This window comes from Enemella dayhoffiae (genome assembly GCF_002250625.1).
GTDB lineage: Bacteria > Actinomycetota > Actinomycetes > Propionibacteriales > Propionibacteriaceae > Enemella > Enemella dayhoffiae.
In genome coordinates, this window is sequence record NZ_NMVQ01000001.1 from 226,295 (window position 1) to 338,265 (window position 111,971).

A 111,971-nucleotide genomic window follows, 5' to 3' on the forward strand; every position below is an offset into this window, starting at 1 on the left:
GCCCACCCCGACCCCCACGCCGAGCCCGGTGCCGCCCAGCCCGGGCCCCACCACCCTGTCCCCCTCGCCCACCCCGCAGTGATTCCGCGATGAGCCGCATCCTGGTCGTGGACAACTACGACTCCTTCGTCTGGAACCTGGTGCACTACCTCGCCCAGTTGGGCGCCGAGGTCGAGGTCTGGCGCAACGACGACCCCAGCTTCGGCCCCCTCCTCGGCGACCCTTCGGGCGAGGGGTTCGACGGGATCCTGCTCTCCCCCGGACCGGGTACGCCGGAGGACGCCGGGGTATGCATCGAACTGGTACGCCGGCTCGGTGGCCGGGTGCCGATCTTCGGGGTGTGCCTCGGTCTGCAGGCGATCGCGGTGGCGTACGGCGGTGTGGTCGGACGCGCCCCCGAACTGCTGCACGGGAAGGTGTCGGCGGTCACCCACCAGGACACCGGCACGATGTCCGGGCTGCCGAACCCGTTCGACGCCACGCGCTATCACTCGCTGGCGATCACCGAGCTGCCCGAGGTGCTGGAGGTGACCGCGACCACCGAGTCCGGGGTGATCATGACCGTGCGGCACCGCGAGCTGCCGGTCGAGGCGGTGCAGTTCCACCCCGAGTCGGTGCTCACCGAGGGCGGGCACCGGATGCTGGCCAACTGGCTTGCCGCCTGCGGTGACGACGGCGCGGTGGCGCGCTCGGCGGGGCTACGTCCGCTGATCACCGCCTGACCCTTCCACAGGTTCAGGACCCTTCGGCAGGCTCAGGGAACGTCAGCGCAGCGGGCGGGCGTACGCCAGGTCGACGCTGCCCTGATGCCCCGGCAGCACCAGCTCGGTCTCGGTGCGCTGGGTGTAGCCGAGGTGGTACACCTGCACGTACTGCTGATAGATCCGGACGAACTCCGAGTTCGCCAGCCCGTCCTCCAGGCGTTTCGGGTCGCCGATCGCGCGGATCGTGTACGGCGGGGCGTACGGGATGCCGTGCAGCACCACCGTGTTGCCGACGCACTTGATCCCGGTCGTCGACACCACCCGCTGGCCCTGGATGGTCATCGCCTCCGCGCCGGCGGACCACAACACGTTCACCACCGCCTGGATGTCCTGCTGGTGCACCACGAGCAGATCCTGATCCACCCCCGGCGCCTGCACCGAGGAGGGCGCGTCGGACAGCGCCACGGTCATCCCGGGCCCCTTGACCGGGGTCAGCGCGGCGATCTCGGTGGCCCTCGCCAACGCCTCCGAGCTTCCGGGTGAGTCGGCGGCGCTGGTCGACAGCTGGTCCACCTCGGCGCGCAGCTGGGACACCTGACGGGCCAGTTCGGTGTTGCGTCGGGACTCGGTGCGGACCAGGTCGACCAGGTCGGTGTTGCGCGCCGGACGGAGGTCGGTACCGCGGGCGTTCAGGCTGCTGACGGCGATCATCAGCCCGATCACCAGGCAGGTCAACCCCGTCACCACCCTGCGCCAGGTCACCGGCGGCCTCCTCGGAAAGTGGGATTCGGCACGATCACCCACTACGCTAGCGTCCCGAGCAGAGGAGGAGCGTTGCCCGAGTCGAAGGTACGCAAGTCGGCCGCTGACAAGAAGAAGGTCAAGCGCCACGAGGACGAGGTGGAGACCCGCACCGCCAAGTCGAAGGTCGCCGCCCCGGGTACCCGGCGCTGGGTCGCTCCCGCCTTCATCACGGTCGGCCTGATCGGCGTGACCTGGCTGGTCCTCTACTACATCGCCGGTCGCGACATCCCGTTCATCAACAAGCTCGGTGACTGGAACATCCTGATCGGGATGGGTCTGATGGCGGTCTCGCTCGGCCTGTCGATGCTCTGGAAGTAGCCGGGTGGAGCTGCGTACGCCGGCCGAGCTGGCCGAGATGCAGGCGGCCGGTCGCTTCGTCGCCGACACCCTGAGCCACCTGGTCGACACCGTCGAGGTGGGCACCAACCTGCTCGACATCGACGCCGAGGTACGCCGCCGGATCGTCGAGGCGGGCGCCACCAGCTGCTATGTGGACTATCACCCGTCCTTCGGCGCGAGCCCGTTCGGTCACTACATCTGCACCTCGGTGAACGACGCCGTGCTGCACGGGCTGCCGCACGACTATCGGCTGGTCGACGGCGATCTGCTCTCCCTCGATCTGGCCGTCGAGGTCGACGGCTGGGTGTCGGATTCGGCGGTCTCGATGATCGTCGGTACGCCGGCCGATTCTGCGGCCGCGGAGGCGGACCGCCGGCTGATCGACTCCACCGAGCGAGCCCTGGCCGCGGCGATCCACGCCGCCCGGGCGGGCAACCGGCTCGGCGACGTCTCCGCGGCGATCGGCAAGGTGCTGAAGCGTTCCGGATATCGGGTGAACCTGCAGTTCGGCGGGCACGGGGTGGGTCGGATCATGCACGGCGACCCGCACGTCCCCAACGACGGCAAGCCGCGCCGCGGCGTACGCCTGGAGCCCGGCCTGGTGATCGCGATCGAGCCGTGGGTGCTCGCCACAACCGACCGGTTGCGCACCGACGCCGACGGCTGGACGCTGCGTTCGGTCGACGGCTCCCGCGGCGCACACACCGAGCACACCATCGCGATCACCGAGGACGGGCCCCTGGTGCTGACCGCCCGGGCCGACAGGATCGGCGTACCCGAATCGGCGCTGCTGCCCTCCTCCTGACGCTCACGCTTATCGGTCAATTGTCCCGCGTCCCCAATTGGGGGCGCGTGAAGGCGGTGCGATGAGCGTGAGCGGGCGGATTCAGGCGTCCAGGCCGAAGCCGCGACGTCCGGTGGCGTTCAGTTCGTCGAACCGGAAGCGGTTGTCCCAGTCGGCCTCGTAGTGCTCCTCGGGGAAGTCGGGGGCACTCAGTCCGGCCTTGAACGCGGCGAGCTGCGGCTCGGCGTACGCCCTCGTTCTTGGCGCACCAGGGCGCGGCCGGGATGTACATCACGTTGCCCCAGCCCTGCTGGTCGGCGACCGCGCCGACCCCGTGAATCAGGTCGCAGTGCCACCACACGGTGTCGCCGGGAACGACCGCGGGGATCGGCACGACCGCCTGCATGAGCAGCGGGTGCCGCTCTGCTGGCCCGCGTCGGGACACCCTGACGCTCACGCTTATCGCCCCACATTCACGCGTCCCCAACTGGGTGCGCGGGACACTTGACCGATAAGCGTGAGCGAGGGGGTACGCCTCAGGCCTGCGGCTTGAGCAGGGGGAACAGGATGGTCTCGCGAATGCCGGCGCCGGTGAACAGCATGACCAGGCGGTCGACGCCCAGACCCATCCCACCCATCGGCGGGCAGCCGAACTCGAGCGCGGCCAGGAAGTCCTCGTCGAGCTGCATCGCCTCGGGATCGCCCGCGGCGGCCGCCAGCGACTGGGCGGTGAGCACCTCGCGCTGCACCACCGGGTCGATCAGCTCCGAGAAGCCGGTGGCCCGCTCCATGCCGCCGATGATCAGGTCCCACGCCTCGACCAGCCGCGGCTCGTCGGTCTTCGGCCGGGCCAGCGGCTGCGCGACCGCCGGATAGTCGTGCACGAAGGTGGGTTGCTGCAGGTCGGGCTCGACCAGCTCGCCGAACAGCTCCATCACCACCTTGCCGGCCTCCCACTTGGGGTCGAGCTCGACCTGGTGGGCGCCGGCGAGCTCGCGCAGCCGCTCGATCGGGGTGTCCAGGGTGACCTGTTCGCCGAGCTTCTCGCTCAGCCCCGGATAGACCGAGAGCCAGCGCCACTCGCCAGACAGGTCGATCTCGGTGTCGCCAACGGTGACGGTCCGCGAGCCGAGCGCGTCGGCGGCGTCCAGGATCACCTGCCGGGTCAGCTCGGCGATCGTGTACTGATCGCCCCAGGACTGGTACGCCTCCAGCATCGTGAACTCCGGGGCGTGGGAGGAGTCGATGCCCTCGTTGCGGAAGATCCGGCCGAGCTCATAGACGCGGTCGGCGCCGCCGACCATCGCCCGCTTCAGATACAGCTCGAGCGCGATCCGCAGCGTCATGTCGATGTCGAACGCGTTCAGGTGGGTGCCGAACGGCCGCGCCGCCGCGCCGCCGTGGATCAGCTGCAGCACCGGTGTCTCGATCTCCAGATAGCCGTCGGAGTCGAGCGTACGCCGGATCGAGCGCATGATCGCCGCGCGGGTCCGCACCATCGCGCGGGACTCCTCGCGGGCGACCAGGTCGGCGTACCGCTGTCGGACCCGGGACTCCTCGCTCATCTCCTTGTGCAGGGTCGGCAGCGGGCGCAGCGCCTTGGCGGCCAGCTGCCAGCTGGTCGCCATCACCGAGAGCTCGCCGCGGCGCGAGGAGATCACCCGGCCGGTCACCGCGACGAAGTCACCGAGGTCGATGTCGGCCTTCCAGTCCGCCAGCCGCTGCTCGCCCACCTCGGCCAGCGACAGCATCACCTGCAGCCGCTCCCCGTTCTCGGCGGCGGTGAACCCGTCCTGCAGGGTGGCGAAACACAGTTTGCCGGTGTTGCGGATGAACACCACCCGCCCGGAGACGGTGACGACCTGGTCGGTCTCCTCGCCCGCGGTGAGGCTGCCCCACTGGTCGCGGACGGCGCGCAGGGTGTGCGTACGCCCGACGCTCACCGGATAGACCTGCTGGCCGGCGGCCAGGAGCCGTTCCCGCTTGTCACGGCGGATCCGGAGCTGCTCGGGGAGGTCGTCCAGGGCGGTCGGGGAAACTGGTTCGTCACTCACCCGGACAGCCTATCGAGACTCTGGTGGTGACCCGGAGCGCGCACTAGGGTTGGGCCATGAGCTACGGTCAAAATCCCTACGGCCAGAATCCCTACGGCCAGCCCCAGCAGCAGCCCTACGGTCAGCGGCCCTACGGTGGCCAGCCTCAGAACCCCTACGGTCAGCCCGGCGGCGGTCAACCCGGCGGGGGCCAGCCCGGCGGTGGTCAGCCGCAGAACCCATACGGACAGCCGCAGAACCCCTACGGTCAGCCGGCCCAGAACCCCTACGGTCAGCCGCAGAGTCCCTATGGCCAGCCCGGCCAGGGCCAGCCCGGCCAGGGCCAGCCCGCGAATCCGTACGGGCAGCCGGGGCGGGGCGGGCAGCCTGGTGGGCAGCCCGGTCAGCAGAACCCGTACGGACAGCCGCAGAGCCCCTACGGTCAGCAGCCCGGACAGCCGGGTCAGCCGGGTCAGCCGGGTCAGCCGGGTCAGCCGGGTCAGGGTTCCCAGACCTCGGGCTCCGGCGGCCAGGCGTCCTCCGACGACTGGGGCAGCAGCGAAAAGGAGTCCGGGACCGACCTGGAGGCGCATGACGACGTGCGCGTCAGCATCGCCGAGCACGCGGTCAAGGTGCACACCCTGCTGGACGACCCGGAGCAGTTCGTCGGGCGAACCCTGGGCGAGGTGGTCGGAGTGGCGCTCCGACCCCGGGGCGGCGACGTCACCTCGCTGACCAAGGCACGCCAGCAGGCCGTCTCCCGGATGGCCGAGATGGCCAAGGAGGCCGGGGCCGACGCGGTGATCGGGCTGCGCTTCGACTCCAGCTCCGAGGACATCACCGCCTACGGCACCGCCGTCTCCCTGGAGGACGACGATGCCCTGCTGGTGGGCGAGGACGACGACGCGAGCGAGACCTCCGGGACCGACTCCTCGAGCACCGGCGGCGACTCGTTCGGCGGCTTCGGCTCCGGCTCGGATGAGCTGGCCGGGGACTCCGCAACCGGGACCGGCCACCCGGCCGAGACCGGCGACGGCGGCGACTCGGACAACGACATGACCCGGCTGAGCGGCAGCGGCAGCTCCCCCTACGGGGGCTCAAACAGCGGATACGGCCAGGGCTCCTACGGCGGTTACGGCCAGCAGAGCCAGGGCACCGCGGGCGAGCCCTCCTCCGGGCAGTCCGCCTCGGGCCAGTCCACCTCGAGCCAGGGTCAGTCCGGCCAGTCCTGGGGACAGAGCCAGCCCTCGGCCGGTCAGCCCAGCAACCCCTACGGTCAGAACCCTTACGGTCAGGGCGGCCAGGGCCAGGGCCAGGCTCAGCCCGGTCAGAGCCAGCCCGGCCAGGGCCAGGGCGGTCAGAGCCAGGGCGATCAGAGCCAGGGCGGTCAGGGCCAGTCCGGCCAGGGATGGCCGTTCTCCGGCAACAGCTGAGCCGCCGGCTTCGGGAACGCGCACGACCCAGCTCACAGATCGGCCCCGGTCCCCGCACCGGGGCCGATCTGCGTCCCGGCTGGCTCGGGTTCAGTCGCGGCTGCGCGCCTCGTCCAGATAGGCGTACGCCGTCACGCGAGAGATCCCCAACCGCGTTGCGATGGCCTCGATCGACTTGCGCATCTGGGTCGCCCCCTGCCGGTCAAGGGTCTGCAGCACCGCGATCCGATCGTCGCGGGTTAGTTGGCCGACCGGCTTGCCGGTCTCGTGGATCGCGCGGGTGATCATCGCGTCCATCACCGAAACCAGGTCTCCGCCGATGTACTCGTCCGGAGCGATGGCACCTGGATCGGTGGTCGGCAGCAGCGAGTCCAGCACCGCCCGCGCCTGCTGCATCGCGCTCAGGTCCACATTGATGCAGAGCGCGGCGATGATCCGTCCGGCCGGGTTGCGGAAATAGATCGAGGAGCAGCGCAGTTCACGGCCGTCACTGGTGAACCCTCGATAGCCGAACGCATCGTGGTCCGCGTCCGGGTTCTGCTGCACCGCGAGCCCGATGCTGGTCGACGGACCGCCCACCTCACGCCCAGTGACGTGCCCGTTGGCGATCGCCATGATCGTGTGCCCGAGGTCGACATCGGCGCCCTCGAGGTTGTGCAACACCGCCTCGCAATTCGGTCCACCCGCGGTGGCGATGGCGCGAAGCACGGGCGCGTACGCCGTGAGCACCGCCTGCGCGTCGGCATACAGGGCCGCACCCGCGAGGGCCGTCTCAGATGGCACGTTTGCAGCAGACACGCGACGATCATAGGACCTTACAAATCGTTCGCCTCATAGACTTTCTGTTCAGCGCTTGCTACCGTGGCGCCTGGCACGAACCAAGGGGGCTTCGACTGACCACGGCGCAGACAGTTGAACCACTGACTCGTAAACAGCGCAAGATGATCGCTGGCGGGGCGATCGGCACGCTGATGGAGTACTACGACTACTACCTCTATGGACTGGCCTCAGCCGCGGTCTTCCCGACGGTCTATTTCCAGAGCAAGAGCCTGGCCGTGGCCCAGCTTGCTTCCTTTGCCACCTTTGCCGTCGGCTTCCTGCTGCGTCCGCTCGGCGGCATCATCTGGGGCATCGTGGGAGACCGCGTTGGTCGCAAGGCGGTACTGATGATCACAGTTGTCGGGATGGGTCTGGCCACCGCCGGAATCGGCGTGATTCCACCCGCGGCCAGCATCGGCATCGCGGCGCCGATCCTGTTGCTGATCTGTCGGATGTTCCAGGGATTCTTTGTGGGCGGGGAAATGGGCGGCGCCGCCACGATGGTGATCGAACACTCACCACCGCGCCGTCACGGCTTCTATGGCGCCTTTCTGATCAGCGGCGCCGGCATCGCCAACGTCGGGTCGGCCGGCCTGATGGCCGCGCTCGGTGCGGGCAGCACCAGCTGGTTCATGACCTGGGGCTGGCGGATCCCGTTCCTGCTCGGGTTGGTGCTCGCAGTGATCGCCATCATCCTGCGCCGCCACCTGGAGGAGTCAGACGACTTCAAGGAGGTCCAGCAGACCCAGCAGCGCACCGGCAAGAAGCTCAATCCGCTCGTCGAGGTGTTCCGACACCCCAAGAACGCGATCCTCGGCATCCTGATCGGTCTTCCTCAGTCGATCGCCGGATATGTCGTGCTCACCTACGCGATCTCCTTCCTGGTCAGCAAGGGAGTACCGGCCCAGTACGGCATCATCGGCACCCTGCTGGTCGGCGCCTGCCAGGTGTTCGTGGCGCCCACCTGGGGGCTGATCTCGGACAAGGTCGGGCGCCGTCAGGTCTACATCTTCGGCTGCATCGCTTTCGCTGCCCTCGTCTATCCGACCTTCCTGCTCTATTCGACGGGCAACTTCTGGATGGTCGTGCTCGGCATGATCATCGGTTTCGTAATCCCGGGGGTGGCGATGCAGGCCACCCTGCAGACGATGCTGGTCGAAATGTTTGACCCCGAAGCCCGCACCACCGGGGTGAACCTGGGCTACCAGTTGTCGAACACCGTCGGCGGTGGTCTCGCCCCGGCGATCTGCGTGGCGCTGGTCTCCTGGGCCGGCGGCCAGTTCTGGCCCGTGGTCGTCTATTCGGCGGCCATCTGCGCGATCGGGGCGATCGCCACCGCGACGGCCACTTTCAGCCGTGACGGCCAGCGTCTGCACGCCCTGCGCGGCGCCGAGTCGCTGGGTGATTGAGTGGAAGCCGGCATCCGAGGAGGAACGGTGATGGATCGAGCAGACCAGACGCGGCTGGGCCCGGCCGACAAGGGCATTCCGGAACGCGCGTTCGGCCTGACCGCTGAGGAGTTCCTCACCACGGAGCCCCGGCTGGCGGATTTCTGGACCCCGCTCATCGTGCTCGACGACGCGGCGATGCGGCACAACGTGGACACCATGGCACGCTGGGTGGACGAGCGCGGCCTGGAGCTGATGCCGCACGGCAAGACGACGATGGCCCCGGCGCTGTGGCGACGACAGCTGGAGGCCGGCAGCACCGGGATCACCCTGGCCACGATGGGGCACGTCCGGACCGGTCGCAGCCTCGGGCTGACCTCGATCATGCTGGCGAACAGCGCCCTCGACCAGCGGGCCCTGCGCTGGCTCGTCGGTGAGCTGGCCGACCCCGACTTCCGCTTCGTCTGCTGGGCCGACTGCCTGGACACCGTCGCGGTGCTCGACCGGACGCTCAGCGAGCTGGCACCACCCCGCCCGCTCGAGGTGTGCGTGGAGCTCGGCGTACCAGGGAGGCGTGCCGGCGCTCGCAGCGTGGCCGACGGAATCGCCATCGCAGAACGGATCGCGGCCTCACCGGTGCTGCGGCTGGCCGGCGTGGCCGGTTATGAGGGGGTGATCGACTCCCACCGCAACACCGAGACGGTGGCCGCGGTGCGCACCTTCCTGGAGCGGCAGATCGAACTGCACCGGGCGATCGAGCACCTCTACGACGACGCCCCGGCCCTGGTCACCGCGGGCGGCAGCGGGTTCTTCGACGTCGTCGCCGAGGTGTACGCCGCAGCGGGCGCCGGCCAGGGAGCGGCCCGGTTCGTGCTGCGTTCGGGGGCGTACGTCACCCACGACGACGGCATCTATCGCCAGCTCTCCCCCTTCGGCGAAACCGCCGGCCAGGACGGGCCGCGGTTCCAGGCGGCGATGCGCGGAATCGGCCGGGTGATCTCCTCGACCGAACCCGGGTTGGTGCTGCTCGACGGAGGCAAGCGCGATTTCCCATATGACGAAGGGCTTCCCATCCCGCGCCAGCTGGCCGACGACCTCGGCGCACCGTGGCGACCGCTCGAGGCGAGCATCTCCGAGCTCAACGATCAGCACGCCTTCCTCACCACCGACCTCCCGGTCGGCTCGGTGGTGGAGCTCGGGCTATCCCACCCGTGCACGGCGTTCGACAAGTGGCGGGTGCTGCCGGTCGTCGACTCCTGGGAGTCCGGCCGCGTCGTCGAGCTGGTCCGCACGCACTTCTGATGAGCACGCCAGCGGACTCACGGATCGTGCTGCGCGGCGGCTCGATTCCCCACGCAGACGGCGTACGCCGGGCCGACCTCGCTGTCCAGAACGGCCGGATCAGGGCCGTCGGTGAGGTCGACCGCCGAGCCGACGACCTGGTGATCGACGCCGGAGACCGGTTGCTGCTGCCCGGGTTCGTGGACGCGCATTCGCACGCCGACGGGCTGCTGGGTGATCCCGAGGTGCAGCTGGCGCTGCTGCGGCAGGGGGTGACCACGATCATCGCCGGCCAGGACGGGGTGTCCTATCCGCCGGGGGACGGGGCTTACGCCACCGACTATTTCGCCGCCATCAACGGACCGCATCCGGCCTATCGGGGCGACGGGGTGGCCGGATATCTCAGCAGTGTTGACGATGCGGGTCCGCTCAACGCCGCCTGCCTGGTGCCGGCGGGCACCGTCCGATTCGAGGTGTGCGGCCGCGACGAGGCGCCGGCGACGCCCGAGCAGACGGTCGCGATGACCGCGTTGGTCGAGTCGGGGCTGGCCGAGGGGGCCGTCGGGCTCTCCACCGGGTTGGACTATGTGCCCGGGATTTTTCAACAGGCCAGCGAGATCGCGGCCCTGTGCCACCCGGTGGCCCGCTCCGGCGGGGTCTACGTCACGCACCTGCGGGGCGGCTACGAGGCCAACACGGCGGCCGGAATCGCCGAGGTGGCGGAGATCGCTCGCCTGACCGCAGCGGCCACCGGGGCCGAGTTGCCGGTGCACGTGTCCCACTTCCACGCCGACGCCCCGATCGTGCTGGATCAGCTGGACAAGCTGGCCACAGCCGGGCTCAGTGCCACCTTCGACGCCTATCCCTATGTCCGCGGGTGCAGCCTGCTGGCGATGCCACTGCTGCCGCACGCGCTGTCGGCGCGACCGCTGCCCCAGGTGCTGGCGGCGCTGACCGACCCCGATCGGCGTCCCGCCCTGCGCCAGTCCTGCCTGGCCCGGGTGACGACCAGCGCCAGCCTCGGCACCGGTTGGGCGGAGATGATCACCCTGGCCCACGTCGCGGCCCCGGAGTTCTCGTGGACACACGGTTTCTCGCTGCGTCAGGCCGCCGCCCGGGTCGAGGCCGAACCGATCGATCTGGCCCTCGACCTGCTGGCCGCGGCCCGGCTGGAGGTGAACGTGGTGATGGCGGTGCCGCACGAGCGCGGCCCGGCCGAACTGGCGCGGATCTTCTCCCGCCCCGAGCACGTGGGCGGATCGGACGGCATCTTCATCGGCGCCCACCCGCACCCGCGGGCCCGGGGCAGCTTCGCGCGCTATCTGCGCGAGTTCGTGCGCGAGCAGCAGAGCTGGACCTGGAGCGACGCCGTCGCCCACCTGGCCAGCCATCCGGTCGACCGGTTCGCACTCGGCGAGCGCGGCCGGATCCGAGTGGGTTCGGTCGCCGACCTGCTCGTGATCGACCCGCACACGGTGGCCGACACCGCCACCTATGATCAACCGCTCGGATTGTCCGTCGGCATCGACGACGTGCTGGTCGCCGGAACGCCTGTGCTCCGCGACGGCGAGCTCACCGGCGCCCACCCCGGCCGCGGACTGCGGCGTACCCGAACCCACCAGATTTTCCCACAATGAAAGGAAGAAACCGGATGAGCAAGGTCGGAATCCACGCCCCCGAGGCCCCGCAGCCGGCCGGACCGTACAGCCAGGGCGTCATCGCCAACGGGTTCGTCTTCACCGCCGGCTTCGGCCCGCAGGATCCCGCCACCGGCAAGGTGGCCGACACCGTCGGCGAGCAGACCCGCCAGACGCTGCGCAACGTGGCCACGGTGCTCGCCCAGCACGGGCTGACCCTGGACGACTGTGTGAAGTCCACGGTGCACCTGGCCGACCTGGCCGACTTCGCCGAGTTCAACGACGCCTATCGGGAGTTCTTCACCGAGCCCTATCCGGTACGCACCACCGTCGGCTCGCAGCTGGCCAACATCCTGGTCGAGATCGACGTGGTGGCGGCGATTCCGCAGGACTGATCGGCGATCAGTCGAACGCGCGGCGGCCGTCCGCCGACAGCACGTCGAAGTCGGCGGTTCCCTCGTCGAGCAGGCCCCGCGCGATGCGGTCCAGGGTGGCGTACGCCGCAAAGACCAGCGATCCGCCGGTCGAGACTCGGCGTACGCCCGCTGCCGCCAGCTGGGGCACCGAGAGCGCCGTGGTCAGCGCGTGCACGTGGGTGAGCAGCTCGGGCAGGGTGACCGTCTCGTCGTGCCGGCCGAGCGCGGCGGCAAACCCCGACGAGGTGGTGGCCACCGCGAGCGCCCCGGCCCGTTGCAGCAGCTTCGCCGAGCCGACGTCCCAGGCGTTCGGCAGCACGAAACAGCCACCGGCATGGAGATCGGAGAACCTGGCCCGAAGCTCCGGCGTCATTGGCCGAGCCTAACCGGGCCTCGCCTCACCCGGCCGGCAGCAGCCGGACCCGGTCGCCGGCCGCCTGGAAGCGCACCGCGGCCAGATTGGCCACCACCGCATCCGCCACCAACTCCGTCGCCGGGGTGGTGGTGACCACGGCCAACCGGGCACAGCCCGCCGCGGCAGCCGCCTGCAGCCCCTTGGGCGCGTCCTCCACCACCAGGCAGTCGGCCGGGTCGACACCCAGCCGCTCGGCGGCCTTCAGGAAGGGGTCGGGTGCGGGTTTGCCGCGGCTCACGTCATCGACGGTGACCAGGACCGCGGGGGCCTCGATCCCGGCCGCGGCGAGCCGGGCGCGGGCCAGCGGGGCGCTGCACGAGGTGGCGATGGCGGCCCGCTCTGCCGGGACGTCGGCGAGGGCGGCGACCGCACCGGGCAGCGGGACCACGTCGGTCACGTCGTCGAGCTCGAGGGCGTTGATCCGCTCGATCGCCGCCTGGGCACGAGCCGCGGGCACCAGCTGACGGACCACGTCGCCGGAGGGTACGCCGTGGAATCCCTGCAGCTGTTGCTCGGTGATCTCGAACTCGATCGCCCAGCTGGTCCAGGAGCGGACGATCGCCGCGGTCGAGTCGACCAGGGTCCCGTCCATGTCGAAGATCACGGCCGCGAAATCGCGGTTGAACAGTTCTGAATGCGCCACCGGACGATTCTCACAACTCCAGCGCCCCTGTGACGAATCGCATTCCCTGTGATTCGTGATGCTAGGTTTGTCCACGGTTTGGCAGGGACCGGAGGGGACAATGACCGACAGTTCGGCTCATGGAGACGCCAGTATGCCCGAGGAAACCACGGAGCGTCGGTTCGGGCGTCGCAGTTGGGGACCCGAGGACGACTCGGAGCTCACTGTCGACGACCCCACCGAAGACAGCGACGCCGCCAGCGCCCGCGCGCACCACGCCGCCCGGGCCGCCGAGCAGGAGTCCCGCGAGAATCGGCAGCAGGCCGACACCCCCGTCGACGAACAGGCGCGTCCGCAGGAGCCGGCCAGCCAGCGCTCCGAGCAGGAGTCGGCGCCGCAGCAGTCGCCCCGCCAGGCGCAGCAGGAGTCGGCCCAGCACCAGTCGGCGACCGAGCAGCCGGACGGGCCGCAGACCCGGGCGCCACGCCAACCGGCCGCGCTCGGAAACCAGGAGCGGACGCCCGGCAACCGCCCCGAGCCCCGCTCGCAGAAGCGGGCGGCCCGGACCGGCGCCGAGACCCGCAGGCCCCGGGAGGAAACCGGCAACCGCTATTCGGCCGGCGACCTGATCGCCCAGCTCACCCCGGCCGCGCAACCGCGGGCGAAAGCGGGCTGGCGATCCCGGCTGCGGCTGGGGCCGACCCAGCGCGAACTCGACGAGAACCGCGACACCGAGGTCACCAAGACCGTGTTCACCCGGCCGGTGACGATCATGGTGGCCAATCCCAAGGGCGGGTCGGGCAAGACCCCGACGGCGCTGCTGCTGGCGGCCGCGTTCGGCCTGGCCCGCGGCGGGGGCGTGGTCGCCTGGGACAACAACGAACTCCGCGGCACGATGCCCGATCGCTCGGAATCCCCACACCGGCGCAACGTCCGCCACCTGCTCGGTGCGATGGACCGGTTGAGCCGCAGTGACGCCCACTTCACCGACCTGGCCCATTTCCTGAACCACCAGGCCAGCGGCACGTTCTATACCCTCGGCTCGGCGCAGACCGCCGACCGCGTGATCAGCGACGAGGACTTCGACCTCGTGCACAACGTGTTCGCGCGGTTCTTCCAGGTGATCGTGGTCGACACCGGCAACAACGAGGCCGCCCCCAACTGGGTGTCGGCCGCCGAGGTGGCCGACTGCCTGGTGGTGCCCACCAAGTGGCGCTCCGACAGCCTGATTCCGGCGGCGCGGATGCTGGAAACCTTGCAGGACAGCAATCCCGAGCTGCTGCGGCGTACTGTGATCGCCGCCACCAACGGGCCCGCCGACGTGCAGGCGAAGGTGAAGGCGAACGGCGCCTCCTGGTTCGGGTCGGCGCACCCGATCGTGGAGCTGCCGACTGATCCCCACCTGGCCGAGGGCGGGGTGATCGACCATGCCAAGCTCAGGCCGGCCACCCGCCGCGCGGCCCTGCACCTGGCCGCCGAGGTCGCCCGACGACTCGTCGACACCGACCTGGACTGAGTCTGAGGTGGAAACGGCCCTGAGGTGGAACCTTCCACCTGACAACGCCGCGGGGCGGGTGCCTAGCGTGGGGGTCGTCCATCACTCCCAGAGCGAAGGAAGATCGATGTCCCGCACCATCCGACGCGCGACCATCGGCCTCGTGGCCGCCGCCGCGCTGGCCACCCCCTGACGGTCGCGTCCACCCAGGCGTACGCCGGCACCGCCGGTGGCTGTACCACCAGCGACCCCAAGTCCTGCCTCGACCACTACCCCCGCTCCGGCAGCGTGCTGCCGCGGCAGCGGGAGAATGCCCGCACGATCATCGCCGTCGGCAAGGGGCACGGCGTGCCCCAGCGCGGCCAGGTGGTGGCGATCGCCACCGCCCTGCAGGAGTCGCACCTGTGCAACCTGCGCTTCGGTGATCGTGACTCGGTCGGGCTGTTCCAGCGGCGCACCAGCGTCGGCTGGGGCAGCGTTGCCGAGATCAACCACACCGTCAAGTCGTCGCGCGCGTTCCATGGCGTGGCGTCGCACACCAGCAACGGCGGCCTGCTGGACATCCGCGGCTGGCAGCAGATGTCCATCACGCAGGCGGCGCAGGCCGTCCAGTGCCGAAACAAGTTGCGGAGTGAGCACTCACTCACTTAGCGTGGCAGGGTGACTCCCAGAGCCCCGGCCATGCCGCCCGAGGAACGCCGCCGGTCGCTGATCGCGGCTACCCTGCCGTTGCTCCGCGAGCGCGGCGGCCAGATCAGTACCGCCGAGATCGCCCGGGCGGCCGGGGTCGCAGAGGGCACCATCTTTCGCGTGTTCGAGAGCAAGGACGAGCTTCTCGGCGAGTGCGTCGCGCACGCGATGGACCCCGCCCCACTGATCGCCGACCTGGCCGTCATCGACTGCTCGGCCGGCCTCGAGCGACGACTGGTCGAGGTGGTGCGGCTCTGGCAGGCGCGGGTGCTCGAGATCAGCGGGTTGATGGCGGCGATGTACGCCACCGGCGCGGGCCCGTCGCTGAAGCATCGCCCGCACAGCCGGGCCGAGCACCAGGCGCACAGCGACCGGCTGGTGGCGGCGATCGCCGAGGTGATCGAACCGGATGCCGACCAGCTGACGCTCAGCGCGGCAGAGGCGGCCTCGCTGGTCCGTTCGATGGCGTTCGCCACCTCCCACCCGATGATCTCCGACCACGCCGTGACCGATCCGGAACTGGTCGTCCGCATCCTGCTGCACGGCATGACCAGTCAGGGGCCGTCATGCTGATCCGCCTCTCCCGCCGCTTCCTGGCGCCCTATGCCGGACTGCTCGCGGTGGTCGTGGTGCTGCAGCTGATCGGCACCCTGGCCTCGCTGTGGCTGCCCACGCTCAACGCGTCGATCATCGACGACGGGGTGGTCCGCGGCGACATCGGCCACATCTGGCGCCTCGGCCTGGCGATGCTCGGGGTCAGCCTGCTCCAGGTGGCCTGCGCGATCACCGCGACCCGGTTCGGCGCGATGACAGCGATGCGCTTCGGTCGCGACGTCCGCGCGGCGCTGTTCGGAAGGGTGCTCTCCTTCTCCACCAGGGAGGTGAACCAGTTCGGCGCCCCCTCGCTGATCACCCGCAACACCAACGACGTGCAGCAGGTGCAGATGCTGATCGTGATGATGTGCACCATGGTGGTCGCGGCGCCGATCACGATGATCGGCGGCGTGGTGATGGCCCTGCGCGAGGACCCGGGACTGACCCTGCTGCTCGCCGTCGCCGTGCCGGCGCTCGGTGCGGTGATGGTGCTGCTGATCACCCGGATGAGCCCCCTGTTCCGCACCATGCAGACCCGGATCGACACGCTCAACCGAATCCTGCGCGAACAGATCAGCGGCATCCGGGTGGTGCGCGCGTTCACCCGGGAGGCCCACGAGACGAAGCGTTTCCAACGGGCCAACGACGACCTGACCCAGACGGCCACCAGCGTCGGACGGTTGATGGCGCTGATGTTTCCCACGGTCACGTTCGTGCTGAACGCGTCCTCGGTCGCGGTGATCTGGTTCGGCGCCCACCGGATCGCCTCCGGCGATCTCCAGGTCGGGCAGCTGACCGCCTTCCTCACCTATCTGATCCAGATCCTGATGGCGGTGATGATGGCCTCGTTCATGCTGTTCATGGCGCCGCGCGCCTCCGTCTGCGCAGAGCGGATCAGCGAGGTGCTGGACACCGAGACCTCCGTCCGGCCTCCCGCCGAAGCGGTACGCCCGGCGCACACCCGCGGCGAGGTGCGATTCTCGGGCGTCGGGTTCAGCTATCCGGGCGCGGAGCGCTCGGTGCTGCGCGACATCGACCTGCTCGTCGAGCCTGGGCGTACCACCGCCATCATCGGCTCCACCGGCGCCGGCAAGTCCACCCTGGTCAACCTGGTGCCACGGTTGTTTGACGCGACCGCCGGCAGCGTCGAGGTGGACGGCGTCGACGTACGCCGACTCGACCCCGAGGAGTTGTGGCGGCGGATCGGGCTGGTCCCCCAGAAACCCTTTCTGTTCAGCGGTACCGTCGCCTCCAACCTGCGCCACGGCAATCCCGACGCCACCGACGAGGAGCTGTGGGAGGCGCTGCGGGTCGCCCAGGCCGACGACTTCGTTGCGGCGATGGACGGTGGCCTGGCGGCGAGCATCAGTCAGGGCGGCACCAACGTGTCCGGCGGTCAGCGGCAGCGGCTGTCGATCGCCCGGGCGCTGGTGAAGAAGCCCGAGATCTATCTGTTCGACGACTGCTTCTCCGCACTCGACGTGGCCACCGACGCCCGGCTGCGCGCCGCCCTGCGGCCGCAGACCCGGCAGACGGCGATCCTGCTGGTCGCCCAGCGGGTGTCCACGATCGTGGAGGCCGATCAGATCGTCGTGCTCGAGGACGGTGCGATCGTCGGACGGGGCCGGCACGAGGAGCTGCTGCGCGAGTGTCCCACCTATGCGGAGATCGTGGACTCCCAGCTGAGCGCGGAGGAGGCGGCATGAACACCGACAATGCTGGCAGCGCGACCGTCCGCAGGGCCCCGGAGCGACCGAAGCACGCCCCGACCGGACCCCAGCTGGGCGGCCCGCACGGACCCCGCCCCGTGGAGAAGGCGTCCACGTTCGGGCCGTCGCTGAAACGGCTGGTCGGTCGGCTGCGCCCCGAGCGCCCGTTGGTCATCCTGGTGCTGGTGCTCGCGGCCACCGGTGTGGCAATGGGGGTGGTGGGACCGAAGATCCTCGGCATGGCCACCGACGTGGTGTTCGCCGGCGTGCTGGGCACGATGATGGCGACCATGGCTCCGGGCGCCAGCAAGGAGCAGATCATCGCTGGCCTGCGCGCTCGAGGAGACCAGACCACCGCCGATCTGCTGCAGCACTCGACCGCCGTCCCCGGGGTGGGCATCGACTTCACCCGGCTCGGCTGGATCGTCCTGCTGGCGTTGGGGTTGTACGTGTTCTCCTCGCTGCTGCTGTGGCTGCAGGCATACCTGTTGAACGGGGTGGTGAACCGCACGGTGCAGCGGATGCGCCGCGACGTCGCGGCGAAACTCAACCGGCTGCCGTTGCGCTATTTCGACAACCAGCCCCGCGGGGAGTTGTTGTCCCGGGTCACCAACGACATCGACAACATCACCCAGTCGATGCAGCAGACCCTTTCCCAGTTGGTGAACTCGCTACTCACCCTGATCGGCGTGCTGCTGATGATGCTGCTGGTGTCGCCCCTGCTGACCCTGGTCGCCCTGGTCACCATCCCGATCTCGATGGTGCTGACGATGGCGATCGGCAAGCGGTCGCAGAAGCTGTTCAAGCAGACCTGGAAGTCAACCGGGGAACTGAATGCGCACGTCGAGGAGGCGTACACCGGGCACGCGCTGGTGAAGGTGTTCGGCCGCCAGCGCGAGGTGCAGCAGGTGTTCGACCGGCGCAACTGCGAGCTCTATCAGGCCTCGTTCGGTTCGCAGTTCGTGTCGGGCATCATCATGCCGGCGATGATGTTCATCGGAAACCTCAACTATGTGGTGATCGCGGTGATCGGCGGGCTCCGGGTGACCAGCGGGGCGATGACGCTGGGCGATGTGCAGGCGTTCATCCAGTATTCGCGGCAGTTCACCCAGCCGCTCACCCAGGTGGCGTCGATGGCCAACCTGCTGCAGTCGGGGGTGGCTTCGGCGGAGCGGGTGTTCGAGGTGCTGGACGAGGCCGAGGAGGTGCCCGAGGGCGGTATCGAGTTGGAGACGGCCCGCGGCCACGTTCGCTTCGAGCACGTGGATTTCGCCTACACCCCGCAGCGTCCACTGATCACCGACCTGTCGCTGGACGTGCGGCCGGGCTCCACCGTCGCCATCGTCGGTCCGACCGGGGCGGGCAAGACCACGCTGGTCAACCTGGTGATGCGCTTCTATGAGCTGGACGCCGGCCGGATCACCCTGGACGGGGTGGACATCTCCACCGTCCCCCGCTCGGCGCTGCGCTCGAAGATCGGCATGGTGCTGCAGGACACGTGGCTGTTCGGGGGCACGATCCGGGAGAACATCGCCTACGGCCGGCCCGGTGCCAGCGAGGAGGAGATCATCGCCGCGGCCCGGGCGACCTACGTGGATCGGTTCGTGCACTCCCTGCCGGACGGCTATGACACCGTGATCGACGAGGAGGGGGCGGGGGTGTCGGCCGGCGAGAAGCAGCTGATCACCATCGCCCGTGCCTTCCTCGCCGACCCCGCGCTGCTGATCCTGGACGAGGCGACCAGTTCGGTCGACACCCGCACCGAGGCGCTGGTGCAGCAGGCGATGGCGGCCCTGCGCCGGAGGGGCGACCAGGGGGCAGCGGGCAGCAGCCGGACCAGTTTCGTGATCGCGCACCGGCTCTCCACGATCCGGGACGCGGACACGATCCTGGTGATGGAGAACGGCGGCATCGTCGAGCAGGGCTCGCACGCCGAACTGCTCACCGCCGATGGGGCGTACGCCCGGTTGTACCGCTCGCAGTTCGCGGCGCCGGTGGAGTTGGTGGACTGAGTCGGTCGACTCAGCCGGCGTGGGGGCGTTCGATGAGTTCGATGGCCTCGGTCAGGGAGGCACGGTCGGCGGGGGCGAGGTGGGCGACGATCTGCGTGAGGATCTCGCGGCGCTCTTCCTCGGTCCCGGTGACCAGTTCGAGCACCTCCTCGGCGATCAGCACGCTGCGGCTGGCGTTCGGCTGATAGAGCCATTGCCGGCCGTCGCGCTGGCGGCGTACGATCTGCTTCTTCGCCAGCCGGTCGAGGACGGTCATCACGGTGGTGTACGCCAGATCACGCTCCCCCACCAGCACCGTGTGCACCTGGCGGACCGAGCGCGGTTCCGGGGCGTGCCACAGCGCTTCCATCACCTTGGTCTCGAGTTCTCCGAGCAGCGCCATGGGGGTCACCTCGCCTCAGCCGTATTGCGCTCGTCACACTAGCGGGCCTCGATTCACAATACTACGACACTGAGTAGTAAGTTTTGCCCATGAGCTCAGAGACCCTGGCGCGGTGGCAATTCGGAATCACCACCGTCTACCACTTCCTCTTTGTCCCGATCACGTTGGCGATGTCCTTCCTGGTCGCCATCTTTCAGACCATGTGGGTTCGCTCCGGCAACGAGAACCACCTGCGGCTGACCAAGTTCTACGGCAAGTTGTTCCTGATCAACTTCGCCATGGGCGTGGTCACCGGCATCGTGCAGGAGTTCCAGTTCGGGATGAACTGGTCCGACTATTCCCGTTTCGTCGGCGACATCTTCGGTGCGCCCCTTGCGCTCGAGGCCCTGCTGGCGTTCTTCCTCGAATCGACCTTCCTCGGCCTGTGGATCTTCGGCTGGGACCGCCTGCCGAAGAAGGTGCACCTGGCCACGATCTGGCTGGCCGCCATCGGCACCAACATCTCGGCGATCTTCATCCTGGCCGCGAACTCGTGGATGCAGAACCCGGTCGGCTGGCAGTTCAACGCGGCCAGCAACCGGGCCGAGCTGAACGACTTCGGCGCGGTGCTGTTCAACCCGGTGTTCCTCGTCACCTTCCCGCACCAGATCACCGCCGCGTGGATGACCTCCGGCGCCCTGGTCGCCGCGGTTGCCGGCTGGCACCTGTGGCGGCTCGGTCGCGCCGCGGCCAGGCCCGAGGCGATCGCACACGAGGAACGCGAGGAGAAGGCGTGGCGGACCGCGCTGAAGATCGGTGCGGTGTCGATGCTGATCGGCAGCCTCGGCGTACTCGTCTCCGGCGACCTGCAGGGCAAGGTGATGACCGACGTGCAGCCGATGAAGATGGCCGCCGCGGAGGCGCTCTATGAGACCGAGCAGCCGGCGGACTTCTCGCTGTTCACCATCGGCAGCCTGGACGGCAGCCAGGAGGTGTTCGCGATCAAGATCCCGCGGCTGCTCTCCTTCCTCGCCCACAACAACTTCACCGGCGAGGTGCAGGGCATCAACCCGTTGAACACCCAATATCAGGCGCAGTACACACCCCAGCTGGAAAAGGTGTACGGCCCCGAGATCGCCAAGCGGATGACCACCTACGCCCCGAACATCCCGATCACCTACTGGACGTTCCGGATCATGATGGGGCTGGGCTTCCTGGGCATCGCGATCGGGTTGTGGTGCCTGTTCCAGGCGCGGCGCAGCCAACTGCCGACCAGCCAGGTGTGGCGCTGGGGGATGATCGTCTTCCCGTTCGCTCCGCTGTTCGCCAACTCGTTCGGCTGGATCTTCACCGAGATGGGACGCCAGCCGTGGGTGGTGTTCGGCGTGATGCCGACCGCCGCCGGGGTCTCGCCCGGGGTCTCGCCGGCGATGGTGCTGTTCTCGATGATCGGGTTCACCCTGGTCTACGGCGCGCTCGCCGTGGTCGAGGTGGGGCTGTTCGTCAAGTACATCAAGCTCGGGCTGCCCGAGGTGTCCGAACCGAAGGTCCTCGACGACGAGGACGCTCCCCTGTCGTTCGCGTACTGAGTGAGGTAAGGGAAAATGACACTCGCAACGCTCTGGTTCATCCTGGTCGCCGTCCTGTGGATCGGCTATTTCGTGCTCGAAGGATTCGACTTCGGGGTGGGCATGCTGGTCGGCCTGCTCGGCAAGAAGGAGAAGGACCGTCGGGTGATGATCAACACCATCGGCCCGCTCTGGGACGGCAACGAGGTGTGGCTGCTCACCGCCGGTGGCGCCACCTTCGCCGCCTTTCCCGAGTGGTACGCCACCTTGTTCTCCGGGTTGTACCTGCCGCTGTTCCTGATCCTGATCGCGCTGATCTTCCGCGGCGTCGCCTTCGAATATCGGCACAAGCGCGACAGCGCCAAGTGGCGGCGCGGATTCGACTGGTGCATCATCCTCGGCTCGTTCGTGCCGGCGCTGGTGTTCGGGGTCGGCTTCGCCAACTTCGTCCGCGGTCTGCCCATCGTCGCCCTGCCCGGACGGCGTTGGGTGATGGAGACCTCGGTCGGCAACTTCTTCGGGCTGTTCATGCCCTACGCCCTGGTCGGCGGTCTGCTGTTCGTGACGCTGTTCCTCTTCCACGGCGCGATCTTCATCTCACTGAAGACCAAGGGCGACATCCGGCACACCGCGCGCAGCTTCGGCGGCAAGGTCGGACTGGCCGCCGTCGGCCTGCTCACCCTGTTCAGCGTCTGGACCGCTGCGGCGTACGGCAAGGGCGTGCTGACCTGGGTCGCCGCGGTGCTCGCCATCGTCGGCGTGGTCGCGGCCTATCTGATGAACCGGCGCGGCCGTGAGGGCTGGGCCTTCTTCGGCACCGTGGTGGCGATCCTGGCCATGATGGTGATGATCTTCTCCTGCATGTTCCCGAACGCGATCACCGCGCTCGAGCCGGGCAACGACCTGTCCGTGGCCGCGGCCGCGTCGACGCCCTACACGCTGAAGATCATGACGATCGCTGCGGCGGTGTTCGTGCCGGTCGTGCTGGGCTATCAGGCGTGGACCTTCTGGGTCTTCCGCAAGCGGATCAGCACCCGCAACCTGCCGGCCGAACAGCCGGAGGAGCAGCCGGTCGGCTGAGCCGACTACGCTCGTCATCCATGGCCGGACCGATCGACCGTCGACTGCTGACCCGAGCCAGGGCCACCCGCGGTTTCCTGGTCGCGTCGGTGGCCGTGGGGTCGGCGACGGCGCTGCTGGTGGTGGCGCAGGCGTGGTTGTTGTCACGGGTCGTGGCCCGGGCGTTCGATGCCGCATCGACGCCCGGGGCCGCAGCCCGTTTTCCGTTCGGTGGGCTGGCCGCCGCCCTCGGCGTCCTCGCCGTGGTGCTGCTCGGGCGCGCGGGGTTGGCCTGGCTCGGGTCGTGGCTGGCGCATCGCAGCGCGGCCGCGGTGAAGTCGCAGCTGCGCGCCGACATCATCGACGCCCGGTTGAGCGCCCCGGGCGCGACCCGGGTGCCGACCGGGCAGCTCTCCGCCCTGCTCACCCAGGGTCTGGACGCGCTCGACGGCTATTACGCCCGCTATCTGCCGCAGCTGGCGCTGGCGCTGACGGTGCCGGCGATCGTCGGGGTGGCGATCCTGACCGCCGACTTCACCTCCACGGTGGTGGTGGCGCTGACGCTGCCGCTGATCCCGGTGTTCATGGTGCTGATCGGATTGGCGACCAAGGCGCGGATGAACAGGAGCTGGCGGGTGCAGACGCGGCTGGCCAACCACTTCGGTGACCTGGTCGCCGGGCTGCCGACCCTGCAGGTGTTCGGCCGGGCCCGGGCCCAGGAGCGCGGGTTGGTCATCACCGAGCGCAGGCACCGCAGCGAGACCATGAGCACGCTGCGGGTGTCGTTCCTGTCGTCGTTCGTGCTGGAGCTGCTGGCGACCTATTCGGTGGCCCTGGTCGCGGTACCGATCGGGCTGCGGCTGGTCGAGGGGCACCTGAGCCTCGCCACCGGGCTGTTCGTGCTGATTCTGGTGCCGGAGTGCTATCTGCCGGTGCGTCAGGTGGGCGTGCACTACCACGACTCGGTCGACGGGATCGCCGCGGCCGACGAGGCGTTCGCGATCATCGAGGGCGCCCAGCGGACCGGTGGTTCGACGGCGCCGTCGGCCGGGGTGCCGATCCGGTTCGCAGGGGTCGGCGTACGCCACGCCGGGAGCGATGTCGACAGCCTGAGCGATTTCTCGATGACCCTCGCACCCGGTGAGGTGGTGGCGCTGACCGGGCCGAGCGGGTGCGGCAAGTCGACCGCGCTGGCGGTGCTGATGGGTTTCCTGGTGCCGAGCGCCGGCCGGGTGATGATCGGGGATGCCGACCTGGCCGAGCTCGACCTCGCCCGGTGGCGACGGTCGCTGGCCTGGGTCGGGCAGCAGCCGGGGGTGGTGGCCGGCACCATCGCCGACAACGTACGCCTGGGCGACCCGGACGCCGACGAGGCCGCCGTGACCGCGGCGCTGCGGGCCGCCGGTGCCGAGGCGCTGGCCCCGGAGCGGCCGGTCGGTGACGACGGCAGCGAGCTGTCGGCCGGCGAGTTGCGCCGGGTCGCGGTCGCCCGGGCGCTGCTGCGGCTGCGCGCCGGCGCCGGGCTGCTGGTGCTGGACGAGCCGACGGCCGGGCTGGACGCCGACGCCGAGGCTCGCGTGATCGAGTCGGTACGCCGCAGCGGTGCCGGTGCGCTGGTGGTCACCCACCGGCCGGCGGTGCTGGCCGCGGCGGATCGGGTGGTGCGACTCGGGGTACCACGGGTCGAGTCGGTGGTGGCGCCATGAGCGTTCTTTCGACCCGGCCCCGCGGGGTGCTGCAGCTGACCCGCGAACTGGCTTCGGAGGTACCGCGGGCGGGGCTGCGGTTCGGCGCGGCGCTGTTGCTGTCGCTGCTCGCGTCGCTGTCCGGGGTGGTGCTGATGGGCGCCTCGGGCTGGTTGATCTCGCGCGCCGCCGAGCACCCGCCGGTGCTGCACCTGCAGGTGGCGATCGTGGTCGTGCGGGCGTGCGGGTTGTCCCGGGCGGTCTTCCGCTATCTCGAGCGGTTGGTGTCGCACGAGGTGGCGCTGCAGTTGCAGAGCGCGCTGCGGATCCGCACCTATGCGCACCTGGCGGCGACCACGCTGCTCGGCCGGCGCCGCGGTGACCTGCTGATCCGGGTGGTCTCGGATGTGGCCGCGGTGATGGACCTGGTGGTCCGGGTGGCGGTGCCGTTCGCGTCGGCGGGGTTGCTCGCGGTCGCCGTCAGCGCCGCGGTCGGGGTGCTGTCGCCGGTCGCCGGGCTGGCCCTGCTGGTCTCGGCGGTGCTGGCGGGTTGGATCGTGCCCCGGTTGGCGGCGCTGGCCTCGCGCCGGGCGGACGCCGAGACCGTGGGCCTGCGGGCCGAGCTGGCCGTGCTGACCCGGGAGCTGAACCGCTCGGCGTACGACCTCGCGGCCTATGGCGACACCAGCAGGCGGGATGCGCTGCTGGCGGTGGATGCGCGGATGCGGGCGGCGGAATCGCGGGCCGCCGTGGTCCGCGGTGCGGCGGCCGGGCTGCAGGTGCTGGCCGCCGGGGCCGCGGTGCTGGTGGCGCTGTGGGTCGGCGTACCGGCGGTGGCCGACGGGTCGCTGTCGCGGGTGAATCTGGCGGTGCTGGTGCTGGTGCCGCTGGCGCTGCATGAGGTGCTGGCCCCACTGACCCAGGCCGCGCAGACGCTGACCCGGGCACGGACCGCGCTGGACCGGGTCGGTGAGGTGCTCGCGGCCCTGCCGATCGGGCGGGGTGATCGGGCCGACGAGCGACCCGACCCCGAACCGCTGCTCGAGCTGGACCGCGCGACCCTGGGTTGGCCGGTCGGGCAGGCCCTGCTGACCGAGGTGAGCCTCGGCGTACGCCCCGGCGAGCGGGTCGCCCTGGTCGGCCCGAGCGGGATCGGCAAGACGACCGCCGCGGCGACGCTGATGGGGTTGATCCCGCCGCTGGCCGGCAGCGCGACCACCCGGGGCACCGTGGGTTATCTGGCCCAGGACGCGCACATCTTCAACACCTCGGTGGCCGAGAACGTGCGGATCGGCAATCGGGACGCCAGCGACGACGAGGTGCGGACCGCGCTGGCGCGCGCCGGGCTGGAGCTGCCGCTGCAGCGGATCGTCGGTGAGGAGGGGTCGAAGCTCTCCGGCGGTGAGGCTCGACGGCTGGCGCTGGCCCGGGTGCTGGTCGGGGTGCGGCAGTGCTGGATCCTCGACGAGCCGACCGAGCACCTGGACGCCGAGACCGCCGAGGGGTTGCTCGAGGACTTGTGGCGACTCACCGCCGACGGTGCCGTGCTGGTGATCACCCACGATCAGCGGCTCGCCGACGCCTGCGACCGGGTGGTACGCCTCGGCTGAGCCCACTGTGGGACACACGACCAGACTTGGTGGCAACCGGAACATTCCCGTGGTCACTCGTCCTGAAGACCTGTGAGGCTGGCGGCACGGACCGCCTGCGACACCCCCGTCCGGGCCCGAACGAAGGACACCCGAATGAGTGCAACGAAGCACCTGCGGCGCGCGGCGGCGGCCGGCGCGATCGTCACGCTCGGCACGCTGGCCGGATTCACCCCGGCCCTGGCCGACACCACCAACGACTACGTCGCCCTGGGCGACTCCTACTCCGCCGGCGACGGCGGCGGGGACTACATCATCGACGGAACCATCTGCTTCCGCTCGCCGAACTCCTTCGCCGGACAGCTGGCCGCGAAGAAGGGTCTTGAGCTGGACCTGCAGGCGTGCTCCGGAGCGGTCACCGCGGACATGCCGAAGCAGTATCCGGCCCTGTCCACCGGCACCGACTTCGTCACCCTGACCATCGGCGGCAACGACGTCGGCTTCGCGCCGGTGGTGATCGAGTGCATGAAGCCGTCCTGGTGGGGCAACTGTGACAAGGCGGTCGATGAGGCCGAGGCCAAGGGCGACAACGTGCTGCCCGCCAAGCTCGCGAGCGTGTACGCCGAGGTGAAGTCCCGCGCCCCGCGGGCGAAGATCGTGGTGGCCGGCTATCCGCGGCTGTTCAACGGTCAGGACTGCTCCTGGGTGACCTTCTTCACCGCCCACGAGATGGAGCGGATGAACAACGCCGCCGACCGGCTCAACGCCCAGATCAAGAAGGCGGCGACCTCCGCCGGGCTCACCTTCGTCGAGGTCACCCAGCCGTTCATGGGCCACGCCATCTGTGACAGCCAGCCCTATCTGCACAACGTGACCGCGCTGGCGATGGAGTCGTTCCACCCGAACACCGCCGGCTACACGGCGTACGCCAACGCGATCTCCCCGGCGCTCGGCTCGCCCAGCGCGTCGCTGGCGACCCGGGCGTACGCCGACAACCGGAAGACCGCCACCGTGCGGGATTCCAGCACCGGCAAGAGCGTTCGCGCCCGCCTCGGCGGAGCGAACGCGAACAACCCGCTGATCGGCCGGGTCCAGGCCCCCGACCTCAACTCGGCCGAGGCCCGCGCCGCGGCCCGTCGCGGCGGGGTCAGCGATCAGGAGCTGCAGACCCTGGCCAGCGGTCAGGACAAGGCCCTGAAGGGCCAGCAGGTCACCCGCGGCGAGGCCGACGCGCTGCGCCGCGCCAAGGGCTGACCCACCCCCGAGCCACCCCGAGGTCTGCCCCCGCTCCGGCGGGGGCAGACTTGTCTGCATGCTGGTAGCTTTTTCTGTCGCCCCATCCGGCTCCGAATCGGTGCACGACGCGGTGGCCGCCGCCGTCCGCGTGGTCCGCGAATCGGGCCTGCCGAACCGGACCGATGCCATGTTCACCACCATCGAGGGTGACTGGGAGGAGTGCCTGGACGTGGTGAAACGGGCCACCGAGGCCTGCGCGGCCTACGGCAACCGGGTCTCCCTGGTGCTCAAGGCGGACATCCGCCCCGGGCACGCGGGCGAGCTCACCGGCAAGCTGGACCGCCTCGAGCAGGCCCTGCAGCGTACCGCCGAGCGCTCCGAGGCCGAATGCGGAGAACCGGGATGAAACCGCAGCGCCGGGGCGCCCGGATCGCGATGACCCCCGAGGAACTCGACGCCTTCCTGGCCGAGGAACGCACCTGCCGGGTCGCCACCGTCCGCGGCGACGGGGCCCCGCACGTCACCCCGCTGTGGTTCCTCTGGGACGGGTCCTCGCTGTGGTTGACCTCGGTGGTGCGCAGTCAGCGCTGGACCGACCTGATGCGCGATCCGCGGGTCAGCGTGGTGATCGACGCCGGCGTCGACTATGCCGAACTGCGCGGGGTGGAGATCCGCGGCGTCGCCGAACCCGCGGGCGAGATCCCGCGGACCGGCGAGGAGGTGCCCGAGCTGGTCGACGTCGAGCAGGCGTACGCCGAGCGGTACTCCAGCGGGGGCATCCACCACGACGGACGGCACGCCTGGCTGCGTATCCGACCCGAGAAGATCGTCAGCTGGGACTTCCGCAAGGCGGACCTCTGACCCTTCGGCAGGCTCCGGGATCGCTGCCTGGAATGCAGTACGCCCGGACCGGGGCCCGGGCGTACAAGGGTTTTGAACCGACTCAGAGCGGCTGGATGACCACCGTCATCAGGCCTGCGCCGACGTCGCCGATGGCGGCGAAGGCGGCCTTCGACAGGTCGACGCAGCGCCCACCGACGTAGGGGCCGCGGTCGTTGATCCGCACCGTGACGGTCTTGCCGTTCTTGGGGTTGGTCACCTTCAGCATCGAGTTCAGCGGCAGCGTCTTGTGTGCCGCGGTCATCGCGTTCGGGTTGAACACCTCACCGGTGGCGGTCATCTGCGGCTCGTCATACATCGACGCGGTGCAGGACTGACCCACGGCCGGGCTGCCCCCGGTCGAGCCACCGGAGCCGCTGGAACCACTGGTGGTCTTGCTGGAGCTGGACGTGGACGGCGCCGAGGAGGGCGCGCTGCTGGGCGACTTGCTGGGGGTCGGGGTGGCGGTGCTGCCGGTACCGACGAGCACCACCTCGTCGACCGGGGCCCTGTCGACGCGGCTGGAGGTCAGCTTGTTCTCGATGCTCTTGCCGTTCTCGAAGCGCTCGGTCCACACCTCGATGGTCTTGCCCTTGACGCCCTTGGTTTCCACCTTCTCGGTGCCCTTGGGCAGCGAGGCGGTCTCCTTGCGGACCGTCTTGAACGGGATCTCGATCTCGCGGGTGGTCTCCTTGGTGTCGACCTTGTTCACCGCGATGGTGAGCCCCTCGGTGATGGCGGTCTCCGCGGCCGGGTCGATCCGGTCGGTCGGCGCGACCTGGATGTTGGCCTCGGCCAACGCCTGTCCGACGGTCTCGGCGGCGGTGATCAGGGTGCGGGATTCGCCGCCGACCACGATGGTGGTCTGCTTGGCGGTCTCGATGCTGAGGTCGAGGCCCTCGCGGCCGATCCCGGCGGAGCGGGAGGTGGAGAGCTTGGACTCGTCGCGGATCGACATCTCCGAGAGGGCCTGCTCGACGGTGGTGGCGGTGGTCCACAGCGGCTGATTCTTGCCGTCGACAGTCAGGTTCAGCCGGCGGCCATAGCGGACGCTGATCTGCTGACCGTCGGCCAGCTTCTCCCCGACGGCGGGGGCGACCTGGTCGTGCTCGCCGAGCTCGATGTTCTGGGCCTTGAGGACGTCACCGACGCTTCCCGACCAGGTGCGGACCTTCATGGGTACGCCGTCCTGGCTCACCTCGACGTCCTTGGCCATCGCCTGGCTGGCGCCGAAGACGCCACCGGAGGCCACCAGAACACCGCCGGCCACGGCCAGAGGAACTACCTTGCGCAACTCGACTCCCGAACACTGTTGTCGTGCCGAGGCCCGCATGCAGCACCACCCCGGATGTTTCGTCACGGAATGATAACTGCCTCGGCGCGTTTCCCAAAAACTTCCTGAGAAAGCCGTTCCGGTGCGGCTCTGCGGGTCAGCGGGCGTACGCCCGGAAGCGTCGCAGCCGCAGGCTGTTGCTGACCACGAACACCGAGCTGAGCGCCATCGCGGCACCGGCCAGCATCGGGTTCAGGAAGCCGAGCGCGGCCAGCGGGATCGCGGCGACGTTGTAGGCGAACGCCCAGAACAGGTTGACCCGAATGGTGCGCAGGGTGGCCCGGGAGAGCCGGATCGCGTCGGCGGCGAGCAGCAGGTCGCCGTGCACCAGGGTGAGGTCGGAGGCCTCGATCGCGGCGTCGGTGCCGGTGCCCATGGCGATGCCCAGGTCGGCGGTGGCCAGGGCGGCGGCGTCGTTCACCCCGTCGCCGATCATCGCCACCCTGCGGCCGTCGGCCTGCAGCCGGCGCACGGCCTCGACCTTGTCGACGGGCAGCACCTCGGCGATCACCTCGTCGATCCCGACCTCGGCGGCGACCCGGTGCGCGGCGGCGGCCGAGTCGCCGGTGAGCAGCACCGGGCGCAGGCCGAGGGCGACCAGCCGGGAGAGCGCCTCGGCCGAGGTTGGGCGTACCCCGTCGGCCACCTCGATCACCCCGACCGGGGCGCCGTCCGCGCTGACCAGCACGGCGGTACGCCCGGCGGAGCGCGCCTCGTCGAAGGCGGCTCGCAGCTCGTCGGGGAGGTCACCGGTGATCATCGACGCCCGACCGATGCCGATCCGGCGGCCCTCGACGGTCGCCTCTGCCCCGACCCCCGGCAGGTTCCGGAAGTCGGTCGCCTCGGGGGCTTTCCCCGATTCACGCTGGCTTAGCCTGTCGAAGCCCTGGACGATGGCCCGCGCGATCGGGTGCTCGGAGCCCTCCTCGACCGCCGCGGCCAGCCGGAGCAACTCGGCCTCGCCCAGCCCGGCGACGGGGCGTACGCCGACGACCGCCATCTCGCCGGTGGTGACGGTGCCGGTCTTGTCAAGCACCACGGTGTCGACCCGTCGGGTGTCCTCGAGCACCTCGGGTCCCTTGATCACGATGCCGAGCTGGGCGCCGCGTCCGGTGCCGACCAGCAACGCGGTCGGGGTGGCGAGCCCGAGCGCGCACGGGCAGGCGATGATCAGTACCGATACCGCGGCGGTGAACGCGAACGCGGTTCCGGCGCCGAGCAGCAACCAGACGGCCAGGGTGACGACCGAGAGCCCGATCACGATCGGCACAAAGACCGCGGAGATCCGGTCGGCCAGCCGCTGCACCTGGGCCTTGCCGGCCTGGGCGGACTCGACCAGCCGGGCGATCTGAGCCAACTGGGTGTCCTGGCCGACCCGGGTGGCGCGGACGACGATCCGGCCGTCGGTGTTCAGGCTGGCACCGATCACCTCGTCCCCGGGACCGACCTCGACCGGCACGGATTCGCCGGTCACGAGCGCGTTGTCGACGCTGGTACGCCCGGAGCTGACGATGCCGTCGGTGGCGACCTTCTCGCCCGGGCGGACCACGAACTCATCGCCCACCGCGAGTTGGTCTATGGGGACCCGGTGCTCGACGCCGTCGCGGAGCACGGCCACGTCGCTGGCGCCCAGGGTGAGCAGGGCGCGGACCGCCTCACCGGCGCGCCGCTTGGCCCGGGCCTCGAAGAACCGCCCGGCGAGGATGAAGGTGACGATGCCGCAGGCGGCCTCGAGATAGATGTTCCCCAGCCCGTCGCCCCGTTCGAGCCGCCAGCTGAACCCGTGGGTCATCCCCGGGTGCCCGGCGGAGCCGAAGATGAGGGCGACGACACTCCAGGCGTACGCCGCCAGGGAGCCCATGGAGATCAGCGTGTCCATGGTGGCGGCGCGGTGGCGGGCGTTCAGCAGGGCGGCGCGGTGGAAGCCACTGGCGGCCCACAGCACCACGGGGGTGGCCAGGCCGAGGCTGAGCCACTGCCAGCCGTTGAACTGCAGCGGCGGGACCATCGCCAGCAGGATCACCGGGAAGGACAGCAGGGCGCTGATGACCAGCTTTTCCCGCAGCGCGGCCACCGCGTCGTCCGGGGGCTCGGCGGCCCGGTCGGTGGGCAGGGTGGCGTGATAACCGGTCGCCTCGACGACCTTGATCAGCTCCTGCGGGCCGTGATCACCCGAGGAGTTGATCACGGCCTTCTCGGTCGCAAAGTTGACCGAGGCGCTGACCCCGTCGACCCGGTTGAGCTTCTTCTCGATCCGGGCGGCGCAGGAGGCGCAGGTCATCCCCTGGATGTCGAGCTCGATGGTCTGCGGCCGCTGCCGCGTCTGGGTCGTCATGATCAGTCTTTCTGGGCGTACGCCCGTCTCAAGCGGTTCAGGCGGGGGTGACCTGGTAGTCGCCCGCCTCGTCGACGGCCTCCGCCACCCGCTCCAGCTCGATCGGCTGGTCGGAGGTGATGGTCAGCCGGCCGCCCTGCAGCTCGACGGACACATCGGTGACACCGTCGATCGCGGACACCTCTTCGGTGACCGCCTGGACGCAGTGTCCGCAGGTCATCCCCGTGACGGTGTAGTTGCTGGTGGTCATGAATGATTCCTTTCGTCGGTGGTGGATGGTCAGCTGCGGACCAGTCGGGCGATCGCGGCCGAGGCCTCGTTGATCTTGGCCTGGCCGTCGGATCCGCCCGCCTCGATCGCGTGGGCGACGCAGTGGTGCAGGTGCTCGTCGAGCAGCCCCAGGGCCACGGATTCGAGCGCCTTGGTCGCCGCCGACACCTGGGTCAGGATGTCGATGCAGTACTTGTCCTGCTCGACCATCCGCTGCAGTCCGCGGATCTGCCCCTCGATCCGGCGCAGGCGCTTCAGGTGGGCCTCCTTGGTGTCGGAGTAGCCGCGGGCGACGGCAGCTTCGTCGCCCGACCCGGACGTCATCTCCATCTCCATGCCAACACCATACCCCCGTACCGTATGGACTTTCAACCGGGCCCAGGCTTTCATGATCGAAGTTATGCACAGACGCGGGGGATAAACACATCCCAGACGGCGGTGTCAAGCCCGAAGATGCAGGCCCAGACGGGGCAAAGAATTCTTCCGAGAATGTTTTGTCCACCGCACCCCGGCCGCGTTTCACCTAGTCAACTGCATGTTACTCGTGTGACTGCACAGAAGCCCACAGATTCATCCCCAACCCATGCACCGGCTGCACGGTGGTTCCCACAGGCTGTCCACACCCCCTGTGGACAACTCGGCTTTTCGCGGCCCCGGGAAGGGCGTACGGTGTCGAGGTCCGTGGTCCCGGAGAGCGTTCGCGCAGGGGCTGCAGATGCCAGGAAGCGGGACTGTCAGTGGGACCGGTTAGCGTTCCGGACGCGCCACTCGAGTGGTGCGGGAGGGGTTGGTAATGAGCGCCGAGGTCACGGACATCACCGATCAGGATTTCCGGTCCCGCGATTCCGATCGCGCGAGCATCGGGCGTACGCCGCCGCAGGACAATGAGGCGGAACAGTCGGTCCTGGGTGCGATGCTGATGAGCAAGGACGCGATCGCCGACGTGCTGGAGGTGTTGCGCGGGGAGGACTTCTATCGGCCGGCGCACGAGTTCATCTTCGACGCCATCCTCGACCTCTACGGCCGCGGCGAGCCCGCGGATGCGGTCACCGTCGCCAACGAGCTGGGCCGCAACGGACTGCTGCAGCGCGCCGGCGGCCACGTCTATCTGCACGACCTGCTGGCCACCGTGTCGATCGCGGCCAACGCCGGCTACTACGCCCAGATCGTGCACGACAAGGCGATCCTGCGGCGGCTGGTCGAGGCGTCGGTCCGGATCGCCCAGATGGGGTACGCCGGGGAGGGCGACGTCGCCGAGATCGTCGACAAGGCCCAAGCGACCGTCTATTCGGTGACCGACGGCAAGACCAGCGAGGACTACCAGCCGCTGGGCGACATCATGGAGGCCACCCTCGACGAGATCGAGGCGATCGGCTCCCGCTCCGGCGAGATGGCCGGGGTACCCACCGGCTTCGTCGAACTCGACGAACTCACCAACGGCCTGCACCCCGGCCAGATGGTGATCCTCGCCGCACGCCCCGCGGTGGGCAAGTCGACTCTGGGGTTGGACTTCGCGCGCGCGTGCTCGATCAAGCACGGTCTGTGCTCGGCGATCTTCTCCCTCGAGATGAGCAAGGTGGAGATCGTGATGCGGCTCCTCTCGGCCGAGGCGCAGATCCAGTTGAACCACATCCGCAAAGGCACGATGAACGAGGACGACTGGCAGCGTCTGGCGAACAAGATGGCGGCCATCTCCGAGGCGCCGCTGTTCATCGACGACTCCCCCAACCTGACGATGATGGAGATCCGCGCCAAGGCCCGCCGGCTCAAGCAGCGCCACGACCTCAAGCTGATCGTGATCGACTACCTGCAGCTGATGACGTCGGGCAAGAAGGTCGAGTCCCGCCAGCTCGAGGTCTCCGAGTTCTCCCGGCAGATCAAGCTGTTGGCCAAGGAGCTGCAGGTGCCGGTCGTGGCGATGTCGCAGCTCAACCGTGGCCCCGAGCAGCGCACCGACAAGAAGCCGATGGTCTCCGACCTTCGCGAGTCAGGCAGTTTGGAGCAGGACGCCGACATCGTACTGCTGCTGCACCGCGAAGACATCTACGACAAAGAATCCAACCGTGCGGGCGAAGCCGACTTCATCGTCGCCAAGAACCGAAACGGGCCCACCCGCACCGTGGTGACCGCCTTCCAGGGCCACTACTCGCGGTTCGTGGACATGCAGCTCTGAGTGCGATTCGAGTCGACGGACAACGGGTCAGGCGTCGCGGCGTTCCGCACGATCGCCTGCCTGCTGATGGCCCGGCTCGGTTTCGGACGCGCGGTTCCCCGCCCAGGCGGCGAGCAGAACGAGCCCGTCGGCGCTCGGGCTGCCCGGTTCAGCGGTGTACCGGGATCAAGCCCGGTGACAGCGTGACCGTGATCGGTGACGGCGCGGTCGGCCTCATGGCCGTCCTCTCCGCCAAGCGGCTTGGCGCCAAGCAGATCGTCCTGATGGGTCGTCACACGGATCGAACCAACCTGGGCCGAGAGTTCGGCGCGACCGACGTCGTCGTCGAGCGCGGTGAGGAAGGCGTTTCGAAGGTCCGTGGGCTCACCGGCGGCCACGGGTCGCACGCGGTTCTCGAGGCCGTCGGACATCTGCCCGCCCACGAGCAGGCATACGGCGTCGTCCGACCCGGCGGGGTCATCAGCCGGGTCGGTGTCCCGCAGTATGAGGAGGCTCCGATCGGGTTCGGCAGCTTGTTCCGCCACAACATCCGCCTCGCTGGCGGGCCGGCTCCGGTGCGTGCGTACATCGACGAACTGATGCCCGACATCCTTGAGGGACGGATCAACCCGGGCACGGTCTTCGACGCGGCAACCGACCTCGAGGGCGTACCCGGGGGGGATCGCAACATGGACGAGCGCAAGAGCCCGAAAGTGCTCATCCGCCCCTGAGCAACGCCGCGACCATGGGTGAGTCACTCAACCTCACGCGAACGTATGGGTTCCGATACGCATGCTCGATGGCTGAATCCACGACGCTGTCCAAGGTCCTGGCCTCGGCGGCGCCGCTCCAGGAAGTGCTCGCGGACGCCGTCCTGTCGGGGGATCGGCGGCCGCCCACTATGCGCGGCATCGTGAATCCTTCGTCCCCGACCACGTCTTGCAGCATCTGGCGGATCGGTACGCCGACGTCGTCGAGGCGGTCGAGGCAACGGATGGGTGGGTGACCTGACGCCTTGCCGAATCCACGGGGGGTCACTCGACGAGGCTCCGCTGTACCCGCCTCTCCAACGGGGAACGCCTCGTGGCGGGTCGCCGACTGACCGGTTTCTCCTGGCGCGAGGAGGTCCTGGCCCGCGTGCACAAGCTCGTTCCCTACAACATCGAGGAGGAGATCCAGCAGGGCGGCGCCAGGTATTCCAAGGCGATGATCCCGTTCGTCTCGAACACCGTCGTCGACGGCAACCTGGTCACCGGCCAGAACCCTGCGTCGGCGAAGGAGACCGCCACCAAGGTCGTCGCCCTGCTCTGACGCCGCACCGGTCAGCGTGCGCGGCGGAAGTGCATCGCCACGACTCCGTTGCCGAACGGCTTCGCCGAGAGCAGCTCGAGCCGGCGCGCCTCGGGCAGCCCCGCCGCATACAGGGTGGGTCCGTGGCCGGCGATTCTGGGTTGGACGAGCAGCTTGTACTCATCGATCAGGTCCAGCCGGTCGAGTGCTGTCGCGAGACCTGCGCTTCCCAGCAGGACACCGTCCGGGGTGGAGTCCTTGACGCGCTGGACGCCAGCCCGCAGATCGCCCTCGAGGTGGTGGCTGTTGGCCCAGGGAAAGTCGGTACGCGTCGAGGAGACCACGTATTTGGGTTTGGCCTCCAGATCGGCGGCCCATCTACGTTCGCCCGGGGAGGCCTCGACCTCACCGCGGGCCACGGCCGGCCAGGCGCTCTCCATCAGCTCGTAGGTCACGCGACCCCACAACATCGCCCCGCTCGCGTTCATCAGCCCGGTGAAGTAGGCATGCGTGTCCTCATCGGCGATCCCCACCTCGTGGTCGATGCAACCGTCCAGGGTGACGTTGAGGCAGAAGGTGAGTAGTCCCATGGCGGGTTCCTTTCGGGTGTTGGAGACTGGCGCCTCCAAATCCAGTCTCGCTGGTCCCACCCCTCGGCACTTCTCCGAACGTGCGCTCTCCTGCCGCAGGAGGCATGGCGCTCACTCGTCGGGAACGGTCCCCACCTGTTTCGCCGGTACGCCGACGACGATGGCTCCGGCGGGGACGTCCTTGGTGACCACGGCGCCAGCGCCGATCGCGGCCCCGTCGCCGGTCGTGATGCCGGGCAACACGGTGACGTTGGCACCGAACCACACGCCGGTCCCGATCACCACCGGGGCCGGATCATGTCCGCACGCCGGCTCGGCCGGATGTCGTGGTTGAGCGTGGTGATCACCGCGTTGTGCCCGATCAGCGAGCCGGCTCCGATGTCGATACCGCCCTGGTCCGGGAAGCGACAGCCGCTCCCGCTGGCCGCTCTCAGCACACCCCCGGTACGAGTGGTGCCCACCCCTGCCGATCGGCAGGTGCCGCGGAAAGGTCGACCTCGAAGGTGAAGCACCGGTTGGAGGTCGTGGTGGTGCCGACGTGGGTCAGGTCCGGTGCGCTCGCCTGGACGCGCACTCGGCCGACCGCCCGGCCGTCGCGCTCATTCAGTTGCAGCAGCTCGGCCGAGGCGCGATGTTCTCCCCTTTCCCAGTCCCGTGACGTCTTTTCCACGGCGGCGGCGACCTCGCGTACTCCCCGCGGCTCACGTCTGGGTTGGGTCCCGTCGGCGTTGCGGGCGAGCAGCCACCACAATGCGAAGTCCAGCTCGGTCCGCAGCGCCTCCACCGCCTGGCGTGATTCCGCGGCGCGGCCCCAGGTCGGCGCCGAGTCGTCCGGCAGTTCGCCGGCCAGCTCGTGCGGGCACGTCACCGCACGCACCGTCACCGAGCCAGCCGACTCCAGCTTTGCGCAGGCGGAGCCGATCGCTGTGCGGTTCCGGTTGAACGGCTCGGGTCCCGGGCGGGTACGCCGCCACAGCGCGATCGTCGCCACCTCGGGGGATGCCTCGATCACCCGATAGACCATGGCGCGGCCGATGAACCATTCCCGCAGCCCGTCAGTTGGCTCGGCCAGGTGACGCAGGTCCGCCAGCTGCGCCAGCCCCGGCGCCTCGGTCAGCGTGGACACTTCCGCCCGCAGCTGTTTCGACACGGCCGCACGCTCCGCCACCTCGCTGGTGCACCCGGCCAGCAGGGTCGTGGCGGTCGCCAAGCCCACCAGTCGAATCAACGCTCGCGCTCTCACCACCGGCACGCTAGGCGACGCTCAAGAGTCGCGTCCCATGCCGCCGCTTCTCGCATTCAGCTTGAACCGGCCCGTACAGTCCCGAAAAGTCTGTCCATCAAAGGACATCTGATCGGGAGCGTCGTAGGTCTGCGTGAACGAACGTCCCTGCTCCAGTGCGGCCGCGGCCGTGAATACCTTGAACGTCGAACCGGCCTGATAGCCCTCGGCCCCACCCAGGTCCTCCCCTGACGCGGCTCCTCCGACGGCGTAGTTGTAGTAGGTCTGACCGGCCGCCGCGTCGTCACCCATCGTCCGCCGGTTCTGTGCCATGGCAAGGATCAGTCCGCTTCCGGGTTTGATCATCGTCATCGTCGAGATGACTGGATCTCGCGCGTCCACAGTGTTTGCGATGGCTCGCTCGGCGGCGTCCTGGGTGGCCGGGTCGATCTCGGTCTCGATCGTCAGCCCGCCGCGCTTCAGGGTCTCCAGCCGTTCGGCCGGGGTGTTACCCAGGGCCGGCAATCGCTGCAGCGACCGCTTCACATAGTCACACAGGAAGGGATAGCGGGTTCCCTGGCAGCCGTTCGTCTGGCGTTGCACTCGGGAGCGATCGAAGGGCGTACGCCGGGCCGCATCCAGGTCGGTGGGGGTGGCGAGCCCCAGCTGACCGATCCGCCCGAGCACCACGTCGCGGCGGTCGCGGGCGATGGTCGGCTGGTGCACCGGGTCGGTCGCCACCGGATTCTGCACCAACCCGGCGAGCATCGCCGACTGAGCCAGGTCGAGGTCCTTGGCGCCGACGTCGAAGTAGTGGCGGGCTGCCGCCTCGACCCCGTAGGAACCGTCGCCATAGTAGGCCAGGTTGAGATAACGCTCGAGGATCTGCTCCTTGTTCAGCCGCTTCTCCAGCGCCACGGCATACCGGAGCTCCTGGATCTTTCGAGAGACCGACTTCTCCTGGGCCCTCGCCACCCCGGCATCGTCCCCGCTCTCGCTGGCCTGTTGGATCAGCACCATCTTCACGTATTGCTGGGTGAGCGAGGACCCACCCTGGGTGGCCTCACCTCCCGAGCCGTTGCGCACCAGCGCGCGAAGGGTGCCTCGAGTGTCGAGCGCGCCGTGCTCGAAGAACCGATGATCCTCGATCGCCACCTGGGCCATCCGCATCACCGGGCTGATCCGACCCAGCGGCACGTAGACGCGGTTCTCGTCCCAGAACGTGGCCAGCACCTCGCCGTTGGCCATCAGCACCCGCGAGCGCTCCGCCTGCGGTGGCGTCTCCAGTTCCGCCGGCACCCTCGCCATTGCGGTCGTCGCTGCTTTGGCCGTCGACGCGGACGCACCGACCAACGGGATGGCCAGCCCGGCGACGAGCAGTCCCGCCAGCACACTGATCACGACGGCCATCACCAGGCTGTAACAGAAGGAGAGGAAGCGCATGCCCGGACGCTAGGTCGCAGCCGCTGTCCCATTCCATGAACGAAGAAGCGCCGATCCATCGCAACCGGCGATCAGTCGCTGGTTTCACCGCGCCGCATCGCGTTCACCGCCAGCCGCGCCGTTTCACCGATCGCCCAATCCCAACGGTGGTGGGCGGCGCGGTCGCGCCGGCGGCTGAAGACCGCGACGGCGTACCGGCTGCCATCGGGATACGTGACCACGCCGATCTCGTGGCGGTGGTCCTGCACGGTGCCGGTCTTGCCAGCGACGACGATGTCCTCGGCCGGAAACCCGCTGGCCAGTCGGTGGGTCCACACCTGGCGCTGCATCAGGTCACGGAGGTGTGCGCAGCCCGGCGCACTGGCTGCCTCGTCGGCCCAGATCCGGGCAAGCAGCCTGGTCGCGCCGCGCGGAGTCGCCCGGCAGGCGCGTGGACCGTCGACGGCGCCATCCCCGAACTCCACCCGGTCGTAGAGGTCGCGGGTCGGCTCGCCCAACCAGACCTCTCCTGGTTCGACGACCTCGCGCAGACTGGCCCTGATCCGGTCCGCGCCGATCGCGTCCCAGATGGCGTCCGCGGCGGCGTTGTCGCTGATCGTCAGGGCCAGGTACGCCGCGTCCCGCAGCGACATGGTGACCGAATCGGACATCGCCGAGATTCCGGTAGTGCCTCGAGTACGCCCGTCCGGGCGCAGCACCCGCGGTTGGTCCAGGTCGACAAGGCCGCGTTCGGCGGCCCGGTGCAGGGCAACGGCCAACGGCACCTTCGCGACGGACGCGAGCGGCCAACTCTCGTCGGAGTCGATCCCCAGCTCGGCCGCAGAGTCGAGGTCGCGGACGTGTACGGCCCCCTCGATCTCGACCCCGGCCCACAGATCGAGGATTCGGGCCAGTGTTCCCGTCGCCACCGGCGTCCGGGCCGCCGGTTGCGGCGCGACCTCGGCCTCCAGTGCCGCGGCCACGGCGCGCATCACCGCACCGAGGTCGTGTGGGTGGCGTCCCGGGGCCCAGCGCAGTTCGAGCTCGCGGCGCAGCGGCGTACCCGCCAGTGGCACCCAGACCAGCCCGGCGTCCGCGGCGTGCCGGGGGTCAGTCAGGCAGACCGCACCCGCCCACGCGCGAGCCAGCGCCGAGACGGGGGCCTGGCCCCATTCGATCCACTCGGCGTCCAAGCCGTGCCGGTCCAGCTGGGCGGCGAGCTGGGCGCGGCGCGGTTCGTCCTCATCGAGCACCAGTACGCGCTCCTCGTTGAGGTCGCTGGGGTGCACGGTCGCCATCGACGCCAGCGGATGATCCGCCGCCAGCGCCGCTCCCAGCGGCAGCGAGACATCCCCCTCGGCGGGTGTCACCAGCAGCACCGCGTCCACGCTGCCGGCGGCAAACCTGCGTTCCCGCTCGGGCGGTGGCAGCGGAACCGTGCGCACGCCGCGGGGCGCATAGCAGTCGGCCAGTGTCCTGGCCAGCACGGCCAGCCGTTCGGGTGCGAAGGTGGGCGGGACCAGGATTTCGACCCCGCTCGTGTTGGCCGGCTGCAGGTCAGCAGCGATGTGGTCGGCGCTGTCCACCAGAGCGGCCGCCCGTTCCCCCAGCAGCCTGCCCTGCTCGGTGACCCGGATGCCCCGCCCGTCCTTGACGACCAGAGGTACGCCAAGCGCGGCCTCCAGCGCCTTCACCCGCTGGCTCAGCGCCGGCTGCGCCAGGTCGAGCCGTTCGGCGGCGCGACCGATGTGCCCCTCCTCCGCGACGACCGCGAAATACCGCAGGTGCCTCAACAGATCCACGGGTCGATCCTGCCAGTCGCAACAGGACGCCACTCATTGCGTCACGCGATCAATCAGGCCCGCTTCACACAGGCAGGTCATAACGGCCCCGATCAAAGGCCGTCAGCGGCGCTCCGTAGATTTGCCGCATGACCGGATCAACCTTTGACCTTGGCTCCTCGGAAGCGCCGGCCGAAGCCGTCGCCCGCCGACTCGACGACGACATCATCGGCTGGTTCACCACGGTCCGCGCCGACGGCCGTCCGCACGCGGTGCCCGTCTGGTTCCTGTGGTGGAACGATCGCGCGCTGGTGATGAGCGAACCGGACACCGTGAAGGTGCGCAACCTCCGCCGCGCCCCTCACGCGCTGCTGCATCTGAACGCCGACGCAGCCGGCGACGGGATCGTCGTGCTCGAAGGGAAGGCGCGGATCAGCGACCGCAGCTCGACCGACTGGCTGCCCGACCTCCGCGACCCCTACACCGACAAGTACGCCGAAGCGATGGTCAACTTCGGGATGGGCATCGACGACATCGCCGAGCGGTTCTCCACCGTCATCGAGCTGACCCCAACCAAGCTCACCGCCTGGTGAGGGCAGACGCTTCCGGTCTGGCTTGGGCGCCGAATCTGCGCCCGCAGCCCCACGGAATGAGCGCGATGTCTCCAACTCATGGATTCTGCGCGAGCCCTCGCCTCCTGCCCATATTTGTGCAATCCTCCAACGTGACCCCATGAGCGCCTCCGTCCCCGCCACCGCCCACGCGTACGCCCGTCTGCGGGACGAGTCCGCGCTCACGCTGCTCAAGGGTGACAACCTCGCCCCCACTGCCGCCATCCTCGCCTCCCACTTCGGCGGTGCCCACCGCGTCCTGCCGGCGGCGGAGTTCACCGCTTCCGTCGACGCCGACCTGTCGCTGTTGCGCGACAGCGGGTTCGACCTGCCCCAGACCGCGCAGGAATACCTCAGCGAATGGGTACGCCGGGGCCACCTGGTCCGGCGCCCCGGTGAGAGCCGGGAGGAGACCGTCGAACTCTCCGCCGGCGCAGCGGCCGCACTCGCGTTCCTGGACTCACTCGAGGCGCCACGCGTCGCGGTGACTTCCTCGCGCTTCGCCAACGTGGCCGATCTGTTGTCGAATCTCGCCCGGGACACCGACCCGGACGCCGCAACCCGCCTGGAGGCATTGCTTGCCGAACGCGACCGGTTGGATGCCGAGATCGACCGGGTCGAACGCGGTGAGTTCGATCCGCTCGACCCGGCCGCCGCCCACGAACGGCTCGCCGACATCCTGTCGCTGGCCGGTGAGATCTCCACCGACTTCTCCCGCGTCAGCGCGGATCTCGAAACGCTGAACCGGGACCTCAAGGACCGCATCATCCGCTCCACCTCTTCCCGCGCCGAGGTGCTCGAGGAAGTCTTCACCGGTGTCGACCTGATCGAGGATTCGCCAGCAGGGCGTACCTTCCGGGCCTTTCACGCGGTTGTCCTGGACCCCGAGCGCGCCGAATCGTTCGATGCCGCGGTGGCCAGCATCCTCGATCGCCCCTTTGCCCGGGACGTCACACCGCACCAGCGCTTCGTGCTTCGAGAACTGCTCACCAACCTGCAGCAGGACGCCGGGACGGTCCGCTCCACGATGACCGGACTGTCCCGCAGCCTGCGCCAATTCGTCCAGACGCGGTCATGGCAGGACCACCGCCGCCTGGAGGACGCCATCACTGCGGCCCAGCGGGCCGTTCTCGACGCGCTGCGCACCCTCAGCCCGCTCACCGGTGCGCGTCACGAACTCACCACGACCTCGATTCCGCTGTCTTCGATCGGCTCGTGGGCACTGCACAATCCCGGAGACGTACGCTCCACCGCAGCGTTGGTCAGGGTTCCGGCGGGCACCGTCGACCTGGCCGCGCTGCGCCACCGAGTACGCGAGAGTGAGATCGACTTCGCCGAGCTCACCGGCCACGTCGCGACGAGCCTCGCCACGCGGACAACCGCCACCGTGGGGGAGGTCCTGATCGACCACCCCGCAACCCAGGGTCTGGCTTCGGTGATCGGCCTGCTGTCGCTCGCCGAGCGCCATGGCACCTCGACCGGTGGCACCGAGCCGTTGCGCTGGCAGAGCGTGAGCGGCAGTCGTCGCGTCGCGCTCGCCCCACGCCATCTGTTCACCACGCCCCCGGAAGAATGGGATCGATGACCGAGCACCCCGAGCGCGACGCGTCGGTTTCGGATGAGACGCTCGCACCTCACCAATTGACCCGCGACGACCACGGGCGGCTGCCCGACGACAGCCGCCGCGCCATGGTTCAACTGCTCCGAGGCCCTTATGTCCATCACGAGCGCCATGCCGGTTTGTGGCGGGCGATCGTGCGCGACGAGGCGGCGATCCGCGAGCTGCTTGGCAATCTGTACCTGCAGCTCAGCCTCGACCACGAGCGCGGTCTCGCGTTCGTCGCCAACGCCGAGCTGGCCGAACTGGCCACTCCGAAGGTCGTCCGCCGGACCCCGCTCACGCTTCTCGACACCGCACTGGTACTGCTGCTTCGCGTACGCCTGCTCCGCGACGCCAGCCCGAGCGGCCGCGTATTCATCGGCCGCGACGAGATAGATGACGAACTGGCGCCCTATCGCCCCGTGACCAACACCGATGCCAGCACCTTCGCCAAGCGGATCAACGCGTCGGTCGAGAAGATGAAGAAGGCGTCGGTGCTCCTCGGCACCGCCGAGGACGACCGGTTCGAGATCTCGCCGGTGCTCACGCTGGTGTTCGACGCCGAACAGGTGCAGGCCGTGACCGAGGAGATCTCCGCCCTCGTGGAGGTCGCTGGCAGAGCCGTGCGAGCGGCACCTGACGAGGAAGCCGCGGACGACCCGGAGTCGATCGGTGACGACGTCGACTCCGACGAACCCGCCCCGGTCGCGCGCCGCGCCGCGGACCTGAGCGACCATGACGAGGGAGCCCGATGAGCCTGCCCCAACACCACCTCGTCCGGATCCAGCTCGCGAACTGGGGCACGTTCCACGGCTACCACGACCTGCCCGTCCCGAACCGTGGGCTGTTGATCACCGGTGACTCCGGCACCGGCAAGTCGACACTGCTCGACGCGATGGCCACCCTGCTGGTACCCCCTCGGTGGAGCGCGTTCAACGCGGCCGCAAACCAGGGTGGGGCCGGGGACCGGTCGCGGACGTTGGCGACCTATGTCCGCGGCGCCCACGGGCGTGGCACCGACGAGGCGACCGGACAGGTCACGGTGAACCACCTGCGCGGCGCCGAGGCGACCTGGAGCGGGGTCGCCCTGACCTACGCCCACGCCGACGGACGCGTGACCACCCTCGTCCAGTTGTTCCACTTGGCTCGGCACAAGAACCAGGCGACGGACGTGAGCCGGCTGTTCCTGCTGTGTGAGGAGGCCGTCAACCTCGACGAGCTGGCGGCGTACGCCGAGAACGGCCTGACACCCCGCCGCATCGCCGCCGATCATCCTGCCTGGCACCACACGAGCACCTATTCGGTCTTCTCGAGTCGGATGCAGCGCCGACTGGGAATCGGCGGCGAGCAGGCGCTCCGCCTGCTGCACAAGACCCAGTCGGCCAAGAACCTGGACAACCTGAACCAGCTGTTGCGCGACTTCATGCTCGACGAACCGGTGACGTTCAAGCAGGCCGCCGACGCCGTCGACCAGTTCGTCGAGCTGTCCCGGGCCCACGCCTCCGTGGTCGACGCACGCCAACAGGTGGCGTGCCTGTTTCCCCTGCGTGAGCACGCAGCCACGCACGCCCAGGCCGATGCGGCCTTGACCCGGCTGGATCACCAGGCCGTCCACCTCGCGACCCATGTGCTCGACCTTCGAGTACGCCTCCGCGATCGCGATCTGGCGACCTGGCGTACCGCGGCTCGGGCAACCGCACAGGAGCTCGCGGAGGCGAACGAGCGGGCTCGACTGGCCCAGGAGCACCGCGACGCCTGCGCCGCCGCCGTCGCGGGTATCGCCGGCGACCTGCCCGCCCTCGAACAGGTGGTCCAGGCTCGCTCTGGCGCTCTCGAGTCGGTACGGCGCGAGTGGGACCGCCTGTCCCGGCTGGCGACCCGCGCCCGCCTCTCGGTGCCCGACACCGCGGCCGGGTACGCCGGGTGGCAGGACGACCTGCGCCGTTCCCGTGCCCAGCTGGACCTGACCGAGGCTGGTCGCGAGCTCAGTGTCGCGGTGTCGCAACGCAGCCAGATCGCGGCGCAAGAGCACGACCTGCAGCGCGAGCTGCAGCTGCTGAACCAGCAGGGCTCCAACCTCGGCGCGGCACTGCTCCAGGTCCGCGCCCAGCTCTGCGACGCCCTGGGCGTGCCGACCGACCGACTGCGGTTCGCCGGTGAGCTGATCGACGTCAGCGAGGCGTACGCCGGTTGGCAGGGTGCCATCGAACGGGTGCTGCGCCCATTGGCCCAGACGCTGCTGGTCCCCCATGACCTCTATCGCCCGCTCGCTGCAGAAGTCGACGCCACCTGGCTGAGGACCCGCCTGGTGTACGCCCGGCTGACCGCCACGCGCCGTGACCGCGACCTGCCCGACCCGTCGGCCGCCTCGCTGCTGCACCGCATTGAGGTGGCCGACGGCGAACAGCAGGCCTGGCTGCGGCTTCGGTTGGCCGAGGCGTACGACTATGACTGCGTCGATTCCGTGGATGAGTTCGCCACCTCCTCACGGGCGGTCACCGCGGCGGGCCAGATCAAACACGGGGCGAGCCGGCACGAGAAGGATGACCGTTTCCGCATCGACGACCGGACCCGCTGGATCCTCGGATCCACCACGACCGCAAAGAAGGAAGCGCTCGAGGCTGCACTGGCCGCGACCCGCGCCGAGCTCCAGACGGCGGACGCGACCATGATGCGGGCCCAGACCGAGCGCGACGAATTGCGCGACCGGGCCGGTCTGATCGACGACATCCTCGAGGTGAACTGGTCGTCGGTCGACGTGGCCAGCGCCGAGAGGGCATTCGATCAGGCCCGGCGGGCGGTCGACGATCGGCGCCGAAACAACAGCGAGCTCAGCCGAGCGACCGCACAGCTCGATCGGGCCACCGGGGACCTGGCTTCCGCCCTCGACGCGACCCGGCGCTGTCACACCGCGCACAGCAGGGCCGAGCAGCGCGTCGCCGAGGGGGAACAGGAACAGACCCGGTGGCGGGCCGACCTCGCCGAGCGCGAACCGGTGCCCGAGGCCGTGACCGAGTCGCTGGCCGCCGACTGGGGACTGGCGGACGCCGCCGACGATCTGGACGCTGCTGCCCGGCGGGCTGGCGACGGTATCGGTGAACGGCGACTGGCCGAGCAGGAACGCCGCGCCCGCGCCGCGAATCTGTCCGGGAAAGTCATGCAGGCCTACAAATTTCGCTGGGCCGAGCGGACCGGTGACCTCGCGCCAGAGATGGCGTACGCCGACGAATTCCTCACTCGGCTCACCGAGCTGGAGGAGGACGGTCTACCGCAGTTCGAGGAACGGTTCTTCGACATGCTGCAGACCCAGTCCCGCAACAACGTCGGTCAACTGGCCCGTCAGCTGAGAACTGCCCGCCGCGAGATCCGTACCCGGATCGAGCCGATCAACGAGTCGCTGCTGCGCAGCCAGTTTGCCCCCGGCCGCTTTCTGCAGGTCAAGGTGGTCGACCGCATCCTGCCGGTGGTCGCCGACTTCCTGACCGAGCTGACCGCCATCACCACCGACTCTCTGGCGGACCTCCAGACGCTCCCCGATCAGGCCGAAGGACGGCACGCCGCGGAGGAACGCTTCGATCGGATGAAGGCCCTGCTCGATCGCCTTGCCTCCCAGGATTCCGCCGACGTCCTGTGGCGCCGACAGGTGCTGGACACCCGCCAGCACGTCGAGTTCGTGGCCCGGGTGGTCGACACCGACGGCCGGGAGACCGACGTGTTCACAGATTCCGGTGGCCTGTCGGGTGGTGAGCGGCAGAAGCTGGTCACGTTCTGCCTGGTGGCTGCGCTGCGTTACCAGCTCGCCCGCGACGGCGCCGCGTGGCCCGAATATGCGTTGGTCGTGCTGGACGAGGCTTTCGACAAGACCGATCCCAGTTTTACTCGTGCTGGGCTCGAAGTCTTTCGGGAGTTCGGTTTCCAACTGCTCCTGGCCACCCCGATGAAGATGCTGCAGACACTGGAGGACCACGTCGGCGGGGCGGCAGTGGTGTCGATGGACGCCGGTCACCATTCGCGGCTGTCGGTGCTCACCTTTGACGAGGGTGAATCCGAGCAGGAGCCCAAGGGGACCGGACCGGCCCAGGACTCCCTGCTGTGAGGACGATTGCGGACGTCGGCACACTGGCGAGCGTGCGCTATCGCCGACGCTTGGGTGACTGGTTCGCCGCCGAGGACCTCGCCGTCACGGAGAAGTGGACACTGCCGCTGCATCCGCCGACCGAGCGGGAGGTGGTGGCCGACCCGGACCGGGTGGCCGAGTGGTTGGCGTCCTGGCGACGCGCCGACGAACTCCCCGGGGTGGCCGTCACCTGGCAGCGTCGCCAATGGGCGACGCTGGGTCCCCAGTCCGTCCCGGTACGAGTGAGCATGCTCGGTCCTGCCCCCGTGTCGGCTCTCGCGGGGCTCACCGACGAGTGGGCCCGCCTCACGGCGTACGCCTCGTCGCTGCGGGAAACCTGGCCGGACGCGGCCTACCTGCCCGATGGACTGCGTGCGGCGGCGACGCGTCTGGCCAGGCTGGACTCCGCAGATCTCGCTCGGTTGACGAGGGTCACCGGGTGGCTGTTGACCCATCCGCACGCTCACCTGCGCCCGCGCGAGCTTCCCATTCCCGGGGTCGACACCAAGTGGCTGGAACGCCACCGCCGACTGGTGGATTCGCTCGTCGCGGCGGTCACCGGCAGTGCGGGGGCCGATCTGGTTGCCGAGGCACAGCGGTTCCGCGTTCGGGTGCTGGACCAGGGGTTGGTCCGCCACGGCACGCCGCGCGACCTGACGGCGACGGTCGAGGAACTCGACCGATGGGAAGTCGCTCCAACGAGCGTTCTGGTCGTGGAAAACCTTGCCTCGTTGGCTTCGCTGCCGGAGATCGCCGGGACGATCGCTGTGCACGGGCGCGGGTACGCCGTGACACAACTCGCTCGCATCCGTTGGGTGGCACGAAAACCCGTCGCCTATTGGGGTGACCTGGACAGCCACGGGTTCGCCATTCTGGGCCGTTGTCGTGATGCTCTGCCGCAGACCCGCTCAATGCTGATGGATCGAGCCACGCTCCGTGCCCACGCCCACCTGGCCGTCTCCGAACCGGTTCCCTATCGAGCCGTCGTGCTGGGGTTGACTCCGGAGGAAGCGGCGACGTTGGCGCTGATCCGCGAGAACGATCTTCGCCTCGAGCAGGAACGGCTGGATCGCACAGGCGCACACGACCTGCTGACCCGACGCCTATCGATATAATGACCCGCACCGCCCGGACCTGAGGAAGACCGATGAACAACACCCGCTCCCTGGCCCTCGTGACCGGCGCGTCCGCCGGGATCGGCCGCGAGATCGCCTGTCTGCTCGCCGAGCGCGGCCACGACATCGTCGGCGTGGGCTCCAGCGGCCGCATCACCGAGCTCGAATCCCGCCTCGGCGGGGTGCAGTTCTTCCCGGTGCAGGCGGATCTGGCCACCCGGGCCGGTGTCGACAGCGTGTGGGAGCAGGTTCAGGCACTTGGCCGCCCCTTGGAGGTCGCCGTGTTGAACGCCGGCCGCAGTCTCGGCGGCGGCTTCGTCGACACCGACCTCGAGGACGAGCTGCAGTTGCTCGCATTGAACGTCACGGGCAGGTGCTGCTGGCCAAGCACGTCGTCAGGGCGATGGCGGCCCGCCGCAGCGGACGCATCCTGATCACCACGTCGATGTCGGCGCTGACCCCGACTCCCTACGAGTCCATCTACGGCCCGACCCGGGCGTTCATGTTCAGCTTCGCCGAGGGATTGCGCGAGGAGATGAAGGAATACGGGGTGTCGGTCACCGCGCTGCTCCCCGGCGCCACCGCGACCGACTTCCACCAGACCGCGGGCATGGGCAACACCATGTTCGGTTCAAACGACTGGAAGAACGATCCGGTTGTCGTGGCCACCCGCGGTGTCGACGCCCTGTTCGCGGGCAAGGGCCACGTGATCGGCGGCGACCGGAAGACCCGACGCCAGGCACTGCTCAACAAGCTCACTCCCGAGAGCGTCAAGGCAGCCAGGTTCGCGAAGAGCAGCCGCCCCTCCCATTGACCGCGGGCCACCGCCCGGATTTCGCGCACGCTGCCCGCCCCAAAGGAGGACACCATGGCACGGCACCGCATCTTCGACACCGCGTACGCCGACATCCACCCGCACTATGTGACCAAGGTGGAGCGCAAGGGGCGCACAGTCGACGAGCTGCAGCAGGTGATCCGCTGGCTGACCGGTTATGACACCGCCGGCCTGCAGCAGGCGATCGACGACAAACGAACCCTGGAAGAGTTTTTCGGGCAGGCGCCGGAGATCAACCCCAACGCCAGGCTGATCACCGGCTCCATCTGCGGCCACCGGGTGGAGGAGATCGAGGACCCGCTGATGCAGCAGATCCGCCAGCTGGACAAGCTGGTCGACGAGCTGGCCAAGGGACGGCCGATGGAGAAGATTCTGCGCTCTTGACCTCGCGGGTCAACCGCCAAATTCCTTGATCATTTGCCCTCGCGTCGCGCACACCCGCATTCCTTCGTTGGGCGTGACGCACCGGTGGAGGATCCGGCGGTTGCCCCCAGTGAGAGAATGGAGTGATGGACCGAACCCTGGATCGGCAGAGCCCGCCCGAGGTGGCGTGGGACAACAGCTTCGTCCGCGACCTCGGCTGGCTGGGGATGCGGACCGATCCGGTACCGGTGGCGTCCCCCTCGCTGCTCGCCCTTGACGACGAACTGGCCCGCGAGCTCGGACTCGACCCCCAGTGGCTGCGCTCCGCCGACGGCGTCGCCGTGCTGGCCGGCAACGCCGTGGCCCCCGGCTCGGAGCCGATCGCCCAGGCGTACGCCGGACACCAGTTCGGACAGCTCAGCCCGATGCTGGGCGACGGCCGGGCGCACCTGCTCGGCGAACTCGTGGACACCAGCGGTCGCCGCCGGGACGTCGCGCTCAAGGGCTCCGGCCGGACCCCGTTCTCCCGCGGCGGCGACGGACGCGCCGTGGTCGGACCGGTGATCCGCGAATATCTGGTCAGCGCGTTCATGCACGCCGTCGGCATCCCGACCACCCGATCACTGGCCGCCGTCGCCACCGGGGAACGCGTCCTGCGCGAGCGCCCGCTGCCCGGTGCCGTGCTGACCCGCGTCGCCGCCTCGCACCTGCGCGTCGGCACCCTGGTGCTGCTGGCCACCAAGGGGTCGCGTGAGCAGCTCGCCGCCGGAGTCGAGTACGCCCGGGCCCGGCACTACCCCGACCTGCCGGCGGACGACCCGATGGCGTTCCTCGCCGCCGTCGTCGAACGACAGGCCCGCCTCGTGGCCGCGTGGATGAGCGTCGGCTTCGTGCACGGGGTGATGAACTCCGACAACATGACACTGTCGGGCGAAACCATCGACTACGGCCCGTGCGCCTTCCTCGACGCCTACGACCCCGACCGCTGGTTCAGCAGCATCGACCACGCCGGCCGCTACCGGTTTGCCGCGCAGCCGCTGATGGCCCAGTGGGATCTGGCCCGGCTCGCCGAGGCGGTGATCCCCCTGGTCGACGGCGACCCGAACGATATCGTCGCCCAGGCACAGGCGATCATCGAGTCGTTCACCGCGACCTACGAGCAGGAGCTGCAACGTCGGTTCGCTGCCAAGCTCGGACTGCCGGACGCCCAGGCCGACGACGACGCCCTGGTCGCCGAGTTGCTGAGCATCGCGGAGGCCGAGTCCCTCGACCTCACCGGCCTGTTCCGCGACCTCACGCGGACGCTGCTCGAGGAGCCCACACCCACCCTCGACCCGATCACCGACAAGGCGCGCTGGGCCGCCTGGCGGGACCACTGGCTGGCGCGGATCGGCGACGACCGGGGAGCGGTGGCCAGCCGGATGGACGCGGTCAACCCGCTCTACATCCCGCGCAACCACCTCGTCGAGGAAGCCATCGCCGCGGCCCACGCCGGCGACCTAACCCCGTTCGAGGAGCTGGACACCGTGCTCCGTTCGCCCTTCACCGAACGACCCGGCCGAGAGCGCTTCACGCAACCCGCCGATCCGGATTTCACCCGGGGCTACGTCACTTTCTGCGGCACGTGATCGGGCCAGGTATGATGTTGTCATACCAAGGAGGTGCCCATGGCCGTGCGCAAAGTTGCGGTGACGTTGCCCGAAGAGCTCTATGACCTGGTCGAACGAGCTCGTAAGGTCGAACACCGGTCGCGCTCGGAGATGATCCAGGAGGCGATCCGGACCCACTTCGGCGAGGCGACCTATCGCCCGTCAGAGGAGGAGCGTCGCCTTCTCCAGGCCGCGCTGGAGAAGGACCTGTCTCAGCCCGAGACCGCTCTTCCCTGGAGCGAGGTGCGCAACGAACTGTGGGGAGACAAGTAGCAGTCCTTCTCTCGCCTGAGGCGGTGGCCGACCTGCACGACGCTCACGACCGTTACCGCCAGATCGCGGCAGACCTGGCCGATGCGTTCGCGGAAGCGGTCGAGGGGGTCATCGAGCGCCTCACGCTGTTCCCTCACTCGGGGACGCCTGTCGAGGGTTTTGGCGACCTGCGCCGGGCTCGCTTGACCCGATTCCCCTACGGCGTCTTCTATCGTCTCACCGACCGCGGGGAAGTGCGCATCCTGCGCGTCCTCCACGATCGGCAAGACCGCCCGTCCGGGATGAGTGCGCCCCCGACTGGCTAGGACTGGAGTCACGCACCGCTGATCAGAACAGGAGCACGAGTTGGCCGGTTGTCCGGGTCATCGCGACGTAGCGGTCGACGGCCCCCTCGATCCCGTCGCCGAAGGATTCCGGTCGGACCAGCACCACCAGGTCGAATTCCAACCCCTTCGCGGATTCCGGCGTGAGCGAGCGGATCCGCTCAGATCCCGGATACGCCGGATCCCCAACCACACAGGCGATTCCTTCGGAGTTGGTACGCCCCCACTCGGCCACGATCTCGGCGAGCTCGGCCACCCGACCCCGCCGCACCGGCAGCCCGTTGTCGCGGACCGAGGTGGGCACGCTGACATCGGGCAGCACCACCCGGATGACCGGTTCGGCCGCGGCCATCACCGCTGCCGGAGTCCGGTAGTTCACTGTCAGGGTTGAAGTGCGGACGTTGTCCAACCCAACCCGCGCCAAGCGTTCCGCCCAGCTCTCGGTGAACCCGTGCCTCGCCTGCGCCCGGTCACCGACGATGGTCAGACTGCGCGACGGGCAGCGTGCCAAAAGCTGGCACCACTGCGCTTCGGTGAGCTCCTGCGCCTCATCGACGACCAGGTGCGCGAACGGTCCGGCGAGTCGGTCCCGATCACCCTCGGCCACCGCCTCCGGATCGTCAAGGGCCGCCCGCAGGTCCGCCCCACGCAGCATCGCCATCACCTGCAGCTCGGTGGGGTCGCTGGCGATCAGGTGATCGACCACTCGCTCCATCTCCTCCCGGCCTGCCGCCCGCGCAGCCGCCTGTTGCCGTTGCCGACGCGCCACCCCGGGATCGCCCAGCCGGCGGCGGGCCGCGTCCAGCAACGGCAGATCGGCCTCGGTCCAGGCGTACCCGTCCTCGCGGCACAACCGGCGCACCTCGTCGTTGGACAGCCACGGGGCGCAGCGCCGCAGGTACGCCGGGACCGTCCACAGGTCGGCCACCAGGTCGACTGGTTCAAGCATCGGCCAGGCCTCGCCGAGCACCTCGTTCAGCTCGGCGCTGCGATGCAGGGCCGCGCTCACATCAGCGGCCTCGAGCTCCTCCTCCGCCTCGTCGGTCAGCTGATCGACCGCGAGCCCAGCCAGTGCGGTCCACAGCTGCTCGCGGGCCTCGTTGTGCGGCGTACCCGGCTCCACCGCGCCGAACGCCTCGGCCCACTCGGCCGCCCCGAACGACACGTCGCCCCACTCGGTGTCGACCTCCACCGAGTCGGTCGGCGGCTCCTCATGGAGCGCTACAGCCGGTTCGATCGCCCCCACCATCCGCACGTCCGACTTGAGTCGGCGTACCTCCGGGTCGGTCTCGGGCCTCGCCGCGTCTCCTTCGGGGACGAGCTGGTGCAGGGTGCACAGCTGGACCCCCTCCTCGCCCAGGCTGGGCAGCACGTCGGAAACGTAGTCCAGGTAGGGATTCGACGGCCCGACGAATAGGACTCCCCCATGCCGCCGCCCGATCCGCGGGTCGGAGTGCAGCAGCTGGGCGGTGCGGTGCAGCGCGACCACCGTCTTGCCCGTGCCGGGACCGCCGTCCACCACGAGTGCCCCGCGCGAGCCGTCGCGGATGATGGCGTGCTGGTCGGCCTGGATGGTGGCGAGGACGTCGCGCATCCGCTCCGACCGCGGGCCGCCCAGGCTGGCGATGAAGGCGGACTGGTCGTCCAGCGTGGCACTCTCGGCGCCTTCACTGAGCCCGTCGGCGGTGAACACCTCGTCCCAGAAGTCGGTGATCCGCCCCCGGCTCCAGCGATAGCGGCGTCGGCTGGTCAACCCCATCGGGTCGGCGTGGGTGGCGGCGAAGAACGGCTCGGCGGCCGGCGTACGCCAGTCCAGCAGCAGGGGTTGCCCCTCGGGATCGCGCAGGCCCAACCGACCCAGATAGCGCACCGACCCGTCGGCGGCGACCATCCGCCCCAGGCACAGGTCGACCCCGTAACGCTGCAGCAACCGCAGCTGGGCCGACAACCGCCGGATCTCCTGATCTCGTTCCAGGGCAGCGGTTCCACCCCGCTCCCGGCCCTGGCGGGCGGCGTCCAGCCGCGCCGTCACCTCCGACCGCACGTGATCCAGCACGGCGGCGATCCGGCCGAGGTGTTCCGCGTCGCGGGCAATCAGTGTGTCGGTTGATTTTGCGGCCAGGTGGGGCGGCAGGTCGAAGGCGGAGAGGGAAGGGGTCACGGTGCGGCTCCCGGGTCGACGGAGCCTTGATTCTCCGCCCCCACCGGGGCCTTGCGGCAAGCCCCCTGTCCCGCTATACCTTGAAACTGAGGGGCTTCCCGTCCACCCACCGCGCGATCGACGGCACCGGCTGGGTCCTCGACCCCCTCGATCCAAACCCGCTCACCGAGCAGGGCCAGCGGTTCGTGATGAACATGTACGCCGAGCAGGGTCCGACCGGCGGGGCGTACCGGATGACCAACACGGTGATCGAGCTCGACCGGCCCCGCGCGATCGCCTGGCAGCCCGAGGTGTACGCCGACGACAAGCCCGAGGGGATGGACGACGCCCTGCGCGGCTGGTTCTGGCGCTATGATCTCGCGTCCGCCGCCAACGGGGAGGGCACCGAGGTGACGCTCGGCTACGACTGGTCCCGGGTGCCCGAGCACGCGGCGAAGATCATCGGTTTCCCGCCGCTCCCCGACGGACACCTGGAGAACTCGCTGGCCAACCTGGCCCGGCTCGCCGAGCGCTCCTGAGGGGGCGGCTCACCAGCCGCCGCCACCGCCACCGCCGAAGCCGCCGCCACCGGAGAACCCGGAGGACGAGCTGCTGCTCGCCTGGACGGAGCTGACCGCCTCGGAGATCGACGACGCCATGGCGGTCGACAACCCGTCCAGGCTGGAGGCGAACCCGGCTCCGTAGTAGAACCCGTAGCCGTGCGGTGACACGTACCAGTGCGATTCGGGCTCGTAGCGACCCTGCGCCGCCAGGTCGCTGAACACCTTCGCCCAGCGCTCGGCCACCCCGAACACGATCGCGTAGGGCAGATAGCGGGAGAACACGTCGACCCCCTCCTCGAAGCGGATCTGATCCCCCTCCGCGGTGGACAGGTATTGCTCAAATCCCTTCGTCTGCGCGAGCACCGCCGACCCCTCGGCCGTGCGCGCCGGCATCCGTCCGCTCATCGCCGCCAGCAGCAGACCGACCACGACGATGCCGGCCCCGACCAGCCCGAGCCCGGCCACCAGCCCGAGCCCCACCCCGATCGCCACCCCCAGACCGGCGAGGACCAGCCCGGCGACCACCCACAGTCCGCGCACCTTCTCCGGGTTGCCCGAGAACCAGTGGTGGTGCTTGTGCACCCGCTCATACAGCGACGCCTTGGTGTCGGTCATCAGCCCGGCGAACTCCTTGTCCTTGAGCTGCTGGGTGGACACCGTCTCGTGGTGGGTGAACAGCGTGTCCAGGATCGCGCGCTCATACGGCTCCACCTGCTCGGGGCAGAGCAGCTTGACCAGCGTCCACTCCTTGTTGCCGGTCTCCTCGATCCGCAGGTGCCCGCGGATCGCCAGGTCGATGATCGTCGCGGTCACGTCGCGGTCGTCGGCCCGTTCGTCGATCAGCGTGCCCAGCTCTCCCGGCTTCGCCCCGGCGGGCGGGGTGAACTGCACGGCAAACCGGGTACGCCCACTCTGCCGGACCGTCTGCCCCTCGGCGTCCCCGGTCGGCGTCAACCCCGGGGTCAGCCCGGCGTACACCTCGTCGCGGCCGTGGCGGCGTACCCGAAGGAGCACCAGCGCGCTGCCGACCGCGGCCACCAGCGCCGCCAGCCCACCGGAAACCGGGGTGAGTGGGAACATGTTGCCGAAGTGCGACCGCTTGGAGAAGGTCGGCTGGGCCGCCTCGGTGAACGTGCCGACCGGATAGCCGGCGACGGTCTGTACGCCGACCTCGGTCCCCAGGTTTTCGGCGGTGAAGGTCGCCCTGTTGCCCTCGACCCGGTGCTCGCACGGCTTGTCGAAGTTCTTGCCGGTGAAGCAGGCGGTCTTCGTCGGTGCGGCGAGGCCGTCGACCATGATCGTCGCCTTCCGCACCGGCACCTGCCAGCCGTTGCCGACCGCCATCCAGTTCAGCTCGTCGAGCCCGCTGGTCGCGTTGTTCGGCTGGGTCACCCCGCGCAGGGTGTAGGTGATCCGATAACGCTGCACCCCGGTGTACTTGGTGCCCTGCTGGCCGACCTTCACCAGCAGCAGCTGGTCCTTGGTGTCGCGCTGGGTGTTCGTGTTGGCCCCGGTCGGGCTCTCCACCCGATCCACCGTCACCGGGGTCTCCCGCCACACATCCGGGTTGTCCTGCACCCGCATCCGCTGGGTGAACGCCAGGATCGGCCCGTGCCCGGCGTCGCCAGCGAAGTCGAACGCGAGGTCGAGCACCACCCGCACGTTGCCGTCCTTGTCGGGCGTCGCGGTGGCGGTGTATTCGGTCACCTTCCACGACGACGGCGTCTTGTCCTCCGCGTGGGCCGGGGTCGCCACCAGCGAGCAGGGCAGGAGGATCGCGAGGGCCAGCAGGATTCGGGAGAGGACTCTCATGATCGGGAGGTTAGTCGGTCACCGGTTGACTGGCGGGCGCCCGGTCCACGCAAAGTCGCGGTCGAACAGGAAGCGGAACTCCGGATCCGCGGCCAGCACCACGTCCTGGCCCGCACCGTGCAACCGGATTCCGGTGGCGGTCGGCTCGAACCGCAGTTCCAGGGTGTCGGTCGGCTTCTGGTTCAGCTCGGTCGCCCCACGCTGGACCGGTTGCAGCGCGAGGGTCACGACGCCGGGTGCGGTCACCCGAAAGGTGCCGTGCCGCAGGTCGCCGTTGGCCTGCCGGATCGCCACCCGTGCCACCCCGTTGCGCCGCTCCCACTGCCCGAACGCGATCTGCTGCCAACGGGTGTCATGGGCGAGCTGGGCCGCCGGCGCGGTGGTGTCGTTGGCGACCCGGTGCACACCGACCAGCGGGCCCTCGACCCGGGTCGGGCGCTGCGACCCAATGCTGGACCAGTAGAGCAGCCCGCTGGCGACGGTGAGACCGATCGCGGCGACCAACCCGAGCACCCCGGTGACCCGGCCGAGCTTCCCGTCGAAGATCGTCGGCAGCGGGCCACGCGGGACCGGACCGCGGGTGAACAGCGCCCGCAGATAGCGGGCGGCGTACGGGATCGCAACGATCACGCAGCCCAGCGTCAGCAGCCCGGAGAGCTCCTTGACCGGCACGTCGAAGGTCAGGTTCAGCCCGAACACGACGGCCAGGTCGACCGCGCCGAGGACGGCGCCGACCCCCGCGGTACGCCGGAACAGCAGCAACGATCCGGCCAGCACCTCGGCTGCCCCGGCGATGAACTGGACCACCGGCGAATACGCCATGAACCGCCACAGCAACCCCATCGGGCTCATCTCGCCGAAGCCGACCAGGGCGTCGGCGAAGTCGACCTGGCCCATCTGCATCAGGAACACCTTCGACCAGCCATAGACGAACAGATAGAACCCGAGCATCAGCCGCAGCAGCAGGTGCAGCGCCCAGCCGATTCGCGTGGGTACGCCCGGCGGTTTCGTCTCGGGGGTGGTGGGGGTTGCGGCCTCGGTGGTGGTCATGCTCCAACCCTGCCAACCGGATCGGTGAGCCGGCGGTGACATTTGTCCCGAGCTTTCGTGACGGTTTCACACGCACGGAGACTCCGGCACCGGGTATCAAGGAGGACATGGAAAAACCGTCGGCTGCCCCATCCGCGCCCCCTGGCCGCACGGTCGGCGGGCCGCGCGACGCGGTGGTGGTCGGCAGCGGACCCAACGGGCTGGCTGCCGCAATCACCCTGGCCCTGGCCGGGGTAAGGGTGCGGGTGCTGGAGGCCGCCGACACCGCCGGCGGCGGGGCCCGCTCGGACGAGCTGACCGTGCCGGGGCTGCTGCACGACACCTGCTCGGCGGTACACCCCACCGGCGCCACCTCCCCGGCCCTGCGGCCCGGCGGCTCGCTGGGGCTGACCGGTCTGGAGTGGACACACCCGGAGATTGCGCTGGCGCACGTGCTGGACGACGGAGACGGGGCGGTGCTGTACGCCGACCTGGCCGCCACCGCGGACGTCCTCGGCGCCGACGGGGCCGCCTGGACCGGACTGTTCGGCCCGCTGGCCGAACGCTTCGACCAACTCGCCGAGGACGTCTATCGCCCGGTGCTGCACCCGCCGCGGCACCCGGCACTGCTGACCCGGTTCGGGGCCGCGGCGGCGACCCCGGCGACCGCACTCGCCCGACTGTGGCGCCGCCCGCGCACCCGTGCGCTGTGGGCCGGGATCGCCGCGCACGCGATGAGCTCGCTGCAGATCCCGTTCTCCAGCGCAGCCGGGTTGCTGATCGCCACCGCCGGGCACCGCGGCGGCTGGCCGGTCGCGGTCGGTGGGTCCCAGGCGATCACCGACGCGCTGCTGCGACGGCTGGGCGAGCTCGGCGGGGTGGTCGAGACCGGCTGCCGGGTGGACAGCCTGGCCGAACTGGACGCGGAACTGGTGCTGCTCGACACCGCCCCTTCGGCGGCCTTGCGGCTGCTCGGCGACCGGCTGCCAGGGCCGGTCGCCCGGGCGTACCGGCGGTTCCGGCCCGGCCCTGCGGCGTACAAGGTGGATCTGGCGGTGCGCGGCGGGGTGCCGTGGCGGCTGCCCGAGGCCCGCCGGGCCGGCACCGTGCACGTCGGCGGCAGCCTGGCCGAGGTCGCCGCTGCGGAGGGCCTGGTCGCGCGCGGGCGGCTGCCGCGGGAGCCGTTCGTGCTGGTGGCCCAGCAATACCTGGCCGACCCGTCGCGGTCGGTGGGCGAGTTGCACCCGGTCTGGGCGTACGCCCATGTGCCGAACGGGTTCTCCGGGGATGCGACCAACCTGGTGCTGGCGCGGATCGAGCAGTATGCCCCCGGGTTCACCGAGCGGGTGGTGGCGAGTCACGTCACGGGTCCGGCGGATCTGCAACGGCACAACGCGAACTACGTCGGCGGCGACATCGGTGCCGGCGCCTCGGCCGGGTGGCAGCTGCTCTTCCGGCCGCGTTTCTCGGTGAATCCTTACGCCACCGGGGTACCCGGGGTCCATCTGTGCTCGGCCTCGACCCCGCCCGGTCCTGGCGTGCACGGGATGTGCGGGGTACGCGCGGCCGAGGCGGCGCTGGCGGCCGCGTCGTGATCGAGCAGCCCGAGGACGCCCCGATCCACCCCTGGCGTCTGCTGGCGCTGGGGAGACTCCTCTATTCGGCCTGGACGCTGGCCTCCCTGCTCACCCCGGAACTGTTCGACGCGCGGATCTCCTATGTCAGCGAGCTTTCCGCTCGGGATCATCCGTTCTCGTTGCTGCACCGCTCGGCCGATGCGCTGGCGGGCGCGGGCGTCGGATTCGTTGCCTGGCGGGTGGCCACGCTGCCTTGACCGCTGCGGTTGCCGGTGCACACGATGACCAGCTCGGCCGCCGGAATGCTTCTGCTGGTGGCGATCGCGGCACTCACCTCGGCGGCGCGCCGAGCGATCAGACTTCACGGGAGCACCCGTCGGCTCGGCTGGGTGCTGGTGCTCAGCGGGGTGATCGGCGTGCTCGCGACCGGGGTGATGCTCTATGAGATCTGGGTGAGCACCTTGCTCGGCCCCGACGACACCACGCTCGGATGAGCGCTACGGACGCAGCCCGCGGCCGCCTCGGTGTGGCTGATCGCGCTGGCGCTCACGGTGCGCGCGGTCTGGCGCAGGGACGACTGACTCGACTCGAAAGTCCGGGTGGCATAGTGGGGGCTCCAACGCCGACAGGAGGCATCATGGCCACCGATCGATCCAGTCAGAGCCCGTTGACCCCGTTCCTGCAGAAGCTGGAAAACCTGCGTGGGCTGGACAGCGCCGTGGACGCCGCCGGGCCGGTGATGGCTGCGGTGACCGCCAACCCGGTCGTCAAGAACGCGTTGCAGGGTGGCTGGTTGAGTCACGCCCTGCACCCGCTGCTGGTCCAGGTGCCGATCGGCGCCTGGCTCTCCGCCCTGGTGCTCGACGTGAGCGGGACCGACGACGAGGGGCGGTCGGCGCAGTTGCTGACCGCTCTCGGGCTGGCCCTGGCCGCACCGTCGGCGCTCAGCGGCTGGGCCGAACTGGCCGAGGCGGGCCCGCGCGAGAAGCGGGTCGGGGTCGTGCACGCGGCCGCCAACGGCGCCGGGATCCTGCTGCAGGCGGCGGCCTGGAGCGCCCGTCGCGGCGGGCATCGCGGCACCGCCCGCGCCCTGGCGGCTACCTCGATGACGTTGATCGGCGCTGCCGGATTCCTCGGCGGTCACCTGGCGGTGGCCCGCGAGGTGGGCACCCGCGATCCGGCCTTCGGCCGGGCGCCCCAACACCTTGGCTGAACGATTCACTGCTTCACCCGCGCGAGTCGCGGTGGCAGCGTACGCACGCCCGCGATCGCCATCACCGTGACGATCGCGGCCAGTACGCCGAAGGCGACGCGCAGCGCCCAGCGTGCACCGAGCCGGTCGATCACCAGGTCAACCAGCGGCATGGTGGCCAGCATCGCGAGGATCATCGGCAGCTGCGCCACTCCGGCGCGCAGCGGACTCCGGCCCCAGGCGTACTGGAACAGTTGTGCGCTGGCGAAAGTGACCCCGACCAGCGGCACCATCACCGAGGTCTGCAGCACGGCACTGCCGCGCACCGTGGGCAGCATCGCGAGCGACAGGTCAAGCATCGGTTCGGCAGCGGTCCGTTCCCGGATCACGAACGCCAGCAGGGAAATCAGCGCCCCATGGCACAGGCCAGGGTGGTGGTGGCACGCCAGCCGTGCTCGACGGCCAGGGTCAGCGCGAGGAACCCGAGCGCCAAAGTCGTCACACTGAGCAGTGCGCCCGGCAGGTCCACCGATCCGGCGCGCAGCTCGACCGAGTCGTCGGCCTGGACGCCGAGACGGACGCCCAGCCAGGCCACCAGCGAAGGCGCCGCTGACCGCCCGGACCGCGATCAGCGCCGGCGCCGAGTGCACCCAGAGCACGGCCAGGCCGGCCAGGCCGAAACCGACAAGCCCCCACAGCAGCATCCGACGTCGGCCGAACCGGTCGCCGAGCAGTTCCTGTCCGGCCTCGACCTGCTGTTGATCGGCCTGCGCGACCGGGCCACGCAGCGCTGAGGACGCTCAGGACGGCTGGGCGTACCGCTCGCGCAATCTCTGCTGGTACGCCCGATCCGCCGGCTCGGCGGGGGTGTGGCAGCCCGCGCCGGACTTGGCGCCGAGCTTTCCGGCGGCGACCAGGTCATTGAGCCAGGTCGGATCGGTGGCGGCGTCGAGGTCGGGCCAGAGGCGCTCGCAGACCGCCTTGAAGATGTCCAGCCCGCCGAGGTCGGCGATGCGGAACGGCCCGGCGAGCGACCAGCGTACGCCGAGCGAGGCGGTCATCACCTGGTCCAGACCGGCCACGTCCACCACCCCCGTTTCGACCAGGTGGATCGCCTCGCGCAGCACGGCCGCCTGCAACCGGTTGGCGACGAACCCGGGAATTTCCCGGCGTAGTCGAACGACCGTCTTGCCGGCCGCGGCAAGCAGCTCCTCAACCGCATCCATGATCGCGGGATCGGTGTCTGCACAGGGAACCAGCTCGACCAGCGGCACCACGGTGGCCGGGTTGAAGAAGTGCGCCACCAGCACCTTGGCCGGATCGGCGGCGTACGGCGCCAGCTCACCGGGGGTGAACGTGGAGGAGTTGGACGCGATCACCGCCTCGGGGGCGAGCTCGGCGAGCCCGCGCAGCAACTCGGCCTTGACCTCGAGGTCCTCGCTGACCGCCTCCAGCACCAGCCCGGCGCCGGTGACCGCCTCGGCCAGCGAGTCGGTGCCGGTGAGCCCGCGCAGCCCGAGACGGTCAGCCACTTCGGCGGCCGCCCCGGGTCGCACGTCGACCAGGCGTACCTCGTTGCCGGCCCGGGCGAGCACCTCCGCAATCCCCGCCCCCATCAACCCGGCTCCGACCACCGCGATCGGCGTCACGTGCTGCTCGCTCATCCGCACATCCTTTCCTCGCGGTCCATCCTGCCTCGTTCCCTCGCGCCCGTTGGCACGGGATACTGCAGCATGGCGTACGACGAGGAAATGGCCGAGCGCATGCGCGCGGCGGTGAGCGAGGAGCCGAATGTCACCGAGCTGAAGATGTTCGGTGGTCTGGCCTTCCTGATCAATGGAAACATGGCGGCGTGCGCGGCCAACGCCGGCACGCTGATGCTGCGAGTGCCCCCGGATTCCGGGGGCGAGCTTGCCGAGCAACCCGGGGTCGAGCCGGTGGAGATGCAGGGCCGGCTGATGACGGGCTGGCTCTACGTCAGCCCCGAGCTGCTGGAGACCGAGGAGTCGCTTGGCCGGTGGCTCCAGCTCGGAGTCGAATACGCCCGGTCCCTGCCACCGAAGGTGCGCAGGCCCGGCAGCAGAGCCGGCCGCTGAACGGTCAGCCGCCCCAGCTCGCGAAGCAGAACGGGTGGCCCGCCGGATCGAGCAGCACCACCCACTTGCCGTCGGCGTCCTCCGGCTGCGGATCGGCCAGCGTGGCGCCGAGCTCCTGGGCGCGCCGGCTCGCCGCCTCGACGTCACTCGCGTCGAGGTCGAAGTGGAACTGCTTGTCCCCGGTGTTGGGCCAGGCGGGCCGCCGATAGTCGGGGGTCTCACCGAACCCGAGGGTGGTGCCACCCGGAGTGGTGACCATCGCGTACCCGCCCTCGTCGTGGGTGATCTGCCCGCCCAGCAGGGCGGACCAGAAGGTGGCCATCGCGTGGGCGTCGTCGCAATCGAGGGTGACCATCGCCAGCCTGAAACTCGTGTCGCTCGTCATGCCAGCAACGCTAGGGCGCGGCCAGGCGGCCCGTCTTGAACAAATCGGACATCCACCGCCTGCCCGGTGCCGTGCCAGTCAGCGGCTGGCCCGGCGAGCAGCCCCTTCGGCGTGAGCCCGCACACCGAGCAGCTCGGTAACGATCCCACACCCCCGCTCACGCTTATCGCCCTGCATTCACGCGCCCCCAATTGGGAGCGCGGGACAATTGACCGATAAGCGTGAGCGGGAGGGGTCAGCGGGACTGGGGGAGCTTCCTGGTCCGGCCGGGGTTGGACGGGGGCGGGACGACGGGGCCGAGGTCGCCGTCCGGGGCGGTGTCAAGGTCGACGATCACCGGGGCGTGATCGCTCGGGCCCTTTCCCTTGCGGGCCTGACGATCCACCCAGGCGGCGGCGACCCGCGCGGCGACCGGTTCGCTGGCCAGGATCAGGTCGATCCGCATGCCGAGGTCCTGGTGGAACATGCCGGCGCGATAGTCCCAGTAGGAGAACACCCGCTCGCTCGGCCAGCGACGGCGTACCACGTCGATCAGCCCGGCACCCTCGATCCCCTGCAGAGCAGCCCTTTCCGGCACCGTGACGTGGGTGTGGCCGACGTAGGCGGCGGGGTCGAACACGTCGACATCGGCCGGGGCGATGTTCACGTCGCCGCAGACGACCTGATCTGCCGGTCCCGCCGCCACGAACTCCCGCAGTGCGCCCAACCACTCCAGCTTGTAGCGGTAGTGATCCGAGTCGACCTCGCGCCCGTTGGGGACGTAGACCGAGGTGACGCGTATGCCGTCGCAGGTCGCGGTGAGCGCGCGGGCCTCCGGTTCGGGAAAGCCGGGCATGTCGGGGAAGCCGACCTGGACGTCGGTGAGCCCGACCCGGGAGAGGATCGCGACCCCGTTCCACTGGGCCTGGCCGACGGTGGCGCAGGTGTAGCCGCGCTCGGCCAGCGGCCCTTCGAGCAGCTCGGCGAACTTGTCCTCGCTCAGCTTGGTCTCCTGCAGGCACACCACGTCCGGCACTCGTTCGTCCAGCCAGGGCAGCAATCGCGGCAGCCGCTGCTTGACCGAGTTGACGTTCCAGGTGACGATTCGCACGGGCTCAGCCTAGTCGGCGAGGACGCGCCCTTCAGAGGCGTACGGTGGCCTCGATCTGGACGGCGTCGGCCACCTTCAGCGCCCCCATCATCGCGCTGTAGGGCTTGATCCGGAACTGGCTCTGCACGATGGTGCCGGTCAGCCGATAGCCGTCGCCGGTACGCTCGACCGCCAGCTCGAGCGGGCGGGTGACGCCGTTCAGGGTCGCCTCGCCGCGGACCGTGCCCCGCTCCAGGTCGCCGGTGACCTCAGAGGCGGTGAACGTCAGTTGCCCCTCGCCCAGCGACCCGGCGGCGTTGCGCTCGATCGTCTTCCGGTCGGAGGCGGACACCTCCTTCGCACCGCCGGCACTGTCGCGAACGCTGATCGAGTCGAGGTCGGCGGTCGCGCTCAGCGTGCAGTCGGCCGCGGCTTCGGCCAGGCCGAGGGTGGCCCGCCAGCGGCCGACCGCCAGGGTGAGGTCGTGGCCCATCCGGGCCATCGCGCCCTCGCAGCCGGTCCGCACCAGCAGTTCGCCGTCGGCCGGGGTCAGCTCCCGGGTCTGTGTGCTCATGGCCCCATCCTGCCAACCCCGGCCACACCACGCGGGCGGGGCCGGCGGGTCAGGCGGCGACCGTGTGCCCGGCCAGGTGCCGGTCGTCCCCGGTCAGCGCGGCGAGCACCCGGCGTACGCCCGCAGCCTCCGCGGCACGGTTCTGCCGCTCCAGGGTGCGGGCGAGCAGCAGGGTGGCGTACTCGTCGGTCGGGTCCTGCTCCAGCAGCACCCGCAGCTCCCGCTCGGCCTTGCCCAGCGCGGCGCGGTGGTAGTGGCAACGGGCCAGTTATTCCCGGGCGTCGCGGTTGCCGGGTTCGGTCTCGAGCAGTTCGGCGAAACGGGCCGCCGCGTCGCGATAGTTGCGTTCGGCCGAGGTCAGTGGCCCTGCGCGTCGCCCCCGTCGGCCGGATGGGACCCCGTCGGGCGATCCGCGGCCCGGGCGTCACCGTGGCCGGTCCCGTCACCGTGACCGACCTCGTGTTCCGCGCCGTGCTCCTTGCCGTGCCCCTTCTTCCCGAAGGGCAGCAGATGCATCACCAGCACCACGACGGCACCCACCAGCAGGCCGATGATCGCCGAGCAGATGGTGTTCACCAGCCACCCGAGGAAGGGCCCCAGCACCGCGACGTAGGCGACCGGCTCCTCCAGGTGGTGCACCAGGTTGTATGGGGTCTTCCAGCCGAGGTCCTTGGCGCCGACGAGCAGGATGTGGCCACCGACCCACAGCATCGCGGCGATCCCGACCGTGGACAGAAAACTGAGCACCTTCGGCATGGCCGCGACCAGGAACCGCCCCATCCGCTGGGCGCCGGGCGACTCCCGCTCGGTCAGATGCAGCCCGATGTCGTCCATCTTCACGATCAGGGCGACGACGCCATAGACCAGGGCGGTGATGAAGATCGCCACGATGACCAAGGTGATCGCCCGCGGCCAGAACGGCTGGTTGGCGACCTGGTTGAGCGAGATCACCATGATCTCGGCGGACAGGATGAAGTCGGTGGTGATCGCCCCGCGCACCATCTTCTTCTCGTGTTCCGGCCCCAGCTCGATCACCGGCTGGGCGTCCTCGCCCTTGCCGTGCCCGCTGACCGCCTCCCAGATCTTCTCGGCCCCCTCGAAACACAGATAGGTGCCACCCAGCATCAGGATCGGCGTGAGCAGCCACGGCACGAACTGGCTGAGCAGCAGGGCCACCGGGAGGATGAAGATCAGCTTGTTGCGCAGCGAACCGACGGCGATCTTCCAGATGATCGGCAGTTCCCGCGCCGGGCTGAACCCGTGCACATAGCGCGGGGTCACCGCGGTGTCGTCGACCACCACGCCCGCGGCCTTGCCGGCGGCGCTGCTGGTCAGCTTGGCGATCACGGCCACGTCGTCGAGCAGAGCGGCGAGTCCACCAGCCATGAATCCTCCAGGTCACTTGGTCAGATCGTCGGCACAGCCTATCGGCCGCTCAGGTCCGGGCCGATCACCAGCACCCGCACCCCGAGCTGCTCAATGCCCCCGATACATCGGGGGCGCGGCACGGCTCAGGGCAAGGAACCGGCACCCTTGAAAACATACAACTGCTCGGTTGTATATTAGGGACATGGCCGAAGCCGATGACCTCGCGGATGCGTGGTTCCACGCGCTCGCCGACCGGACCAGACGAGACATCCTGCGTCGGGCCCTGGCCGGGGAGCACTCGGTCTCCGCTCTGGCAGAGCACTACGAGATGAGCTTCGCCGCGGTGCAGAAGCACGTGGCGGTGCTGGAGCGGGCAGGACTGTTGACCAAGCGGCGCCGGGGTCGGGAGGCCCTGGCCAGCGGCGACGTGACCGTCGTGCGCTCGGTGAACGCCCTGCTGAACGAACTCGAGGCGGTCTGGCGTGGCCGGATCGCCCGCATCGACGAGTTGCTCGCCGAACCCGGTGAACAACCGAACGCACCATCTCCCAGCACGAAAGAGGAATGATCATGCCCGTCACCGACGTCAGGCACGACCTGGACCAACGCACCCTCACCATCACCGCGGACTTCGCGGCCCCGGTGGATCGGCTCTGGCAGGTGTACGCCGACCCGCGCCAGCTGGAACGGATCTGGGGTCCGCCCGAGTGCCCGGCCACCTTCGTCAAGCACGAGCTCACCCCGGGCGGGGTGATGCACTACTTCATGACCGACCAGTCGGGCCAGAGGTACCACGGTTACTGGCGGATCACCGAGGTCGACCAGCCGCGCTCGTTCAGCTTTGTCGACGGCTTCGCCAACGAGGACTTCAGCGCCGATGAGAACCTGCCCGAGTCGAGCAACACGTTCACCTTCACCGAGCACGACGGGGGCACCCAGCTGGTCGCCGTCAGCAGCTATCAGACGGCCGAAGCGCTGCAGCAGGTGCTCGAGATGGGCGTCGTCGAAGGGGCCAGCGCGGCGGTCAACCAGATCGACGCGCTCGTCGCCTGAGCCACGCGCACCGGCCTCAGCGCGGCGGCCCGGCGGCGAGCTGCTCGGCGGCCAGGGTCGGGTTGTACGCACACGAGCTGCGCAGGTCGTCGCTCGGGGCGACCGGCGTGGCGGTGCTGCCCGGCGCGCCGCCGGCCTGCAGGGTACGCCGGGTGCTCGGCGCGCTGGTGGCTCGCGGCGCCTGGCTCGCGGGGGCCCGGGCGGTGGCCGAGCGCGGCGGCGTACCGGGTCCGGTCGGGGAGGCCGAGGGAGGCGCGGCGGGAGACGGGGGCGCACCGGCGGTACCACCGGACTGTTGGATCGCCAGACCCACCCGGGCCCGCATCATCGCGAAGTCCGGGTTGGCCGAGGAGAACCCGTCCACCCCGTGCTTGAACGCCACCGAGCGGACCTGGGCGTTCTTCACCCGGTTGGACAGGTCGACCACCGCGGGCAGCACCTCACGCGGCAGGTCCGTGAGCACCATGTCCTTGGACGCCGCGGCCACCGCCTCATAGCGGGTCAGCATCGTCGCCGGGTTGGCCTGCTGGATGATCGCGAGCACCGTGCACCGCTGACGGTCCATCCGCTGGAAGTCGTCGGCGCCATAGCGGCCGCGGGCGAACCAGAGGGTCTCGGTGCCGTCCAGGTGCTGGTTGGGGCCGGGCCGCAACCACTTGGAGGGTTTGATCCCCTTGTCGGTGTCGCCGCCCATCGCCACCCAGGTGTTGATGTTCACGGTGATCCCGCCGAGCGCGTCCGCCAGCGCCTTGAACCCGGAGATCTCGACCAGCAGGTAGTAGTCAATCTTCAGCCCGGTCGCCTCCCCGACCGACAGCTTCAGCGCGTCGGCGCCGAGGTTGTCGGTGGGGCCGAGCACGTCGGCGGGCACCTGCTTGGGCAGGTTCTCATACATCTCGTTGGCGAAGTGTTCCTGGTCGTCGGCATCCCCGTCATAGAACCCGTTCGGGAAATAGCGGTGCAGCGGGGAGTCTGCGGGGAAGGGCATCCGGGCGGTGTTGCGCGGGATGCCGATCAGGGTGGTGCTGCCGGTGCGGGTGTCAATGCTGGCGACCATGATGCTGTCGGTACGGGTGCCGGTGCGGTCCTTGCCGGCGTCCCCGCCGAGGATCAGGATGTTCACCCGCGCCTTGTTCTTCCACGGGTTGCTGGCGTCGAGCCGGGGCGCGGTTCCGGAGCGGATCTGGTCGTCGCGCCGGAACACCCCGTCGAGCAGCGCGGCCTGGTCCCAGGCATAGCGCGCGACGACCGCGAGCGGGGCGGTCACCGACAGGCAGAGTACGCCGACCAGGGCCGCGCCGAGCCCGCGGCGTACCTTGTCCCAGCCGCCCGGACGCAGCAGCAGGTGGGTGGTCACCACCAGCACACCCCAGCCGAGGGCGAGCAGCACGAGCAGCCCGCAGACCACCCGGAGCACGGTGGGATCAAGGACCGCGTGCAGCAGGGCGAACCGGTTGGTCAACGCCAGCACTGCGAGCACCAGGACCAGCACGCCCCAGCCGATCAGGATCCCCAGACCCAGCCGGCGCCGACCGGCCCGCCACAACCCCAACCCCGGCAGATAGGTGCCAAGGGCCGTCCACAGGGCGGGCCGGGCGAAGTCCTGGTCGGCCTGGCGCCGACGCGCGACCCCGGCACTCCCCTGACTCACAGACACGCTGGGGATCGTAACCCGCCGCGGGTCGCCCGAGTCGGCGTACGCGGCGAGATGGGGACCGTGGTCGGACCCGGTGCGCGCCGGTTCAGCCCCTGGTGCCGGGGACGCGGTCGGGGTCGGGGTCGGTGGGAGCCAGCGCCGGTTCGTCGGGGGCAGAGAGGGTCAACCGGGCCCGTTCGACGAAGTCGGCCCGCTCCAGCTCGTCCTCGATCGCCTGCATCCGGCCCTGCAGCACCGACTCGGCGTCGTCGCGGGACAGGTCGACCGCCGCCACCAGATAGAGCCGGGAGGGGCCGACATATTCCAGCCACAGGTAGGTGACCCGGTCGATGTCGGGCCGGGCGAGCAGGGCGCGCAGGGCCTTGTTCCGAATCCGCTGATCGACCGTCTGCCCGACCAGGAATTGACCGTTGCGGACGATCAGGATCAGCGCGACCACGCCGAGCAGGACGCCGACCAGTATCGAGCCGACGGCGTCAAACACCTCGTTGCCGGTGAGCTGGTGCAGCCCGATCCCGGCGCCGGCGATCAGCAGTCCGATCAGCGCGGCGAAGTCCTCGAAGAACACCGCCCGCAGGGTGGTCTCGGAGGTCTGCAGCACGAACTTCATCGAACGCATCCCCGCGGCCCGCGCGGAGCTTCGGGTCTGACGGACCGCCTGGGTGAAGGAAATCCCTTCCAGCACAAAGGAAATGGCAAGCACGATATAGGCCCACCTGTAGTCCATCTCCTCCTCCCCCGGCACGCTCAACTGCGAGATGCCGTGGGTGATGGACAGGATGGAGCCCGCGGTGAACAGTCCGAAGGCGGCCACCATCGACCAGACGTACGCCTCGCGGCCATAGCCGAGCGGGTGGGAGTCGTCGCGGGGCTTCACCGAGCGCCGCTCGGCGATCAGCAGCAGCACCTCGTTGCCGGTGTCGGCCCACGAGTGCGCGGCCTCGGCGACCATGGACGCCGATCCGGTGATCATGGCCACGATCGACTTGGCCACGGCGATCAGCGCGTTGGCGACCAGCGCGATGATGACGGTGAGCAGCCCCTCGGGCTCCTTGGCCCCACCACCGTTCGGTCCGGTCATGGGCCGAGCCTAGTGCCGTACGCCTTCGCGCGGCTCGCCGGTCTGCAGGCCCTGAACCACCCGCCGATGCACCCGGGCGATCAGCGGCGGGGCGGCATCGGGCAGCAACCGGACCAGCCCGTCCGGCAGCCGCGCGTCGCCACCGACCAGCACCCGCGGCCGCCCGGCGGCGACCCCGTTGAGGATGATCATCTCGGCGCGGACCGATTCGGTGAGCCCGCGGACGCCCAACTTATGACTGCCCTTTCGGAATCCGCGGCCTACCCGCCCCCGGAAACCTACCGGCGAGTCACCCCGCGTGGTACTCCTGCAGGGTCCAGGTGCTGGCGGACAGTTCGAGGCGGGTGCAGAGCAGGTGCACCGGATCCAGCTCGAGGGTGCCCATCGGCGTCGGCGGCTCCCCGCTGAGCAGGGTGCGGACCGACTTCAGCACCAGCTGGCCCGGGCCGCGCAGGCCCTCGATCACCCGCACCGGCCGATAGCGGTCACCGGGGCGTCCCCACACCGGCAGGTGCTGCGGCCAGAGCAGACCGACCATCGGGTGGACCCAGTCGGCAGGGTGGTCGTGCTGCACCGGGCGGGCTCCCCCGGCCGGGACGATCTGCCAGCAGTTGGTCGCGTTCTCGCCGCCGACGTGTTCCACCGAGTGGCTGCGGACCACCCAGCGACCCGGTGCCACCGACACCTCGGCCACCTCGTCATGCGCCTGGACCAGGGCGGACGCGCGGCGCTCGTCGGCCAGCTGCCGGACCCGATCCAGCAGCGCGTCGACGGTCACCTGATCCATGCACCGATGGTGCCGCAGCCGGGGCCGCGCGACCAGCGTCTGGGCCCAGAACGGTCAGGATGTGGGCGACTGGTTGCCCGCAGTGGCCCGCTGCTGCTCCGCGGCGCGTCCCTCGCCACGTCGGGCCAGGAAGCCGACACCGACGGCCAATGCGAGACCGCCCAGCCCGAGCCCGCCGCCGAACGCCCTGTCGCCGCCGCGGGAGCCGCGGGAGTCACCGGTGGAGGCGAGGCCGCCGCTGGACTCCTTGGCGTCCGTTCCTGATGGCGCCGAGACCGGCTGGCTCGATCCGGTCGCCGTCTCCCGCGGCCCCTCGGCCGCCAGTGGGGCCTCGTTCGGGGCGGCCTTGTGCCCGGCCCGCGGGACGGGGACCTCCTGCGGTGCGGGGGCGCTGGTGGTCGCGCTCGGTGTTGGGGTGGTCGAGGTCGGCGAGACGGTGGCACTCGGCGAGGCGGTCGGGCTCGGCGAGGCGGTGGAGCGCGGGGAGGCGGTACGCCCCGGTGTGGCGGTGTTCTCCGGCGTACGCCGCGGCGACGGCTCGGCGGTTCCGCGGGGGGACCGGCGCGGGCTCGGCGTACCCTCCGGGGTCTGGTTGGGGGTGTTCCGGTTCGAAGGCCGGGAACTGCTCGGGGTGCGTTCGGGCGTACGCTCCGGCGTCGCGGTGCGCGTGGGCTCCTTCGTGGCGCTCCTGGTCGCGGTCGCCGTCTTCGACGGTGTCTTCGTCGCCGTGCGTGACGGGGTCGGCACGATCGTCGGCTTCGGCTTGAGCGCCTTGGTCACGTCGGCGCGCAGCTGGGCGAGCCGGGCGTGGAACGCCTCACCCGGGCAGCGGGTGGCCGAACCGGGGCTGTCCTTGTGACCGATGATCCTGCTCGGGGAGATGTCGTAGGCCCAGCACAGGTAGGCGAGCAGGCTGACCAGGGCGTCCCACTGCGCCTTCGGCGGGGTCGACTCGGTGTACATCCCCTCGTTCTCGATGCCGATCCCGGTCTGGTTCGAGCCCGGCGCGTGGATGCCCTCGATGAACGACTTGCGGGTGGCCAGCGCCTTCAGCGTGCCGGTGCGGGCCTCCAAGATGTGCCCGCCGCGGCTGATCGTGAACTGCTGCCCCGAGTCGCCCCAACCCTGGCCGATGTGCTGGTTCTGGATGCTGCGGGCGACGGCGTACGCGTGCGACAGCGAGGTGTCGGAGGAGTTGGCGCTGGCGGTGTGGTGCACCACGAGCACGGTCGGGCGGCGGTTGATCGTGTTCAGCCGCATCGTCGGCTGGCGGGCACCCCAGTCACCGGTGCTGTGGATCTTCGGCTGCTTCGGGGCGGCGGCCAGTGCGGGCAGGGTCCCGGCACCGATGGCGATCCCGGCGACTCCCAGACCGGCGGCCCCGCCCAGCACCACGCGGCGGGACAGCCGGCCCTGCGTCGACTCCTCGGGTGCGACCGACTGCTCGGTGGCGACCGGTTCGTGGTTCTGGCACATCTGGGGCTCCTGGCCTGGGTGGTGGCGCTTACGGATTCGACGCTAGGCAGCGGAGAGCGCATCCGTCGCCTCGGCGACGGCGGATCCTTCCTCCCGGTTCGGGCGTGACATGCTGACCGGCGTGGAACTGCGGTCCGAAGAACCCTCCGGCGGGCCCTGGCGGGCGATCTCCGGTTCCGGACTCGTCGAGGACCTGCTGCGGCGAACAGCCCGACCCGACGGCCGCCCGGTGGTGGTCGCTGTCGACGGGCGCGGGGCCGCGGGGAAGTCCACACTGGCGGAGTTCGTCGTGGCGCGGACCGAGGGTTCCGTGGTGGTGCACACCGACGACATCGCGTGGCACGAGGGCTTCTTCACCTGGGGCGGCTTGTTGCGGGACGGGGTGCTCGCGCCGGCCAGTCGGGGCGAATCGGTGGCCTTCACCCCGCCGGCCTGGGGCGAGCACGGCCGAGCCGGGGCGATCGAGATCCCCGTGGGGACTGCGCTCGTGGTGGTCGAAGGCACCGGGGCGGCTCAACGTGCGGTCGCCGACCTGGTGGACGTGGTGGTGTGGGTGCAGTCCGATTTCGCCGAGGCCGAACGGCGGGGTATCGCCCGCGACCTCACAGCGCGGGTCAACGGGGACGCGGAGCAGACCGTCGCCTTCTGGCACGAGTGGATGGGCCATGAGTTGGCCTTCTTCGCCCGGGACCGTCCCTGGGATCGTGCGGATCTGATCGTCGCAGGGACTCACGTGATCGACCTTCTCCCAGGTGAGTTTGCCATCGGACGGGGAGCCGTTCGTCGGCGACCGGCGTTACGCTGACCCGATGCGGCGCGCGCTGGACCTGCACGACCTGGTGCAGGACCTCTCCGAGGAGGTCGGACGGCGCCTGGTCGTGCTGGACGACCGGATGCAGGTGCTGGCGTACTCGATCCACGAGACCCCCGACGACCGGCGCCGCCTCTCCTTCGTGCTGGCGCACACCGACGCCTGGCAACCGCTGCCTCCGGGGGCCGACGAGGAGGTCGCCGACGAACCCGGGCTGGGACGGCGGGTGGTCTGGCCGCTGCACGATCATCGCCACCGGGTGGGGCATCTGCTGCTGGTGCTCGATCCGGGCGAGGAGGCGGTGCCGGAACGGGTGCGGGCGCGGTTGACCGGTGCCGCGCCCCAGCTCGGGGTGACCTTGTCGCTGCGCACGCTCTATGCGGCCCGGGATCGGCAGCGGGTCCAGGAGTTGCTCGGCGCCCTGGTCGGTGCGGATGCGACGGCCCGCGCCGCGGCGGCCCCCGCGCTGGTCGAGGAGGGGTTGATCGGAGCGTCGGAGCAGTACTGCGCGGTGGCTCTCGGCGTGCTGCCGCGGGTCGCAGAGGCGCCGGACCAGGCGGCCCTGGCCGTCGCGGGCGTCCTCGACTTCGTCGCCGCCACCTCGACCGCGTCGCTGGCCGGTGCCGCGCTCGACGAGCGGACCGCGGTGCTGGTGTTCCCCCGCCCGGTGGTGCTGCCCCGGTTGGAGCGGTTGCTGCAGCGACCCGAGCTGTCGGCGGTCCGGGCAGGAATCGGCCCCGTGGTCGGCTCGCTCGAGGCGGCCCACGAGTCGTACGCCCGGGCGCGGCGCGCCTGGCGGGTCTGCTGTGTGGACACCGATTCCGGGCCGGTGCGCGCCTGGGACTCGCTCGGGCTGGACCGGCTGCTGGCCATGCTCCCGCTGGACGAGCTCACTGGGACGGACCTGCCGTCGTCGGTGCAGGAACTGCTCAAGCTTGGGCCTGACCTGGTCGCGACGGTGGAGCGGTACCTGAGCTGTGGCGGGGACGCCCAGCAGACCGCGCGCGAGCTGACCATCCACCGCTCGACGCTCTACTACCGCCTCGATCGGGTGCGGGACCGGCTGTCGGTGGACCTCGCCGACGGCCAGGTCCGCCGCGAACTGCACACCGGACTGCGGATCGCCCGGCTGGCCGGCTTGGTGCCGAGCGACTGAATCCGACACTGTGTCGGAAACCGAGCCGGCAATTTTGCGCAACTGCCCGTAGCATCGATTCTCCTTCCGTCACTAGCCTCAATCACAGGACATCGACGAGGGAGTTGCGATCATGCGGGTTGCGATCATCGGCGGCGGCATCGGGGGACTCACCCTGGCCCTGGCGCTGCGGCAGTACGACATCGATTTCGACATCTATGAGGCGGCCGCCGAGCTGCGCGAGGTCGGCGCCGCGGTCGCTCTGGCCGCCAACTCGGCCCGCTTCTACGAGGGCCGGCTGGGCCTGGGTGAGGCGTGCAACGCCAAGTGGTTCGAGGTGTCGGCGCTGATCTATCGCGACGGGCGGACCGGCGAGGTGATCGGCAACCACACCGCCGAGCGCTACCGCGAGACCTACGGCGGGCCCTTTGCCGGCATCCATCGGGCCGATCTGCAGCAGATCCTCTCCCAGGCGGTCGGGATGGAGAACATCAAGCTGAACAAGCGGCTGACCTCGATCGACGACTCGGGCACCGAGGCGGTGCTCAGCTTCATCGACGGCACCACCGCGACCGCCGACCTGGTGATCGGTGCGGACGGTGCACGCTCAACCGTCCGCCGACTGCTGCTCGGCTATGACGACGCGCTCTATTCGGGGTGTTCGGCGTTCCGCGGGATCGTCGGGCTGGACCAGCTCGACCTGCTGCCCGACCCGGCGGCGATCCAGTTCTGGATGGGCCCCGGCGGTCACCTGCTGCACTATCCGCTGGACAAGGCCGGGACGCACAACTTCTTCCTGGTGGAGCGGAATCCGAGCCCCTGGGTGGAGAAGAGCTGGGTGATCCCGGCGGACGGGTCGGAGCATCTGAACCACTTCCGCGACTGGCACCCGGCGATCATCCAGATGATCACCGCGGTCCCGGTCTCCGAGCGGTGGGCGCTGTATCACCGGCCCCCGTTGTCGCGGTGGAGCCGGGGTCGGGTCACCCTGCTCGGCGACGCGGCGCACGCGCTGGTGCCGCACCACGGCCAGGGCGCCAACCAGTCCATCGAGGACGCGATCGTGCTCGCCGACCAGCTCGGTCGGAACTCGGACTGGGATGCCGCCCGGGCGGAGTACGAACGGCTCCGGCGCGGGCGTACCCGCAAGGTGCAGTATGCCTCGATCACCACCGCCGACGTGTTGCACCTGCCCGACGGGCCACGCGCCGACGAGCGAAATGTTCGCCTGGGCAGGGAAGGCGCCGGCGCCCACCACCTCGGCTGGATCCACTCCTTCGCCGCCGACACCGATGAGCCCGACGAGGCCGGCGGCGGCACCTGGCTGTAAGTGGGGGGCGCTCAGCGGGCGGTGGGGCGGAAAACCTTGCCGGGGTTGAGAATCCCGAGGGGGTCGAAGGCGGCCTTCACCTTGCGGTGCAGCTCCAGCGACAGCTCCCCGACCTCACGTTCGAGCAGGTCCACCTTCATCGTTCCTACCCCGTGCTCGCCGGTGATGGTGCCGCCGAGATCGAGACTGAGCTCCATGATCGCGTCGAACAGCTCCTTGGCGCGCCTGGTCTGCTCGGGGTCGTTCGCGTCGAAACACACGGTGGGGTGGAAATTCCCGTCGCCGGCGTGACCGACCACCCCGACCAGCAGGGAATACTTCTCGGCCAACTCGGCGGTGCCGTGCACCAGATCCACCAACCGGTCCCGCGGCACGCACACGTCGTCGATCATCGTGGTGCCGAATCGTTCGAAGGCGGTCAGCACCTGACGTCGGGCGGCGAGCAGCTGTTCCCCCTCGGCCGGGTCCTCCGCGATCATCACCTCACCGCCAGCGGCCTCGAAGTGCTTGGCCACCATCTCGATGTCCTGCGTCGCGCGTTCCCCGCCGACGTCGGACTGGGCCAGCAGCACGGTCTGCACCGAGTCGTCGAAGCCCATGTTGAACGCCTCGTTGACGGCGTCGATGCTGGCCCGGTCCATGAACTCCAGCAGCGACGGCACCGCCCCGTCGGCGATCAGCGCCGACACGGCCGCCGCGGCGTCCTCGCAGGAGCCGAACAGCCCGGCGACGGTGAGCGGCTGCTCGGTCTTCGGCCGCAGCATCAGCGTGGCCTCGGTGATCACGCCGAGGGTGCCCTCCGATCCGACGACCAGGCGGGTCAGGTCATAGCCGGCAACCCCCTTGACGGTACGCCGACCCGTGCGCAGCACCCGCCCGTCGGCGAGCACCAGCTCCAACCCGAGCACATAGTCGGTGGTTACCCCGTATTTCACGCAGCACAGCCCGCCGGAGTTGGTGGACAGGTTGCCGCCGATCGAGCAGAACTCCCAGCTCGCCGGGTCGGGCGGATAATAGAGCCCGTGCTCCAGCACCGCCCGGGACAGGTCGGCGTTGAAGATGCCGGGCTGGGTGACCACGAGCCGGTTGGCCGTGTCGATCTCGATGATCTGGTCCATCCGCTCGACGTTCAGCAGGATGCAGCCGTCGATCGCGATCGCGGCCCCCGACAGCCCGCTGCGGGCTCCCTGCGGCACCACCGGCACCCGGTGTTTCGTGGCCACGCGCATCACGTGCTGCACCTGTTCCCGGTCCCGGGCCCGGACCAGGGCGATCGGGCTTCCGGGCTCGACGAACATGGCCCGGTCGACGCTGTAGGAGGCCAGCACGTCCGGGTCGGTGTTCAGCACGTTGTCCGGCAGCCCCTCGGCGAGGTCGGCCAGGACGGTGTCGACGGCGGTGTCGGTCATGGGTCCGAGCGTACGCCGAACGGCGTCACTGCGTGACCAGAGTCCTGAACCGCTCCAGCACCACCGGCATGTCCTCGCTGAACCCGCGTCCGTGCTCGGCGTGCTCGGTGAAGAAGCGCCGGTGCACCTCGCGCCAGTGCGCCAGCGAGCGATCGCCCTCACCCTCGGCGTACGCGTGTTCGGCGCCGACCCGGTCGAACGGGACCACAGCGACCTCGGTGGTGCGGATCAGCGCACGCGGATGGCCGCGGGAGTCGAGGATGATGGACAGATCGCCCGGCTCGGGCAGGGATTCCTGGTCGGCGTGGTAGTCCCAGCGGGCACTGGCGGTCGCGGTCTTGGTGCCGTCGAGGACCAGCCGCAGCAACTCGTCGGCCTGCTCGGGAGTGGCGCCGAACGACCAGGCCGCGGGGCGCATCGTGTCGGCCACCACCGGGCCGCCGTACGCCCGCGCCGGGTTCAACCCGGCGCGTACCCGCGCGTCCGCCCAGAACGCGTCGATCTCCTGCTCGTCCATCCGCCAAGGCTAGCGGGGCGATTCGGACAGCCGCGCAAGATTGGAGAAGCCGGCGTACGCCCGCTCCCCTAGCGTTGTCGCCAGCAGGCCACTCGACGCGAGGAGCACAATCATGGCCACCACCATCCGTCCCGGCGCCCCCATCTGGATCGACCTGTCCACCTCCGACACCGAGGCCGCCAAGAAGTTCTATGGCGAACTGTTCGGCTGGGAGTTCGCCGACACCGGCGAGGAGTTCGGGCACTACCAGATCATCAGCTGCAACGGCGCGCCGGTCGGCGGCGCGATGAGCTCCGAGATGGGCGACGGCACCGCGCCCACCGCCTGGGGCGTTTACCTGCGTACCAACGATTCCGCGACGACCGTGCAGGCGGTCAAGGACAACGGCGGCCAGGTGCTGGTGGACGCGATGCCGGTCGGCGACCTGGGCACGATGGCGATCTATCTCGACCCGAGCGGTGCCGCGATCGGCTCCTGGGAGGTGGACCAGTTCGGCGGGTTCGAGCTGCCGCTCACTCCGGGTACGCCGCGCTGGTTCGAGCTGATGAGCACCGACTATGACAAGGCGGCGCCGTTCTATCAGCGGGTGTTCGGCTGGGAGCTGACGCCGATGGGTGGCACCGACGGTGAGGAGTTCCGGTACGCCACCTTCGGCGCCGGCGACGACGCGGTCTGCGGAATCTGTGACGCCGCGCCCTTCCTGCCGGCGGGGGTGCCGTCGTTCTGGCGGATGTACCTCGGGGTGGTGGACACCGACCAGGCGGTCGCCAGGATCAACGAGCTGGGCGGCAGGCTGGTCGACGGGCCGGAGGACACCCCGTTCGGCCGGATCGCCACCGTCGCCGACCCGCAGGGCGCGATGTTCCAGATCGGTCAGGATCCGACCGACCAGGGGTGATCAGCAGGGGTGATCAGTCGAACGGCGGCTGGTACCGCGGCTGGTAGAGCAGGATCGGGTCGGCGCCCGGAACCTCTATCTGCACGGTGATTCCGAAGCCCCGGTCGACAGGCTCGCCCTGGAACACTGCACCGCGCCCGGACAGCTCGGCCGTGGTGGCGGACAGGTCATCGGTGAGCAGGGAGATCTCGTGGTGCCGTTCGGTGGCGAACGTCTGCCCCGCGTGCTCGCTGCGGGTCGGGTGGGTGCTGACCTCGACCCGGCCGCCGTCGAAGATCAGCCAGCCGCCGCCCGCGTCGGTGGAGCGCCACTGCAGCACGTCCCGCAGAAAGGCGCGGGTGGCGTCGGCGTCGTCGGAATAGATCAGCGCGTGGACCGCAAGCATGGCGCGAGCCTGGCGGCCCAGCACCACCGGGCGGCAGGGCCAGCACCGCACAACTCCGGTCTCTTGGAGCGGGTCGGCACGCTGGGCCGCGGAATGCGGCTGGGCGCCAACCGAGAGACCGGAGTTGTGCGGTTGGTCAGACGGTCAGTTCCTGGGTGCCGCGTTGGACGGGCGGCCCCAGGGGCCGGTGATCGCCAGCGTGTAACCCGGAGACTGGATGTTCACGAACAGGGTGTCGCCGCTGGCGTTGAACGCCGGCCCGGCGAACTCCGAGTCGTTCACCTGGTTCAGCGCCAACGGATACGCCTTGCCCTGCTCGGTGACGCCGACCAGGTGCGACTTGCCGTCGCCGTCCTCGGCCAGGATCAGGCCGCCGTGGGGGGACACGGTGATGTTGTCCGGGCCGTCGAAGTTGTTGCCCTCGGCGCCCGTGTCGGGGTTCACGCCGAAGATGGTCTTCAGCGTGATCCGGCTCTTGCCCGGCTCGTAGTGCCAGACCTGGCCGTCGTGCTCCTTGGCGGACCCGTCGCCGGTCCGGGCATAGCTGGCGACGAAATAGGCGCCGCCGTCGCCCCACCACATGCCCTCGAGCTTGCGCGAACGGGTGATCTGGTCGTTGGTGAACTGCTTGCGGGTGGACACGGTGCGGGCGTCGCGGTCGGGCACCTTGACCCACTCGACTCGATACCTGGTTTTCACCTCGGTGGCCAGCGACAGGTCCGGCACGTGGTTGCCGAACTGGTCGAAGCACTTCATCGCGTCCAATGTCCCCACCTCGACGGCACCGTCCTGGGCCAGCCGGTGCAACGAGTGCAGACCGAGGGGATAGCCGGCCGGCGGGTTCCAGCGATAGAGCAGACCGTTCGGGTTGCCGGCGTCCTCGGTGAGATAGATCGCACCGGTCGTGGGGTCGGTCGCGGTGGCCTCGTGGGCGTACCGGCCGAGGAACTTCAGCGGGATCGGTGAGAGGTCCACGTTGGCCTGCTGGCTGGCCGGGTCGACCTCGAACACGTAACCGTGGTCCTTGGTGTAGCGGCCGCCGGCGCGGGTCTCGGTCTCCTCGCAGGTGAGCCAGGTGCCCCAAGGGGTCTCGCCACCGGCGCAGTTGTTCACGGTGCCGGCGACCGAGGCGTACTGCTGCTGCGCGTTGTTCTGCGCGTCGACCACGATGGTGGTGGTGCCACCGCGGGCGCCCGGGTCATAGACGATGCCGGCGTCCAGGGGCACGGGATGGGGCTCGGAGCCGCCGATCTCGTGGTTGGTGATCAGCACGGAGCCGCCGTTCGCCCCCGGGAAGACGCCCATCGCGTCGGGGTCGGACGGGTGCACCATGCCGCCGGCCAACTTGCCGGTCTCGGCGATCACCTTGTAGCTGAACCCCTTGGGCAGCGCCAGGATGGCGCCCGGGGTGTACTGCAGCGGGCCGTAGCCGTGGGCGGGCCGAGTGGCGGCCGCCGCATCGCGGACGAACGGGGAGAGGCTGCCTGCGCCAGTGAGCGCGAAGCCGAGCACGGCGGCCGATCCGCCGATGAACCCGCGGCGGGATACGGAGTCGTTCATGGGAGGTCCCTTCCAGTCGAAGCCGGTCGTACCCACCCATCCAACCGACGTGGGGGTACGCCGACTCGGCCAGCAGGTGACCTCCCGGTGAACGTCCGCTGAGGGTCCTCTCAGATCCGGGTCACGTCGACGTTGATCAGGCCCTGCCGCGGGTCGGCGATGGCGGCGAACGAGGCCGTGGACAGGTCGATGCACCGCCCGGCGATGTAGGGGCCGCGGTCGTTGATCCGCACGTTCACGCTGCGCCCGTTGGCGAGGTTGGTGACCCGGACCCAGGAGTTCAGCGGCAGCGTCTTGTGCGCGGCCGTCAGCGTGTTCGGGTTGAAGTATTCACCCGAGGCGGTCATCTGCGGTTCGTTGTAGAGCGACGCGACGCACCGCTCGCCGTTCAGCACGGGAGCGCCGTTGTCCACCGCCCCGTTCGCGGGGTGATAGACGAGCTTGTCGTACTGGAAGTTCTGGGTGATGTCACCCCCGGTCGGATATTCCCCGCTGGTCGGGTAGCCCAGGCGCCCGGCCTCATAGCCCTGACCGGCGTACGCCCCCAGAATCGCGCCGCGCACCGGGTGCGCGCCCGTGCCCGGCGACCAGGCCACCGGACCATTCTGGAAGTTCTGCGCACACCCCCCATCACGCAACCCGCAATACTCCGAGCCGATCGGATAACCCAGAGGGCCGGCCTCATAGCCCTGACCGGCATACGCCCCCAGAATCGCCCCCCGCACCGGATGCGCGCCCGTGCCAAAGGACCAGGCCACCGGACCATTCTGGAAGTTCTGCGCACACCCACCATCACGCAACCCGCAATACTCCGAGCCGATCGGATAACCCAGAGGGCCCGCCTCATAACCCTGACCGGCATACGCCTGAAGGATCGACCCCCACACCGGATGCGCCCCAGACCCCGGAGACCACGCAATCGGACCGTGCTGGAAGTTCTGCGCACACCCCCCATCACGCAACCCGCAGTACTCCCCGCTGATCGGATAACCCAGCGCACCGGCCTCATAACCCACCGTGCCGAACCGGCCCAGGATCGCACCCCACACCGGATGCGCCCCCGTCGCCGGGGACCACGCCATCCAACCGCGCTCAAAATTCTGCGCACAACCCCCATCACGCAGACCGCAATACTCCCGCGAGATCGGCGCACCCAGCGGAGAGGAAACCCCACCCAACGCGTAATACCGGATCCCGATCGCCGAACCCGCCAACGGCAGCAACGAGTTCGCCGACGCCGAGGCGGACGCCTTCGACGTCGCCGCGGGAGCGGACGTCGTGGCCGTCCGCGGGATGGCGGCGGCCGACGGGGTGGTGCTGGCCGTCGCGGTCGCCCGCGGGGTGGGCGTACGACTCGGGGTCGTGGAGCTGACCGGCGAGGCCGTCGGCTGGGGGGTCGGGGCCGCGTACGCGGAACCGAAGGGGGTACCGATCAGGGCCGCGACAAGCGCGATTCCGAGGCCAGCCAGACGGCCAGATTGGCAGTTTCTCATGGTCTACCTAGGGTTTTCTCAGAATGGTCCCGAACAGTGTGCGGCTGTTACGCTCTCGTAGACCAATTCTGAGCGGACACTGTGAGCAACATCACAGACCCTCAGGAGCGTCGGACCGCTCCATCGAGGGCCACCTGGACCGCCTCGGCGTACGCCTGTTCCAGCGATTCGTCGTTGTCGGCCAAGGCCGAGGCCAGTCGCGGAAACCGTTCGCCCAGCAGGGTCGCCAGCCACTGTGGCACCTGCTCGGGGCTGCGCGAACCACGCAATCGGGCGTACGAGGTGGCCAGTCCGTCGAGCATCAGCGCCAGCGCCAACGGCCGCTCGACGGGCGCCTGCTCGAGGCAGCGGAGGACCTCCTCGAGCCAGGCCAGCGGCGCCGGACAGGGTGCGAGCCTGCTGAGTTGCACCTCGCACAGCCAGGGATGGGCGGCGTGCCGCCGCCACAACCGGTCGCTCCAGGCGGTCACCCGGTCCTGCCAGGGCCCCTCGCTGAGCTCTGGGGCGGCGCCCAGCGCCTCATCCACCATCACCTCCGTCAGCTCCTCCCGGGAGTCGACGTAGCGGTAGAGGGCGGTGGTCGCGACCCCCAGCCGCTCCGCCACGGCGGCCAGCGAGACGGCCTCGAGGCCGCTGGTGTCGGCCAGCGATACCGCCGCGCGGGCGACCTCCCGCACCGTGAAACGGGCTCGCGGACCGCGCGTGGCACCACCGAGCCCCCAGAGGGCACGTTGAGCGCGTCCGGCATCTTGACTGTGCACGTCGTTCACAATACCGTTGCGTTACTGCATACGTCATTCACAGTTTGGAGTGCCATGTCACAGCCCACCCCGCCCGCCCATGTCCTGGTCACCGGAGCCACCTCCGGAATCGGCGCCGAGGTCGCCCGGCTGCTGTCCGCCCAAGGTTTCCGCGTGAGCGGCGCGGGCCGGCGTACCGAGCTGGTGCCACCCGGCGTCACACCCGTCTCCCTGGACCTGACCGACGAGGCGAGCATCCACCGGGCCCACGCCGAGGCGACCGCGGAATCGGGGCCGGTCGAGGTGCTCGTCAACGCCGCCGGGCTCGGCCAGTTCGGCGCCATCGAGGACGTCACGCTGGCCCAGGCGCGGCGCCAGCTCGAGGTGAACGTGCTCGGCCAGCTCGAGCTCACCCGCCGCTGCCTGCCCGGGATGCGCGCCGCGGGCCGGGGCCGGGTGGTGATGGTCTCCAGCCTGGCCGGAGAATTTGCCGCTCCGATGTGCGGGTGGTACCACGCCTCCAAGTTCGCCCTCGAGGCGCTGTCCGACAGCCTGCGGATGGAGACCGATCGGCACGGCATCGAGGTGGTCGTGGTGCAGCCCGGCCCGGTCGACACGCCCTGGCACGAGCAGGCGCTGCTCGAGTTGCGCCAGACCTCGGGTGGCGGGGCGTACGCCGAGGCGGCCGCGGGGGCTGAGGCGTACCTCACCGGTTCGCAGATGCGGCAGGTCACCTCAACGATCGCCGAGGTGGCCGCCGCCGTGGTCGGGGCCGCCACCACTCCTCGTCCCGCGCCCCGGATCCGGGTCGGCCGGGGTGCGCGGATGGCGGTGGCGATGAGCCGGCTGCTGCCCACCCGCACCTTCGATCGGCTGACCCGCCAACAGTTCGGCTGCTGACCCGGACCCGGGGGCGCCTGACCTGCAGTCTCCTGAATCGACCATGATCAAACCCAGTGGGACTGGGTTTCGCAGGCCCCTTCCGGACAGACTGCAGGTCAGGCGTCACGGGGTGCAGACTTCACAGGGCGGAAATCGCCGGTTGCCCCGACCTCGCCGGGCTGATGGGCTGAGGGTGGACTGCCCACCAACACCCCCAGGAGCGCAGCCATGTCCCTTTCCAGTCCCCGCCCTGCCAGCCGCGCCACGCTGGCCCGAGCTGTCGTCGCCGGAACCGCCAGCCTGGCGCTCGGCCTGACCGGGGTCGCTCTCGGCACCAGCCGGGCCGACGCCGCACCCCGGTTCGGCTCCAGCAGCGGGATCACCGTGAAGTCGGTCAAGCCGATCAGCCAGCGCACCGTCGAGGTGGAGGTCACCACCGCCGCGGTCGCCCCGCACACCACCCATTCCCAGGCTGTCCGTCTCCGGGTCACGCTGCCGAAGTCCTACGACTCCTCGACCGGCAGGCGCTACCCGGTGCTGTACCTGTTCCACGGTCAGGACGGTCGCTACAGCGACTGGACCTCCGGCTATAACCCGGCCAAGAACCAGTTGGGCGGCGACCTCGAGACGATCACCGCCAACCAGGAGCTGATCGTGGTCACCCCTGAGGGCGGTCGCGCCGGCTGGTACACCGACTGGGTGAACCAGGCCAGCGGCGCCCAGAGCTGGGAGACCTTCCACGTCAAGCAGCTGATCCCGTTCATCGACGCCAACCTGCGGACCAAGGCCGAGAAGAAGCACCGCGGTATCGCCGGGTTGTCGATGGGCGGTTTCGGCGCCGCCCACTATGCGACCCGTTATCCGGACCGGTTCAACTATCTGGGCACGTTCTCCGGTGGCATCGACCTGGAGGACCAGCGGATCCGCGGTGCCGTGATCGGATCCTCGATCCTGCAGGGGTTCAACCCGCCCGATGGCAGCTTCGGCCCGGTGGTGTGGCCGATGGACGGCAACTGGATCCGGCACAACCCGGTGCGCAACGCCGGGAACCTGAAGGGGATGACCGTGTCCCTGTATGCCGGCTCCAAGCAGGAGCTGTACGAGCAGGGCGCCGGCTGGTCCACCCACACCTTCTCCGGTGCGCTCACTCGCGCCGGGGTGCAGCACCGCTGGGACATGTACGGCCAACCCGGTCAGATCGGGCGCTACAACTGCGACGGTGGGCACAACTTCGGCTGCTGGAACATGGCCCTGAACAAGGACCTCCCGCGGCTGATGGGTGCCATCGCCTGACCCGGCGGCTGAGCCTGTCGAGGATGGCTTCGACAGGCTCAGCCACCGTGGAGGCTCAGTGGGCGGCCTGGGTCTCGGTCTCCCGTTCGGCGGTGGTCAGGCGCTCGGCGGCGTCGTCGGCCATGCCGCCGGGGTTGTCACCACCCTCGTCCTTGCCGTACGCCTCCTCGATCCGGCGGCCGATCTCGGCGTCGACGTTCTTCCAGTACTGGAAGGCGCGCTGCAGCACGTCACCGCTGACCCCGCCCTTGAGGTGACCGACCACGGTCTCCACGAACCGTTCCCGCTGGGCGTCGTCGAACACCTCACGGACCAGGACGCCCGGCTGGCTGAAGTCGTCGTCCTCGGCCGACCGGATGGTCTGGGCGCGGTGCACCAGATCGCCGTCCACCCGGAAGGACTCCTCGGTCACTCCCTCGAAGGTGGAGAACGGGGTGCCCTCGGTGTTCGGCGCCATCATCGCCGTCTCCGGACCGGGGACGTCATAGGCCATCGGCCCGTCATAGGAATAGCTGTGTCCCTTGGTCCGCGGCCGGTTCACCGGCAGCTGCAGATAGTTGGCGCCGATGCGGTGGCGGTGCGTGTCGGCGTACGAGAAGACTCGACCGAGCAGCATCCGGTCGGGTGAGAAGCCGATCCCGGGTACCAGTGCCGACGGCTCGAAGGCCGCCTGCTCGATCTGGGCGAAGAAGTTGTCCGGGTTCTTGTTCAGCGTCATCCGGCCGACCTCGATCAGCGGATAATCCTTGTGGGACACGGTTTTGGTGACGTCGAAGATGTTCATGCGATAGTTGAACCCCTCCTCGAACGGGATCACCTGCACCTTCAGTGTCCAGCTCGGGAAGTCGCCGGCCTCGATCGCGTCGAACAGGTCGCGACGGTGCGCGTCGGCGTCCTCGCCGGCCACCTGCAGCGCCTGCTCACCGGTCAGCCCCTCGACCCCCTGGTCGGAGTGGAAGTGATACTTCACCCAGTGCTTCTCGCCGGATGCGTTGATCCACAGGTAGGTGTGCGAGCCGTAGCCGTTCATGTGGCGATAGGAGCGCGGGATGCCGCGATCGCCCATCAGATAGGTGACCTGGTGCGCCGACTCCGGGTTCTGGCTCCAGAAGTCCCACTGCATCTGGTTGTCGCGCAGCCCGCTCGCGCCGCGCCGCTTCTGCGAGCGGATGAAGTGCGGGAACTTCATCGCGTCGCGGATGAAGAAGATCGGCGTGTTGTTGCCGACCAGGTCGTAGTTTCCTTCGCTGGTGTAGAACTTCAGCGCGAAACCGCGCGGGTCGCGCCAGGTGTCGGGCGAGCCCAGCTCGCCGGCGACGGTGGAGAAGCGGGCCAGCATGTCGGTCTTCGTGCCGGGCTGGAACAGCGCCGCCTTCGTGTACGCCGACACGTCGCCGGTTACCTCCAGCACGCCGAACGCGCCGGAACCCTTGGCGTGCACGACCCGCTCCGGCACCCGCTCCCGGTCGAAGTGCGCCATCTGCTCCACGAAGTGCGTGTCGTGCAGCATGATCGGCCCGTCGGGTCCCGCGGTCAGGGCGTGCAGGTCGGATGCGGCCGGCGCTCCGGTTCCGGTGCGGCTGCCCGAGGTGTCGGCCTCGGCGGGAAACTGTTCGGACATGGCAGGCTCCTCTCATCGCTGATTCTTCATTCTCTCAGGCGGACCGCAGAGCTCGGCGGCGACCCTTCCCAGCAGCGCCGGGCTTGGCGACACTGGTGGGGTGAACTGGTGGCTGGGCCTGTTCGGGATGGTCCTGGTCCTCATCGGATGGGGCCTGCGGACCCTGAGCACGCCCGCGCCCACTGACACCGAGGACCTGCCGGCGGATTCCGAGGTGGACGCCGCCTTCGAGCGGGTGGACCGGGAACTGACCGTCTCGGCACTGGCGTCCCGGCTCGACCCGGTGATCCGGCGCAGGGTGCCGCTGCGGGCGATCCGGGCCGCCCCGGCGCGGGGTGCCACGCGGCTCGGTTTCGCCGACGGAACCGTCATCCTGGTCCGCAGTCAGGGCGGGGAACTCGCTCGCCTGGCCTTGCGGGTCGGCACCGAGTCAGTCCGGCTGGTGGCCTGCCGCCCGAGCGGGCGGCAGGCCGAACTGGAGTTCAGCACCGACCTGGGAACGGTGACGGCGCTGGCGATCGGCCTCGACCAGGACGACTGAGCGGCGTACGCCTCAGTAGCACGCCGCGTCCAGCGCGGCGATCGCCTCGCCTCGCCCGAGTTCGATCATTTCTTTGGCGCGATGGAAATCCAGGGTTCCGCAGGCTCGGGAGGCGATGGTGACCTGCACGTCGGGCGGGTTGGCCGCCATCCGATAGCGGGTGATCATCGCCTGCACCGCGTCCAGCGACTGGATCACCACGTCGGTCATCCGCAGGCCCCGCGGGGTGCTGAGGACCAGCTCCGATGCGGCGGCCGCCACGGCTTCGGCCGACTCGGTCACCGACTCGGATTCTGCCCGTTCGGAGTCGCCGCGGTCACCGCGGCTGCGCAGCCACTCCAGGTCGAGTTGATCGAACCCCTTGCGGATCCGCTCGAACCAGGCGGCACCGGGCTCGGGCTGGCTGGACTCACGGACCGGGGCGCCCTTGGCCGGTTGGCCGCCACCGGACAGGTTCACCGCCACGATGAAGTCCGCCGGCGCCCCGTAGGTCGCGTCGATCGGCACCGGGTTCAGCACACCGCCGTCGACCAGGGTGCGGCCGTTGATCACCACCGGGGTGATGAACGTTGGAATCGCAATGGAGGCACGGATCGCGGCGTCCAGCGGGCCGCGCTGGAACCACACCTCGCGGCGGGTGTCCAGGTCGGTGGCGACCGCGGTGAACGGGATCGGCAGTTCCTCGATCCGCGCCCCGTCGAGCAGGTTGCTGACCCGGGAGAGCAGCCGTTCGGCCTTGATCATGCCGGGCCCGGTCAGGGCGGGGTCGAAATAGCGCCACACCTCACGCTGGGTGAGCCCGGTGACCCATTCGGTGAACGGATCCAGCCGACCGGCGGCGTACAGGCCGCCGACCACGGCGCCCATCGAGCTGCCAGCGATGGTGATCACCTCGTGGCCGCGCTCGGTCAGCTCGTCGATCACCCCGATGTGGGCATAGCCGCGGGCACCGCCCGATCCGAGGGCCAGCGCCACCCGCATTTCCCACCTCCAGCACAGAACTTCTCCTCGATGCTACTCGAAGGTGCGGTGCGAGGCTGGGACCCTCAGACCGCCGGGAGCGTACGCAGCGCGGGCGCGGGTCGCAGCCGATCGCGTACCGCCGCGGCGACGACGCCCAGCCGGGAGCGACCGGGCTCGGGGTTGGGCAGGGCGAGCCGGAAGATCTTGGCCCACACCTGGCCGAGCTGCTGGTGCATCGGGCCGGTCACGTATTCCAGCCCGTGCCGCTCGAACAGCGCCCGCACCCGCGGCGCGATCTGGCCGAGCCGGTTGCTGGGCATGTCCGGGAACAGGTGGTGCTCGATCTGGTGCGACAGGTTGCCGGTGAGCACGTGCAGCACCTTGCCGCCGGAGATGTTGGCCGAGCCGAGCATCTGTCGCAGGTACCACCGCCCGCGAGTTTCGCCGGCCAGCGACTCCTCGCTGAACGTCTGCACACCCGTGGGGAAGTGCCCGCAGATGATCACCGCGTTGCTCCACACGTTGCGCACCACGTTGGCGACGGCGTTGGCCGCCAACGTGTGCAGGAAACCCGGGCCGGACAGCAGCGGGTGCACCAGATAGTCCTTGGCCACCTGGCGTCGCAGCTTCGCGAACACCGCCCGGGCGTTGTGACGGAACTCCTCCCGGTCGACCTCGCCCTTCAGATAGGGCCCCACCTGCAGGTCGTAGGCGGCGATCCCGTACTGGAAGAAGGTCGCGTTGAGCGCCGCGGTCACCGGCTGGATCAGGAAGCCGAGGCTCCAGGGCTGCTTCTCGTCGACGCGCATCACGCCATAGCCGAGATCGTCGTCGCGGCCACGTACGTTGGTCCAGACGTGGTGGCTCTCGTTGTGCGAGCGCTGCCACTGCTTGGCCGGGGTGATCGCGTCCCACTCCCAGTTGCTGGAGTGGATCTTCGGGTCGCGCATCCAGTCCCACTGGCCGTGCAGCACGTTGTGCCCGATCTCCATGTTCTCCAGGATTTTCGACAGCGACAGCCCGATCGTGCCGATGATCCACGCCGGCGGAAAGATCGAGAACAGCAGCACCGCGCGGCTGCTCAACTCGAGGGTGCGCTGCAGCTTGATGATGCTGCGGATGTAGGCCGCATCCTCCGCACCCAGGTCGGCCATCACCTCGGCGCGGATGCTGTCCAGCTCGGCGCCGATCTCGGCGACGGCGGCCTCGTCCAGCCCGGCGGGCAGGTGGGGGTTCAGGCCGGTCGGTTCGATGCGGCGGGCGAGCTCGGTGCTGTGGGTCTGTGTGGTCATCAGGATCCTTGGTTGTCGATCCGGCAGTCGCCGGCGGGTGCGGTCACGCAGGTCTGCACGTGGACCGGTTCGTCCTCCGCGGTGGTCACCTCACCGCTGCGCAGGTCGCGTACCGACCCGTTGCGCATCGGCACCAGGCAGCCGCGGCAGATGCCCATCCGGCAGCCGGACGGCAGCGTCACCCCGGCCTCCTCGGCGGCGTTCAGCAGCGGCCGATCGCCGGGGGCGTCGACGCGCTGCCCGGTGCCGGTGAACGTGACGGTGCCCCCCTCGCCGACGGCGGCGAAGACGGCCGGGCGGAACCGTTCGGTGTGCAGCCGCTCGGTCAGGCCGGCGGCGGCCCAGTGTTCCTCGGCGGCATCGAGCAGGCCGACCGGTCCGCAGGCCCACACCTCGCGCTCGCGCCAGTCGGGGACCAGTGCGTCCAGCTCGTCGAGGCGCAGCAACCCCCCGGTGTCGGTGAGCCGCGCCAGCAGCCGCAGGGTGCCTGCTGCGGCGTACCCCTCCAGCTCGCTGCGGGCGATCACGTCGGCGACGGCGGGGCTGCTGTGCAGCAGCACCGCATCGGTGAAGCGGTGGTTGCGCAGCATGCCGAGCACCGGGGTGATCCCGGAGCCGGCGGTGAGCAGCAACACCTTGCCGGGCAGCGTCTCCGGCTGACAGAACTCCCCGGTGGCCTGGGACAGGTGCAGCAGGTCACCGGCCCGGGCGGTGCGGACCAGATGGTTGCTGACCACCCCACCGGGGATCGCCTTGACGGTGATCCGCAGGGTTGGTTCGTCGGTGCGCGAGGTGATCGAGTACGCCCGGTGCTGGCGTACGCCGTCGACGTCCAGGCCCACCCGCAGGTATTGCCCGGGACGGTGTCCGGCCCAGTCGGCGCCGGGACGGATCACGATGGTGGCCGCGTCAGCCGTCTCCGGCAGGACGGCGAGGATCCGTCCGCGCAGGTCCCCGCCGGGCCGAAGCGGGTCCAACAGGTCGAGGTAGTCGGCCGGCACCAGGGGGGTCGCCAGGGCTCGGGCGAGCCGACGCGCACCGGCGGAAATAATGCTCGTCGTCGTGATCGTGCTCTCCTTGCGCGGGCTGTGCCGCATCGTCAGGGTCACATCCACCAGCGTAACTTACGGAACCGTAGGTTCTCAAAGACATGGCAGGACTCTCAGCGGATTTGTCGACACGCCCTAGGCTGTCGCGGGTGACCACCGACTTCCTCCGCCCGGCCATCGACTGGCTGGTCGGGCTGATGCAGACGATCGGTGCGCCCGGGGCCGGGATCGCCGTGGCGCTGGAGAACATCTTCCCGCCGATCCCGAGCGAGGTGATCCTGCCGCTGGCCGGGTTGACCGCCAGTCGCGGGCACTTCACCGTGATCGAGGCCATCGTCTGGACCACCGTCGGGTCGGTGGTCGGCGCGTGGGCGCTCTATCTGATCGGGGCGAAGCTGGGCGTACCGCGGTTGAAGCGGCTGGCCGACAAGATCCCCCTGATGAAGGTGAGCGATATCGACCGCACCGTCGCCTGGTTCAACCGGCACGGCCGATCGGCGGTCTTCTTCGGTCGGTTGCTGCCACTGTTCCGCAGCTTCATCTCGATTCCCGCCGGGGTGGAACGGATGCCGTGGTGGCAGTTCACCCTCTATACCGGGCTCGGTAGCGGGATCTGGAACAGCGTGCTGGTGCTGGCCGGTTGGAAGCTCGGCGAGAGCTGGCACCTGGTCGAGCGGTGGACCGGCGTGCTGCAGAACGTGCTGATCGTCGCCCTGGTCGCCGCGCTGGCCTACTTCATCATCCGTCGGCTGCGCCAGCGCCGCGCGCACTGACCGTTCCCCGCACCCGTCGCAGGGCGCTCAGTTGACCACGCCGAACTCGTAGCCCTGGTCCTTGAAGAAGTCGATCACCTCGGCGAGGCCACCGGTGGTCAGCGCGTTGTCCTTGTAGTCGTGCATCAGCACCACGGCCACGTTGGGCAAACCGGAGGCGCGGTGGGTGCTCTTCACCCGCTCGGCCGCGGCCGAGCCGGAGCCGGGGGCGCTCTTGGACTCGCCGTCGCCGTTGTTGGAGTTCCAGTCCATCCAGTACGCCTCGCGCTGCGCCAGCGCCTGGTCGGAGGCCTCCAGCCCCTTCCACCCGTGACCGCCCGGATAGCGGAAGCCGCGCACGGCATAGTCGTTGCCCAGCTGCTTGCGGATCCCGGCGAGCGCCTTGTCATAGTCGCCCATGATGTTCTGGGCGTTGGCCCGCCCACCCGGATAGAGCAGACCGTAACTGTGCGAATAGGAGTGGATCACGATCGAGTGCCCCTCGGCGATCTCCCGCTTCACCAGCTGCGGGTTCGCCTTCTCCATCCCCTGCGGCCCCACGATCACGAAGAACGAACCGTGCACCCCCTTCTCCTTGAGGATGTCCAGCACCTTGGGCGTGGTCGAGTCGGTGGGTCCGTCGTCGAAGGTGAGGAACACCACCTTCTTGCTGATCGGGCAGGCGGCTTCGCCCGGCTTGGCGCGCAGACACGCCTGCACGTCCTTGGCCTGATAAGCGTACGCCGCAGCGGCGTGGTTGTGGTTGGTACCCGGCTTCAGCGCGGTCTGGTCGACCGTCGGCGTGGGGCTGGGCGTCGGCGTGGGCGAGGCAGCCGTCGTCGTCGGGGCGCTGGACGGCCGGGCCGAACCACCGGCGCTCGGTGCCGCGCCGGTGTCGGGGGGCGGCGTACCGCAAGCGGCGAGCCCGATCAGCGCGGTGACCCCGGCGGCCGCCGCGGCGAGACGAGTGAGCGCAGGACGCTGCCGACCGTTCATCAATCCCCCTGAGAATGCATCATCGTCACGGTAACCCGGGCGTACGATCGTCCCAAATCGGCGGGTCGCCAGGGGAGTACGCTGGTGCGGTGACTCAGCTCCGGTCCCAGACCCAGCGCGGCGCCAGTGCGGTGAGCCTAGTCGCCGGCATCGTCGTGGTGGCCGCGCCGCTGCTGGGCTGGCTCGGGCACACCGATTTCACCCGCACCCTGATGGGGGTGCTGATCGGGGCCGTGGTCGGCCTCGCCCTCGGCCTGTTGGGCCCGGGAGTGGCCACCTCGCTGACCGGTCTGGTCGGTCCGCCGGTGCGCGGTCTGCTGGTGGTCGTCGCGGCCGCACTGCTGCTGTGGGCCGTCCTCGGGGTGGCGTTCGACCTGAACACCGTCACCAAGACCGTCAGTATCGCGGCGGCGGCGGTGCTGGTCGCCGCCTGGGTTCCGCTCAGCCGGTTGTCCGGGCGCTGACCTCCAGCCCGCGCTGGAAGTCCAGGATGCGGCGTACCGCCTCGGCGACCGCCTGCGCCCCCGCCGCCAGCGAGATCCGCACCGCCTGATGGCCGTGCGCCGAGTCGAAGTCCGGACCCGGGGTGAGCGCGACCCGCTGCTGCTCCAGCAGGGCCTCGCACCAGGCGCCGGAGTCGGCATAGGGGCCGAGCACCGGGGCGATCGTGGCATACAGATAGAACGCCCCGTCGGCCGGCGCGACGTCCACCCAGCCCAGCTCGTCGAGGTGGTCGAGCACCACCTGACGGGCCGCGGCATAGTCGGCGACCTGCTCGGCCCCCTCGGCGTACGCGTCCTTGGTGAACGCCTCGACGCAGGCATACTGCGCCGGTACCGGCGGACAGAGCGACAGGTTGCCGGTGAGCGCCTCGAACGGCCCGATCAGATCGTCGGGGACCAGCGCCCAGCCGAGCCGCCACCCGGTCATCCCCCAGTATTTGGAGAACGACGACACCACGATCGAGGTGCGGTCGTGGGCCCAGGCGCAGTCGCCGACCGAGTCACCGTAGGTCACCCCGTGATAGATCTCGTCGCTGACCAGGCGTACGCCGCGCTCGCGGCACCAGCTCGCCAGCTCGGCCAGCTGCCCGGGCGCCAGCATGGTGCCGGTCGGGTTGGCCGGGGAGGCGACGACGAGCCCGGCCAGCGGTGCCTCGGCATACGCCCGCTCGAGCAGCTCGACGGTCGGCTGGAACCGCTCGGCGGGCCCGCAGTCGAGCTCGACCACCTCAAGTCCGAGGCTGGCGAGGATGTTCTTGTACGCCGGATAGCCCGGCCGGGCGAGCGCCACCCGGTCGCCGTGGTCGAAGGCCGCCAGGAAGCTGGTCAGGAACGCCCCCGAGGAGCCGGTGGTGATGGCGAGGTTGCCGATCGGCACCTCGATGCCGTACCAGCGGCGGTAGTGCCCGGCGAGTTGCTGGCGCAGCTCGGCCAGGCCCAGGGCGTTGGAATAGCCGAGCGCGGTGCCGTCGGTGACCACCTCGGCGGCGCGGCGGCGTACCCCGCTCGGCGCCCCGGCCGCCGGCTCGCCCGCGCACAGCGAGATCACCTCGTGCCCGGCCGCGCGCAGCTCGAACACCTTGTGCAGCACCGTCATCACCTCGAACGGCGGGACGGCAAGGGAGCGCTGGGACGGTGAGAGGGCCATGAGCCGGATTCTACTGGCGCGCGTCCAGCTCCTTGACCAGTCGCGCCGGGGCGGTGTTGCGATAGGACATGTCGGCAAGCTCGGCCACCTCGGACCAGTCCGGCGTACCGATTCGGAAGTTGATCCCCAACCAGCCGCTCGGACCAAAGTAGGCGGGGCTGAAGAACCGTTCGTCGGCAAGCAGTGCCGCGCGTTCACCCGGGTCGGGCAGGAAGAGCATCGAGTCGGCGAAGTCGTCGGCGCCGTGATCGCCCTTGACCACCCCGCCGAAGACGGCGAACACCTTCTTGGTGAAAAAGTTCGGGTGCCCGTGGGAGATCTTCTCGGCCGCCTCGGGCAGGGCCAGGCAGATCTCTCGGACCCGGGCCAGATGCGGGTCGTCCTCGCGGTAGCGCAGCGGATGGGCCATGCTCGATGATCCCACGGTGGCTGAGCCTGTCGAAGCCAGCCGAGCTCAGGCCCCTTCGACAGGCTTGGGGACCGGGGTGAGGACTAGCATCGCGGGGTATGGGGCGGATCACGGTGCGCAGGGCGGTCACCCGGATCACCGTGGGTGAGGGGAGTGACCGCCGCAGTGACGTGCTGGCGGCCGAGGAGCCGCTGGAGATCCGGTTGAACGGGACCCCGCTGGTGGTGACGATGCGTACCCCCGGTGAGGACATCGAGTTGGCGCACGGGTTCCTGGCCACCGAAGGGGTGATCACCGGCGCCGCGGATGTGGTCGCCGCCCGCTATTGCGCCGGGGCGGTGGCGACCGGACCGGACGGGTTGCCGCAGAACACCTACAACGTGCTGGAGGTACGCCTGGCCGAGCACGTGCCCGCCCCGAGCGTCGACCCCACGCGCAACTTCTACACCACCAGCTCCTGCGGGGTGTGCGGCAAGGCGAGCATCGACGCGATCACCCAGCAGCTGCGCTGGGACGTCGCCGCCGACCCGGTACGCCTGGACCCGGCCGTGCTCGTCGAGCTGCCCGACCGGCTCCGCGAGCGGCAGCGCACCTTCGACCGGACCGGCGGGCTGCACGGGGCGGCGTTGTGCACCGCGGACGGCGAGCTGTTGTACGCCGCAGAGGACGTCGGTCGGCACAACGCGGTGGACAAGGTGATCGGCTGGGCGCTGCTGAACGATCGGCTGCCCGCCACCGGCTGCGTGCTGGTGGTGTCGGGGCGGGCCAGTTTCGAGCTCACCCAGAAGGCGCTGATGGCCGGAATCCCTGCCCTGGTTGCGGTCTCAGCTCCCTCGTCGCTGGCCGTCGAGTGCGCCGAGCAGGCCGGGATGACGCTGTGCGGGTTCGTCCGCGCCCCACGACTGAACGTCTACAGCCGGCCGGATCGGGTGGGCTGAGCCAGTTCTCGACCCCCGCGCCGGTCGACCCGCAGGGCGCGCCGCTCGGTGAATCGCGGCCGCGGGATGAGACAGTGATCCCGCGATGCATGTCAGGCTGCAGGAACCCACCCCCAGGACCGGAGCCCCCGGTCGGCTGGCTGGTTTCCTGATCACCCTGACCGGGGTGGGTGCGCTGTTCCTCTACTACCTGGCGATGTGGCCGGACCTGAAGGCGTTCTCCCACGACATGGACTGGGCGCCGCGGCCGTTCGAGGACTTCCTGGTGCACTACCAGCCGATGGCCGAGCGCATTCTGCGCGAGCCGATCTCCACCGACGGCTACTTCTATCCGGCCTTCCTGGCGGTGGCGCTGCACCCGATCGCCGCGCTCGGGCCACAGGTGGCGTTGAAGTTCTGGGTGGCGCTGACGATCGCGATGACCCTGCTCGGTTGGTGGGCGAGTTGCGGGCTGCTGGGGTTGAAGCGGCCGGGCCCGCGGTTGGTGCTGCTGCTGTTGACGTTGTCGGCCCAGCCGGTGCTGCACTGCTTCAACTGGGGCCAGGTGTCGATCATGCTGGGCAGTCTCACCCTGGTCTCCATCTGGTTGTACCGGGGTGGGCACCGCGGCTGGGCCGGTGTGGTGCTGGGCATCGCCATCGCGATCAAGATCTATCCGGCGGTGTTCCTGTGGTACTTCCTGGCCAGGAAGGACCGCCGCGCGCTCATCTCGGCCGGAGTCACCGCGTTCACCCTGGTCTGCCTGCTGCCGGGGACAGTGCTCGGGTTCGGACGCTGGTTCGTCTTCGAGGTGACCACCCAGCGCAACCTCGCCGCCACCAGTTGGTATGACGACGACGGCACCCCCGACTCCAACTCGCAGGCGTTCGCACACGTGCTGAGCCGCTGGTTCCCCCGGATCGTGGACGAGATGAACCGGACCGAGCTGACCCTGGCGGCGGTGTTCGGGTACGCCCTGGGCGCCGGGGTCCTGGCGCTCGCCTTCCTGCTCATCCGAAGCCGCACCAAGGACGCCGACCTGCTCGGCCTGGCGCTGATCTTCGCGGCCACCCCGTTCCTCAGCCGGGTGTGCTGGCCGCACTACTTCACCTATCTGCCGTTCATCCAGGTGCTGGCCTTCCGGCAGGTGTGCCGGGTGACAACCGGGGCGTCGGTGATCGGCACGATCCTGCGCGCGCTGCCGATCATCTCGGTGCTGTTGAGCAATGTGGTGTTCTTCAACTTCTTCGAACGCCCACACGACTATTCGAGCTCGGGAATGCTGTTCCTGGCCAACGTGTTGCTGATCCCGCTGCTGGCCAGCGCCCTGCTCAGCCGAGCGGTCCCGCCGGCCCGGGTCACCGAGGTCTGAGCGGTCAGCGCAGCATGCTGCGCCAGGGGCGCTGGAGCGGATAGCGGCGTCCGTGCACCTCGCTGGGCCGGATGGCGATCAGCACCGGACGGTTGTCGCCCAGCCAGGCGCGCAGCCCGACCTGCTCCAGACGGAGTTCCTCCTCGGGGGGCAGCACCACCGCGGTCCCGCGTACCACCACAGAGCTGCCGACCTCTTCGACCACCTGATCGACCTCGAAGGCGACGTGTCGGTCCTGACACAACCCGTGCACGGTGCTGCCCTCCGCGGTCCGGAAGACCAGCTGCTGCCCGTCAACGGCATAGTTCAGCGGCACGATGTTCGGCTGCCCGTCCAGCTCATAGGCCATCCGGCCGAACTCCTGGGAGTGCAGGAGCTCCCAGCACTCCTGCTCCGACAGGTGTGTCCCCTCGGCCATGGCAACCCTTTCGTCAACTGCCGCCAGCCTATCCCCGCCGACCCGGCTTCTCCGGTGATTCGTCGAGGAGCTGCGGCGCGGCCATCACTTCGCGCATTTGGTCCTGGAGGACGGTCAGCAGTTTTCCGCACCAGCGTCTCGTCCCACGCCAACTCCGGATCGGGCTCCAGGTGGGCGAGCAGGACCCCGACGCTCCACCGCTCGGGTTCGGACCACGCGGCGGCTCTACTCTGACCGAACAGCCGGGCGGGCGCCCGCTCGTCCAGCCAGGCGGGCCGGGCGATCGCCCGGACGAGGATCCCGGTCATCATCGCCCCGGTCGCCCCGGCCAGCACCCGGAAGCCCTCGCCTCACATCAGCGGCGGGACCAGTCGATAGCCAACCAGGCCGGCCAGGTTGGCGTACACCTCGGCGCGACGCTGGGCGAAGCCGGCCTCAGCGGACACCAGCGCCGCCCCCGACGGCGTCGCGGACCTGTCCGGCCGGCAACCCCTGATAGGTCGCGGACAGGGCGAGGAAGGTGCGCGAGCGCGGGGAGCCGAGCAACCGGCGTACGTCCGCGTCCATGGCCATCCGCAGTCCTTCCACGATCAGGTTCCGGCGCCCCTGGGCGGACCCCAGCCGCGGCCGATGCTCATCGACCAGGGCCAGCAGCCGGACCAGGTCCTGTTCGGTTTCGGGAATCAACGAGGTACGCCGAACCGTCTCGGCCAGCACGTCGACGAGGAATTGCTCACGGCTCGGCCACCGGCGATAGGCGGTGGCCCGGGACACCCCGGCCTGCTCGATCACCCGTTCCATCCGGATCCCCTGTCGGGGTTGCAAGGGTGGGCGCGCGGGAAGCATCACTGCGGCACCGACGCCACCCAGGCGTTCATCGGGTCGGCGCACGGGCGCGCCCAGTTGGAGAAGCTGCCGGTGGCCGGTCGCCTCGTGGACTGAACGACCGTGGCCGCTTTTGGCCACCCGGCTAGAATCCGACCGGACGACAAGATGACACTCCCCCGTCGACCGAGCCCGCGGCCGTCCGACGGGGACGGTTGGGGGGATCAGGTGCACGTGCGAGTGGCAGGTGCGGCGCTGACGGCGCTGGTTCTGCTGAGCGGCTGCGGCGGTGCCGGCGGCGACAAGCCCGAGCAGGGGAAGCAGCCGAAGACCATCGAGGAGGCCGCCGCGGCCGTCGCCGCCGGACTGTCCGCCGGATCCCTCAAGGACGTCCCGCTGCGCAGCGGCGACCCGGCGGCCGACCTCCCCGTCCTGCTCCGCGGGCTGCACGGGTTGCAGCCCAAGGTCACCGTGCAGGAGGTACGCCGGGCCGGCAACACCGCGACGGTCGACTTCGACTATGCGTGGCCGCTGTCCACCGAGTGGACCTACGAGACCAAGGCGACCATGGTCAACGAGTCCGACACCTGGAAACTGGTCTGGGAGCCGGCGGTGCTGCACCCGAAGCTGACCGCGCACAACCGGCTCGAGCGCAGCCGCACCAGCACCGACCGGGGCACCATCACCGGCCGCGGCAGCACCGTGCTGGTGCAGAACACCCCGCTGCAGATGCTGGGGCTGAACAAGGCCGCGGTGCCCGATCCGGGTGACCAGCAGGCGTCCGCGGAGACGATCGCCAATCAGCTCAACCTCGACCCGGTCCAGTTCCTGGAGAAGGTGCGCGCCGCGGGTGCCAACGCGTTCGTCGACGCCGCCCCGGTGCGTACCGAGGAGATCCCCGCCAATTTCACCCGCACCAAGGGTGCGGACTCGCGTACGGTGACGCTGCCCGCGGCGAAGAGCGCAGGATATGCCCAGGCGCTGCTCGGCGGGGTCGGTTATGCCGGGGAGAAGGAGGTCGCCGAGTCCGGCGGCACCGTCTATCCCGGTGATGTGCTCGGCACCAGCGGGCTGCAGAAGACGTTCGACGCCAAGCTGCGCGGCCGCGGCGGCAACAAGGTGTTCCTGGCTCCTCGCGACTCCCAGCCGGGCAGCGGCCGGCCCACCTCGGACACCCTGGTCGCCGACTTCCCCGACGCCCCCGGTGGAACGCTGGAGACCACCATCGACGACGACGTGCAGTCCCGGGTCGAGCAGGCCGTGGGGAAGGTGAAGCAGCCGGTCTCGGTGGCGGTGATCCGGGTCGGCAACGGCGCGATCCTGGCCGCGGCGGACTCCCCCGCCGCCCGCGCCCGCAACGAGTCGACCACCGCCCGGATCGCGCCCGGGATGGCGAACGCCAACGTGACCGCGCTAGCGCTGCTGCGCTCCGGCGTCCGCCTGAACGACAAGGTGACCTGTGAGAAGTCGGTGACGGTCGAGGGACTGGTGGTGGAGAACCCGAAGGGGTTCAGCTACAACGGCAGCTCGATGACCCTGGAGCAGGCACTCGCCCGAGGTTGCCGGACAGCCGTCGCCCAGGCCGCCGGACGGCTGCAGGCCGACGAGCTCTCCCGTGCCGCCCAGTCACTGGGGATGGGCCGCACCGTCGACCTCGGCACCCCGAACAACTTGGGCGCGGTGGAGCGACCCACCGGTGCTCGCGCCACCGCCGAGACGGCGATCGGGCAGGGCCCCGGCGTCCAGGCCTCGGCGCTCGCCCTGGCCGTGCAGGCCGCCTCGGTGCAGGCGAAGAAGCCGATCACCCCGGTGCTGGTGCCCGAGCGCACCCCACTGGCCGCCGACGGCGTACCTCCGTTGACCGAGGCGGAGAGCAAGGCGCTGCAGGCGATGATGAAGGCGTCTCCGGGTTCCTACGGCAACTTCAGCAACGTGGTCACCGGCGAGGCCGACGGACGCCAGGTGCTCGTCGGCTATTCCGACGCCTTTGCCGTGGCGATCGTGATCGGCAACGCCGGCGACAGCTCGGCGCCCAGCCTGAGCACCCTGGGCCGGGCGATCACCAGCACCGGGCGCTGATGCGGCGCGCCACCCTGGGCGCGGTCGGCGTGCTGCTGCTCGGCACCGGCTGCCACGCGAGGCTGTCCTCCCCGCCGGTCCCCAAGCCACCGGACCCGGCGCCGCAGGTGCAGGCGGTGGTCGACGGGCTGCAGCGCACCGACCTCACCGGCGTCCCGGCCACCCAGGACGCCGCCGGGCAGCTGGCCGAGATCGTCCGCGGCATGGACGGCGTACGCCCGAAGGTCGCCGTCAGCGAGGTGCGGACCGTCGGCGACGTGAGCACGATCGGACTCGACTACACCTGGCCGTTCGCCGCGGCCGGCTGGACGTATCACTCGACCGCCACGATGAACTTCCGCGACGGACAGTGGGTCCTCGACTGGACCCCGCAACTGGTGCACCCGCAGCTCGGTCCCGACACCCGGCTGGTGCACACCCACACCGCCGCCACCCGCGCTCGCGTGGTCGGGCAACAGGCTGTCGTGATCGCGTCCACCCAGCCGGTGCTGCGGATCGGCATCGACAAGTCCCGGGTCGATCCCGGGCAGGTCGAGGCTTCCGCCCGACGGCTGGCCCAGCTGTTCCAGCTCAACGCCGACAACTTCGTGGCGCGGGTGCGGGCCGGGGGTGCGGCGCAGTTCGTGGAGGCGATCACCCTGCGGCCCGAGGCCCCGCAACCGGAGGGCTGGCGGCAGGTGCCCGGCGCGATCGGCGTACCGAAGAATCAGACCATCCTGACCGATCGGGAGTTCGCTCCCGAGCTGATCGGCGGCACCGGTGAAGCCACCCCCGAGCAGGTGACTTCCTCTGCCAATACACTGTTTCCCGGCGACGAGGCGGGCACGAGCGGACTGCAGAAGCGGTTCGACGAGCAGCTGCGCGGCAGGCCCGGCGCCAAGGTGTCGCTGGTGGCGCGGAGCTTGCCGACGCCGACTCCGGGCGCCAGCGCGAGCCCTCGCCCCACAGCGAGCGCGAGCCCCGGCGTACGCCCGATCGTGCTGTTCGACGCCCCGGCCGCCCCGGGGAAGGATCTGCAGCTGAGCCTGGACGCCGCCGCCCAGCGCAAAGCCGAGCAGGTGATCGGTCGAGCGGCCGGATCCGCTTCCCTGGTGGCGATCCAGCCGTCCACGGGTCGGGTGCTGGCGGCCGCGAACTCAGCCGGCAGTGGCGGCAATCCGGATGCGACCTTCGGCCGGTACGCCCCCGGCTCCACCTTCAAGGTGGTCACCGCGCTCGCCCTGCTGCGCAGCGGGATGACCCCGGAGAGTCAGCTGAACTGCACCGAGACCGTCACCGTGGATGGCCGGACATTCAAGAACTACAACGATTTCCCGGCCTCCCGGGTGGGGCGGTTGAGCCTGGCCGATGCCCTGGCCTACTCCTGCAACACCGCGCTGATCGCCGAGCACCAGCGGATCAGCCCGCAGCTGCTGCGGGAGGCGGCGGTCAGTCTCGGGCTGGGCACCGACTATGACGCGGGTTTCCCGTCCTTCTTCGGTTCGGTCCCGGACCCGAAGAACACCGTCGGCAAGGCGGAATCGCTGATCGGGCAGGGATCGGTGGAGGCCTCACCGATGGCGATGGCGGCCGTGGCCGCCTCGGTGCAGGCCGGACGTACCGTGATCCCGACGATGGTCGACGGCCGCCCCGCACCGGCACCGCCGGTGCCGCTCACCCCCGACGAGGCGGCCGCGCTGAAGCGGATGATGGGTCAGGTGGTCAACCAAGGCACTGCCGGATTCCTGAAGGGGACCGCCGACGGCGCCAAGACCGGTACCGCCGAATATGGCACCGCGGTCCCCCCGCGCACCCACGCCTGGATGATCGCCCAGCGCGGCGACCTGGCGGTGGCCGTCTGGGTGAACGACGGTGACTCCGGCTCCAAGACCGCCGGCCCCCTCCTCCAGGCCTACCTCCGCTGACCCCCGCTGGCTGAGTCTGTCGAAGCCTGCTTACGTCCGGTGGTTGCGGCGGAAAGGGCGTCCCGCCCAACGTCCAGTTTCCACGCCCCTTATGTTGGCTGAGCTTGTCGAAGCCATCTGGCCAGCGGAACGTTGGCTGAGCAAGCGAGGAACGAGCGAGTCGAAGCCTCTCGGGGAGGCTGTGACTGGAGTGGCCAAAGATTTTCAAACTTTTTCTGCCCACACAGCCATTTCGGGCCGTTTTCGGGGTCGGACTGTCAGACCCGACTGATGTACTTGAACCATGAGCACAGCAGCCGACACCCCCACGGTGATCACCGCGGTGTCGATGCTGCCCGAGCTCGACAACCTCGCACTGCTCACCGACGAAGAAGTCCTCGCCCTGATCGAGAGGGCCGATGCCCAGGTTGCCGCGGCCCAGGCCGCTCGCGCGCAGCTGGTCACCGAGGCGCAGCAGCGCGAAGCCGCCGAACGAACCCACCTGTGCTCGACCGCCACGTTCCTGACCCGGCAGCATCGCCACAGCAGCCGCGAGGCACGCCGGATCGTGAAGCAGGCAACGACTCTGTTCGGCCGCTTCAGCCTGATCGCCGAGGCCGCGTGCGCCGGACTGCTGTCGGACAGCCAGGTCCGCGGCATCCTCACCGGGCTGCAGAACCTCCCCGACACTCTATCGGCCGCGGAGTTGGATCGGGCGCAGGAGCTGATGGTCGGGTTCGCCGCCGACTTCGCCCCCGACGACCTGCGCAAACTGTCGCTGCACGTCTGCCAGACCATCGATCCCGACGGCACCGACGCACATGAGGCCGCCCGGTTGGAGGCCGAACGGCTGCAGGCCGAGAAGAACCGACGACTCTCCCTGGCACCCGATCACCACGGGTCCTACCTCCTCGCCGGCAAACTCCCGCTCGCTGACGGGGAAGAACTGGCCGCGTTGTTGAAGGCCCACGAGTCCGCACTCTGGCGCGCCGCCACCGAGACCGACGCAATCCCGCCGACCCGGCCGCAAATGCGAGCCGACGCGTTGATGATCCTGGTCCGCCGCGCCGCGAAGGTCGGTGATGCACCCCGCAACGGCGGCGATCGTCCGCGGATCTCTGTGCTGGTGTCGTTGGAGACGCTCCGCACCGGTCTGGGTACGGCGCAGGTGTCGTGCGGGGAGCAGCTGTCCGCCACCGAACTCCGCCGGCTGGCCTGTGATGCCGACATCCTGCCGATCGTGATGAACGGCAAAGGCGTGCCGATGGAGGTCGGCACCCCGCACCGCCTGGTCACCCCAGAGATCCGTGCGGCATTGGTCGCGCGGGACAAGGGGTGCGTGTTCCCCGGCTGCACCCATCCGCCCGAGGACAGCGAAGCCCACCACATCCAACCGTGGTGGGCGTACGGCCCGACGAAACTGTGGAACCTGGTGCTGCTGTGCCCCCACCACCACCGCCAGGTCGAACCCGCGCGGGATCGACCCTGGAACGCAGACAACCCCGAACGCTGGGCCATCCGCCTCGACGAAGACGGCCTCCCGTTCGTGATTCCACCGACGTGTTTCAACGCAGACCGCACGCCACGGCGTCATGCCCGCTTCCGATTCCCCAGACCCTGTGACCCGAACGCTCCCTGAACCGAGGAGCGCCAGCGACGAGTCGAGGTGCGCTCAGCCAACGGTGGCCTGGAAACTGGACCTTGGGCGCTGAGGTGGTGGAGGCGGAAAGGGCGTCGGGGCGTGGTCGGGCGTACCGAGCTGAAGACCAGACCGGCGCCAGCACAAACCCAACCCGCCAGCGAGGTGGGCGGGACGCCCTTTTCGCCGCAACCACCGGACGCAACCACGCTTCGACAGGCTCAGCCAGCATAGGGCTGCGACTCGCAAGCTCGCTCAGCGAGCGCAGGGGGAACCTGTGGAATGGCTGAAGAAGCGCGAGCAGGACTGCACGGATCGCACCAGAGCGCATCAAGATTGGGGTATGCCACTGACCGAGGCCCAGGCCATCACGCGACTGCTCGACCGGTTCGCCTTTTCGGCGACCCCGGTCGAGCGCGACCGAGCGACCAAGGCCGGATTCGAGGCCACCCTGAACGGGCTGCTCAAGCCCACCGGTGCCGACCCGGGTGCGACCGCCACCCCCGCCCCCGCACTGAAGCCGCAGCCGAAGCGGAACGCCGACAACCCCGATGCCCGCCGCCAGGCGCAGCAGATCGAGCAGGAGAACCGGGTCGCCCTGGGCCGCTGGTGGCTGGCGCGGATGGTGGCGGCCCAGCACCAGGGCGTGGAGCGGCTCACCTGGTTCTGGCACGGCCACTTCGCGACCAGCTTCAGCAAGGTCCGCCCGGTGTCGCTGATGCTGACCCAGAACGAGACCTTCCGACAGCACGCCCTCGGTGACTTCCCCACCCTGGCGAGGAAACTGCTCGTCGATCCGGCGATGATCCACTGGCTGGACGGGCAGAAGTCGACCGTCAAGGCACCCAACGAGAACCTCGCCCGCGAGTTCATGGAGCTGTTCACGCTCGGCGTCGGCCGCTACAGCGAGACCGACATCCGCGAAGGTGCCCGAGCCCTCACCGGCTGGGTGATCACCGACGAGAAGGCGGAGCTGCAGCCCAGACGGCAGGACCGAAAGCCCAAGACCATCTTCGGCCGGACCGGCGACTTCGACACCGCCGGCTTCGCCGACCTGGTCCTGGCCCGACCCGAGGTGGCCGACTTCGTCGTCGGCCGGCTCTGGTTCCGACTGGTCGGCGACCACCCGATGCCAGCGCCGACCCGAGCCCGCATCCTCTCCGCCTGGCGCGGTGGAGACATCGCCGCGGTGCTGGGCGCGATCGCCAGCGACCCCGCCTTTCGCGACGAGACGCTGTCGCTGGTGAAGTCTCCGGTGGAATGGCTGGTCGGAGTGCTGCGCGCCGTCGGCGGCCAACCGAAGGACTGGTCACCCGAAGACCTGACCAGGGCCAGCCAGGCCCTGCGCGCCATGGGCCAGCAGCCGTTCAACCCGCCGAGCGTGGGCGGCTGGCCGCCCGACTCGCTGTGGCTGAACACCGCCACCGCGGTGGCCCGGGCCACCTTGGCCGAGCTGACGGCCACCCGCTCCGGCTTCGAGAAGGAAGCTGCACAATCCACCGTCGACGCCCGGATCTCCCTGCTCGCCAAGAAGTTCGGCGTCGAGTGGACGTCCCGCACGACGGCGGCGCTGAAGAGTGCCGACAACCCACGGTCGCAACTGGTGGTGGCGGCCTGTTCCCCCGAGGTGGTGGTCTCCCGATGAGCTTCTCCCGACGCAACTTCCTGGCCTGGTCCGGTGCCGCGGCGACCCTGGGCGCGCTGAACGGCAGCGGGTGCAGCTGGACCCACACCCCGGCCCAACTGCAGCAGGGCGCGGCCGACAACCCGCTCGACCCGCGGTCCGGGGTGCTGGTGCTTGTCACCCTGTACGGCGGGAACGACGGTCTGAACACCGTGATCCCGGCCGGTGACAAGGCCTACCAGGACGCCCGTCCCGACCTGGCGTACCGTCCCGATGAGGTGCTCGATCTCGGCGAGGGACTGGGTCTCAACCCGGGCATGAAGGGGTTCAAATCCCTGTGGGACAGCCAGAAGCTGGCGGTCGTCCGCGGGGTCGGCTATCCGCAGCCGGACCACAGTCACTTCCGGTCGATGGCCATCTGGCAGACCGCCGACCCGAAGACCCCCCAGCCCACGGGGTGGCTCGGCCGCTGGCTGGACACCACCGGCGACCCGATGCAGGCCGTGTCGGTCGAACCGGTCCTCCCGCCGGTGCTGGTCGGCACCAGGATCGCCGCGACCGCCTGCCCGCCCAAGGGACTGCACCTGGGCCGTGGCGCGACGGCCGGACCGCTGGCGATGCTGGGCCGCCCCGATCCCGGTGACAGCCCGCTGCAGGCCGCGGCGGCCCACTCACTGGGTGAGGTCGGGCGGATCGGGAAGGCACTCGATCCGGCCGTCCACCGGGCGCGCGAGGAGAACAAGACCCCCCAGGGCGGTCAGGGCTCCCCGACCGGGGGCCAGGACGCCCTGGAACTGCAGCTCGACCTGGTCGCCTCGATGATCGAGCTCGGGGTCCCGGCGCGGGTCTACTCGGTGTCGCTGGGCGGGTTCGACACCCACGCCGAGGAGAAAGTCAGTCAGGAGGCGCTGGTCGGACACCTGTCGGAGAGCCTGACGCGGTTCCAGCAACGCCTCGACGCGACCGACCGCGGCAAGCAGGTGGTCACCATGGTGCACTCGGAGTTCGGGCGCCGGGTCCGCGCGAACGGGTCCGACGGCACCGACCACGGCACCGCCGGCCCGATGTTCCTGATCGGGCGCGGCGTACGCCCCGGCTTCCACGGGGACCAGCCGAGCCTGACCGACCTCGACGACGGCGACCTGAAGTCGACGCTCGACTTCCGACAGGTGTACGCCAACGTGCTGCACCGGGTGCTGGACGCCGAACCGGCCCGCTTCCTCGGCGGCTACGCCAAGGAGCTCGACGTGCTCGGCTGAGCCCGTCGACCCCGCTCAGTCGGCGTGCGTCCGCGACAGCGGCAGGGTGAGCATGAACCGGGCCTACTGCCGGGTTCGCTCGGCAGGCAGACCACGTCGCCGCCGTGCGCCCGGCGTACCCGCGGGCGATGTTCAACCCCAGCCCGGACCCGCTGCCGGGGTCCTCCCCTCGCAACCGCACCATCCGTTCGAAAATGCGTTCCCGTTCGTGATCGGGTATGCCGCGTCCGGAGTCGGTGACGCTGACGACGGCCAGGCTGCCGTGCTGCGCCAACCCCAACTCCATCCAGCCACCGCCGGGGGCTCGGCGGCGTAGCGGACGGCAGCGCACCACCAGCTCGGCCATGGCGAACGGTTTCACCAGATGGTCGTCGGCGCCCTCGGCCAGCCCGCGGACCCGGTCGACCACCGTGTCGCGGGCGGTCAGCATCACGTCGAGCACGACCAGTTCGGGGGAGAACCCGGCCAACGTGTGTTCCAGCTCGGAGCCGTCGGCCAGCGCGGTGACCTCGAACCCCTGCCCGCGCCGCGCCGAACGCACCGCGAGCCGGATGGCGTCGGAATCCTCGATCAGCAGGATGCGGCTGGCCATCACCCCATCCTGCCCGGTCACCGGTCCGCCGTTCAGCCGGACTGGCCGCGCAGCCTCTCCACCCGGCTCAGCACCGGGGTGGCCAGCACGCCGTGCACCACGACGGAGAGCACGATGGTCAGGGCGGCGGTGGCCCACAGCTGCTCCTCCTGCGGGAAGGCGGCCTTGCCGGTGGCGTACGCCAGGTAGTAGATCGTGCCGATCCCGCGTACGCCGAAGAAGCCGATGGCCAACTTGTCGGCGCGGCGCAGCGGGCGACCCGCGACCTGCTCGTTGCGGTCGGCGATGGCCAGTGACAACCACCCGGCGAGCGGTCGGATCACGAACACCAGGCCCACGGCGACCGCCACCGACCCCCAGGTCAGCACGTTCAGCATGCCGCTGGACAGCGAGATCCCGATCAGCAGCAGGATGGTCAGCGTGAGCAGCCGCTCCAGCCGCTCGATCATCTGGTGCATCAGCGCGTGGTAGTGGCTGTGGCGCTCCACCGAACGCATCGTCATCGCCGCCGCGAAGACGGCCAGGAAGCCATACCCGCCGGCCACCTCGGCGACTCCGTAGGTGAGCAGCAGCACCGCCAGGGCGAGCAGCGGTTCGCCCTTGTCGGCCACCCGCAGCGACTCGCGCGGTGCCCGGAACGCGACCCGGGACACCAGCCACCCGACGGCGGCGCCGATCGCCACGCCGATGACCACCTTCCCGACCAGCTCCCAGGCGATCCAACGCCACACCCACTCGGTCGGCGACCCGAGGGAGACCAGCAGCAGCGCGGCATAGACGAACGGGAAGGCGAGCCCGTCGTTGACACCGGCCTCGGAGGTGAGCGCGAACCGCACCTCGTCGGTCTCGTCGATGTGCTCGGCCTCCCCGTCTCCGTCCTCGACGTCCGCGACCGCCTCGTCCCCCTCGTTCTTGTGTCCCTGGGCGGGTTCCGGGGTCGCCGGGCCACCGACCTGGACGTCGGAGGCCAGCACCGGGTCGGTCGGGGAGAGCGCGGCACCCAGCAGCAGCGCCGAGGCGGGAGCGAGCCCGAGCACCCCCCACGACAGCACGGCGACCCCGGCGATCGTCAACGGCATCGCGATCCCGAGCAGTCGCCAGGTGACCGCCCAGTCCCGCCACGATCGCAGCCGGCGCAGTGAGAGCCGCCGGTCCAGTGCCAGCCCCACCCCCATCAACGCGACCAGCACGCACAGCTCCGTGAGGTGCAGGGTCACCTCCGGGTGACTGAACGGTGAGAACGCCCGCTCGTCCAGGGGCAGCAGGCCGATCAGACCCCCCACACCGACGAGCACCAGCGGGGCCGACAGCGCCCACCGGGCGAGGGCCACCGGCAGCACCACCGCCAGCGCCAACGCTGCCCCGCCCAGCAGGTACACCAGGTCTGTCGACATGTGGGTATTCATACTCCACGCGTCCGCAACGCCGCCCGACTGGACACCCCGCGGACGGATCACCGCCAATGAGACCATGACGCCATGAGCGCGATCCTTCGAGTCGGTTGACCTCTCTGCTGGCCGCCCTGCCGCTGCTGGTGGCGATCCTCGGACTGGCGTTGCGGCTGCGGGCGCTGACCGCCTCGTTGCTGTCGGTGGCGGTGGCCGTGCTGCTGGCGCTGACCGTCTTCCGCACCCCCGCCGCTGCCTGGTACGCCGGGCTGGCGGGCCTGACCCCGACGGTGCTGGAGGTGCTGGGGGTGCTCTTCGGCGGGGTGCTGCTCAACCTGGTCCTGAACCGCACCGGCGCCCAAACGGTGATCGCGGCCTGGGTGGAGCGCAGCTGCGCCGGGCAGCGGGAGCGGGCGGGGTTGTTCATGGCCCTCGGTCTCACCCCGTTCGCCGAGTCGGTCACCGGCTACGGCCTCGGGGCGATGATCGCCATCCCGCTGCTGCGGCACCTGGGCTTCGATCGCACCCGGGCACTCACCCTCGGCCTGCTCGGGCTGTTCCTGACCACCTGGGGTGCGCTCGCCCCGGGTGCGCTGGTGGCGGCCGCCCTGGGCGGGGTCGACGTGATCGCGCTGAGCGTCCGCAGCGCCGAGCTGGCGATCGTGGCCATCGTGCTGACCGGACTGACCGCCCAGGTGCTGGCGCTGGGCCGGCGGGCGCTCCGGCTCACCCCGCTGCTCGACCTGCTGCTGATGTCCGCGGCGACGTGGGGGGTGCTGATCGCCACCAACCGGCTGCTCGGGCCGCCGCTGGCCGGCGTGCTCGGCTCGCTGGCAGCGACCCTGGTGATGCTGCTCCGTTTCCGGCTGGCCGGCGCCCGGCCGGGCCTCGACCGGGTCACCGCCCGCGCCCTGCTGCCCTACGGGGTGCTGGTCGCCGGGCTGCTCGGCTGCGGGGTCGCGCTGCGGCTGACCGGCGCGACCGGCGCCTGGACCCTGCTCGGCCACGGCTCGCTGTGGCTGCTGGTGACCTGCACGGTCACCCTGCTCCGGGAGCGCACGCCGCTGCCGCAGGTCCGGCAGGACCTGACCGCGGCGCTGCTCCGCTGGTGGCCGGTCGGCAGCGCCACCGCGGGGTTCCTGTTCCTGGGCGCGGTGCTGACGCTGACAGGGATGAGCGGCCAGGTGGCCGTCGGGCTGAGCGCCGCGGGGGCGGCGTACGCCTTCCTCAGCCCGTTCGTCGGTGGACTGGGCGGGCTGGTCAGCGGCACCGCGGTCGGCGCCAACGCGATGTTCGCCGCCAGCCAGGCCGAGGCGGCGGTACGCCTGGGCATCCCGGCGCTGGAGCTGGTCTCGGTGCAGAACCTGACCGCCGGGGTGCTCACCATGGCCGCGCCCACCCGGGTCGCGCTGGCGCTGGTCCCGGCCGCGGCGACCAGTGACACCGACGATCCGGCCGATCGGCTGCGGACCGAGGTCTCGCTGCGCTGGTTGATCGGGCTGTGCCTGGTCATTCTGACCTGCCTGGGGCTGCTGGAGCTGGCACTGCTTCTCACCCGGTGACCAACTTGTAACCTGAGAGAGCACTCACAGGTCTTCCTCAGGATCGGCGGCCTGCCTAGGTTGTTGTGATCCTGACCACAAGTCGTCCCACCCCGATCTCAACGAGGAGACCCAATCAATGAAACTGCAACGTCGTGCTGCCACGATCGTGGCCGCAACGCTCACCGTGACCAGCCTGGCCGCCGCACCGGCGTACGCCGGGAACCCCAACTCCGGGGACAAGCTCGCCAAGGCCGTCAGCGCCGAGGCCGTGATGCAGCACCTGAGCCAGTTCCAGAAGATCGCCGACGCCAACGGTGGCAACCGGGGCGCCGGAACCGCCGGCTATGAGGCCTCCGGCAGTATGTGGAGAAAACCCTGGCCGCGGCCGGCTATCAGACCCAGCGGCAATACTTCGACTTCGTCTACGAGCACGTCAACGCGACCTCGCTGAACGAGCTCTCGCCGACCGCCCGGGCGGTGGAGCACCACCCGATGAGCTATTCACCGAGCACCGGCCCGGCCGGAGTGACCGGTGAGCTGGTCGCTCCGGCGGTTGCCACCGGCTGCACCGCCGCCGACTGGGCCGGCGTCCAGGCCACCGGCAAGATCGCGCTGGTCAGCCGCGGTGTCTGCGCGTTCGCAGAGAAGGCGAAGGTTGCCAAGGCCGCCGGCGCCTCGGCCGCGATCATCTACAACAACGCCGACGGCGCCCTGAACGGCACCCTCGGCGCACCCGGCAACGACTACGCCCCGGTCACCGGAATCACCCGGGCCGACGGGCAGGCGCTGCTGGCCGAACTGGCGCAGGGTCCGGTGACGATGAGGTTCGTGCTGGACAAGGTGGTCGAGAACCGCCGCACCTTCAACATCCTGGCCGAGACCCGGACCGGTCGCGCCGACAACGTCGTGATGCTCGGCGCACACCTGGACAGCGTCGGCGACGGCCCGGGGATCAACGACAACGGCTCCGGCAGCGCCGCGATCCTGGAGACCGCGGTCCAGCTCGGCAAGGTCAACAAGGTGAACAACAAGGTGCGCTTCGCCTGGTGGGGCGCCGAGGAGCTCGGCCTGCTCGGCTCCGACCACTACGTCAACAACCTGGTCGAGAACAACCCGGCCGAGCTGAAGAACATCGCCGGTTACCTCAACTTCGACATGGTCGGTTCGCCGAACCACATCATCGGCGTCTACGACGCCGACCAGTCGACCTATGAGGCTCCGGTCGAGGTGCCCGAGGGCTCGGCGGCGCTGGAGAAGCTGTTCACCGATCGTTTCGACCAGATCAAGCAGCCGTGGGTGGACACCGAGTTCTCGGGTCGCTCCGACTATGACGCCTTCATCACCAACGGCATCCCCGCCTCGGGGCTGTTCACCGGCGCCGACGGCAAGAAGACCGCCGACGAGGTGGCCAAGTTCGGCGGCACCGAGGGCGTTCTCTACGACCCGAACTATCACACCCCGGCCGACAACCTGGGCAACATCAACCGCGAGGCGATCGCGATCAACATCAAGGCGATCGGACACGCCACGGGCACCCTGGCGTACGACACCTCGATGGTGAACGGGAAGACCAGCCGCGGGAAGTCCGGCAAGCCGACCAAGGTCGACCGACAGGTCGCCCCGAACCACGTGGCCGCCTGACGGGAGACCACGGGTCAATATTTTCGGGGACACGGTCACAAATGGGTGTGACCATCTGATAGAAATGCACAGGTCGGGCCCGCCCTCCCCCGAGGGGCGGGCCTCGACCCTTTTCCGGTGAAGACCCAGCTGCAAGGAGAACGATGGCCCAGGGCGAACCCGACCAGGTGCCGGCCGACGGGCTGACCACCCGGCAGCGGCGCAATCGCCCACTGCTCGCCATCCACACCGGGGAGGGCAAGGGCAAGTCGACCGCCGCCTTCGGGCTGGCGCTGCGCGGCTGGCACCAGGGCTGGTCGATCGCGGTCTTCCAGTTCGTCAAGAACGGCAAGTGGCGGATCGGCGAGGAGACCGCCCTGCGTACGCTCGGCCGGGTGCACGAGGAGACCGGCCAGGGCGGGCCCGTCGACTGGCAGGTGATGGGCGCCGGCTGGTCCTGGCGCCGCAAGCAGGGCACCGAGAACGACCACCAGGAGCAGGCGGCCGAGGGCTGGGCCGAGGTGAAACGGCGGCTGGCGGCCGAGCAGCACGGGCTGTACGTGCTGGACGAGTTCACCTACCCGATCAAGTGGGGCTGGCTGGACGTCGACGAGGTGTGCCGGACGCTGGCCGATCGTCCCGGCTTCCAGCACGTGGTGATCACCGGACGCGACGCCCACCCGCAACTGGTCGAGCAGGCCGACCTGGTCACCCACATGACAAAGGTGAAACACCCGTTCGACACCGGCCAGAAGGGGCAACGCGGGATCGAGTGGTGAGCGGCCGGGGGTTGCGGCGTACGCCTAGCAACGAGTCATGGATCTCCACGCGGCACGGACCGCTCTCGACGGCGCCCAGCACGACCTCGACGGCATCAACACCGACCTCGCCCGACTGGCCGAAACCCTGCCCTGGTTGGAAGACCTGGCGGATCGGGTGCTGAGCAGGGCGGCCACGATGCCGACCACGCTGGTGATTTAGGGCAGCAGCCAGCTCAGCCCCTCCATCCGCGGATTCGCCTTCCACGGGTCGTCCTCGCCCCGGTCGGCCCGTTGTGCGCTCCACACGATCACCGCGCCGAAGATGAGATAGACCACCGCGATCAGGTCCCAGAAGGCGAGTTGCAGATAGTCGGCCATCGGCAGCATGTTCATCACGAACAGCACACCGACCGCGACCAGCAGCAGTTCGGCCACGACGAAGATCGGCCACAGATGGCGAGTCACGTCCGACAGTGTGATCCATCCGCGCCCGGCCCGCTAACCGCTGACTAGGGTGAACCGGTGGACGATGGACTGCGCTGGCACGGCGACGACGAGCTCTCCGACGGGTTGATCGACCTGGCCGTCAACGTGCGGCAGCCGTCCCCGCCCGACTGGCTGGCCGAGGTGCTCGCCGGCACGATCTCGCGGCTGGGCGCCTATCCCGACGCCCGGCCGGCGCGGGCCGCGATCGCCGCCCGGCACGGCGTGGGCGAGGAGCTGGTGCTGCCGACCGCCGGCGGGGCCGAGGCGTTCACCCTTCTCGCCCGCGGCCTTCCCACCCGGTCGGCGGCGGTCGTGCATCCGCAGTTCACCGAACCGGAGGCGGCACTGCGGGTCGCCGGCGTACCGGTGCGGCAGGTGCTGCTGGAGGGCCCGGCGTACGCCCTCGACCCGGGCCTGGTGCCCGAGGAGGCCGACCTGGTGGTCGTCGGCAACCCGACCAATCCGACCGGGGTGCTGCACCCGGCCGAGGCGCTGCGGGGGCTGTGCCGCCCGGGCCGGGTCGTGCTGGTCGACGAGGCCTTCTCCGATGCGGTGCCGGGCGAGCCGGAGTCGCTGATCGGGCCCGGCATGTCCGGGTTGCTGGTGGCCCGGTCGCTGACCAAGACCTGGTCGCTGGCCGGCGTACGCGCGGGTTATGTCGTCGGCGACCCGGAGCTGGTCGCGCGGCTGGCCGAACAGCAGCCGCACTGGTCGGTGTCCACCCCGGCGATCGCGGCGATGGTGGCGACCGCGACGCCGGCGGCGGTGGCCGAGGCGGAGGCCGCCGCCGTGCGCCTGGCCGAGCACCGGGCGCACCTCGTCGACGGGCTGACGCGCGCCGGACTGGAGGTGGTCGGCGGCCAGCACGCCCCGTTCGTCCTGGTCCGCGGATCGGAGGGGTTGCGGGAAACCCTGCGAACCAAGGGATTCGCGGTACGCCGGTGCGACACCTTCCCGGGGCTCGGGGCGGAGTTTGTCCGGCTCGCCGTGCGCGAGCCGGCGGTGACCGACGCCCTGCTGGCCGCCGTTCGAGGCTAGGCTGGGACTCCCGCAGTTCGGAAGCCGGTGCAATCCCGGCACGGTCGCGCCACTGTCACAGTCAGACCCGGCCGCGGGGTGCATCCACCACGAGCGGGGCGCCGAACC

The 111,971-nt window shown here is 69.9% G+C and carries 111 protein-coding genes and 5 pseudogenes (1 of these 116 cut by a window edge); 64 read left to right on the forward strand and 52 right to left on the reverse strand.

The window, feature by feature from the left end; translation table 11 throughout:
* On the forward strand, positions 1-82 hold the final stretch of the coding sequence (gene pknB, locus CGZ93_RS01090; protein ID WP_094362296.1) for a Stk1 family PASTA domain-containing Ser/Thr kinase. It extends 1,850 nt beyond the left edge of the window; the window shows 82 of its 1,932 coding nt (coding positions 1,851-1,932); its start codon lies beyond the left edge, outside the window; it ends in the stop codon at positions 80-82.
* 7 nt (positions 83-89) lie between these two features.
* Positions 90-722 carry an aminodeoxychorismate/anthranilate synthase component II gene (locus CGZ93_RS01095; RefSeq protein WP_094362297.1) on the forward strand — a complete coding sequence of 211 codons (633 nt, stop codon included), beginning with the start codon at positions 90-92 and terminating at the stop codon, positions 720-722.
* Between the two features lie 42 nt (positions 723-764).
* Here CGZ93_RS01095 and CGZ93_RS01100 read toward each other — a convergent pair whose 3' ends face one another.
* Entirely contained in the window at positions 765-1,466 is a 702-nt protein-coding gene (locus CGZ93_RS01100) for a DUF881 domain-containing protein (protein ID WP_229117110.1), read from the reverse strand.
* 72 nt (positions 1,467-1,538) lie between these two features.
* Here CGZ93_RS01100 and CGZ93_RS01105 point away from each other — a divergent pair, with 72 nt between their 5' ends.
* Both CGZ93_RS01105 and map read left to right on the forward strand, forming a co-directional pair.
* On the forward strand, positions 1,539-1,826 hold the full coding sequence (locus CGZ93_RS01105) for a cell division protein CrgA (protein ID WP_094362298.1): 288 nt from the start codon (positions 1,539-1,541) through the stop codon (positions 1,824-1,826).
* 4 nt (positions 1,827-1,830) lie between these two features.
* Positions 1,831-2,652 (forward strand): type I methionyl aminopeptidase, encoded by an 822-nt coding sequence (gene map, locus CGZ93_RS01110; RefSeq protein WP_267489700.1) that lies wholly within the window; start codon positions 1,831-1,833, stop codon positions 2,650-2,652.
* Between the two features lie 81 nt (positions 2,653-2,733).
* Here map and CGZ93_RS19970 read toward each other — a convergent pair whose 3' ends face one another.
* The 3 genes and pseudogenes from CGZ93_RS19970 to lysS form a co-directional block, all read right to left on the reverse strand.
* Positions 2,734-2,844: a hypothetical protein gene (locus CGZ93_RS19970; RefSeq protein ID WP_407643915.1), complete on the reverse strand. Its 111-nt coding sequence runs from the start codon at positions 2,842-2,844 to the stop codon at positions 2,734-2,736.
* 88 nt (positions 2,845-2,932) lie between these two features.
* Positions 2,933-3,037, reverse strand: a pseudogene (locus tag CGZ93_RS19975) (YbiU family protein); the annotation flags it as partial.
* A gap of 130 nt (positions 3,038-3,167) precedes the next feature.
* Positions 3,168-4,685 carry a lysine--tRNA ligase gene (gene lysS, locus CGZ93_RS01120; protein WP_094362299.1) on the reverse strand — a complete coding sequence of 506 codons (1,518 nt, stop codon included), beginning with the start codon at positions 4,683-4,685 and terminating at the stop codon, positions 3,168-3,170.
* Positions 4,686-4,741: 56 nt separating this feature from the next.
* Here lysS and CGZ93_RS01125 point away from each other — a divergent pair, with 56 nt between their 5' ends.
* A complete protein-coding gene (locus tag CGZ93_RS01125; protein WP_094362300.1) occupies positions 4,742-6,097 on the forward strand; it encodes a YbjQ family protein in 1,356 nt (451 codons plus the stop codon).
* A gap of 90 nt (positions 6,098-6,187) precedes the next feature.
* On the opposite strand, the gene CGZ93_RS18145 is transcribed toward CGZ93_RS01125, so the two are convergent.
* The gene (locus CGZ93_RS18145; RefSeq protein ID WP_176451580.1) at positions 6,188-6,880 is read right to left on the reverse strand and encodes a helix-turn-helix transcriptional regulator; all 693 of its coding nucleotides are present in this window, start codon (positions 6,878-6,880) and stop codon (positions 6,188-6,190) included.
* A gap of 158 nt (positions 6,881-7,038) precedes the next feature.
* On the opposite strand from CGZ93_RS18145, the gene CGZ93_RS01140 reads away from it, so the two are divergent.
* The 4 genes from CGZ93_RS01140 to CGZ93_RS01155 are packed head-to-tail and all read left to right on the forward strand — an operon-like array spanning position 7,039 to position 11,617.
* Positions 7,039-8,325 carry an MFS transporter gene (locus CGZ93_RS01140; RefSeq protein ID WP_229117112.1) on the forward strand — a complete coding sequence of 429 codons (1,287 nt, stop codon included), beginning with the start codon at positions 7,039-7,041 and terminating at the stop codon, positions 8,323-8,325.
* Between the two features lie 30 nt (positions 8,326-8,355).
* The gene (locus CGZ93_RS01145) at positions 8,356-9,606 is read left to right on the forward strand and encodes an alanine racemase (protein ID WP_094362303.1); all 1,251 of its coding nucleotides are present in this window, start codon (positions 8,356-8,358) and stop codon (positions 9,604-9,606) included.
* The gene (locus tag CGZ93_RS01150; RefSeq protein ID WP_094362304.1) at positions 9,606-11,222 is read left to right on the forward strand and encodes an N-acyl-D-amino-acid deacylase family protein; all 1,617 of its coding nucleotides are present in this window, start codon (positions 9,606-9,608) and stop codon (positions 11,220-11,222) included. The genes CGZ93_RS01145 and CGZ93_RS01150 overlap by 1 nt, the downstream gene beginning before the upstream one ends.
* A gap of 14 nt (positions 11,223-11,236) precedes the next feature.
* Complete coding sequence (locus CGZ93_RS01155) at positions 11,237-11,617, forward strand: RidA family protein (protein ID WP_094362305.1); 381 nt, start codon at positions 11,237-11,239, stop codon at positions 11,615-11,617.
* 7 nt (positions 11,618-11,624) lie between these two features.
* Here the strand turns inward: CGZ93_RS01155 and CGZ93_RS01160 are convergent, their stop codons facing one another.
* Together CGZ93_RS01160 and CGZ93_RS01165 are read right to left on the reverse strand one after the other, a co-directional pair.
* A complete protein-coding gene (locus tag CGZ93_RS01160) occupies positions 11,625-12,011 on the reverse strand; it encodes an isocitrate lyase/phosphoenolpyruvate mutase family protein (RefSeq protein WP_094362306.1) in 387 nt (128 codons plus the stop codon).
* Positions 12,012-12,036: 25 nt separating this feature from the next.
* Positions 12,037-12,696 (reverse strand): HAD-IA family hydrolase, encoded by a 660-nt coding sequence (locus tag CGZ93_RS01165; protein WP_229117113.1) that lies wholly within the window; start codon positions 12,694-12,696, stop codon positions 12,037-12,039.
* A 133-nt stretch (positions 12,697-12,829) separates the two neighbouring features.
* Here CGZ93_RS01165 and CGZ93_RS01170 point away from each other — a divergent pair, with 133 nt between their 5' ends.
* The 5 genes from CGZ93_RS01170 to CGZ93_RS01190 all read left to right on the forward strand — a co-directional run bounded on the left by CGZ93_RS01170 (position 12,830) and on the right by CGZ93_RS01190 (position 19,175).
* Positions 12,830-14,191 (forward strand): hypothetical protein, encoded by a 1,362-nt coding sequence (locus tag CGZ93_RS01170; RefSeq protein ID WP_094362307.1) that lies wholly within the window; start codon positions 12,830-12,832, stop codon positions 14,189-14,191.
* Between the two features lie 267 nt (positions 14,192-14,458).
* The gene (locus tag CGZ93_RS01175; protein WP_094362308.1) at positions 14,459-14,821 is read left to right on the forward strand and encodes a hypothetical protein; all 363 of its coding nucleotides are present in this window, start codon (positions 14,459-14,461) and stop codon (positions 14,819-14,821) included.
* Positions 14,822-14,830: 9 nt separating this feature from the next.
* The gene (locus CGZ93_RS01180) at positions 14,831-15,433 is read left to right on the forward strand and encodes a TetR/AcrR family transcriptional regulator (RefSeq protein ID WP_141211026.1); all 603 of its coding nucleotides are present in this window, start codon (positions 14,831-14,833) and stop codon (positions 15,431-15,433) included.
* Complete coding sequence (locus CGZ93_RS01185) at positions 15,427-17,160, forward strand: ABC transporter ATP-binding protein (protein ID WP_094362310.1); 1,734 nt, start codon at positions 15,427-15,429, stop codon at positions 17,158-17,160. Before CGZ93_RS01180 ends, CGZ93_RS01185 begins: the two co-directional genes overlap by 7 nt.
* The gene (locus CGZ93_RS01190; RefSeq protein WP_094362311.1) at positions 17,157-19,175 is read left to right on the forward strand and encodes an ABC transporter ATP-binding protein; all 2,019 of its coding nucleotides are present in this window, start codon (positions 17,157-17,159) and stop codon (positions 19,173-19,175) included. Before CGZ93_RS01185 ends, CGZ93_RS01190 begins: the two co-directional genes overlap by 4 nt.
* A gap of 10 nt (positions 19,176-19,185) precedes the next feature.
* On the opposite strand, the gene CGZ93_RS01195 is transcribed toward CGZ93_RS01190, so the two are convergent.
* The gene (locus CGZ93_RS01195) at positions 19,186-19,557 is read right to left on the reverse strand and encodes a BlaI/MecI/CopY family transcriptional regulator (protein ID WP_094362312.1); all 372 of its coding nucleotides are present in this window, start codon (positions 19,555-19,557) and stop codon (positions 19,186-19,188) included.
* 89 nt (positions 19,558-19,646) lie between these two features.
* Here CGZ93_RS01195 and CGZ93_RS01200 point away from each other — a divergent pair, with 89 nt between their 5' ends.
* The 7 genes from CGZ93_RS01200 to CGZ93_RS01230 all read left to right on the forward strand — a co-directional run bounded on the left by CGZ93_RS01200 (position 19,647) and on the right by CGZ93_RS01230 (position 27,534).
* On the forward strand, positions 19,647-21,125 hold the full coding sequence (locus CGZ93_RS01200; RefSeq protein WP_094362313.1) for a cytochrome ubiquinol oxidase subunit I: 1,479 nt from the start codon (positions 19,647-19,649) through the stop codon (positions 21,123-21,125).
* A 15-nt stretch (positions 21,126-21,140) separates the two neighbouring features.
* Entirely contained in the window at positions 21,141-22,184 is a 1,044-nt protein-coding gene (gene cydB, locus CGZ93_RS01205) for a cytochrome d ubiquinol oxidase subunit II (RefSeq protein WP_094362314.1), read from the forward strand.
* Between the two features lie 20 nt (positions 22,185-22,204).
* Complete coding sequence (cydD, locus tag CGZ93_RS01210; RefSeq protein ID WP_094362315.1) at positions 22,205-23,869, forward strand: thiol reductant ABC exporter subunit CydD; 1,665 nt, start codon at positions 22,205-22,207, stop codon at positions 23,867-23,869.
* The gene (cydC, locus tag CGZ93_RS01215; protein WP_094362316.1) at positions 23,866-25,458 is read left to right on the forward strand and encodes a thiol reductant ABC exporter subunit CydC; all 1,593 of its coding nucleotides are present in this window, start codon (positions 23,866-23,868) and stop codon (positions 25,456-25,458) included. The genes cydD and cydC overlap by 4 nt, the downstream gene beginning before the upstream one ends.
* Before the next feature lie 135 nt (positions 25,459-25,593).
* Complete coding sequence (locus tag CGZ93_RS01220) at positions 25,594-26,691, forward strand: SGNH/GDSL hydrolase family protein (RefSeq protein WP_094362317.1); 1,098 nt, start codon at positions 25,594-25,596, stop codon at positions 26,689-26,691.
* A gap of 58 nt (positions 26,692-26,749) precedes the next feature.
* The gene (locus CGZ93_RS01225) at positions 26,750-27,079 is read left to right on the forward strand and encodes a thiamine-binding protein (protein WP_094362318.1); all 330 of its coding nucleotides are present in this window, start codon (positions 26,750-26,752) and stop codon (positions 27,077-27,079) included.
* Entirely contained in the window at positions 27,076-27,534 is a 459-nt protein-coding gene (locus tag CGZ93_RS01230; protein WP_094362319.1) for a pyridoxamine 5'-phosphate oxidase family protein, read from the forward strand. Before CGZ93_RS01225 ends, CGZ93_RS01230 begins: the two co-directional genes overlap by 4 nt.
* An 82-nt stretch (positions 27,535-27,616) precedes the next feature.
* Here CGZ93_RS01230 and CGZ93_RS19830 read toward each other — a convergent pair whose 3' ends face one another.
* The 4 genes from CGZ93_RS19830 to CGZ93_RS01250 form a co-directional block, all read right to left on the reverse strand.
* Positions 27,617-28,846: a septal ring lytic transglycosylase RlpA family protein gene (locus CGZ93_RS19830; protein WP_176451581.1), complete on the reverse strand. Its 1,230-nt coding sequence runs from the start codon at positions 28,844-28,846 to the stop codon at positions 27,617-27,619.
* A gap of 136 nt (positions 28,847-28,982) precedes the next feature.
* Positions 28,983-31,220, reverse strand: coding sequence for a heavy metal translocating P-type ATPase (locus tag CGZ93_RS01240; RefSeq protein ID WP_094362321.1), 2,238 nt, complete (start codon positions 31,218-31,220; stop codon positions 28,983-28,985).
* Positions 31,221-31,257: 37 nt separating this feature from the next.
* A complete protein-coding gene (locus tag CGZ93_RS01245) occupies positions 31,258-31,470 on the reverse strand; it encodes a heavy-metal-associated domain-containing protein (protein WP_094362322.1) in 213 nt (70 codons plus the stop codon).
* Positions 31,471-31,499: 29 nt separating this feature from the next.
* The gene (locus CGZ93_RS01250; RefSeq protein ID WP_229117145.1) at positions 31,500-31,820 is read right to left on the reverse strand and encodes a metal-sensitive transcriptional regulator; all 321 of its coding nucleotides are present in this window, start codon (positions 31,818-31,820) and stop codon (positions 31,500-31,502) included.
* A 463-nt stretch (positions 31,821-32,283) separates the two neighbouring features.
* On the opposite strand from CGZ93_RS01250, the gene dnaB reads away from it, so the two are divergent.
* The 3 genes from dnaB (at position 32,284) to CGZ93_RS01270 (ending at position 34,953) form a co-directional block, all read left to right on the forward strand.
* Positions 32,284-33,663 (forward strand): replicative DNA helicase, encoded by a 1,380-nt coding sequence (gene dnaB, locus CGZ93_RS01255; protein WP_094362323.1) that lies wholly within the window; start codon positions 32,284-32,286, stop codon positions 33,661-33,663.
* 182 nt (positions 33,664-33,845) lie between these two features.
* Positions 33,846-34,373, forward strand: a complete 528-nt coding sequence (locus tag CGZ93_RS01260; RefSeq protein ID WP_229117114.1) for a zinc-binding dehydrogenase — start codon at positions 33,846-33,848, stop codon at positions 34,371-34,373.
* Positions 34,374-34,725: 352 nt separating this feature from the next.
* Entirely contained in the window at positions 34,726-34,953 is a 228-nt protein-coding gene (locus CGZ93_RS01270; protein WP_229117115.1) for a type 1 glutamine amidotransferase family protein, read from the forward strand.
* A gap of 11 nt (positions 34,954-34,964) precedes the next feature.
* On the opposite strand, the gene CGZ93_RS01275 is transcribed toward CGZ93_RS01270, so the two are convergent.
* From CGZ93_RS01275 to CGZ93_RS01295, 5 genes and pseudogenes are all read right to left on the reverse strand, one after another.
* On the reverse strand, positions 34,965-35,522 hold the full coding sequence (locus tag CGZ93_RS01275; protein ID WP_094362325.1) for a dihydrofolate reductase family protein: 558 nt from the start codon (positions 35,520-35,522) through the stop codon (positions 34,965-34,967).
* Between the two features lie 129 nt (positions 35,523-35,651).
* Positions 35,652-35,804 (reverse strand): annotated as a pseudogene (locus CGZ93_RS01280) (DapH/DapD/GlmU-related protein); the annotation flags it as partial.
* A 148-nt stretch (positions 35,805-35,952) separates the two neighbouring features.
* Entirely contained in the window at positions 35,953-36,732 is a 780-nt protein-coding gene (locus tag CGZ93_RS01285; protein ID WP_141211029.1) for a hypothetical protein, read from the reverse strand.
* 54 nt (positions 36,733-36,786) lie between these two features.
* The gene (locus CGZ93_RS01290) at positions 36,787-38,187 is read right to left on the reverse strand and encodes a transglycosylase domain-containing protein (protein ID WP_094362327.1); all 1,401 of its coding nucleotides are present in this window, start codon (positions 38,185-38,187) and stop codon (positions 36,787-36,789) included.
* Between the two features lie 71 nt (positions 38,188-38,258).
* Positions 38,259-39,968 carry a serine hydrolase gene (locus CGZ93_RS01295; protein ID WP_176451582.1) on the reverse strand — a complete coding sequence of 570 codons (1,710 nt, stop codon included), beginning with the start codon at positions 39,966-39,968 and terminating at the stop codon, positions 38,259-38,261.
* Positions 39,969-40,096: 128 nt separating this feature from the next.
* On the opposite strand from CGZ93_RS01295, the gene CGZ93_RS01300 reads away from it, so the two are divergent.
* The 10 genes and pseudogenes from CGZ93_RS01300 (at position 40,097) to CGZ93_RS01345 (ending at position 50,815) form a co-directional block, all read left to right on the forward strand.
* The gene (locus tag CGZ93_RS01300; protein WP_094362329.1) at positions 40,097-40,540 is read left to right on the forward strand and encodes a pyridoxamine 5'-phosphate oxidase family protein; all 444 of its coding nucleotides are present in this window, start codon (positions 40,097-40,099) and stop codon (positions 40,538-40,540) included.
* 139 nt (positions 40,541-40,679) lie between these two features.
* Complete coding sequence (locus tag CGZ93_RS01305; protein WP_094362330.1) at positions 40,680-42,143, forward strand: DUF3375 domain-containing protein; 1,464 nt, start codon at positions 40,680-40,682, stop codon at positions 42,141-42,143.
* A complete protein-coding gene (locus CGZ93_RS01310; protein WP_171196485.1) occupies positions 42,140-42,913 on the forward strand; it encodes a DUF4194 domain-containing protein in 774 nt (257 codons plus the stop codon). The genes CGZ93_RS01305 and CGZ93_RS01310 overlap by 4 nt, the downstream gene beginning before the upstream one ends.
* Entirely contained in the window at positions 42,910-46,254 is a 3,345-nt protein-coding gene (locus CGZ93_RS01315; RefSeq protein WP_094362332.1) for an ATP-binding protein, read from the forward strand. Before CGZ93_RS01310 ends, CGZ93_RS01315 begins: the two co-directional genes overlap by 4 nt.
* A 32-nt stretch (positions 46,255-46,286) precedes the next feature.
* Positions 46,287-47,390, forward strand: coding sequence for a Wadjet anti-phage system protein JetD domain-containing protein (locus CGZ93_RS01320; RefSeq protein WP_141211030.1), 1,104 nt, complete (start codon positions 46,287-46,289; stop codon positions 47,388-47,390).
* Positions 47,391-47,422: 32 nt separating this feature from the next.
* Positions 47,423-48,204, forward strand: a pseudogene (locus CGZ93_RS01325) (SDR family NAD(P)-dependent oxidoreductase).
* Between the two features lie 54 nt (positions 48,205-48,258).
* Positions 48,259-48,609, forward strand: coding sequence for a DUF2200 domain-containing protein (locus tag CGZ93_RS01330; protein WP_094362334.1), 351 nt, complete (start codon positions 48,259-48,261; stop codon positions 48,607-48,609).
* A gap of 125 nt (positions 48,610-48,734) precedes the next feature.
* A complete protein-coding gene (locus CGZ93_RS01335; RefSeq protein WP_094362335.1) occupies positions 48,735-50,216 on the forward strand; it encodes a protein adenylyltransferase SelO in 1,482 nt (493 codons plus the stop codon).
* A 39-nt stretch (positions 50,217-50,255) separates the two neighbouring features.
* Positions 50,256-50,510, forward strand: a complete 255-nt coding sequence (locus tag CGZ93_RS01340; protein ID WP_094362336.1) for a ribbon-helix-helix protein, CopG family — start codon at positions 50,256-50,258, stop codon at positions 50,508-50,510.
* On the forward strand, positions 50,495-50,815 hold the full coding sequence (locus tag CGZ93_RS01345) for a type II toxin-antitoxin system RelE/ParE family toxin (protein ID WP_267489701.1): 321 nt from the start codon (positions 50,495-50,497) through the stop codon (positions 50,813-50,815). Before CGZ93_RS01340 ends, CGZ93_RS01345 begins: the two co-directional genes overlap by 16 nt.
* Before the next feature lie 22 nt (positions 50,816-50,837).
* Here CGZ93_RS01345 and helR read toward each other — a convergent pair whose 3' ends face one another.
* Entirely contained in the window at positions 50,838-52,994 is a 2,157-nt protein-coding gene (gene helR / locus CGZ93_RS01350; protein WP_094362338.1) for an RNA polymerase recycling motor ATPase HelR, read from the reverse strand.
* Positions 52,995-53,074: 80 nt separating this feature from the next.
* Between helR and CGZ93_RS01355 the strand changes: the two genes are divergently transcribed.
* The gene (locus CGZ93_RS01355) at positions 53,075-53,512 is read left to right on the forward strand and encodes an SRPBCC family protein (RefSeq protein ID WP_094362339.1); all 438 of its coding nucleotides are present in this window, start codon (positions 53,075-53,077) and stop codon (positions 53,510-53,512) included.
* Positions 53,513-53,521: 9 nt separating this feature from the next.
* On the opposite strand, the gene CGZ93_RS01360 is transcribed toward CGZ93_RS01355, so the two are convergent.
* A complete protein-coding gene (locus tag CGZ93_RS01360) occupies positions 53,522-55,348 on the reverse strand; it encodes a DUF2207 domain-containing protein (protein ID WP_094362340.1) in 1,827 nt (608 codons plus the stop codon).
* A gap of 18 nt (positions 55,349-55,366) precedes the next feature.
* Positions 55,367-56,398 (reverse strand): hypothetical protein, encoded by a 1,032-nt coding sequence (locus CGZ93_RS01365; protein ID WP_094362341.1) that lies wholly within the window; start codon positions 56,396-56,398, stop codon positions 55,367-55,369.
* 107 nt (positions 56,399-56,505) lie between these two features.
* Here CGZ93_RS01365 and CGZ93_RS01370 point away from each other — a divergent pair, with 107 nt between their 5' ends.
* The 4 genes from CGZ93_RS01370 (at position 56,506) to CGZ93_RS01385 (ending at position 59,167) form a co-directional block, all read left to right on the forward strand.
* Positions 56,506-57,972: a phytoene desaturase family protein gene (locus CGZ93_RS01370; protein ID WP_094362342.1), complete on the forward strand. Its 1,467-nt coding sequence runs from the start codon at positions 56,506-56,508 to the stop codon at positions 57,970-57,972.
* The gene (locus tag CGZ93_RS01375; protein ID WP_094362343.1) at positions 57,969-58,211 is read left to right on the forward strand and encodes a hypothetical protein; all 243 of its coding nucleotides are present in this window, start codon (positions 57,969-57,971) and stop codon (positions 58,209-58,211) included. The genes CGZ93_RS01370 and CGZ93_RS01375 overlap by 4 nt, the downstream gene beginning before the upstream one ends.
* 24 nt (positions 58,212-58,235) lie before the next feature.
* Positions 58,236-58,448 (forward strand): hypothetical protein, encoded by a 213-nt coding sequence (locus CGZ93_RS01380; protein ID WP_141211031.1) that lies wholly within the window; start codon positions 58,236-58,238, stop codon positions 58,446-58,448.
* A gap of 143 nt (positions 58,449-58,591) precedes the next feature.
* A complete protein-coding gene (locus CGZ93_RS01385) occupies positions 58,592-59,167 on the forward strand; it encodes a DUF2231 domain-containing protein (protein WP_094362345.1) in 576 nt (191 codons plus the stop codon).
* A gap of 5 nt (positions 59,168-59,172) precedes the next feature.
* On the opposite strand, the gene CGZ93_RS18645 is transcribed toward CGZ93_RS01385, so the two are convergent.
* The 4 genes and pseudogenes from CGZ93_RS18645 to CGZ93_RS01400 all read right to left on the reverse strand — a co-directional run bounded on the left by CGZ93_RS18645 (position 59,173) and on the right by CGZ93_RS01400 (position 60,810).
* Entirely contained in the window at positions 59,173-59,535 is a 363-nt protein-coding gene (locus CGZ93_RS18645; protein WP_094362346.1) for an MFS transporter, read from the reverse strand.
* Between the two features lie 17 nt (positions 59,536-59,552).
* Entirely contained in the window at positions 59,553-59,741 is a 189-nt protein-coding gene (locus CGZ93_RS18650; RefSeq protein ID WP_094362347.1) for a hypothetical protein, read from the reverse strand.
* Positions 59,742-59,793: 52 nt separating this feature from the next.
* Positions 59,794-59,850, reverse strand: a pseudogene (locus CGZ93_RS19980) (hypothetical protein); the annotation flags it as partial.
* A gap of 96 nt (positions 59,851-59,946) precedes the next feature.
* Complete coding sequence (locus tag CGZ93_RS01400; RefSeq protein WP_094362348.1) at positions 59,947-60,810, reverse strand: 3-hydroxyacyl-CoA dehydrogenase family protein; 864 nt, start codon at positions 60,808-60,810, stop codon at positions 59,947-59,949.
* Positions 60,811-60,879: 69 nt separating this feature from the next.
* Here CGZ93_RS01400 and CGZ93_RS01405 point away from each other — a divergent pair, with 69 nt between their 5' ends.
* The gene (locus tag CGZ93_RS01405) at positions 60,880-61,242 is read left to right on the forward strand and encodes a TfoX/Sxy family protein (RefSeq protein ID WP_094362349.1); all 363 of its coding nucleotides are present in this window, start codon (positions 60,880-60,882) and stop codon (positions 61,240-61,242) included.
* 4 nt (positions 61,243-61,246) lie between these two features.
* Here the strand turns inward: CGZ93_RS01405 and CGZ93_RS01410 are convergent, their stop codons facing one another.
* The 5 genes from CGZ93_RS01410 to CGZ93_RS01425 all read right to left on the reverse strand — a co-directional run bounded on the left by CGZ93_RS01410 (position 61,247) and on the right by CGZ93_RS01425 (position 64,656).
* Complete coding sequence (locus tag CGZ93_RS01410) at positions 61,247-61,627, reverse strand: VOC family protein (protein WP_094362350.1); 381 nt, start codon at positions 61,625-61,627, stop codon at positions 61,247-61,249.
* Positions 61,628-61,862: 235 nt separating this feature from the next.
* Positions 61,863-62,717: an exodeoxyribonuclease III gene (locus CGZ93_RS01415; protein WP_094362351.1), complete on the reverse strand. Its 855-nt coding sequence runs from the start codon at positions 62,715-62,717 to the stop codon at positions 61,863-61,865.
* Positions 62,718-62,748: 31 nt separating this feature from the next.
* On the reverse strand, positions 62,749-63,270 hold the full coding sequence (locus CGZ93_RS01420; protein WP_094362352.1) for a YceI family protein: 522 nt from the start codon (positions 63,268-63,270) through the stop codon (positions 62,749-62,751).
* A gap of 49 nt (positions 63,271-63,319) precedes the next feature.
* Complete coding sequence (locus CGZ93_RS18660) at positions 63,320-63,481, reverse strand: hypothetical protein (protein ID WP_176451585.1); 162 nt, start codon at positions 63,479-63,481, stop codon at positions 63,320-63,322.
* 146 nt (positions 63,482-63,627) lie between these two features.
* Positions 63,628-64,656, reverse strand: a complete 1,029-nt coding sequence (locus CGZ93_RS01425) for a DUF808 domain-containing protein (protein WP_094362353.1) — start codon at positions 64,654-64,656, stop codon at positions 63,628-63,630.
* A gap of 184 nt (positions 64,657-64,840) precedes the next feature.
* Here CGZ93_RS01425 and CGZ93_RS01430 point away from each other — a divergent pair, with 184 nt between their 5' ends.
* Together CGZ93_RS01430 and CGZ93_RS01435 are read left to right on the forward strand one after the other, a co-directional pair.
* A complete protein-coding gene (locus tag CGZ93_RS01430) occupies positions 64,841-65,206 on the forward strand; it encodes an ArsR/SmtB family transcription factor (protein ID WP_094362354.1) in 366 nt (121 codons plus the stop codon).
* 2 nt (positions 65,207-65,208) lie between these two features.
* Positions 65,209-65,691 carry an SRPBCC family protein gene (locus CGZ93_RS01435; protein ID WP_094362355.1) on the forward strand — a complete coding sequence of 161 codons (483 nt, stop codon included), beginning with the start codon at positions 65,209-65,211 and terminating at the stop codon, positions 65,689-65,691.
* A 16-nt stretch (positions 65,692-65,707) separates the two neighbouring features.
* Here CGZ93_RS01435 and CGZ93_RS01440 read toward each other — a convergent pair whose 3' ends face one another.
* The 5 genes from CGZ93_RS01440 to CGZ93_RS19190 all read right to left on the reverse strand — a co-directional run bounded on the left by CGZ93_RS01440 (position 65,708) and on the right by CGZ93_RS19190 (position 70,692).
* Positions 65,708-67,348, reverse strand: a complete 1,641-nt coding sequence (locus CGZ93_RS01440) for an LCP family protein (protein WP_141211033.1) — start codon at positions 67,346-67,348, stop codon at positions 65,708-65,710.
* Positions 67,349-67,433: 85 nt separating this feature from the next.
* Positions 67,434-68,429 carry a cation diffusion facilitator family transporter gene (locus tag CGZ93_RS01445; RefSeq protein WP_094362357.1) on the reverse strand — a complete coding sequence of 332 codons (996 nt, stop codon included), beginning with the start codon at positions 68,427-68,429 and terminating at the stop codon, positions 67,434-67,436.
* 9 nt (positions 68,430-68,438) lie between these two features.
* On the reverse strand, positions 68,439-68,660 hold the full coding sequence (locus CGZ93_RS18665) for a hypothetical protein (protein WP_094362358.1): 222 nt from the start codon (positions 68,658-68,660) through the stop codon (positions 68,439-68,441).
* Positions 68,661-68,718: 58 nt separating this feature from the next.
* Positions 68,719-69,216, reverse strand: a complete 498-nt coding sequence (locus CGZ93_RS01455) for a hypothetical protein (protein ID WP_094362359.1) — start codon at positions 69,214-69,216, stop codon at positions 68,719-68,721.
* 54 nt (positions 69,217-69,270) lie between these two features.
* On the reverse strand, positions 69,271-70,692 hold the full coding sequence (locus CGZ93_RS19190; RefSeq protein WP_229117116.1) for a peptidoglycan recognition protein family protein: 1,422 nt from the start codon (positions 70,690-70,692) through the stop codon (positions 69,271-69,273).
* Between the two features lie 121 nt (positions 70,693-70,813).
* Between CGZ93_RS19190 and CGZ93_RS01465 the strand changes: the two genes are divergently transcribed.
* The 3 genes from CGZ93_RS01465 (at position 70,814) to CGZ93_RS01475 (ending at position 73,968) form a co-directional block, all read left to right on the forward strand.
* Positions 70,814-71,497: a nucleoside/nucleotide kinase family protein gene (locus CGZ93_RS01465; RefSeq protein WP_229117117.1), complete on the forward strand. Its 684-nt coding sequence runs from the start codon at positions 70,814-70,816 to the stop codon at positions 71,495-71,497.
* Positions 71,498-71,501: 4 nt separating this feature from the next.
* A complete protein-coding gene (locus CGZ93_RS01470) occupies positions 71,502-72,659 on the forward strand; it encodes a PucR family transcriptional regulator (RefSeq protein WP_094362360.1) in 1,158 nt (385 codons plus the stop codon).
* Positions 72,660-72,771: 112 nt separating this feature from the next.
* A complete protein-coding gene (locus CGZ93_RS01475) occupies positions 72,772-73,968 on the forward strand; it encodes an FAD-dependent monooxygenase (protein WP_094362361.1) in 1,197 nt (398 codons plus the stop codon).
* An 11-nt stretch (positions 73,969-73,979) separates the two neighbouring features.
* Here the strand turns inward: CGZ93_RS01475 and CGZ93_RS01480 are convergent, their stop codons facing one another.
* Together CGZ93_RS01480 and CGZ93_RS01485 are read right to left on the reverse strand one after the other, a co-directional pair.
* Positions 73,980-75,377: an FAD-binding oxidoreductase gene (locus CGZ93_RS01480; protein WP_094362362.1), complete on the reverse strand. Its 1,398-nt coding sequence runs from the start codon at positions 75,375-75,377 to the stop codon at positions 73,980-73,982.
* 25 nt (positions 75,378-75,402) lie between these two features.
* Positions 75,403-75,894 carry an ASCH domain-containing protein gene (locus CGZ93_RS01485; protein ID WP_094362363.1) on the reverse strand — a complete coding sequence of 164 codons (492 nt, stop codon included), beginning with the start codon at positions 75,892-75,894 and terminating at the stop codon, positions 75,403-75,405.
* Between the two features lie 112 nt (positions 75,895-76,006).
* On the opposite strand from CGZ93_RS01485, the gene CGZ93_RS01490 reads away from it, so the two are divergent.
* Positions 76,007-76,792 carry a VOC family protein gene (locus CGZ93_RS01490; RefSeq protein WP_094362364.1) on the forward strand — a complete coding sequence of 262 codons (786 nt, stop codon included), beginning with the start codon at positions 76,007-76,009 and terminating at the stop codon, positions 76,790-76,792.
* A 13-nt stretch (positions 76,793-76,805) separates the two neighbouring features.
* On the opposite strand, the gene CGZ93_RS01495 is transcribed toward CGZ93_RS01490, so the two are convergent.
* From CGZ93_RS01495 to CGZ93_RS01510, 4 genes are all read right to left on the reverse strand, one after another.
* Positions 76,806-77,177 (reverse strand): VOC family protein, encoded by a 372-nt coding sequence (locus CGZ93_RS01495; protein WP_094362365.1) that lies wholly within the window; start codon positions 77,175-77,177, stop codon positions 76,806-76,808.
* 144 nt (positions 77,178-77,321) lie between these two features.
* Entirely contained in the window at positions 77,322-78,737 is a 1,416-nt protein-coding gene (locus CGZ93_RS01500; protein WP_094362366.1) for an alkaline phosphatase PhoX, read from the reverse strand.
* 110 nt (positions 78,738-78,847) lie between these two features.
* The gene (locus CGZ93_RS01505) at positions 78,848-80,230 is read right to left on the reverse strand and encodes a septal ring lytic transglycosylase RlpA family protein (RefSeq protein ID WP_094362367.1); all 1,383 of its coding nucleotides are present in this window, start codon (positions 80,228-80,230) and stop codon (positions 78,848-78,850) included.
* 101 nt (positions 80,231-80,331) lie between these two features.
* Positions 80,332-80,907, reverse strand: coding sequence for a TetR/AcrR family transcriptional regulator (locus CGZ93_RS01510; protein ID WP_176451586.1), 576 nt, complete (start codon positions 80,905-80,907; stop codon positions 80,332-80,334).
* A 138-nt stretch (positions 80,908-81,045) separates the two neighbouring features.
* Between CGZ93_RS01510 and CGZ93_RS01515 the strand changes: the two genes are divergently transcribed.
* Together CGZ93_RS01515 and CGZ93_RS01520 are read left to right on the forward strand one after the other, a co-directional pair.
* On the forward strand, positions 81,046-81,870 hold the full coding sequence (locus CGZ93_RS01515) for an SDR family NAD(P)-dependent oxidoreductase (protein ID WP_094362369.1): 825 nt from the start codon (positions 81,046-81,048) through the stop codon (positions 81,868-81,870).
* A 210-nt stretch (positions 81,871-82,080) separates the two neighbouring features.
* The gene (locus CGZ93_RS01520; protein ID WP_094362370.1) at positions 82,081-83,145 is read left to right on the forward strand and encodes an alpha/beta hydrolase; all 1,065 of its coding nucleotides are present in this window, start codon (positions 82,081-82,083) and stop codon (positions 83,143-83,145) included.
* Positions 83,146-83,200: 55 nt separating this feature from the next.
* Here CGZ93_RS01520 and CGZ93_RS01525 read toward each other — a convergent pair whose 3' ends face one another.
* Positions 83,201-84,766, reverse strand: a complete 1,566-nt coding sequence (locus tag CGZ93_RS01525; RefSeq protein WP_094362371.1) for a catalase — start codon at positions 84,764-84,766, stop codon at positions 83,201-83,203.
* A gap of 100 nt (positions 84,767-84,866) precedes the next feature.
* Between CGZ93_RS01525 and CGZ93_RS01530 the strand changes: the two genes are divergently transcribed.
* Entirely contained in the window at positions 84,867-85,307 is a 441-nt protein-coding gene (locus CGZ93_RS01530; protein WP_094362372.1) for a hypothetical protein, read from the forward strand.
* Positions 85,308-85,319: 12 nt separating this feature from the next.
* Here the strand turns inward: CGZ93_RS01530 and CGZ93_RS01535 are convergent, their stop codons facing one another.
* From CGZ93_RS01535 to CGZ93_RS01545, 3 genes are all read right to left on the reverse strand, one after another.
* The gene (locus CGZ93_RS01535) at positions 85,320-86,288 is read right to left on the reverse strand and encodes a patatin-like phospholipase family protein (RefSeq protein ID WP_094362373.1); all 969 of its coding nucleotides are present in this window, start codon (positions 86,286-86,288) and stop codon (positions 85,320-85,322) included.
* A gap of 65 nt (positions 86,289-86,353) precedes the next feature.
* Positions 86,354-87,562, reverse strand: coding sequence for a fatty acid desaturase family protein (locus CGZ93_RS01540; RefSeq protein ID WP_094362374.1), 1,209 nt, complete (start codon positions 87,560-87,562; stop codon positions 86,354-86,356).
* Positions 87,562-88,677, reverse strand: a complete 1,116-nt coding sequence (locus tag CGZ93_RS01545) for a ferredoxin reductase (protein ID WP_229117118.1) — start codon at positions 88,675-88,677, stop codon at positions 87,562-87,564. Before CGZ93_RS01545 ends, CGZ93_RS01540 begins: the two co-directional genes overlap by 1 nt.
* A gap of 83 nt (positions 88,678-88,760) precedes the next feature.
* On the opposite strand from CGZ93_RS01545, the gene CGZ93_RS01550 reads away from it, so the two are divergent.
* Positions 88,761-89,384, forward strand: a complete 624-nt coding sequence (locus tag CGZ93_RS01550; RefSeq protein ID WP_229117119.1) for a DedA family protein — start codon at positions 88,761-88,763, stop codon at positions 89,382-89,384.
* 27 nt (positions 89,385-89,411) lie between these two features.
* Here CGZ93_RS01550 and CGZ93_RS01555 read toward each other — a convergent pair whose 3' ends face one another.
* Entirely contained in the window at positions 89,412-90,359 is a 948-nt protein-coding gene (locus tag CGZ93_RS01555; protein ID WP_094362376.1) for a polysaccharide deacetylase family protein, read from the reverse strand.
* Between the two features lie 89 nt (positions 90,360-90,448).
* Between CGZ93_RS01555 and CGZ93_RS01560 the strand changes: the two genes are divergently transcribed.
* Positions 90,449-90,823 (forward strand): hypothetical protein, encoded by a 375-nt coding sequence (locus CGZ93_RS01560; protein ID WP_094362377.1) that lies wholly within the window; start codon positions 90,449-90,451, stop codon positions 90,821-90,823.
* Here CGZ93_RS01560 and CGZ93_RS01565 read toward each other — a convergent pair.
* Positions 90,801-92,009, reverse strand: coding sequence for a pyridoxal phosphate-dependent aminotransferase (locus CGZ93_RS01565; protein WP_094362378.1), 1,209 nt, complete (start codon positions 92,007-92,009; stop codon positions 90,801-90,803). The genes CGZ93_RS01560 and CGZ93_RS01565 overlap by 23 nt on opposite strands.
* Before the next feature lie 10 nt (positions 92,010-92,019).
* Positions 92,020-92,418: an MmcQ/YjbR family DNA-binding protein gene (locus CGZ93_RS01570; protein ID WP_094362379.1), complete on the reverse strand. Its 399-nt coding sequence runs from the start codon at positions 92,416-92,418 to the stop codon at positions 92,020-92,022.
* Positions 92,419-92,516: 98 nt separating this feature from the next.
* On the opposite strand from CGZ93_RS01570, the gene fdhD reads away from it, so the two are divergent.
* Entirely contained in the window at positions 92,517-93,356 is an 840-nt protein-coding gene (gene fdhD, locus CGZ93_RS01575) for a formate dehydrogenase accessory sulfurtransferase FdhD (protein ID WP_094362380.1), read from the forward strand.
* 85 nt (positions 93,357-93,441) lie between these two features.
* Positions 93,442-94,707, forward strand: a complete 1,266-nt coding sequence (locus tag CGZ93_RS01580; protein WP_094362381.1) for a glycosyltransferase family 87 protein — start codon at positions 93,442-93,444, stop codon at positions 94,705-94,707.
* A 4-nt stretch (positions 94,708-94,711) separates the two neighbouring features.
* Here CGZ93_RS01580 and CGZ93_RS01585 read toward each other — a convergent pair whose 3' ends face one another.
* Positions 94,712-95,125, reverse strand: a complete 414-nt coding sequence (locus tag CGZ93_RS01585) for a pyridoxamine 5'-phosphate oxidase family protein (protein WP_094362382.1) — start codon at positions 95,123-95,125, stop codon at positions 94,712-94,714.
* 435 nt (positions 95,126-95,560) lie between these two features.
* The gene (locus CGZ93_RS01590; protein WP_094362383.1) at positions 95,561-95,926 is read right to left on the reverse strand and encodes a TetR family transcriptional regulator; all 366 of its coding nucleotides are present in this window, start codon (positions 95,924-95,926) and stop codon (positions 95,561-95,563) included.
* Positions 95,927-95,944: 18 nt separating this feature from the next.
* Here CGZ93_RS01590 and CGZ93_RS19695 point away from each other — a divergent pair, with 18 nt between their 5' ends.
* From CGZ93_RS19695 to CGZ93_RS01615, 6 genes are all read left to right on the forward strand, one after another.
* The gene (locus CGZ93_RS19695; RefSeq protein WP_267489702.1) at positions 95,945-96,067 is read left to right on the forward strand and encodes a hypothetical protein; all 123 of its coding nucleotides are present in this window, start codon (positions 95,945-95,947) and stop codon (positions 96,065-96,067) included.
* Positions 96,068-96,184: 117 nt separating this feature from the next.
* The gene (locus CGZ93_RS01595) at positions 96,185-98,029 is read left to right on the forward strand and encodes a penicillin-binding transpeptidase domain-containing protein (RefSeq protein ID WP_176451587.1); all 1,845 of its coding nucleotides are present in this window, start codon (positions 96,185-96,187) and stop codon (positions 98,027-98,029) included.
* Positions 98,029-99,933: a penicillin-binding transpeptidase domain-containing protein gene (locus tag CGZ93_RS01600; protein WP_094362385.1), complete on the forward strand. Its 1,905-nt coding sequence runs from the start codon at positions 98,029-98,031 to the stop codon at positions 99,931-99,933. The genes CGZ93_RS01595 and CGZ93_RS01600 overlap by 1 nt, the downstream gene beginning before the upstream one ends.
* A 283-nt stretch (positions 99,934-100,216) precedes the next feature.
* Positions 100,217-101,551 carry an HNH endonuclease signature motif containing protein gene (locus CGZ93_RS01605; RefSeq protein WP_094362386.1) on the forward strand — a complete coding sequence of 445 codons (1,335 nt, stop codon included), beginning with the start codon at positions 100,217-100,219 and terminating at the stop codon, positions 101,549-101,551.
* Positions 101,552-101,894: 343 nt separating this feature from the next.
* Positions 101,895-103,196: a DUF1800 domain-containing protein gene (locus CGZ93_RS01610; RefSeq protein WP_094362387.1), complete on the forward strand. Its 1,302-nt coding sequence runs from the start codon at positions 101,895-101,897 to the stop codon at positions 103,194-103,196.
* Positions 103,193-104,434, forward strand: a complete 1,242-nt coding sequence (locus tag CGZ93_RS01615; protein WP_094362388.1) for a DUF1501 domain-containing protein — start codon at positions 103,193-103,195, stop codon at positions 104,432-104,434. Before CGZ93_RS01610 ends, CGZ93_RS01615 begins: the two co-directional genes overlap by 4 nt.
* A 130-nt stretch (positions 104,435-104,564) precedes the next feature.
* Here the strand turns inward: CGZ93_RS01615 and CGZ93_RS19985 are convergent.
* A pseudogene (locus tag CGZ93_RS19985) lies at positions 104,565-105,026 on the reverse strand (ATP-binding protein); the annotation flags it as partial.
* Between the two features lie 32 nt (positions 105,027-105,058).
* Positions 105,059-106,420, reverse strand: coding sequence for a cation:proton antiporter (locus CGZ93_RS01625; protein WP_094362390.1), 1,362 nt, complete (start codon positions 106,418-106,420; stop codon positions 105,059-105,061).
* Between the two features lie 107 nt (positions 106,421-106,527).
* Here CGZ93_RS01625 and CGZ93_RS01630 point away from each other — a divergent pair, with 107 nt between their 5' ends.
* The 4 genes from CGZ93_RS01630 to CGZ93_RS18675 all read left to right on the forward strand — a co-directional run bounded on the left by CGZ93_RS01630 (position 106,528) and on the right by CGZ93_RS18675 (position 110,559).
* On the forward strand, positions 106,528-107,976 hold the full coding sequence (locus tag CGZ93_RS01630; protein ID WP_094362391.1) for an L-lactate permease: 1,449 nt from the start codon (positions 106,528-106,530) through the stop codon (positions 107,974-107,976).
* Positions 107,977-108,321: 345 nt separating this feature from the next.
* Complete coding sequence (locus CGZ93_RS01635) at positions 108,322-109,599, forward strand: M20/M25/M40 family metallo-hydrolase (RefSeq protein ID WP_229117120.1); 1,278 nt, start codon at positions 108,322-108,324, stop codon at positions 109,597-109,599.
* A 143-nt stretch (positions 109,600-109,742) separates the two neighbouring features.
* Complete coding sequence (gene cobO, locus CGZ93_RS01640; RefSeq protein WP_094362392.1) at positions 109,743-110,357, forward strand: cob(I)yrinic acid a,c-diamide adenosyltransferase; 615 nt, start codon at positions 109,743-109,745, stop codon at positions 110,355-110,357.
* Positions 110,358-110,394: 37 nt separating this feature from the next.
* Positions 110,395-110,559: a hypothetical protein gene (locus tag CGZ93_RS18675; protein WP_176451588.1), complete on the forward strand. Its 165-nt coding sequence runs from the start codon at positions 110,395-110,397 to the stop codon at positions 110,557-110,559.
* On the opposite strand, the gene CGZ93_RS01645 is transcribed toward CGZ93_RS18675, so the two are convergent.
* Positions 110,556-110,804 carry a hypothetical protein gene (locus CGZ93_RS01645; RefSeq protein ID WP_094362393.1) on the reverse strand — a complete coding sequence of 83 codons (249 nt, stop codon included), beginning with the start codon at positions 110,802-110,804 and terminating at the stop codon, positions 110,556-110,558. The genes CGZ93_RS18675 and CGZ93_RS01645 overlap by 4 nt on opposite strands.
* Positions 110,805-110,861: 57 nt before the next feature.
* Here CGZ93_RS01645 and cobC point away from each other — a divergent pair, with 57 nt between their 5' ends.
* A complete protein-coding gene (gene cobC, locus CGZ93_RS01650; protein WP_094362394.1) occupies positions 110,862-111,863 on the forward strand; it encodes an Rv2231c family pyridoxal phosphate-dependent protein CobC in 1,002 nt (333 codons plus the stop codon).
* Positions 111,864-111,971 lie beyond the last annotated feature (108 nt).

Coding starts and splice junctions, on each gene's coding strand:
- CGZ93_RS01095 (WP_094362297.1), top strand. CDS start 90: ATGAGCCGCATCCTGGTCGTGGACAACTACGACTCCTTCGTCTGGAAC.
- CGZ93_RS01125 (WP_094362300.1), top strand. CDS start 4,742: ATGAGCTACGGTCAAAATCCCTACGGCCAGAATCCCTACGGCCAGCCC.
- CGZ93_RS01140 (WP_229117112.1), top strand. CDS start 7,039: ATGATCGCTGGCGGGGCGATCGGCACGCTGATGGAGTACTACGACTAC.
- CGZ93_RS01145 (WP_094362303.1), top strand. CDS start 8,356: ATGGATCGAGCAGACCAGACGCGGCTGGGCCCGGCCGACAAGGGCATT.
- CGZ93_RS01150 (WP_094362304.1), top strand. CDS start 9,606: ATGAGCACGCCAGCGGACTCACGGATCGTGCTGCGCGGCGGCTCGATT.
- CGZ93_RS01155 (WP_094362305.1), top strand. CDS start 11,237: ATGAGCAAGGTCGGAATCCACGCCCCCGAGGCCCCGCAGCCGGCCGGA.
- CGZ93_RS01160 (WP_094362306.1), bottom strand. CDS start 12,011: ATGACGCCGGAGCTTCGGGCCAGGTTCTCCGATCTCCATGCCGGTGGC.
- CGZ93_RS01170 (WP_094362307.1), top strand. CDS start 12,830: ATGCCCGAGGAAACCACGGAGCGTCGGTTCGGGCGTCGCAGTTGGGGA.
- CGZ93_RS01185 (WP_094362310.1), top strand. CDS start 15,427: ATGCTGATCCGCCTCTCCCGCCGCTTCCTGGCGCCCTATGCCGGACTG.
- CGZ93_RS01190 (WP_094362311.1), top strand. CDS start 17,157: ATGAACACCGACAATGCTGGCAGCGCGACCGTCCGCAGGGCCCCGGAG.
- CGZ93_RS01195 (WP_094362312.1), bottom strand. CDS start 19,557: ATGGCGCTGCTCGGAGAACTCGAGACCAAGGTGATGGAAGCGCTGTGG.
- CGZ93_RS01200 (WP_094362313.1), top strand. CDS start 19,647: ATGAGCTCAGAGACCCTGGCGCGGTGGCAATTCGGAATCACCACCGTC.
- cydB (WP_094362314.1), top strand. CDS start 21,141: ATGACACTCGCAACGCTCTGGTTCATCCTGGTCGCCGTCCTGTGGATC.
- cydD (WP_094362315.1), top strand. CDS start 22,205: ATGGCCGGACCGATCGACCGTCGACTGCTGACCCGAGCCAGGGCCACC.
- cydC (WP_094362316.1), top strand. CDS start 23,866: ATGAGCGTTCTTTCGACCCGGCCCCGCGGGGTGCTGCAGCTGACCCGC.
- CGZ93_RS01220 (WP_094362317.1), top strand. CDS start 25,594: ATGAGTGCAACGAAGCACCTGCGGCGCGCGGCGGCGGCCGGCGCGATC.
- CGZ93_RS01225 (WP_094362318.1), top strand. CDS start 26,750: ATGCTGGTAGCTTTTTCTGTCGCCCCATCCGGCTCCGAATCGGTGCAC.
- CGZ93_RS01230 (WP_094362319.1), top strand. CDS start 27,076: ATGAAACCGCAGCGCCGGGGCGCCCGGATCGCGATGACCCCCGAGGAA.
- CGZ93_RS01240 (WP_094362321.1), bottom strand. CDS start 31,220: ATGACGACCCAGACGCGGCAGCGGCCGCAGACCATCGAGCTCGACATC.
- CGZ93_RS01245 (WP_094362322.1), bottom strand. CDS start 31,470: ATGACCACCAGCAACTACACCGTCACGGGGATGACCTGCGGACACTGC.
- CGZ93_RS01250 (WP_229117145.1), bottom strand. CDS start 31,820: ATGGAGATGACGTCCGGGTCGGGCGACGAAGCTGCCGTCGCCCGCGGC.
- dnaB (WP_094362323.1), top strand. CDS start 32,284: ATGAGCGCCGAGGTCACGGACATCACCGATCAGGATTTCCGGTCCCGC.
- CGZ93_RS01275 (WP_094362325.1), bottom strand. CDS start 35,522: ATGGGACTACTCACCTTCTGCCTCAACGTCACCCTGGACGGTTGCATC.
- CGZ93_RS01290 (WP_094362327.1), bottom strand. CDS start 38,187: ATGCGCTTCCTCTCCTTCTGTTACAGCCTGGTGATGGCCGTCGTGATC.
- CGZ93_RS01300 (WP_094362329.1), top strand. CDS start 40,097: ATGACCGGATCAACCTTTGACCTTGGCTCCTCGGAAGCGCCGGCCGAA.
- CGZ93_RS01305 (WP_094362330.1), top strand. CDS start 40,680: ATGAGCGCCTCCGTCCCCGCCACCGCCCACGCGTACGCCCGTCTGCGG.
- CGZ93_RS01310 (WP_171196485.1), top strand. CDS start 42,140: ATGACCGAGCACCCCGAGCGCGACGCGTCGGTTTCGGATGAGACGCTC.
- CGZ93_RS01315 (WP_094362332.1), top strand. CDS start 42,910: ATGAGCCTGCCCCAACACCACCTCGTCCGGATCCAGCTCGCGAACTGG.
- CGZ93_RS01330 (WP_094362334.1), top strand. CDS start 48,259: ATGGCACGGCACCGCATCTTCGACACCGCGTACGCCGACATCCACCCG.
- CGZ93_RS01335 (WP_094362335.1), top strand. CDS start 48,735: ATGGACCGAACCCTGGATCGGCAGAGCCCGCCCGAGGTGGCGTGGGAC.
- CGZ93_RS01340 (WP_094362336.1), top strand. CDS start 50,256: ATGGCCGTGCGCAAAGTTGCGGTGACGTTGCCCGAAGAGCTCTATGAC.
- CGZ93_RS01360 (WP_094362340.1), bottom strand. CDS start 55,348: ATGAGAGTCCTCTCCCGAATCCTGCTGGCCCTCGCGATCCTCCTGCCC.
- CGZ93_RS01365 (WP_094362341.1), bottom strand. CDS start 56,398: ATGACCACCACCGAGGCCGCAACCCCCACCACCCCCGAGACGAAACCG.
- CGZ93_RS01370 (WP_094362342.1), top strand. CDS start 56,506: ATGGAAAAACCGTCGGCTGCCCCATCCGCGCCCCCTGGCCGCACGGTC.
- CGZ93_RS01380 (WP_141211031.1), top strand. CDS start 58,236: ATGACCAGCTCGGCCGCCGGAATGCTTCTGCTGGTGGCGATCGCGGCA.
- CGZ93_RS01385 (WP_094362345.1), top strand. CDS start 58,592: ATGGCCACCGATCGATCCAGTCAGAGCCCGTTGACCCCGTTCCTGCAG.
- CGZ93_RS01400 (WP_094362348.1), bottom strand. CDS start 60,810: ATGAGCGAGCAGCACGTGACGCCGATCGCGGTGGTCGGAGCCGGGTTG.
- CGZ93_RS01405 (WP_094362349.1), top strand. CDS start 60,880: ATGGCGTACGACGAGGAAATGGCCGAGCGCATGCGCGCGGCGGTGAGC.
- CGZ93_RS01410 (WP_094362350.1), bottom strand. CDS start 61,627: ATGACGAGCGACACGAGTTTCAGGCTGGCGATGGTCACCCTCGATTGC.
- CGZ93_RS01420 (WP_094362352.1), bottom strand. CDS start 63,270: ATGAGCACACAGACCCGGGAGCTGACCCCGGCCGACGGCGAACTGCTG.
- CGZ93_RS01425 (WP_094362353.1), bottom strand. CDS start 64,656: ATGGCTGGTGGACTCGCCGCTCTGCTCGACGACGTGGCCGTGATCGCC.
- CGZ93_RS01430 (WP_094362354.1), top strand. CDS start 64,841: ATGGCCGAAGCCGATGACCTCGCGGATGCGTGGTTCCACGCGCTCGCC.
- CGZ93_RS01435 (WP_094362355.1), top strand. CDS start 65,209: ATGCCCGTCACCGACGTCAGGCACGACCTGGACCAACGCACCCTCACC.
- CGZ93_RS01445 (WP_094362357.1), bottom strand. CDS start 68,429: ATGACCGGACCGAACGGTGGTGGGGCCAAGGAGCCCGAGGGGCTGCTC.
- CGZ93_RS01455 (WP_094362359.1), bottom strand. CDS start 69,216: ATGGATCAGGTGACCGTCGACGCGCTGCTGGATCGGGTCCGGCAGCTG.
- CGZ93_RS19190 (WP_229117116.1), bottom strand. CDS start 70,692: ATGTGCCAGAACCACGAACCGGTCGCCACCGAGCAGTCGGTCGCACCC.
- CGZ93_RS01470 (WP_094362360.1), top strand. CDS start 71,502: ATGCGGCGCGCGCTGGACCTGCACGACCTGGTGCAGGACCTCTCCGAG.
- CGZ93_RS01475 (WP_094362361.1), top strand. CDS start 72,772: ATGCGGGTTGCGATCATCGGCGGCGGCATCGGGGGACTCACCCTGGCC.
- CGZ93_RS01480 (WP_094362362.1), bottom strand. CDS start 75,377: ATGACCGACACCGCCGTCGACACCGTCCTGGCCGACCTCGCCGAGGGG.
- CGZ93_RS01485 (WP_094362363.1), bottom strand. CDS start 75,894: ATGGACGAGCAGGAGATCGACGCGTTCTGGGCGGACGCGCGGGTACGC.
- CGZ93_RS01490 (WP_094362364.1), top strand. CDS start 76,007: ATGGCCACCACCATCCGTCCCGGCGCCCCCATCTGGATCGACCTGTCC.
- CGZ93_RS01495 (WP_094362365.1), bottom strand. CDS start 77,177: ATGCTTGCGGTCCACGCGCTGATCTATTCCGACGACGCCGACGCCACC.
- CGZ93_RS01500 (WP_094362366.1), bottom strand. CDS start 78,737: ATGAACGACTCCGTATCCCGCCGCGGGTTCATCGGCGGATCGGCCGCC.
- CGZ93_RS01505 (WP_094362367.1), bottom strand. CDS start 80,230: ATGAGAAACTGCCAATCTGGCCGTCTGGCTGGCCTCGGAATCGCGCTT.
- CGZ93_RS01515 (WP_094362369.1), top strand. CDS start 81,046: ATGTCACAGCCCACCCCGCCCGCCCATGTCCTGGTCACCGGAGCCACC.
- CGZ93_RS01520 (WP_094362370.1), top strand. CDS start 82,081: ATGTCCCTTTCCAGTCCCCGCCCTGCCAGCCGCGCCACGCTGGCCCGA.
- CGZ93_RS01525 (WP_094362371.1), bottom strand. CDS start 84,766: ATGTCCGAACAGTTTCCCGCCGAGGCCGACACCTCGGGCAGCCGCACC.
- CGZ93_RS01535 (WP_094362373.1), bottom strand. CDS start 86,288: ATGCGGGTGGCGCTGGCCCTCGGATCGGGCGGTGCCCGCGGCTATGCC.
- CGZ93_RS01540 (WP_094362374.1), bottom strand. CDS start 87,562: ATGACCACACAGACCCACAGCACCGAGCTCGCCCGCCGCATCGAACCG.
- CGZ93_RS01555 (WP_094362376.1), bottom strand. CDS start 90,359: ATGAACGGTCGGCAGCGTCCTGCGCTCACTCGTCTCGCCGCGGCGGCC.
- CGZ93_RS01565 (WP_094362378.1), bottom strand. CDS start 92,009: ATGGCCCTCTCACCGTCCCAGCGCTCCCTTGCCGTCCCGCCGTTCGAG.
- CGZ93_RS01570 (WP_094362379.1), bottom strand. CDS start 92,418: ATGGCCCATCCGCTGCGCTACCGCGAGGACGACCCGCATCTGGCCCGG.
- fdhD (WP_094362380.1), top strand. CDS start 92,517: ATGGGGCGGATCACGGTGCGCAGGGCGGTCACCCGGATCACCGTGGGT.
- CGZ93_RS01580 (WP_094362381.1), top strand. CDS start 93,442: ATGCATGTCAGGCTGCAGGAACCCACCCCCAGGACCGGAGCCCCCGGT.
- CGZ93_RS01585 (WP_094362382.1), bottom strand. CDS start 95,125: ATGGCCGAGGGGACACACCTGTCGGAGCAGGAGTGCTGGGAGCTCCTG.
- CGZ93_RS01590 (WP_094362383.1), bottom strand. CDS start 95,926: ATGGAACGGGTGATCGAGCAGGCCGGGGTGTCCCGGGCCACCGCCTAT.
- CGZ93_RS01600 (WP_094362385.1), top strand. CDS start 98,029: ATGCGGCGCGCCACCCTGGGCGCGGTCGGCGTGCTGCTGCTCGGCACC.
- CGZ93_RS01605 (WP_094362386.1), top strand. CDS start 100,217: ATGAGCACAGCAGCCGACACCCCCACGGTGATCACCGCGGTGTCGATG.
- CGZ93_RS01610 (WP_094362387.1), top strand. CDS start 101,895: ATGCCACTGACCGAGGCCCAGGCCATCACGCGACTGCTCGACCGGTTC.
- CGZ93_RS01615 (WP_094362388.1), top strand. CDS start 103,193: ATGAGCTTCTCCCGACGCAACTTCCTGGCCTGGTCCGGTGCCGCGGCG.
- CGZ93_RS01625 (WP_094362390.1), bottom strand. CDS start 106,420: ATGTCGACAGACCTGGTGTACCTGCTGGGCGGGGCAGCGTTGGCGCTG.
- cobO (WP_094362392.1), top strand. CDS start 109,743: ATGGCCCAGGGCGAACCCGACCAGGTGCCGGCCGACGGGCTGACCACC.
- CGZ93_RS18675 (WP_176451588.1), top strand. CDS start 110,395: ATGGATCTCCACGCGGCACGGACCGCTCTCGACGGCGCCCAGCACGAC.